General features: G+C 63.6%; 119 protein-coding genes and 4 pseudogenes (2 of these 123 only partly in view). 58 read left to right on the top strand and 65 right to left on the bottom strand.

Annotated features, from left to right (window positions below; all coding sequences use genetic code 11):
• Nucleotides 1–785: the 3' portion of an SGNH/GDSL hydrolase family protein gene (locus AC1DY7_RS05520; protein WP_477492641.1), read on the top strand. It extends 7 nt beyond the left edge of the window; 785 of the gene's 792 nt are visible here — the last part of the coding sequence; the start codon falls outside the window, past its left edge; its stop codon occupies nt 783–785.
• Between the two features lie 8 nt (nt 786–793).
• On the opposite strand, the gene AC1DY7_RS05515 is transcribed toward AC1DY7_RS05520, so the two are convergent.
• Nucleotides 794–1369 (bottom strand): hypothetical protein, encoded by a 576-nt coding sequence (locus AC1DY7_RS05515; RefSeq protein ID WP_477492640.1) that lies wholly within the window; start codon nt 1367–1369, stop codon nt 794–796.
• 55 nt (nt 1370–1424) lie between these two features.
• Nucleotides 1425–2285 (bottom strand): ketosteroid isomerase family protein, encoded by an 861-nt coding sequence (locus tag AC1DY7_RS05510; protein WP_477492639.1) that lies wholly within the window; start codon nt 2283–2285, stop codon nt 1425–1427.
• Between the two features lie 39 nt (nt 2286–2324).
• On the opposite strand from AC1DY7_RS05510, the gene AC1DY7_RS05505 reads away from it, so the two are divergent.
• Nucleotides 2325–2681: a hypothetical protein gene (locus AC1DY7_RS05505; RefSeq protein ID WP_477492638.1), complete on the top strand. Its 357-nt coding sequence runs from the start codon at nt 2325–2327 to the stop codon at nt 2679–2681.
• 73 nt (nt 2682–2754) lie between these two features.
• Nucleotides 2755–3159, top strand: coding sequence for a hypothetical protein (locus AC1DY7_RS05500; protein ID WP_477492637.1), 405 nt, complete (start codon nt 2755–2757; stop codon nt 3157–3159).
• Nucleotides 3160–3162: 3 nt separating this feature from the next.
• On the opposite strand, the gene AC1DY7_RS05495 is transcribed toward AC1DY7_RS05500, so the two are convergent.
• From AC1DY7_RS05495 to AC1DY7_RS05470, 6 genes are all read right to left on the bottom strand, one after another.
• The gene (locus tag AC1DY7_RS05495) at nt 3163–3357 is read right to left on the bottom strand and encodes a hypothetical protein (protein ID WP_477492636.1); all 195 of its coding nucleotides are present in this window, start codon (nt 3355–3357) and stop codon (nt 3163–3165) included.
• A gap of 126 nt (nt 3358–3483) precedes the next feature.
• Nucleotides 3484–4065 carry an Asp23/Gls24 family envelope stress response protein gene (locus AC1DY7_RS05490; protein WP_477492635.1) on the bottom strand — a complete coding sequence of 194 codons (582 nt, stop codon included), beginning with the start codon at nt 4063–4065 and terminating at the stop codon, nt 3484–3486.
• A complete protein-coding gene (locus AC1DY7_RS05485) occupies nt 4062–4625 on the bottom strand; it encodes a DUF6286 domain-containing protein (RefSeq protein ID WP_477492634.1) in 564 nt (187 codons plus the stop codon). Before AC1DY7_RS05485 ends, AC1DY7_RS05490 begins: the two co-directional genes overlap by 4 nt.
• On the bottom strand, nt 4622–5020 hold the full coding sequence (locus AC1DY7_RS05480) for an Asp23/Gls24 family envelope stress response protein (protein WP_477492633.1): 399 nt from the start codon (nt 5018–5020) through the stop codon (nt 4622–4624). Before AC1DY7_RS05480 ends, AC1DY7_RS05485 begins: the two co-directional genes overlap by 4 nt.
• A gap of 139 nt (nt 5021–5159) precedes the next feature.
• On the bottom strand, nt 5160–5483 hold the full coding sequence (locus AC1DY7_RS05475) for an Asp23/Gls24 family envelope stress response protein (protein ID WP_477492632.1): 324 nt from the start codon (nt 5481–5483) through the stop codon (nt 5160–5162).
• A complete protein-coding gene (locus tag AC1DY7_RS05470) occupies nt 5458–5922 on the bottom strand; it encodes an Asp23/Gls24 family envelope stress response protein (RefSeq protein WP_477492631.1) in 465 nt (154 codons plus the stop codon). Before AC1DY7_RS05470 ends, AC1DY7_RS05475 begins: the two co-directional genes overlap by 26 nt.
• A gap of 199 nt (nt 5923–6121) precedes the next feature.
• On the opposite strand from AC1DY7_RS05470, the gene AC1DY7_RS05465 reads away from it, so the two are divergent.
• The 4 genes from AC1DY7_RS05465 (at nt 6122) to AC1DY7_RS05450 (ending at nt 7951) form a co-directional block, all read left to right on the top strand.
• A complete protein-coding gene (locus AC1DY7_RS05465) occupies nt 6122–6694 on the top strand; it encodes an RNA polymerase sigma factor (protein WP_477492630.1) in 573 nt (190 codons plus the stop codon).
• Entirely contained in the window at nt 6691–7149 is a 459-nt protein-coding gene (locus tag AC1DY7_RS05460; RefSeq protein ID WP_477492629.1) for a hypothetical protein, read from the top strand. Before AC1DY7_RS05465 ends, AC1DY7_RS05460 begins: the two co-directional genes overlap by 4 nt.
• 119 nt (nt 7150–7268) lie before the next feature.
• Nucleotides 7269–7619 carry an SgcJ/EcaC family oxidoreductase gene (locus AC1DY7_RS05455; RefSeq protein WP_477492628.1) on the top strand — a complete coding sequence of 117 codons (351 nt, stop codon included), beginning with the start codon at nt 7269–7271 and terminating at the stop codon, nt 7617–7619.
• Nucleotides 7620–7765: 146 nt separating this feature from the next.
• Nucleotides 7766–7951, top strand: a complete 186-nt coding sequence (locus AC1DY7_RS05450) for a hypothetical protein (RefSeq protein ID WP_477492627.1) — start codon at nt 7766–7768, stop codon at nt 7949–7951.
• 9 nt (nt 7952–7960) lie between these two features.
• Here the strand turns inward: AC1DY7_RS05450 and AC1DY7_RS05445 are convergent, their stop codons facing one another.
• Nucleotides 7961–9487: a PucR family transcriptional regulator gene (locus AC1DY7_RS05445; protein WP_477492717.1), complete on the bottom strand. Its 1527-nt coding sequence runs from the start codon at nt 9485–9487 to the stop codon at nt 7961–7963.
• A gap of 102 nt (nt 9488–9589) precedes the next feature.
• On the opposite strand from AC1DY7_RS05445, the gene AC1DY7_RS05440 reads away from it, so the two are divergent.
• Both AC1DY7_RS05440 and AC1DY7_RS05435 read left to right on the top strand, forming a co-directional pair.
• Nucleotides 9590–11026, top strand: a complete 1437-nt coding sequence (locus AC1DY7_RS05440; RefSeq protein WP_477492626.1) for an APC family permease — start codon at nt 9590–9592, stop codon at nt 11024–11026.
• Nucleotides 11023–11868: a universal stress protein gene (locus AC1DY7_RS05435; RefSeq protein ID WP_477492625.1), complete on the top strand. Its 846-nt coding sequence runs from the start codon at nt 11023–11025 to the stop codon at nt 11866–11868. Before AC1DY7_RS05440 ends, AC1DY7_RS05435 begins: the two co-directional genes overlap by 4 nt.
• Here AC1DY7_RS05435 and AC1DY7_RS05430 read toward each other — a convergent pair.
• A complete protein-coding gene (locus AC1DY7_RS05430; RefSeq protein WP_477492624.1) occupies nt 11865–12014 on the bottom strand; it encodes a hypothetical protein in 150 nt (49 codons plus the stop codon). The two genes, AC1DY7_RS05435 and AC1DY7_RS05430, sit on opposite strands and share 4 nt — an antisense overlap.
• An 81-nt stretch (nt 12015–12095) precedes the next feature.
• Here AC1DY7_RS05430 and AC1DY7_RS05425 point away from each other — a divergent pair, with 81 nt between their 5' ends.
• Complete coding sequence (locus tag AC1DY7_RS05425; RefSeq protein WP_477492623.1) at nt 12096–12503, top strand: GlcG/HbpS family heme-binding protein; 408 nt, start codon at nt 12096–12098, stop codon at nt 12501–12503.
• Here the strand turns inward: AC1DY7_RS05425 and AC1DY7_RS05420 are convergent, their stop codons facing one another.
• Both AC1DY7_RS05420 and AC1DY7_RS05415 read right to left on the bottom strand, forming a co-directional pair.
• The gene (locus tag AC1DY7_RS05420; protein WP_477492716.1) at nt 12504–13553 is read right to left on the bottom strand and encodes a dihydroxyacetone kinase subunit DhaK; all 1050 of its coding nucleotides are present in this window, start codon (nt 13551–13553) and stop codon (nt 12504–12506) included.
• 39 nt (nt 13554–13592) lie between these two features.
• Nucleotides 13593–14099, bottom strand: a pseudogene (locus tag AC1DY7_RS05415) (DAK2 domain-containing protein); the annotation flags it as partial.
• A 339-nt stretch (nt 14100–14438) separates the two neighbouring features.
• On the opposite strand from AC1DY7_RS05415, the gene AC1DY7_RS05410 reads away from it, so the two are divergent.
• Nucleotides 14439–15359, top strand: coding sequence for a GGDEF domain-containing protein (locus AC1DY7_RS05410; RefSeq protein ID WP_477492622.1), 921 nt, complete (start codon nt 14439–14441; stop codon nt 15357–15359).
• A 156-nt stretch (nt 15360–15515) separates the two neighbouring features.
• On the opposite strand, the gene AC1DY7_RS05405 is transcribed toward AC1DY7_RS05410, so the two are convergent.
• The gene (locus AC1DY7_RS05405) at nt 15516–15881 is read right to left on the bottom strand and encodes a winged helix-turn-helix transcriptional regulator (protein ID WP_477492621.1); all 366 of its coding nucleotides are present in this window, start codon (nt 15879–15881) and stop codon (nt 15516–15518) included.
• Between the two features lie 166 nt (nt 15882–16047).
• Between AC1DY7_RS05405 and AC1DY7_RS05400 the strand changes: the two genes are divergently transcribed.
• Together AC1DY7_RS05400 and AC1DY7_RS05395 are read left to right on the top strand one after the other, a co-directional pair.
• Nucleotides 16048–16449 (top strand): hypothetical protein, encoded by a 402-nt coding sequence (locus tag AC1DY7_RS05400; RefSeq protein ID WP_477492620.1) that lies wholly within the window; start codon nt 16048–16050, stop codon nt 16447–16449.
• Nucleotides 16450–16665: 216 nt separating this feature from the next.
• Complete coding sequence (locus AC1DY7_RS05395; RefSeq protein ID WP_477492619.1) at nt 16666–17094, top strand: nitroreductase/quinone reductase family protein; 429 nt, start codon at nt 16666–16668, stop codon at nt 17092–17094.
• 429 nt (nt 17095–17523) lie between these two features.
• Here AC1DY7_RS05395 and AC1DY7_RS05390 read toward each other — a convergent pair whose 3' ends face one another.
• Both AC1DY7_RS05390 and AC1DY7_RS05385 read right to left on the bottom strand, forming a co-directional pair.
• The gene (locus AC1DY7_RS05390; RefSeq protein ID WP_477492618.1) at nt 17524–18063 is read right to left on the bottom strand and encodes an N-acetyltransferase family protein; all 540 of its coding nucleotides are present in this window, start codon (nt 18061–18063) and stop codon (nt 17524–17526) included.
• 47 nt (nt 18064–18110) lie between these two features.
• Nucleotides 18111–18530, bottom strand: a complete 420-nt coding sequence (locus tag AC1DY7_RS05385) for a DUF5313 domain-containing protein (protein ID WP_477492617.1) — start codon at nt 18528–18530, stop codon at nt 18111–18113.
• A 73-nt stretch (nt 18531–18603) separates the two neighbouring features.
• On the opposite strand from AC1DY7_RS05385, the gene AC1DY7_RS05380 reads away from it, so the two are divergent.
• From AC1DY7_RS05380 to AC1DY7_RS05370, 3 genes and pseudogenes are all read left to right on the top strand, one after another.
• Complete coding sequence (locus tag AC1DY7_RS05380; protein WP_477492616.1) at nt 18604–18981, top strand: ArsR/SmtB family transcription factor; 378 nt, start codon at nt 18604–18606, stop codon at nt 18979–18981.
• A pseudogene (locus AC1DY7_RS05375) lies at nt 18978–20618 on the top strand (SulP family inorganic anion transporter); the annotation flags it as partial. The gene AC1DY7_RS05380 and the pseudogene AC1DY7_RS05375, both read left to right, overlap by 4 nt.
• 63 nt (nt 20619–20681) lie before the next feature.
• On the top strand, nt 20682–21125 hold the full coding sequence (locus AC1DY7_RS05370) for an FHA domain-containing protein (protein WP_477492715.1): 444 nt from the start codon (nt 20682–20684) through the stop codon (nt 21123–21125).
• Nucleotides 21126–21606: 481 nt separating this feature from the next.
• On the opposite strand, the gene AC1DY7_RS05365 is transcribed toward AC1DY7_RS05370, so the two are convergent.
• Both AC1DY7_RS05365 and AC1DY7_RS05360 read right to left on the bottom strand, forming a co-directional pair.
• Nucleotides 21607–23055: a DUF1254 domain-containing protein gene (locus AC1DY7_RS05365; RefSeq protein WP_477492714.1), complete on the bottom strand. Its 1449-nt coding sequence runs from the start codon at nt 23053–23055 to the stop codon at nt 21607–21609.
• 5 nt (nt 23056–23060) lie between these two features.
• Complete coding sequence (locus AC1DY7_RS05360) at nt 23061–24512, bottom strand: DUF1254 domain-containing protein (RefSeq protein ID WP_477492615.1); 1452 nt, start codon at nt 24510–24512, stop codon at nt 23061–23063.
• A gap of 95 nt (nt 24513–24607) precedes the next feature.
• Here AC1DY7_RS05360 and AC1DY7_RS05355 point away from each other — a divergent pair, with 95 nt between their 5' ends.
• Nucleotides 24608–25612: an AraC family transcriptional regulator gene (locus tag AC1DY7_RS05355; RefSeq protein WP_477492614.1), complete on the top strand. Its 1005-nt coding sequence runs from the start codon at nt 24608–24610 to the stop codon at nt 25610–25612.
• 330 nt (nt 25613–25942) lie between these two features.
• On the opposite strand, the gene AC1DY7_RS05350 is transcribed toward AC1DY7_RS05355, so the two are convergent.
• The 6 genes and pseudogenes from AC1DY7_RS05350 to AC1DY7_RS05325 all read right to left on the bottom strand — a co-directional run.
• Entirely contained in the window at nt 25943–26527 is a 585-nt protein-coding gene (locus AC1DY7_RS05350) for an HAD family hydrolase (protein WP_477492613.1), read from the bottom strand.
• A gap of 1096 nt (nt 26528–27623) precedes the next feature.
• Entirely contained in the window at nt 27624–28490 is an 867-nt protein-coding gene (locus AC1DY7_RS05345; protein ID WP_477492612.1) for a maleylpyruvate isomerase N-terminal domain-containing protein, read from the bottom strand.
• Nucleotides 28491–29182: 692 nt separating this feature from the next.
• On the bottom strand, nt 29183–29767 hold the full coding sequence (locus AC1DY7_RS05340) for a DinB family protein (RefSeq protein ID WP_477492611.1): 585 nt from the start codon (nt 29765–29767) through the stop codon (nt 29183–29185).
• Between the two features lie 207 nt (nt 29768–29974).
• Nucleotides 29975–30487 (bottom strand): DinB family protein, encoded by a 513-nt coding sequence (locus AC1DY7_RS05335; RefSeq protein ID WP_477492713.1) that lies wholly within the window; start codon nt 30485–30487, stop codon nt 29975–29977.
• A gap of 528 nt (nt 30488–31015) precedes the next feature.
• The gene (locus tag AC1DY7_RS05330) at nt 31016–31684 is read right to left on the bottom strand and encodes a nucleoside/nucleotide kinase family protein (protein WP_477492610.1); all 669 of its coding nucleotides are present in this window, start codon (nt 31682–31684) and stop codon (nt 31016–31018) included.
• A 104-nt stretch (nt 31685–31788) separates the two neighbouring features.
• Nucleotides 31789–32183: pseudogene (locus AC1DY7_RS05325) on the bottom strand (pantetheine-phosphate adenylyltransferase); the annotation flags it as partial.
• On the opposite strand from AC1DY7_RS05325, the gene AC1DY7_RS05320 reads away from it, so the two are divergent.
• From AC1DY7_RS05320 to AC1DY7_RS05310, 3 genes and pseudogenes are all read left to right on the top strand, one after another.
• On the top strand, nt 32094–32363 hold the full coding sequence (locus AC1DY7_RS05320) for a hypothetical protein (RefSeq protein WP_477492723.1): 270 nt from the start codon (nt 32094–32096) through the stop codon (nt 32361–32363). The pseudogene AC1DY7_RS05325 and the gene AC1DY7_RS05320 overlap by 90 nt on opposite strands.
• A 195-nt stretch (nt 32364–32558) precedes the next feature.
• Nucleotides 32559–33080 (top strand): annotated as a pseudogene (locus AC1DY7_RS05315) (sigma-70 family RNA polymerase sigma factor); the annotation flags it as partial.
• Between the two features lie 107 nt (nt 33081–33187).
• Complete coding sequence (locus AC1DY7_RS05310; protein ID WP_477492712.1) at nt 33188–33361, top strand: HAD family hydrolase; 174 nt, start codon at nt 33188–33190, stop codon at nt 33359–33361.
• A 105-nt stretch (nt 33362–33466) separates the two neighbouring features.
• On the opposite strand, the gene AC1DY7_RS05305 is transcribed toward AC1DY7_RS05310, so the two are convergent.
• Complete coding sequence (locus AC1DY7_RS05305; protein ID WP_477492609.1) at nt 33467–34120, bottom strand: class I SAM-dependent methyltransferase; 654 nt, start codon at nt 34118–34120, stop codon at nt 33467–33469.
• Between the two features lie 169 nt (nt 34121–34289).
• Here AC1DY7_RS05305 and AC1DY7_RS05300 point away from each other — a divergent pair, with 169 nt between their 5' ends.
• Nucleotides 34290–35102, top strand: coding sequence for a MerR family transcriptional regulator (locus AC1DY7_RS05300; RefSeq protein ID WP_477492711.1), 813 nt, complete (start codon nt 34290–34292; stop codon nt 35100–35102).
• 368 nt (nt 35103–35470) lie between these two features.
• Here AC1DY7_RS05300 and AC1DY7_RS05295 read toward each other — a convergent pair whose 3' ends face one another.
• Entirely contained in the window at nt 35471–36298 is an 828-nt protein-coding gene (locus AC1DY7_RS05295; protein WP_477492608.1) for a MerR family transcriptional regulator, read from the bottom strand.
• Between the two features lie 139 nt (nt 36299–36437).
• Here AC1DY7_RS05295 and AC1DY7_RS05290 point away from each other — a divergent pair, with 139 nt between their 5' ends.
• Together AC1DY7_RS05290 and AC1DY7_RS05285 are read left to right on the top strand one after the other, a co-directional pair.
• Nucleotides 36438–36791 (top strand): nuclear transport factor 2 family protein, encoded by a 354-nt coding sequence (locus AC1DY7_RS05290; RefSeq protein WP_477492607.1) that lies wholly within the window; start codon nt 36438–36440, stop codon nt 36789–36791.
• Complete coding sequence (locus tag AC1DY7_RS05285; RefSeq protein WP_477492606.1) at nt 36788–37627, top strand: SDR family NAD(P)-dependent oxidoreductase; 840 nt, start codon at nt 36788–36790, stop codon at nt 37625–37627. Before AC1DY7_RS05290 ends, AC1DY7_RS05285 begins: the two co-directional genes overlap by 4 nt.
• A 307-nt stretch (nt 37628–37934) precedes the next feature.
• Here AC1DY7_RS05285 and AC1DY7_RS05280 read toward each other — a convergent pair whose 3' ends face one another.
• From AC1DY7_RS05280 to AC1DY7_RS05270, 3 genes are read right to left on the bottom strand one after another with little or no spacing between them, the layout of a single operon-like run.
• Nucleotides 37935–38552, bottom strand: a complete 618-nt coding sequence (locus tag AC1DY7_RS05280; RefSeq protein WP_477492710.1) for a nitroreductase family protein — start codon at nt 38550–38552, stop codon at nt 37935–37937.
• Between the two features lie 44 nt (nt 38553–38596).
• Nucleotides 38597–39706: an NAD(P)H-dependent amine dehydrogenase family protein gene (locus AC1DY7_RS05275; RefSeq protein ID WP_477492605.1), complete on the bottom strand. Its 1110-nt coding sequence runs from the start codon at nt 39704–39706 to the stop codon at nt 38597–38599.
• Nucleotides 39696–40889, bottom strand: coding sequence for an amidohydrolase family protein (locus AC1DY7_RS05270; protein ID WP_477492604.1), 1194 nt, complete (start codon nt 40887–40889; stop codon nt 39696–39698). The genes AC1DY7_RS05275 and AC1DY7_RS05270 overlap by 11 nt, the downstream gene beginning before the upstream one ends.
• A gap of 81 nt (nt 40890–40970) precedes the next feature.
• Here AC1DY7_RS05270 and AC1DY7_RS05265 point away from each other — a divergent pair, with 81 nt between their 5' ends.
• Nucleotides 40971–41879 carry an enoyl-CoA hydratase gene (locus tag AC1DY7_RS05265; RefSeq protein WP_477492603.1) on the top strand — a complete coding sequence of 303 codons (909 nt, stop codon included), beginning with the start codon at nt 40971–40973 and terminating at the stop codon, nt 41877–41879.
• 5 nt (nt 41880–41884) lie between these two features.
• The gene (locus tag AC1DY7_RS05260; protein ID WP_477492602.1) at nt 41885–42298 is read left to right on the top strand and encodes a PaaI family thioesterase; all 414 of its coding nucleotides are present in this window, start codon (nt 41885–41887) and stop codon (nt 42296–42298) included.
• Here the strand turns inward: AC1DY7_RS05260 and AC1DY7_RS05255 are convergent.
• Nucleotides 42280–43299: an acyl-CoA dehydrogenase family protein gene (locus tag AC1DY7_RS05255; protein WP_477492601.1), complete on the bottom strand. Its 1020-nt coding sequence runs from the start codon at nt 43297–43299 to the stop codon at nt 42280–42282. The genes AC1DY7_RS05260 and AC1DY7_RS05255 overlap by 19 nt on opposite strands.
• A 93-nt stretch (nt 43300–43392) precedes the next feature.
• Between AC1DY7_RS05255 and AC1DY7_RS05250 the strand changes: the two genes are divergently transcribed.
• The gene (locus AC1DY7_RS05250; RefSeq protein ID WP_477492600.1) at nt 43393–44553 is read left to right on the top strand and encodes an acyl-CoA dehydrogenase family protein; all 1161 of its coding nucleotides are present in this window, start codon (nt 43393–43395) and stop codon (nt 44551–44553) included.
• Here AC1DY7_RS05250 and AC1DY7_RS05245 read toward each other — a convergent pair.
• Entirely contained in the window at nt 44542–45336 is a 795-nt protein-coding gene (locus tag AC1DY7_RS05245; RefSeq protein ID WP_477492599.1) for a TetR/AcrR family transcriptional regulator, read from the bottom strand. The two genes, AC1DY7_RS05250 and AC1DY7_RS05245, sit on opposite strands and share 12 nt — an antisense overlap.
• A gap of 178 nt (nt 45337–45514) precedes the next feature.
• Between AC1DY7_RS05245 and AC1DY7_RS05240 the strand changes: the two genes are divergently transcribed.
• A complete protein-coding gene (locus tag AC1DY7_RS05240) occupies nt 45515–46702 on the top strand; it encodes an amidohydrolase family protein (protein ID WP_477492598.1) in 1188 nt (395 codons plus the stop codon).
• Nucleotides 46703–46716: 14 nt separating this feature from the next.
• Complete coding sequence (locus tag AC1DY7_RS05235) at nt 46717–47283, top strand: TetR/AcrR family transcriptional regulator (protein WP_477492597.1); 567 nt, start codon at nt 46717–46719, stop codon at nt 47281–47283.
• On the opposite strand, the gene AC1DY7_RS05230 is transcribed toward AC1DY7_RS05235, so the two are convergent.
• The 4 genes from AC1DY7_RS05230 to AC1DY7_RS05215 are packed head-to-tail and all read right to left on the bottom strand — an operon-like array spanning nt 47280 to nt 51116.
• The gene (locus AC1DY7_RS05230; RefSeq protein WP_477492709.1) at nt 47280–48101 is read right to left on the bottom strand and encodes an enoyl-CoA hydratase/isomerase family protein; all 822 of its coding nucleotides are present in this window, start codon (nt 48099–48101) and stop codon (nt 47280–47282) included. The genes AC1DY7_RS05235 and AC1DY7_RS05230 overlap by 4 nt on opposite strands.
• Before the next feature lie 5 nt (nt 48102–48106).
• On the bottom strand, nt 48107–49183 hold the full coding sequence (locus AC1DY7_RS05225; protein ID WP_477492596.1) for an NAD(P)-dependent oxidoreductase: 1077 nt from the start codon (nt 49181–49183) through the stop codon (nt 48107–48109).
• Entirely contained in the window at nt 49180–50295 is a 1116-nt protein-coding gene (locus tag AC1DY7_RS05220; RefSeq protein WP_477492595.1) for a TauD/TfdA family dioxygenase, read from the bottom strand. The genes AC1DY7_RS05225 and AC1DY7_RS05220 overlap by 4 nt, the downstream gene beginning before the upstream one ends.
• A gap of 38 nt (nt 50296–50333) precedes the next feature.
• Nucleotides 50334–51116, bottom strand: coding sequence for an HpcH/HpaI aldolase family protein (locus tag AC1DY7_RS05215; RefSeq protein ID WP_477492594.1), 783 nt, complete (start codon nt 51114–51116; stop codon nt 50334–50336).
• 78 nt (nt 51117–51194) lie between these two features.
• On the opposite strand from AC1DY7_RS05215, the gene AC1DY7_RS05210 reads away from it, so the two are divergent.
• Genes AC1DY7_RS05210 through AC1DY7_RS05200 form a run of 3 tightly spaced genes read left to right on the top strand, consistent with a single transcriptional unit; the run spans nt 51195 to nt 54056 of the window.
• Nucleotides 51195–52340 (top strand): acetyl-CoA acetyltransferase, encoded by a 1146-nt coding sequence (locus tag AC1DY7_RS05210; protein ID WP_477492593.1) that lies wholly within the window; start codon nt 51195–51197, stop codon nt 52338–52340.
• Nucleotides 52340–52753, top strand: coding sequence for a Zn-ribbon domain-containing OB-fold protein (locus AC1DY7_RS05205; protein ID WP_477492592.1), 414 nt, complete (start codon nt 52340–52342; stop codon nt 52751–52753). Before AC1DY7_RS05210 ends, AC1DY7_RS05205 begins: the two co-directional genes overlap by 1 nt.
• A gap of 1 nt (nt 52754) precedes the next feature.
• A complete protein-coding gene (locus AC1DY7_RS05200; RefSeq protein ID WP_477492591.1) occupies nt 52755–54056 on the top strand; it encodes an amidohydrolase family protein in 1302 nt (433 codons plus the stop codon).
• A 12-nt stretch (nt 54057–54068) separates the two neighbouring features.
• On the opposite strand, the gene AC1DY7_RS05195 is transcribed toward AC1DY7_RS05200, so the two are convergent.
• The gene (locus tag AC1DY7_RS05195; RefSeq protein ID WP_477492590.1) at nt 54069–55643 is read right to left on the bottom strand and encodes a class I adenylate-forming enzyme family protein; all 1575 of its coding nucleotides are present in this window, start codon (nt 55641–55643) and stop codon (nt 54069–54071) included.
• Between the two features lie 55 nt (nt 55644–55698).
• Here AC1DY7_RS05195 and AC1DY7_RS05190 point away from each other — a divergent pair, with 55 nt between their 5' ends.
• Nucleotides 55699–56562, top strand: a complete 864-nt coding sequence (locus AC1DY7_RS05190; RefSeq protein ID WP_477492589.1) for an SDR family oxidoreductase — start codon at nt 55699–55701, stop codon at nt 56560–56562.
• 3 nt (nt 56563–56565) lie between these two features.
• Here the strand turns inward: AC1DY7_RS05190 and AC1DY7_RS05185 are convergent, their stop codons facing one another.
• The gene (locus AC1DY7_RS05185; protein ID WP_477492588.1) at nt 56566–57387 is read right to left on the bottom strand and encodes an enoyl-CoA hydratase/isomerase family protein; all 822 of its coding nucleotides are present in this window, start codon (nt 57385–57387) and stop codon (nt 56566–56568) included.
• A gap of 97 nt (nt 57388–57484) precedes the next feature.
• Here AC1DY7_RS05185 and AC1DY7_RS05180 point away from each other — a divergent pair, with 97 nt between their 5' ends.
• The 6 genes from AC1DY7_RS05180 to AC1DY7_RS05155 are packed head-to-tail and all read left to right on the top strand — an operon-like array spanning nt 57485 to nt 63879.
• A complete protein-coding gene (locus AC1DY7_RS05180; RefSeq protein ID WP_477492587.1) occupies nt 57485–58735 on the top strand; it encodes a hotdog family protein in 1251 nt (416 codons plus the stop codon).
• 7 nt (nt 58736–58742) lie between these two features.
• A complete protein-coding gene (locus AC1DY7_RS05175; RefSeq protein ID WP_477492586.1) occupies nt 58743–59549 on the top strand; it encodes an enoyl-CoA hydratase/isomerase family protein in 807 nt (268 codons plus the stop codon).
• Nucleotides 59546–60790, top strand: a complete 1245-nt coding sequence (locus AC1DY7_RS05170; RefSeq protein WP_477492585.1) for an acyl-CoA dehydrogenase family protein — start codon at nt 59546–59548, stop codon at nt 60788–60790. Before AC1DY7_RS05175 ends, AC1DY7_RS05170 begins: the two co-directional genes overlap by 4 nt.
• Nucleotides 60787–61599: an enoyl-CoA hydratase/isomerase family protein gene (locus AC1DY7_RS05165; protein ID WP_477492584.1), complete on the top strand. Its 813-nt coding sequence runs from the start codon at nt 60787–60789 to the stop codon at nt 61597–61599. Before AC1DY7_RS05170 ends, AC1DY7_RS05165 begins: the two co-directional genes overlap by 4 nt.
• Nucleotides 61596–62396: an enoyl-CoA hydratase/isomerase family protein gene (locus AC1DY7_RS05160; RefSeq protein ID WP_477492583.1), complete on the top strand. Its 801-nt coding sequence runs from the start codon at nt 61596–61598 to the stop codon at nt 62394–62396. The genes AC1DY7_RS05165 and AC1DY7_RS05160 overlap by 4 nt, the downstream gene beginning before the upstream one ends.
• Before the next feature lie 22 nt (nt 62397–62418).
• Nucleotides 62419–63879: a class I adenylate-forming enzyme family protein gene (locus AC1DY7_RS05155; RefSeq protein ID WP_477492582.1), complete on the top strand. Its 1461-nt coding sequence runs from the start codon at nt 62419–62421 to the stop codon at nt 63877–63879.
• Here AC1DY7_RS05155 and AC1DY7_RS05150 read toward each other — a convergent pair.
• From AC1DY7_RS05150 to AC1DY7_RS05125, 6 genes are read right to left on the bottom strand one after another with little or no spacing between them, the layout of a single operon-like run.
• Entirely contained in the window at nt 63830–64693 is an 864-nt protein-coding gene (locus AC1DY7_RS05150) for a hotdog family protein (protein ID WP_477492581.1), read from the bottom strand. The two genes, AC1DY7_RS05155 and AC1DY7_RS05150, sit on opposite strands and share 50 nt — an antisense overlap.
• A gap of 52 nt (nt 64694–64745) precedes the next feature.
• Nucleotides 64746–65624 carry a mycofactocin-coupled SDR family oxidoreductase gene (locus AC1DY7_RS05145; protein WP_477492580.1) on the bottom strand — a complete coding sequence of 293 codons (879 nt, stop codon included), beginning with the start codon at nt 65622–65624 and terminating at the stop codon, nt 64746–64748.
• A gap of 14 nt (nt 65625–65638) precedes the next feature.
• Nucleotides 65639–67180: a class I adenylate-forming enzyme family protein gene (locus AC1DY7_RS05140; protein WP_477492579.1), complete on the bottom strand. Its 1542-nt coding sequence runs from the start codon at nt 67178–67180 to the stop codon at nt 65639–65641.
• A complete protein-coding gene (locus tag AC1DY7_RS05135; RefSeq protein ID WP_477492578.1) occupies nt 67177–68376 on the bottom strand; it encodes an acyl-CoA dehydrogenase family protein in 1200 nt (399 codons plus the stop codon). The genes AC1DY7_RS05140 and AC1DY7_RS05135 overlap by 4 nt, the downstream gene beginning before the upstream one ends.
• Nucleotides 68373–69338 (bottom strand): acyl-CoA dehydrogenase family protein, encoded by a 966-nt coding sequence (locus AC1DY7_RS05130; RefSeq protein ID WP_477492577.1) that lies wholly within the window; start codon nt 69336–69338, stop codon nt 68373–68375. Before AC1DY7_RS05130 ends, AC1DY7_RS05135 begins: the two co-directional genes overlap by 4 nt.
• Nucleotides 69339–69344: 6 nt before the next feature.
• The gene (locus AC1DY7_RS05125) at nt 69345–70541 is read right to left on the bottom strand and encodes an amidohydrolase family protein (RefSeq protein WP_477492576.1); all 1197 of its coding nucleotides are present in this window, start codon (nt 70539–70541) and stop codon (nt 69345–69347) included.
• A gap of 180 nt (nt 70542–70721) precedes the next feature.
• Here AC1DY7_RS05125 and AC1DY7_RS05120 point away from each other — a divergent pair, with 180 nt between their 5' ends.
• Both AC1DY7_RS05120 and AC1DY7_RS05115 read left to right on the top strand, forming a co-directional pair.
• A complete protein-coding gene (locus AC1DY7_RS05120; RefSeq protein WP_477492575.1) occupies nt 70722–71807 on the top strand; it encodes an acyl-CoA dehydrogenase family protein in 1086 nt (361 codons plus the stop codon).
• A 13-nt stretch (nt 71808–71820) separates the two neighbouring features.
• A complete protein-coding gene (locus tag AC1DY7_RS05115) occupies nt 71821–72720 on the top strand; it encodes a TIGR03619 family F420-dependent LLM class oxidoreductase (protein ID WP_477492574.1) in 900 nt (299 codons plus the stop codon).
• A 9-nt stretch (nt 72721–72729) separates the two neighbouring features.
• Here AC1DY7_RS05115 and AC1DY7_RS05110 read toward each other — a convergent pair whose 3' ends face one another.
• Complete coding sequence (locus AC1DY7_RS05110) at nt 72730–73170, bottom strand: nuclear transport factor 2 family protein (RefSeq protein WP_477492573.1); 441 nt, start codon at nt 73168–73170, stop codon at nt 72730–72732.
• A gap of 49 nt (nt 73171–73219) precedes the next feature.
• On the opposite strand from AC1DY7_RS05110, the gene AC1DY7_RS05105 reads away from it, so the two are divergent.
• The 3 genes from AC1DY7_RS05105 (at nt 73220) to AC1DY7_RS05095 (ending at nt 75608) form a co-directional block, all read left to right on the top strand.
• Nucleotides 73220–73846 carry a cysteine hydrolase family protein gene (locus AC1DY7_RS05105; protein WP_477492572.1) on the top strand — a complete coding sequence of 209 codons (627 nt, stop codon included), beginning with the start codon at nt 73220–73222 and terminating at the stop codon, nt 73844–73846.
• A gap of 98 nt (nt 73847–73944) precedes the next feature.
• The gene (locus tag AC1DY7_RS05100; protein ID WP_477492571.1) at nt 73945–75138 is read left to right on the top strand and encodes an amidohydrolase family protein; all 1194 of its coding nucleotides are present in this window, start codon (nt 73945–73947) and stop codon (nt 75136–75138) included.
• Nucleotides 75135–75608: a MaoC family dehydratase gene (locus tag AC1DY7_RS05095; RefSeq protein ID WP_477492570.1), complete on the top strand. Its 474-nt coding sequence runs from the start codon at nt 75135–75137 to the stop codon at nt 75606–75608. The genes AC1DY7_RS05100 and AC1DY7_RS05095 overlap by 4 nt, the downstream gene beginning before the upstream one ends.
• A gap of 8 nt (nt 75609–75616) precedes the next feature.
• On the opposite strand, the gene AC1DY7_RS05090 is transcribed toward AC1DY7_RS05095, so the two are convergent.
• The 9 genes from AC1DY7_RS05090 to AC1DY7_RS05050 form a co-directional block, all read right to left on the bottom strand.
• Nucleotides 75617–76081, bottom strand: a complete 465-nt coding sequence (locus tag AC1DY7_RS05090) for an Rv2253/PknI dimerization domain-containing protein (protein WP_477492569.1) — start codon at nt 76079–76081, stop codon at nt 75617–75619.
• Between the two features lie 47 nt (nt 76082–76128).
• Nucleotides 76129–77748: an MCE family protein gene (locus AC1DY7_RS05085; protein ID WP_477492568.1), complete on the bottom strand. Its 1620-nt coding sequence runs from the start codon at nt 77746–77748 to the stop codon at nt 76129–76131.
• Nucleotides 77748–78953: an MCE family protein gene (locus AC1DY7_RS05080; protein ID WP_477492567.1), complete on the bottom strand. Its 1206-nt coding sequence runs from the start codon at nt 78951–78953 to the stop codon at nt 77748–77750. The genes AC1DY7_RS05085 and AC1DY7_RS05080 overlap by 1 nt, the downstream gene beginning before the upstream one ends.
• Nucleotides 78950–80353 carry an MCE family protein gene (locus AC1DY7_RS05075; RefSeq protein ID WP_477492566.1) on the bottom strand — a complete coding sequence of 468 codons (1404 nt, stop codon included), beginning with the start codon at nt 80351–80353 and terminating at the stop codon, nt 78950–78952. Before AC1DY7_RS05075 ends, AC1DY7_RS05080 begins: the two co-directional genes overlap by 4 nt.
• Entirely contained in the window at nt 80353–81435 is a 1083-nt protein-coding gene (locus AC1DY7_RS05070) for an MCE family protein (RefSeq protein ID WP_477492565.1), read from the bottom strand. Before AC1DY7_RS05070 ends, AC1DY7_RS05075 begins: the two co-directional genes overlap by 1 nt.
• Nucleotides 81432–82460 (bottom strand): MCE family protein, encoded by a 1029-nt coding sequence (locus AC1DY7_RS05065; RefSeq protein WP_477492564.1) that lies wholly within the window; start codon nt 82458–82460, stop codon nt 81432–81434. The genes AC1DY7_RS05070 and AC1DY7_RS05065 overlap by 4 nt, the downstream gene beginning before the upstream one ends.
• Nucleotides 82457–83659 (bottom strand): MCE family protein, encoded by a 1203-nt coding sequence (locus tag AC1DY7_RS05060; RefSeq protein WP_477492563.1) that lies wholly within the window; start codon nt 83657–83659, stop codon nt 82457–82459. The genes AC1DY7_RS05065 and AC1DY7_RS05060 overlap by 4 nt, the downstream gene beginning before the upstream one ends.
• A gap of 126 nt (nt 83660–83785) precedes the next feature.
• Entirely contained in the window at nt 83786–86158 is a 2373-nt protein-coding gene (locus AC1DY7_RS05055) for a CaiB/BaiF CoA transferase family protein (RefSeq protein WP_477492562.1), read from the bottom strand.
• The gene (locus tag AC1DY7_RS05050) at nt 86155–87618 is read right to left on the bottom strand and encodes an aldehyde dehydrogenase family protein (protein WP_477492561.1); all 1464 of its coding nucleotides are present in this window, start codon (nt 87616–87618) and stop codon (nt 86155–86157) included. The genes AC1DY7_RS05055 and AC1DY7_RS05050 overlap by 4 nt, the downstream gene beginning before the upstream one ends.
• 247 nt (nt 87619–87865) lie before the next feature.
• Here AC1DY7_RS05050 and AC1DY7_RS05045 point away from each other — a divergent pair, with 247 nt between their 5' ends.
• The 9 genes from AC1DY7_RS05045 (at nt 87866) to AC1DY7_RS05005 (ending at nt 95227) form a co-directional block, all read left to right on the top strand.
• The gene (locus tag AC1DY7_RS05045; RefSeq protein WP_477492708.1) at nt 87866–89038 is read left to right on the top strand and encodes a cytochrome P450; all 1173 of its coding nucleotides are present in this window, start codon (nt 87866–87868) and stop codon (nt 89036–89038) included.
• Nucleotides 89038–90219, top strand: a complete 1182-nt coding sequence (locus AC1DY7_RS05040; RefSeq protein ID WP_477492560.1) for an acyl-CoA dehydrogenase family protein — start codon at nt 89038–89040, stop codon at nt 90217–90219. The genes AC1DY7_RS05045 and AC1DY7_RS05040 overlap by 1 nt, the downstream gene beginning before the upstream one ends.
• Nucleotides 90220–90234: 15 nt before the next feature.
• Nucleotides 90235–90783, top strand: a complete 549-nt coding sequence (locus tag AC1DY7_RS05035; RefSeq protein ID WP_477492559.1) for a MaoC family dehydratase — start codon at nt 90235–90237, stop codon at nt 90781–90783.
• Between the two features lies 1 nt (nt 90784).
• Complete coding sequence (locus AC1DY7_RS05030) at nt 90785–91198, top strand: Zn-ribbon domain-containing OB-fold protein (protein WP_477492558.1); 414 nt, start codon at nt 90785–90787, stop codon at nt 91196–91198.
• A gap of 17 nt (nt 91199–91215) precedes the next feature.
• The gene (locus tag AC1DY7_RS05025) at nt 91216–92325 is read left to right on the top strand and encodes an acyl-CoA dehydrogenase family protein (protein ID WP_477492557.1); all 1110 of its coding nucleotides are present in this window, start codon (nt 91216–91218) and stop codon (nt 92323–92325) included.
• Nucleotides 92325–92777, top strand: a complete 453-nt coding sequence (locus tag AC1DY7_RS05020) for a MaoC family dehydratase (protein WP_477492556.1) — start codon at nt 92325–92327, stop codon at nt 92775–92777. Before AC1DY7_RS05025 ends, AC1DY7_RS05020 begins: the two co-directional genes overlap by 1 nt.
• Nucleotides 92774–93940, top strand: coding sequence for a lipid-transfer protein (locus AC1DY7_RS05015; protein WP_477492555.1), 1167 nt, complete (start codon nt 92774–92776; stop codon nt 93938–93940). Before AC1DY7_RS05020 ends, AC1DY7_RS05015 begins: the two co-directional genes overlap by 4 nt.
• A gap of 11 nt (nt 93941–93951) precedes the next feature.
• Entirely contained in the window at nt 93952–94548 is a 597-nt protein-coding gene (locus tag AC1DY7_RS05010; protein WP_477492554.1) for a TetR/AcrR family transcriptional regulator, read from the top strand.
• 118 nt (nt 94549–94666) lie between these two features.
• Complete coding sequence (locus tag AC1DY7_RS05005; RefSeq protein WP_477492553.1) at nt 94667–95227, top strand: hypothetical protein; 561 nt, start codon at nt 94667–94669, stop codon at nt 95225–95227.
• A 6-nt stretch (nt 95228–95233) separates the two neighbouring features.
• Here AC1DY7_RS05005 and AC1DY7_RS05000 read toward each other — a convergent pair whose 3' ends face one another.
• The 3 genes from AC1DY7_RS05000 to AC1DY7_RS04990 form a co-directional block, all read right to left on the bottom strand.
• Entirely contained in the window at nt 95234–96457 is a 1224-nt protein-coding gene (locus tag AC1DY7_RS05000) for a cytochrome P450 (RefSeq protein ID WP_477492552.1), read from the bottom strand.
• Complete coding sequence (locus AC1DY7_RS04995) at nt 96454–97674, bottom strand: CaiB/BaiF CoA transferase family protein (RefSeq protein ID WP_477492707.1); 1221 nt, start codon at nt 97672–97674, stop codon at nt 96454–96456. Before AC1DY7_RS04995 ends, AC1DY7_RS05000 begins: the two co-directional genes overlap by 4 nt.
• 91 nt (nt 97675–97765) lie before the next feature.
• Nucleotides 97766–98332 carry a nuclear transport factor 2 family protein gene (locus AC1DY7_RS04990; RefSeq protein WP_477492551.1) on the bottom strand — a complete coding sequence of 189 codons (567 nt, stop codon included), beginning with the start codon at nt 98330–98332 and terminating at the stop codon, nt 97766–97768.
• Between the two features lie 69 nt (nt 98333–98401).
• Here AC1DY7_RS04990 and AC1DY7_RS04985 point away from each other — a divergent pair, with 69 nt between their 5' ends.
• Nucleotides 98402–100030, top strand: coding sequence for a class I adenylate-forming enzyme family protein (locus tag AC1DY7_RS04985; RefSeq protein ID WP_477492550.1), 1629 nt, complete (start codon nt 98402–98404; stop codon nt 100028–100030).
• A complete protein-coding gene (locus AC1DY7_RS04980; protein ID WP_477492549.1) occupies nt 100027–100287 on the top strand; it encodes a hypothetical protein in 261 nt (86 codons plus the stop codon). Before AC1DY7_RS04985 ends, AC1DY7_RS04980 begins: the two co-directional genes overlap by 4 nt.
• Before the next feature lie 151 nt (nt 100288–100438).
• On the opposite strand, the gene AC1DY7_RS04975 is transcribed toward AC1DY7_RS04980, so the two are convergent.
• The 6 genes from AC1DY7_RS04975 to AC1DY7_RS04950 all read right to left on the bottom strand — a co-directional run bounded on the left by AC1DY7_RS04975 (nt 100439) and on the right by AC1DY7_RS04950 (nt 105800).
• The gene (locus AC1DY7_RS04975; RefSeq protein WP_477492548.1) at nt 100439–100786 is read right to left on the bottom strand and encodes a hypothetical protein; all 348 of its coding nucleotides are present in this window, start codon (nt 100784–100786) and stop codon (nt 100439–100441) included.
• 102 nt (nt 100787–100888) lie between these two features.
• A complete protein-coding gene (locus AC1DY7_RS04970) occupies nt 100889–101590 on the bottom strand; it encodes a hypothetical protein (RefSeq protein WP_477492547.1) in 702 nt (233 codons plus the stop codon).
• A gap of 569 nt (nt 101591–102159) precedes the next feature.
• Nucleotides 102160–102852 carry an alpha/beta fold hydrolase gene (locus AC1DY7_RS04965; protein ID WP_477492546.1) on the bottom strand — a complete coding sequence of 231 codons (693 nt, stop codon included), beginning with the start codon at nt 102850–102852 and terminating at the stop codon, nt 102160–102162.
• Nucleotides 102849–103823, bottom strand: a complete 975-nt coding sequence (locus AC1DY7_RS04960; RefSeq protein WP_477492545.1) for an LLM class flavin-dependent oxidoreductase — start codon at nt 103821–103823, stop codon at nt 102849–102851. Before AC1DY7_RS04960 ends, AC1DY7_RS04965 begins: the two co-directional genes overlap by 4 nt.
• Before the next feature lie 250 nt (nt 103824–104073).
• On the bottom strand, nt 104074–105018 hold the full coding sequence (locus AC1DY7_RS04955; RefSeq protein WP_477492544.1) for an NAD-dependent epimerase/dehydratase family protein: 945 nt from the start codon (nt 105016–105018) through the stop codon (nt 104074–104076).
• The gene (locus AC1DY7_RS04950; protein ID WP_477492543.1) at nt 104967–105800 is read right to left on the bottom strand and encodes an SDR family NAD(P)-dependent oxidoreductase; all 834 of its coding nucleotides are present in this window, start codon (nt 105798–105800) and stop codon (nt 104967–104969) included. The genes AC1DY7_RS04955 and AC1DY7_RS04950 overlap by 52 nt, the downstream gene beginning before the upstream one ends.
• Before the next feature lie 110 nt (nt 105801–105910).
• Between AC1DY7_RS04950 and AC1DY7_RS04945 the strand changes: the two genes are divergently transcribed.
• Genes AC1DY7_RS04945 through AC1DY7_RS04930 form a run of 4 tightly spaced genes read left to right on the top strand, consistent with a single transcriptional unit; the run spans nt 105911 to nt 108320 of the window.
• A complete protein-coding gene (locus AC1DY7_RS04945) occupies nt 105911–106552 on the top strand; it encodes a fatty-acid--CoA ligase (protein WP_477492542.1) in 642 nt (213 codons plus the stop codon).
• On the top strand, nt 106552–106746 hold the full coding sequence (locus AC1DY7_RS04940) for a (2Fe-2S)-binding protein (RefSeq protein ID WP_477492541.1): 195 nt from the start codon (nt 106552–106554) through the stop codon (nt 106744–106746). The genes AC1DY7_RS04945 and AC1DY7_RS04940 overlap by 1 nt, the downstream gene beginning before the upstream one ends.
• Nucleotides 106743–107501 (top strand): SDR family oxidoreductase, encoded by a 759-nt coding sequence (locus AC1DY7_RS04935; protein ID WP_477492540.1) that lies wholly within the window; start codon nt 106743–106745, stop codon nt 107499–107501. Before AC1DY7_RS04940 ends, AC1DY7_RS04935 begins: the two co-directional genes overlap by 4 nt.
• Before the next feature lie 15 nt (nt 107502–107516).
• Nucleotides 107517–108320, top strand: a complete 804-nt coding sequence (locus tag AC1DY7_RS04930) for an SDR family NAD(P)-dependent oxidoreductase (RefSeq protein ID WP_477492539.1) — start codon at nt 107517–107519, stop codon at nt 108318–108320.
• A gap of 9 nt (nt 108321–108329) precedes the next feature.
• Here the strand turns inward: AC1DY7_RS04930 and AC1DY7_RS04925 are convergent, their stop codons facing one another.
• The 4 genes from AC1DY7_RS04925 to AC1DY7_RS04910 form a co-directional block, all read right to left on the bottom strand.
• Nucleotides 108330–109172, bottom strand: a complete 843-nt coding sequence (locus AC1DY7_RS04925) for an SDR family oxidoreductase (protein WP_477492538.1) — start codon at nt 109170–109172, stop codon at nt 108330–108332.
• 249 nt (nt 109173–109421) lie between these two features.
• The gene (locus tag AC1DY7_RS04920) at nt 109422–109736 is read right to left on the bottom strand and encodes a hypothetical protein (protein ID WP_477492537.1); all 315 of its coding nucleotides are present in this window, start codon (nt 109734–109736) and stop codon (nt 109422–109424) included.
• A gap of 22 nt (nt 109737–109758) precedes the next feature.
• Nucleotides 109759–110820: an NAD(P)H-dependent amine dehydrogenase family protein gene (locus AC1DY7_RS04915; RefSeq protein ID WP_477492536.1), complete on the bottom strand. Its 1062-nt coding sequence runs from the start codon at nt 110818–110820 to the stop codon at nt 109759–109761.
• A 10-nt stretch (nt 110821–110830) separates the two neighbouring features.
• A protein-coding gene (locus tag AC1DY7_RS04910; protein WP_477492706.1) for a cytochrome P450 crosses the window boundary here: on the bottom strand, nt 110831–111279 show its 3' portion. The gene runs 718 nt beyond the window's last position; 449 of the gene's 1167 nt are visible here — the last part of the coding sequence; its start codon lies beyond the right edge, outside the window — the gene reads right to left on this strand; the stop codon is at nt 110831–110833.

Here is a 111279-nt window from a genome sequence, read left to right as displayed (position 1 = left end):
ACATCCACTACTCCCGGTATGTCGCGTTGGGCGACAGCCAGAGCGAGGGCCTCTGGGATACCGATGACACCGGCACCCTCATCGGTTTCGCCGATCGGCTGGCCTGGCTGCTCGACTCGTACTCCCCGGGGATCGAGTACGCCAACCTCGCCGTCCGCGGAAAACGGATCCGCGACGTGCTGGAAGGGCAGCTGCCCGAAGCCGTGGCCATGCGGCCCGACGTGGTGACGATGTGCGTGGGCATGAACGACGTGACGCGGCCGGGCCGCAAGTTCGATCAGGCGCTGCTCGATCTCGACACCCTGCACAACCGGCTGGCGTTGACCGGCGCCACGGTGGTGACGACGACGTTCCCCAACCTGGCGCGGGTACTGCCCGCAGGCCGGATCCTGGTGGCTCGGGTGCTGCGTATCAACGACGTCATCCGCGCCGCGGCCGACCGGCACGGCTTTCGGCTCATCGATCTGTACAACGCCGACTCGATGATCGATCCGGAGAACTGGAGCACCGACCGGGTGCACGGCAGCACCAAGGGCCATCTGCTGTTCACTGCGGCGGCCGCGGAGGCCTTGGGACTGCCCGGCAGCAACCATGATTGGGCGTACGCGGAGGCGGCGGTCACCGAGCAGTCACTGGGCTCGCGGCTGTACTCGCAGGTGATGTGGACGCAGAACATGCTGATGCCGTGGATCTGGCGGCATCTGCGGGGCAGGTCCGCCAGTATCGGCGGCGGCCCCCGGCATCCGTACCTGGCGCCCGTCGTCGCGCGGTCGGACGCCCAGTAGATCCCGGCTCAGATACCGGTCCACGTCGAGTCGATCATCTCGGCGATGTTGATCACCTTGGCCTGCTGCGCCGCCGGGTTGTCGATCTCACCGCCCACATGGGCCGCGATGAACCGTTTGATCTCGGCATCGATACCGGCCATCACCCGCAGCACCTCGGCGCGCAGCGTCTTCGACGTGACGTGGATGGAAATGTCGCGGGGGTGCGGCTTCTGCACGTCCAGCATGAGCACCAGCGGTTCCGCCGCCCGTGCGACGGCCTGCAACGAGATCTCGCCGAAGACGCTGAACTGGGGCCGGTCGATCTTCAGGTCGATGACCATGTTGATCTCCAGCGGGATGCGGATGTCGAACGTGAAGTTCTCCCCGGCGTGCCGGGTGACCCGGGGGGTCTGGATCTTGACTTTGGCCGTGACCTTGGCGATGCCGCCGGGCCCCTGACCGATGGGCCCCATCTGGAATTCGTCGCCGGCGATGGAGCCGATGGCGTCGCCGACGCGCTGCTCGCTGACGGCGACCTCGAAGAACTTTCGCCCGAACTCTTCGTACGTCATGTACCCCATCGGGTACTCAAAGTCAGACATGGTGGATCTACCGTCTCACGCCGGGTGCACGACGGCGCACAACCCCACCCAGGTATCAGCCCTCGTCAGCGAAGACACGCAACCTGTGCAGGCTCATGGGTCGGGTCCCGAACTCCGCGATGAGCACCAGACTCCTACCCTCGCCGGTCACCCTGGCCGCGACACTGCGGCCGGCGGCCAGCAGCGTGCGGACCTCGGTGCCGGCCAGCAGGGCGACCAGTTCTGCCTGCGGCAGCGGGGTGTGGTCCCCGGCGGTGACCTCCAGCCCGGTACCGAGTCGGCGTTTCACCGCCACCTCGTCGCCGGCGGCGGCGTCGGCCAGAAAGTCCGACATCCGCCGCTTCCCGCGGGACCCGGCCCCGGGCACCCCCGCCATGAACCCGGCCGCGCCCCGCAGGCCCTGATTGCGCACCAACGTGCTGGTCAGCTGTAGGCCAGCCGGCACCGCGGCCACTCCGCTGCGCGCGAACTGCACGGCCATCGCGGGCACTTCCCAGTAGGCGCGCAGCGCCGAGATCCGCAATTCGCCGTCGGATGGCCGCACGTCGTACCGCAGGATCGCGGGGATGTGCATGGTGACCGCGTCACCCATCGCGACCTCCAGCACCAGATCGCGCAGGACGGTGGACCCCGGGTCGCTTCGCTCCTGCCCTCCGGTGCCATTTCCCGGGTCGCTTCGCTCCTGCCCTCCGGTGACGACGTCCACGTCCCTGTGGAAGGTGATGGTGCGCGGGCCGATGAACGTGTCGTAGAAACGCTCGAGCTGATCGGTGCCGACGTGGGGGCGCGACCCGACCGGATCCTCCACCCGGCCGTCGGCGGTGAACAGCCCTACCCAGCGTGCGCGATCGTGCGCGACGACGGCGGCCGGGGACCCTTCGACCGTCGCCAGAACCGCCACTCGTGTTGTCGACATATCCTTTCCTTTACCACCCCTGTGTGAAGGAGGACGGCAATGAGCCAGAACGGGCCGTTCGGAATCGACCCCGAAGACATCGACCGCTTGGCCCGCGAGGCCGGCGAGGGACTGCGTGACGCACTGGACAGATTCGGCAAACGCGCCGGGTGGTCCACACTGATCGACCAGTTCACCGCGCAGCCCCGCCCGGCCGGACCGGAGACCACCGGCGACACCGGTGACGGCGTGTGGGCCATCTACACCGTCGACGAGGCGGGCGGAGCCCACATCGAAGAGGTCTACCCCAGCGAACTCGAGGCGCTGCGGGCGAACAAGAACAACACCGACGCGGCGCGACGGGTGCGGTTCCTGCCGTACGGCATCGCCGTCAGCGTGCTCGACGCTCCCGAATAAGCCGTGGAGGTGCCCCGCTTCGGATTAAGCTTTGCCGCGGCGGGGTCGTGGCAGCAACTTCGAGGGTGGGTACATGATTCGTGAATTGACCGTGGCGGCGACGATTGCGTGCGCGGCGCTCGGCACCGCGACGCCGGCGTCAGCCGATGACGAACCGGGCCGCTACCCCACCGACGTGCCCGGGATGAACTACGAGGCGTCCGCCGGCGCACCGTGCGACAACTACCAACTGTTCACCTTCGGCCGCGGCCGCGGCGGTCAGGCCATGATGTGCCGCTGGGTGCCCAATCAGTGGCCGCCCATCTACACCGGGTTCTGGATGCCGTCCTATCCGCTGTACGGCGTCCAGCAGACCGGCGCCCCGTGCCCCGGCCCGCAGGCGGCCGCCCAGACCCCCGACGGCAAGCCGATGCTGTGCCTCGGGGCGCAGGGCTGGCAGCCCGGATTCTTCACCGGCGACGGCTTCTTCCCGGCCTGACGGTCAGGTCATGTTGGCGGCCACCTCGTCGCTGACATGCCTTGCCCACTCGTCGATGCTGCGGCGCATCCCCGGCGAGCACGCGCACACCGACACCTGTGGATCACTGGGGGCCACGATCGAGTAGTGCTTGGCCAGCACGGGTGCGAGTACGGCCCAGGCGAACAGTCGCTCACCGTGATCGTCGGGGCTGGGCATCTGACTCCTTGTCGGGGGGTGGGTTTTTCGGCCGTTCGACCAGCCGCGCGAGTCTGTGGATGACGAATCCCAGGACCACCGCACCGGCGGTCAGTGCGGCGATGACGGCGTCGCTCGTCAATCGCGTCATTCGAGGTTTCGGAGCTTCCGGGCCGTGCCGCCGGCCTTGGCGACCTGGAGCACGGTGCGCGCCGCCACCGCGGGATCGCCGGTGGCCAGGGCGACGTGGCCGCAGGTCGCGTCGACCGCGCTGATGACCGCCGCCAGACCGGCCGGGTGGGCCGCGGTGACGGTCAGTTCGACGGTCGCGACGCCCCGATCGGTGATGGCTTTTCCCTTGGCGGACTGGATGTTCGGGTCCTGTTCCAGAGCCGCGGCCGCTGCCGAGGCCACCCCGTTGAGGTTCACCGTGATGACACCCGGGTCGGTGCCGCCGGCCACCCGCAGCACCGGTGCTCTGCGGGTCGGGACGTGGGCTATCAACCAGACGAGCCCGATCAGCATCAGCACCGCCCCCGTTCCGGCCAACTCCCAGGGCCACCAGCTGGAGGTGGTCAGACGCGTGACCGGTCCCGCCGTGATGCGCTCCGGGGCACCCCGGACCAGGTGGGTCGGCCACAGCACCGCGGCGATACCGATCGCGGCGACCACGAGCCCCGCGATGAGTGTCGCCGCACGGTCCAGCGCATCGGTCGGGCGCACGCTCACGCCGACCCGCTCGTGCCGATCCGGACCGCGATCCGCGGTGGCGGCGAGAGGATTTCGGTGGCACTGCCGACCGCGGCGGCGATCGCACCCTTGGCCCCGGAATCGGACTCGGCACCGGTGAGTCCGACGTAGAGGATGACCTTGCGACGGGTCGCCTCCGAGCGCAGCACCTCCACCCCGGGCACCGCCGCGGCCGCAAACGACGCCAGCCGCGCCACATCGCGGGGGCGCATCCACACCGCACCCTGCGCGTCCACCGCGACGGCGGTCTTGCGCCGGGGACGCAACGCCGAGAACACCATCCATGCGCCCGCGGCGAGCACGACGGCGCCGGCGGGGACCATCCACCACTGGCTGTGCAGACCGTCGACCGCGGCGACGACGGTGCCGATCCACGAGGTGCCGGCCACCCAGCCCAGCACGACGCCGGCCTCGCGCAGGGCCAGCCCGCCGGCGATCAGGAAGGTGAGTGCCAAGGCCACCCCGATATATCGGGCCGGGGCGGTGGCGACGGGCACGCGGCCAGGTGCAGGCAGCGCCACGGGGTCGGCGGTCGTCATCGGGTCCTCTTCACGTCGGGGGTGGCGGTGCTGAGCTGCTCGACCGTGACGTCGACACGGTCGACGTGCAGTGCGGCCATGGTGGACAGGGTTTGCGCGACATTGCGCTGAACGGCACGGGCCACTTCGACCGCCGGAGCCGGCCACGCGACGGTGACCTTGAGGTGCGCGGTGACCCGCTGCCCGGCGATGGTCAATTGCGCTTGCGGCAACGACCGGCCCGCGATCTTGGTCAGGCCCACCGAGAACGGCAACACCCCGGGTGTGTCGAGCGCGGCGCGGACGGCGAGCCGCTGCGCGACCTTCTCCCGGACCGTGAGTGTCCCCCGGGCACCGGCTTCGTCATCGGAATCATGGTGCGGCGGTGATGGTTCGGCGTCCTGTATCTCAGTCACGGCCGCGGCCCCGGAGCAACGCGCCGAGGTCCAGCTCGCCATCGCGGTGGGCGCCGATCAGGTAGCCCGCCGCGCCGAGCAACAGGGCGATCAAGGGGGGGGGCCCCCCCCCCCCCCCCCCCCCCCCCCCCCCCACGCCCTATTGCAGTTCTCGCCCGGACGCCGTTGTCACGGGCACGAGATCCTCAACAGTGACGTCGACGGGCAGATCGGTGATCGCGGCGACCGCGCGCTGGATGGCGGTGGCGGTGGGCCGCACCGGCGCATCGAGTGCCAGGCTCACGTGGACGTCGACCCGGTCCGGGCCCACCCGGACCCCCAACACCCGGTGGCCGGGCAGATAGGTGGCCACTTCGCCGAACATGCCGGCATGCAGTCCGGCGACGCCGTGCACGGCGATCACCGCCGCCGCGATGCGCTCGGCGTCGTCCGGGAGGTCAATGGACACGGGCGGGTGACGCATCGGCATCGTCGGCGCTGTCGCCGTCGAGGTGCACGTCGTGCACGGTGATGTTGACCTCGGTCACCTCGAGCCCAGTCATCCGCTCGATCGCCGCGATCACGTTGCGCCGAATACCGGCGGCCAGGTCCGCGATCGCCACCCCGTAGTCGGCGACGATGTCGATGTCGATGGCGGCCTGCTTCTCCCCGATCTCGACCGATACGCCCTGGCTCTGATTGACGCTGGCGCCGGGGATGCGCTCACGCAGCGCTCCGACCACGCGGGATGCGCCACCGCCCAGGTCGTACACACCACTGACCTCACGTGCGGCGATCCCGGCGATCTTGGACACCACGACACCGGCGATCGTCGTCTTGCCCTGAGAGCTCACCAACGGTGAGCCCTGGTACGGGCTGACCTCTTTGCCGGCCTCTTCTGCGCCGAGCTGTGCACTGGTCATCGCGTTTCCCCTCTGATCCGATATGACGGCAACTCATGGTTAGTCGGGACAATCGCCCCGAACCGAACGTCGTCGCGGCGTGACGCATGACACATGCCCGACGCCCAGCTAAGAGTCGTGTCGCAGGCATAGCATTCTTGCCTGCATCACCGGAGTCCATATCCGGTCGGCGGCCAAGCGTAACTGGGAGCGAGGTGTGGTGAGAGCGCCAACCGACGGCGACCTTCGCGACGCCGATGACGAAGCGCTGCGGGTGTCGGCCGCCGTCGGTGACCGAGAGGCGTTCGACGCCATCGTGACTCGGTACGGCCCGATTCTGTATCGGTATGCGCGACGGATGCTGGCGTCGGAAGCCGACGTCGCCGACGTGGTCCAGGACACCTTCGTTGCTGCCTGGCGACAGATCGCCGGCTTCCGCGGTGCCTCCTCGTTACGGACATGGCTGTTCGCCATCTGCTACCGCAAAATCGTCGATACCCACCGACTCAAACGTGCCAACCCCGTTGAGGATTGGGTTCTGGAGCCTCTGGCGGGCCCGGACACCGCCGCCGACCCGTTCACCGCGGCGTCCAATGCCGCGTTCCTGGACGCACTCGAAATCGCGCTGGCCGAGTTGCCGGTGCGCCAGCGTGCGGTCTGGATGATGCGGGAGATCGAACTGATGACGTTCCCCGAGATCGGCGAGGTTCTGCAACTCAGTCCCGACGCCGTACGCGGGCACCACCTTCGGGCAACCAAGGCCTTGCGAGTTCTCTTAAGGAGGTGGCAGTGACAGCGTCAGATCCTTTCCTGCACCGCGCGGCCTCGTATCTGAGAACTGCGCCCGAGCCCGGGTGGGACACCATCAGCTCGAAGGTGCGCGCCGCCGTGCACGCCGCCTCCCGTGCCGGCTGGCCCATCCGGGCCTCGCGCGACATCGGCCACGGCGTGGTCTACATCAGCGATCACGCGCTGCGCAGCCTGTTGGCGCGGGAATTGCGGCGCAAATTCGTCTGCCAGCCCACTCGCATCGCCTTCACCTTGGAGGGCACGGTGCTGCGTGCCATCGACATCGACGTCGTCGGGAGTTACGGGACTCAACTGCTCGAACTCGGTGACGACATCCGGCGCACGGTGCTCGACACGGTCCGCCTGATCCTCGATGACCTCGATGACCATGGGCGCACCCCGTCCGGGCCCATCGACGTGACCATCAGCGACGTGGTCGACGGTGACCCGTTGGGCTGACGGCCGTTGAGTTGCTTTCCTTTGCAACGGTATTCACCTCGGAATTGCGTACCGATCCAGGCCGGTGGCCGACCGGCATTACGATTGCGCGAGTCGCTGTAAACGCAGACGGGGAGACCATGACCGCAGAGCACGTCGTGCGCGCCGAGATCGCCGCATGGAGCCGCAACGACGTTGACGAGGTCATGAGCCACTTCGCCGAGGACGCCACCTTCGACATCGGGCCCGACTGGCCGACGCTGGCCGGACGACAGGCCATCCACGAGATGATGACGGCCTTTTTCGCGCGCGGGAAATGCGTGGACCTCGAAATCCTGCACCTCGCCGTCGACGGTGACGTCGTGTTGATGGAACGGCGTGATCACTGGATCGTGGGCGGCGAACAGAAGACCTGGCCGGTCATGGGCGCATACCAGGTGCATAACGAAAAGATCACGGCTTGGCGCGAGTACTTCTACCCGCCGAAGTAGGCCTGACCTGGCACTTCGCCGGTAAGAACGAGTGAGTTGCACGGCATACGCCATCCCACGCGGACACGGCCGGGCCCGTAGACTTTCGGCATTGAATTCGCTTCATCGAAGACAGCGACAGCCGACAACGCCCGAAAAGGTTCGAGTTGAGCAACAGACTGTTTTCCGGCTTCGAAGATGCCGGATGGGACCACGCACCCTGGGACGACGAACCCTGGTTCTCCCCTGCCGAATTGGCGATCCTGCTCGATCCGGTTCTCTCGGTCGCCGAAGCCGCCGACCGCGTCGGCTGCGTCGAACGCGACGTGGTTGCGGTACGCCGAATCGCCTGACACTGAAGATCAGTTGGGCCCGCCACGCTCGCCGGCCAGCAGGGCGAGCAGCAGTTCGGCACGTACCCGGGCGACATCGAGATCGCAGCCCAGGAGTTTCTGCGCGGTCCTGATCCGGTTGCGCAAGGTGTGGCGGTGGACGCCGAGTGCCGCCGCGGCCGTCTCCCAGTGACCGTTGGCCTCCAGGTAGGCCCGCAGCGACACGACGAGACAGCCCTGCTGATCGCGGTCATAGTCGGCGAGCGGGGCCAGTGTCGTGTCGGCGACGGCGGACAAGATCGTGCGACTCGCCTCGTCGGAGAGCAGGGCCTGCCCGGCGGCAGCACCGAATTCGACTGGCACTCCGCCTCTTTGCGCCATCGTGCCGGCACGCCGGGCGTTCCGTACCGCGACGGTGAGGTCGTCGAGCACGTGCGGGCCACTCATTCCGACCCGCAGCGTCCGGCGCGCCTGGCCGGCCACCCCACCGATCAATCTGCTCGCGAAGTCGACACCGAGAACTCCCGGAATCACCGCCACCACGGCCTCGCCCGCCGCGTGGACGAAGCACTGATACCCGTCGCTTTCCAGTACCTCCACGCAAGCCCGGTGAACGGCGGCAAGCGCTTCCGCGGAATCGCCCTCTATCGCCACCACGCGTATCCGTCGGTGCTGATCGGCAACGCGGGTCAACAGCGACCACGCGGGCCGCAGGTCCGCGTCGGTGGCGAGCACCATGCTCAGCGCCGACGAATTCAACTGCCGCTGAGCCGCATTGAGGCGAGCAGGCTTGTCGAAGTCGAGGGCGAGCAGGGCGTTGGCGTGGCCGAGCAGCATCTGCTCCATGTGGCTGAGCGCGGCGCCACCGATGACCACCAGCTCGCCGTAGGACTTCGATCCCACCCGGATGCGTTGGTGGGCAACAGGAGTCGCCGTCCCACTCAAGGCGACGGTGGCCGTGCCCGCGTCAGCCCCCGACGACACCAGCGGGCGCAGCGCGTCGAGCAGCGAGGCAGCCGGGGGCCCGGGGTGGCACGCCACGACGTCGCCGGCGGTGCCCAGAATCAGGACCGTGGCGGCCAGCGAGCGGCCCAGTTCGCGCGCGACGGCCGGCGCTCCCCCGGTGATCGCCGCGCGGGTGAGGTGCGGCTGCGCCCGTGACACCCGCACGACGTCGTCGTATTGCAGCTCGGCGATCCGCGCGGTGACGGACTTGACCAGCGCGGCGAAGGGCGTCTCCAGCGGCACCTCGATCAGGGGCAGAGCGAGCTCGTCGGCCACCGCGACGAGGTCCTCGGGCACCGTGAGATGGGTCAAACCCGTCGCGAAGCCCAGGCCCGCCACCCCGCACTGGTCGAGCTCGCGCAGGTAGTCGGCACGCTCGGCGGCCGTGCCCGGAAGCCTGATCCCGGTCGTGAGCACCAACTCGTTGCCCGACAGCCAGCGCGCCGGATTCGCGAGTTCGGTGGTCAGCACCATGTCGATGGGACGGCCCACGCCGGCCGCACCGCCCCGGAGCCGGAGCGCCAGACCTGTCTGGGTCAGCACCCACGCCACGGAGACACGCACGAGGCGATTGTACGAAGTGGCGCGGAATCGTGGATGAAATGTACGAATCGGTGCGGATCCCAACGGTGTGGCACAGCGCACACTGCTTAGGTGCAGCAGACTTCCCCCCTAGCTCCCCTGGGAGGCGCGTCCGCCTCCCCGCGCCTGTCGCGGTCGCTCGGTCTGTGGGCGATCGTCGGCCTCGGCCTCGGTTACATGACCCCGATGACCGTCTTCGACACCTTCGGCATCGTGTCCGAAGAGACGAACGGGGTCGTTCCGCTCGCCTACATCGTCGCCTTGATCGCGATGGTCTTCACCGCACTCAGCTACGGGCGGATGACGCGCGTCTTCCCCTCCGCGGGTTCGGCGTACACCTATGCCTCCGAGGTGATCCACCCCAACGTCGGGTTCCTCGTCGGTTGGTCCTCGCTGCTGGACTATCTGCTCCTGCCGATGGTCAATGCGGTCATCGGCCGGATCTACTTCGAGTCGTTCTTCCCGGACACCCCGTCGTGGATCTTCGTCATCGTCTACGTCGCGATCGTCACCCTGCTCAACTGTTGGAGCATCAAGGGCACGTCGAGCATCAACGGTGTCCTCGTCGTCTTCCAGATCCTGCTCATCGGCATCTTCGTTGTGCTGACCTACATCTCGCTGACCAAGGGCCTGGGTCAGGGAACGGCGTTGACGCTCGAACCGCTCTACCACGCGGGTGTCGACATGGGCGCCGTCATCGCAGGGGCCACGGTGGTGTGCTTCTCGTTCATCGGGTTCGACGCGATCACGATGTACAGCGAGGAAGCCAAGACGCCGAACACCGTCCCCAAGGCGATCGTGCTCGCGCTGCTCATCGGCGGCGCCATCTTCCTGATCGGCGCGTGGTTCGCGCAGGCCGCCTTCCCCACCCTCGAGGGGTTCGAGGTCACCGACGACACCCTGCCCGAACTCGCACTCAAGGTGGGCGGCGAGTTCTTCAAGATCCTGTTCGTCTCGGCGGCGCTGGCGGCCATGTTCGCGTCCAGCCTGTCCTCACACGCCAGCGTGTCCCGGATGATCTACGTGATGGCCCGCAACGGGACGGGCCGGATCCCACGATTCCTGTCCTACATCCACCCGAGATTCCTCACGCCGCTGCACGCGGTGCTGATCGTCGGCGCGGTGTCACTGCTGGCCTTCCGGTTCACCCTCGAGTTCGTGTCGTCGATGATCAACTTCGGTGCCCTCATCGCCTTCACCATGGTGAACCTGACGGTGTTGCTCTACTTTGCCGTGCACCTGAACAAGCGGCACACGCCGATGGAGATCTTCACCAACATCGTGCTGCCGATCATCGGCATGTGCCTGACCGCCGTGCTGTGGCTCAACCTGCACTTCGACGCGCTGCTCGGCGGTGCGATCTGGTTCGCCATCGGCTTGGGCCTGCTGCTGTACATCACCCGTTTCCTGAGCAAACCGATGACGATGAAGATCGAGGAGGAGACCCTCGCCGACGAGGGCACCCCGATTCCCCACGTGGAGCACGGCAAGAAGGGTGAGTCCCAGTGAAGCTCGTCGTGGGCTACCTCGCCACCGCCGGCGGCGCCGACGCCATGGCGCTGGGTGTCCGGCTGGCCCGCACCCTCGGCGCCGACCTGGAAGTGCGCCTGGTCCTGGCTCCCGATGACGTCACCACTCCCCGCGTGACCTCCGACCGGTACCACGAGGTGCTGGCCGAGCAGGGCTCGGCGTGGCTCGCCGAGGCACTGCGCCTGGTACCCGACGACATCAAGGCCGACGGCCAGGTCCTCGTCGAGGAGTCGGTGGCCGAAGCGCTTGGCGCTGAAGCCGTTCGGCTCGACGCCGAAGCCGTCGTGGTGGGCGGATCGGGCGGCGGTCTGGCCGGCAGCCTGTCGCTGGGCGCCCTGGTCGACGAGCTGCTGCATTCCGCGCCGGTTCCGGTCGCGGTGGCACCGCGCGGCACGCGCCATTCCGAGGTGGACCGCGTCCGCTCCGTCACCTGCGCCATCGGCGACCGGCCCGGCGCCCGCCGCCTGCTCGACGCAGCGGTGCGGACCAGCACGGCGACGGGAGCGCCGCTACGCCTGGTGTCGCTCGTGGCGCTGGATCAGCACGGCGGGGCGGGCATCGAGGCGGCCCGCGAACATGCCCGTGCCACACTGAAATCCGCAGAAGCGGCGTTGCCGGCGGGCTTCGCGGTGACTGCCGTCGTCGCCGACGGCACCACCATCGAAGCGGCCGTGCAGGAACTCGACTGGAGCGACGGCGACCTGTTGATGCTGGGCTCAAGCCGCCTGGCGCCGCCCCGCCGGCTGTTCATCGGTTCCACGGCCGCCAAGATCCTGCGCGTCCTCGAGGTGCCGATCATGGTGACACCCGGCGAGGATTAGCCGGCGTTCTTGGCCGACTTACGCTCGGCGCGCTTGTACTTCACCAGGGCGACCAGAGCCTTCGGGTTGCGGGCGAAGGCGACCGCGGCCTGCCGCCCCAACGTGACCTTCTGCTTGAACGTCAGTTGCTGCTCTGGTTGCGTCACTGGCTCTCCTCTGTTCACGATTGAGTTCGAACAATAGCGTGCGCAATCCGCGACCCTTGAGACCGTCCATGGAGGACTCCTGTGACCCTTCCCGTCGCCCGGGCATTCGAGATGGTGGCCGCCGCCCATGAGGAGGCTCGGCGCCGGTCGGTCCGGGTGTCGGCCGCCGTCGTCGACGCGGGTGGCAATCTGGTGGCCTTCGGGCGCATGGACGGCGCGGAGATCGCCGGTCCCACACTGGCTGTCGACAAGGCGTACACGGCCGTGTCGAACAGCATCGCCACCAGTGAGCTGGCCGTGCTGGCCGCGCCCGGCGGCGAACTGTTCGGTCTGCACGCCAACGGCAACGGCCGGTTCGTCATCTTCGGCGGTGGCATTCCCGTCACCGCCGACGACACGATCGTGGGCGCGGTCGGCGTCAGCGGGGCGAGTGTCGCCGACGACGTGGCATGCGCGCAGGCCGGTGTCGCCGCATTCGACCGCGATTGATCAGCGACCCCACCGCAGCGCGGCGGTGTGCACCGGGGCATCCCACCATCGGGTCAGCTGGTCATCGAGCGTCATCAGCGTGAAGGATGCGCCTGCCATGTCCAGACTGGTCACGTAGTTGCCGACCAGGTTTCGGTCGATGCTGATCTGCCTGCGAGCCAGCTCATCGGCCAGGTCGTTGAACAGCAGATACAACTCCATCAGCGGGGTCGCGCCGAGTCCGTTGACCAGTGCCAGCACGCGGCTTCCCGCGCCGAGCCCCAGATGGGTCACCAAAATCTCGGTCGCCTCGGCGACCAGGTCCGCGGCCGGGCGCAGGCGATCCCTGCGCCGGCCCCGCTCGCCGTGGATACCGACACCCATCTCGATCTCGTCCGGGCCCAGCGCCAGGATCGGGCCGGCCCCCGGGGGCGAGCTCGACGTGAGTGCGATTCCGAAACTCGCACTGCGCTTTACGACGTCCACCGCGGCGGCGTGGACCTCGTCCAGCGACCCGCCGGCTTCGGCCACGGCACCGGCGATCTTGTGCACGAACAGCGTCGCTCCGGTGCCGCGCCTGCCGACCGTGTGATCGGATCCGTCGACCGACACGTCGTCGTCCACGAGCACGCTGGCGACCTCGATCCCTTCGGCGCGCGCGGCGTCGGCCGCGAGGCGGAAGTTCAGCACGTCGCCGGTGTAGTTCTTCACCACGTGCAGCACCCCGCCGCCGGTGCCGGCCGCACGCGTGGCGGCCAGGATCTGGTCGGTGCTCGGTGAGGCGAACACCGCGCCGGGCGCCGCTGCGGCCAGCATGCCCGCGCCGACGAATCCGGCGTGCAGCGGTTCGTGGCCCGAGCCGCCGCCCGACACCAGACCCACCTGACCCGAAGCCTGCGGCGTCGCGCGGCGGATGATCTGCTCGGCGGGATCCCAGCTGAGCAGATCGGGTATGGACCGGGCCAGGCCGGACAGGCTCTCCAGGGCCGCATGCGCGGGATCGTTGAGGAACTGCTTCGTCTTTCCGCTCGCCGCCGCGGGTACGTCACCGGCCGGCTCGAGGTCGCTCAGATCGGGGACCTCGACGCCGGCGGCGCGCGCCAGCGCCGCGGCGATCTCCGCGACCGCCACCGCGCCCGGATCCGGTTCTCCGACATTGCGTTCGGCCGAGTACACCGCGCGGCCGCGCCTGGCCACGTACTCCCGTGTCGCCCTGGCGCCGTCGGCGGCGGCCTTGGCCGCGTCGGCGTACGCCCCGGCGCTGTCGCCGCCACGGTGGCCGATCTGGGTCACGGCGGAGGCGGCCGGCAGCAGCGCGTCGAGCAGGGTCTTGTCACCCGCGCCGCTCTTGCCGTAGTCGGCGATCCCGGCCGCCGCGGCGGCGAGCATCGCACCCGCGGTCGCGACGCCGATGTCCTGCACGGTGCCCGCCGCGGCCCCGGCCCGGTCACAGGCGACCGACAGCAGCGGTCCGGAGCTACCGCCCATTTCGCGGTTCAGTACGGCGCCGACGGCGCGCAGGAATGCCTCCGGGGACGAACGATCGAGTTCCTCCCACTGCGCCCGGACGCCCTGAGCGCCCCGCGCCACGCTGCTGCCGAAGTCGCCGTCGCCCACGGCAGCGTCGAGCCGATCCCACTCGACCCGGCGGGCCAGCGCGGTGTCCACGCAGGTTCGGATCAAGGCTTCCAGTGCTTTCCAGCTCACCCCGGTCACGTTACGGAGGAGTGCCGCCCGGCGTGGCCCTGCGGCCCTAGACCTTTGGCTGGACTACTTGTCGGTGCCCGGGTGTTGGATGTGCGTAGTACGCGAGGGATGTTGTTCGGCGCTGCACATGTCGCCGATTTCCCATTTGACGGCCAACTCAGCGACGGGCAGGTTAGCCTCATGCACCGCCTCAATTGGCTAGCCGGGGCGCACGCTGCCAGAAGTGGACAGAAGCAGCGAGCAAGGCTGTTGCGTATCTATCTGGCCGCGACCACATTCCTCTATGTCTACGGGGTGGTGTTCACCCTGTTTCCCGTACGCACCGACATCACCTACGGCGATCCCACCGGCGGAATCATCGCCGTCATCCTTGGAATCGGTGCGCTCGCCTACCTGGCAATCAGGCCCGTGCGAGGCGTTATGGTGGCCACTGTCGCCGCGGTCGCGGCGACTCCTATCGTGATGGCATTCCACGTCTCGATGACCGCCGAATATGTCTGCCTCATCGCGCCCATGTTCTTGGCCATGTACCTACGCGCCTTCCACCCACCCCGCCAGGCCTGGACACTCATCGCCGCGCTGACCACCGCGTGCGTCGTCGCCGTCGCCGTTGCCCCCGCACCGCACGTCGGCGTCATCACCTTTCTCATCATCCTGGTGGCGATCTCCGCCGCCGCCGAGTCCTTTGGTCTTCTGATCCGCGCAATGTTCGCCGCAGCGTGTACCGATCCGCTGACGGGCCTACTCAATCGGGCGGGATGGGAGATTGCCACCGCAGACTTGCTCAGACGCTGCCGAACCCCCGTCCCGGTGACGGTCATCGCGCTCGATATCGACGGACTCAAGATTCTCAACGACACCTACGGCCACACCGCCGGCGACCGCCGCATCACCGAGTACGCCCATCTCTGGCAGAAGGCCTTGTCTCGGGGCACGGCATTGGCACGCCTGGGCGGAGACGAATTCGCCATCTGCATCGTCGGCGCCGGACCTGAAGCGGTCCACGAAATCCTTCGCACCATCGACGACACCACACCCGCAGTCAGTCACGGCGTGGCCACCCAGGACTCAACCGAAACCGACATCGCCGAGCTGTACGCACAAGCTGATGCCGCGCTCTACAAAAGTCGCGGACGCCCCCTGCAAGACGATTCCGGCGTCGAACGCTAGTCATCGGACTGCCTGCGGGGGTTGCCATCCCGCAGGTGTGGGTCGGGTCGGCCAGCCGTGCGCTTTTCGCCTGGTCGGTATCGACGGGGTCATGGTCGGGGCGCTGCGCCGACCACCCTCTGCCACGGATCTCCAGTCGGCATCACCCTGAGTGGACTATTTCGATTTCTGCTGGTCCGGAGGAAGGTCGATCCACTCGAGCGCCCATGCGTTGAGGTGCAAGAGGACCTCACCCAATGCGGTCCCCATGTCACTGAGCCGGTACTCGACTCGGACCGGTGTCGTTGGATGCACGATCCGGGTGACGAGGCCACCGGCCTCCAGCTCCTTGAGACGCTTGGACAGGGTGCTGTCAGTCAGTTCCGGAATGACCGCGGAGATATCGCTGAAGCGCTTGGGGCCTGTCACGAGTGTTCGAAGGACGGTGCCCGCCCAGCGCTGATCCAGTAGGCGCATACCGGCAGCGAAGTAGGGGCAATACGGCGCTACCGCGACTTCTTCGCCGCCGTCTGACTTCTGCACGTTGCACGACATCCCTTCGTACGAACACTTGAATCATCAAAGCCTATAAACTAGTTTATTACTAGTTGCTAGTGAAACACTAGTCCGATACGTTGGTGGTTCACCGTGGGTCTCCTCCATCGACGCGATGCTCGTGCGATCCCACAGCCTGAGAAAGAGAATTAGCTTGTCCGACAACAACTCTGCAACGTTCAAATCGTCCATTCCCCTGAAGCTGTTGATCACTGGCCGCCTTGTCGTCGCCGCAACTCACCTCTTCACCCCAAAGCTCGTGGCTCGGATCTTCGGTATGAGTACAGGCGGCACTCCGGCGGTCGCCTATGGACAGATGTTCGGTATCCGCAACGCCGCCCTCGCGCTTGGACTGATAAAGCTCGACAGGTTCTCGTCGCCAGCGGATTTCATCAGACTCAACATTCTGATGGACGCGGTCGACGCCGTCGCGTGGATGGCGGCCGGCCGGCGAAAGGAAGTCACCGGCGTGACGGCGGTGATGGCGCCAGGAGTGGCGTTGTCGGCCGTCGGCGCCGGTACGGCTGCGCTCTTACTCGGGCGGGCGGCCCGCTGAGACGCCCAGTTTCACACGCCGCCCACTGAACGTATGGGCGACTGGACGGTGGCTGTCGCACGATTCATGCAGCACCAGAGGAACGTCGACATCACGACCATGACCGCGCATCAAGAACCTTGTTGAGAATCGACAGGCGACAACAGTGCGTGAAAGAGCGCAATGGCACATTGCACTACCGAAGGACTCGACATTACGCCAGGAAAGGGCCTGATCATGCCGAATACCAATGACGACAAGACGCTTCGGAAGTTTCATAGAGAACGTCTGATCGGCCGCTACGTGCTCAACCCGGTAGTCAAAGGGTTGAGCAAGCTGGGGGTGCGCACTGCCATGGCTACCGAACTGGAGACCATCGGCCGCAAGACCGGCAAGGTGCGCCGGATTCCGGTGACGGCGCAGTTCGACAGCACTGGGGCGTGGCTGATCAGCCAACACGGCACCCGCTCCGGATGGGGCAGCAACATTGTCGACAACCCGAAGATCCGTTTGCGCCAAGGCAGGCAGTGGCGTACCGGGGTCGCGACGTTGAGACGCGATGACGACGTCGTCGCCAGGGGCCGCAGCCTGGGCCGGCTCGGGTACAAGGTGACGCAGGCGCTGGAAACCACGCCCATATCGGTACGGATCGAGTTCACCGACTAGCTGCACTACTCAACCTGGCTGCTTCACCGATTGGTGCTCGGTGACGACCGTGGCGTTCGCGGCAGGTTACCCACAACCCTTCTCCGCCGACACCACCCCGCCTCCCCCACCAAGGAGACACTTCGCCCGATAACTAGAAGCCTCGTTGAGGCTATCGGTTCTCGAGCTTGGTAAGTGCTTGTTGTACCGGGACGTTTCGCGCGAGTGTCGCGTCCATGATCGGACCGGCCACGCCTCGGAGCGCGGCGACCGGCCGCCAACGTCCAGGCACCGTGATGCTGGATCGCCGCCCCTCCAGCCCATCTGCGATCGCAGCCGCTGCAACCTGCCCAATTGCGCTCATTCAGCGCAATATCCAGACAGTGGAATAACGTCTGTTAGCCGACGGGGATAGGCAGGAGCCACACACCTGAACGAGCACAAGGAATCTCACGGCGATAATTGACTATCTTCGCGGACTTCGATAGTCAACTCATACTTGATCTCGCTGATGTACTTACCGCCAACGAAATCAGTTCGCTCTGATCCTTCAATGATCCAGCCGGCACGCGCATAGAAACGCCGGGCGCGGACGTTCGTCGATAGCACCCATAGATATGCTGAGCCGTACCCCGCTCGGTGCAACTGCCGGCAGGCAGCGGCCAACAGCGCGCCACCCACGCCAGATCCCCAGTGCGCGGGGTGTACATATAGCGACCAGATCTCACCGAACTGGTCGTGATCGTGTTCCCTTGATCGTCCGAGCGTGACGTACCCACATACGACGCAGTCATTAACGGCCACCAGGGTGTAGGGACCGTTCACTGGGTCCATCTGTTCGAAATGGTAGCCCCGGGCGCGATCCTCGGGCCGCAGCCGGTCAAGATACTTCTGTGCCATGAGCCCCGCGTAGCCCACCTGCCAGGAGCGGACATGCGCGTCCGCGACCGCCAGCGCATCGGCAGGCACCGCGTCCCTCACGTTCACCATGAACGCACGGTGCCACGGCCGGGCCGTGTCTTGATCCGGAACACGGTTTAGGCGTCGTAACTGACGGTGGAGCCGGTGCGGGGACCGTACCGTCGTTCGTAGGCCTCGTGAATGTGCGCATTCTTCTCGTGTGAGATCGCGTCGATGAGGCTGGGATCCAAGCCGTGTTTGGTGAGCATGTGGCGGCGCCAGATCTTGTTGAGGGCGTGTGAAAAATATACGAACGGCAGGAAGATCGGCAGTGTCATGCTCGCGTGCAGGTATAGCGACATAGGGATCAACCAGATCGGCGCGAGGATCAACACCGCCGGGATCGCGACCCGAATCATCATCCGCCTCGTAGCTCCCGGGCCGGCCAGATCATGGGCTACCCAACCACGCATGAAATCAGGCAAACGGCGGCCGTAGCAGTACCCGACGTACTGCACCGGCCTCGGTTTCATCGCTGCGGTCTTGCCCTTGGACATGGGGCTAGGCTAGCCCACGATATGATGGATTGCGAATTCACTCAATCCAGAAAGTACGCAAGGGGTGTTCATCGTGGCTGACAGCGTGTTGGAGGGTCCCGAGCGGCCGCTGTATGAAATCAAGGCCAACCTGTTCAAGGCCCTGGCCCATCCAGCCCGCATCCGGGTCCTGGAAATCCTGTCCACCACCACCGAGCCCACCCCGGTCAGCGCGATCTTGGCCAATAGCGATATCGAAGCGACCGTGCTCTCCCAGCACCTGGCCGTGCTCAAACGCCACCATGTCGTCAGCGGTCACCGGGTGGGCAACGCGGTGTACTACCGACTAGCGCACCCGAAGATCGCTGAACTGCTTGTCATTGCCCGAACGTTCCTGGCAGACACCCTGGCCACTCACCGCGATCAGCTCGACGCCGTCAGCTCACTACCCCCAATCGGCGCCCACCGATGATCAGATGGTGCGACACCATAATCTCTGGATTGCTCCCCCACCGCGACGACTACGCGGGCCTGACCCGCTCATGGCGCCGTGACGCACTGGCCGGGGTCACCGTCGGCGTCGTCGCGTTGCCGCTGGCACTGGCATTCGGGATCAGCTCCGGGGTCGGCGCGGCCGCCGGGCTGGTCACCGCCGTGGTGTCCGGGGTAGTGGCCGCAGTGTTCGGCGGCTCCCACGTTCAGGTCTCCGGCCCCACCGGGGCCATGGCCGTCGTTCTCGCTCCGATCGTCGGGCAGTACGGGGTAGGCAGCGTCGCACTGGTCACCGCCGCAGCCGGGTTAATCGTGGCGGTCGCAGGTATCACCGGTTTGGGACGGGCGGTGACGTTCATTCCCTGGCCAGTCGTGGAAGGGTTCACCCTCGGCATCGCCATCATCATCTTCCTGCAGCAGATCCCAGCCGCATTCGGAGCCGCTGTGCCGCAAGGGAAAACGCCGCTGTTTAGCGCCACCGCTGTCCTCATTGGTATCGATCCAGTCACAGCGGGCCCGGCGCTGATCGTAGCGGCGGCGGTGGTGGCGTTGATGCTGATACTGCCGCGACTACACGCGGCGATCCCCGCGTCGCTGCTGGCGATCACTGCTGTCACGGCCGTGGTCGTGGGGCTGGGGTTACCGGTCGCCCGGATCGGGGCGCTACCCTCGGCGCTGCCCGCCCCAGTGTGGCCGCACGCTGACCTGGCCACCATGCATAACACGGCCGGCGCAGCAGTGGCGATCGCCGCGTTGGCGGCGATCGAATCGCTGCTCTCAGCGCGCGTCGCCGCGACCATGTCCGCCACCGGGCCGTATGACCCCAACCGGGAACTGTTCGGTCAAGGGCTGGCCTCCATCGTGTCTGGGGCGTTCGGCGGGATGCCCGCCACTGGGGCGATCGCACGCACCGCCGTCAACGTGCGATCCGGAGCTCAGACCCGGGTCGCCGCGATCGTGCACTCGGCGCTGTTGCTGGCGGTGGTGTATCTGGTCAGTGGTCCCGTCGGGGCGATCCCGCTGGCGGCGCTGGCGGCGATCTTGATGGTCACCGCGTGGCGGATGATCGCCTGGCACACCATCACCCGAATCATGCATTCGACCCGCACCGATGCCCTCACTTTCGCACTGACCGCGCTGGTCACCGTGTGTTTCGATCTGATCCAAGCCGTCGAAATCGGAATTGCAGCAGCTGCCGTATTTGCGCTCTATCTCCTGGCCCGGCGCAGCAGCGTCACCCGAGAAGAGCTGCCCGGTCCGCCGCAGCCCGGTGACGAGCAGATCGCGCTGTTGCGCCTAGATGGCGCCATGTTTTTCCTTGCCGCAGAACGTGTCTCGTCAGTAATCATCGATGGGCGCCAACCTGACACCACGGTGGTGATCATCCGGCTGTCCCAGCTCGGGATGCTCGATGCCACCGGCGCGAACACCTTGTCCCGGATCATCGGCGAACTCGAATCCCGCGCCATCACCGTCATCATCAAAGGTGTTCAGCCCGAGCACCGAGATCTGCTCACAAACATCGGCATCCTGGATTCTCTGCGCCACGCAAACCACCTCGTTGACACCCTCGATGAAGCCGTCACGCACGCCCGCACCCACACCCGATTACAACCCGTCTCAGCACCGGTACCAAGCCTCGCCATAACCCCTGGCATCTCCCTGCAAAAGGAACCCGACATGCACCACAGCGAACACGCCCACGCGCTTGGCGACACCGCCCGCACCACCGCCGTATACCGGGAACCGCACGACAGCAGAGCCGAATCCGCCGCGTCGCCCACTCGGGACGCAACCGGGGACTGCATTCCGGGCTCGGGAGTGTTGACCATCACCGGCGGCCCCCACACCGGGGCCCGGTTCCTCCTGTCCGGCGACGTCACCGCCACCGGACGACACCCAGACAGCGAGATGCTTCTGGACCACATCACCGTCAGCCGCCAGCACGCCCAAATCCGGTGGCTCGACAACGACTACTGGATCATCGACTCCGGCAGCCTCAACGGCACCTACGTCAACCTGGTCAAGATCCAATCCATCTCTTTGACCCACGGCGATAGCATTCAAATCGGCACCTTCCGGCTCACCTTCACCTGCCAATCCCCTTCGGACGCCACCCCGTAGCCTCTACAGCGACCTGGCTAGGCGCGTCGATGTCGTCGCGAAATTGGCTGAACGCAGATGGGAACTCCATCGCGAGTCGGCCCTCTCGACGCGTGCCGCCCTGGGCCTTACCGAATTCCACCTAGGGCACCTTCGGAAGCAGCACGACTCGACCCGGTTAAGGACTGCGCTCGAAGTTGTTTAGGCAGCACTGTTGCGCCGGAGGTGGCAGCCAGCCACAAACCTCACCGCAATTCAACGGAGGCCGAACCGGGTCCGCCTCATGTCCGGATAGTCGGCCTCTCCGTATGTCTGCCGCTGCTTCTTGTTCCGGTCACGGAAGGCGACCCGACGAAGGGCGGCCGATACTGGCGGCTACGCATTCAAAACCGTTCTCCCGCATAGTTTCATTCGGAGTATGGACAAGCTGAGGTCCTGCGCATCCTTGCAGTCAACCAGACTGATTCTCAGCCGCGCCGCGCATCCGGCTGCTGCAGTGGTGTCACGGAATGCGCTGCGGCAACGGTGCCTTCCATGTGCCGTCGATCGCCGCCTTCTCGGGCCAGTACAGCCGTTCGACCAAGACGAATGGACCTTCCGGCGCCGGTAACCAGTTGGATTCCTTGTCCGCCCCTGGTGATTCCTTCTGGACGTAGAAGGTGTAGCCGCCATCGGCATCCTTCTTCAGCTTGGGCAGCATCGGCGAGTTGATCAGGTACCGACCGATCGGATTGGCCACCAGCAGGCTCTCGGGCAGTCGGTACATGGTGATCGACCAGAAACCCTTGACCGGCGGAAGCTGCCCTGGAGCGAATCGGTAGGTGTACTTGTTCGCGCCATCCAGCGCCGCACCCGCCGAATCCTGGCGGAAGATCGGATACATCGCCTCGGCGGCGTCGTTGCCGTAGATGCCGTTGATCGCGCCGGCCATCCGGTACAGGTAATTGGTTCCCATCACCTGGCGGGTACCGAACATCTGGGCCGAGGTGACTTCACCCTTGTCGACCTTCGCCTGCAGCTGGTTGTACTCGGTCCAGGCGTCATTGAGGCCGTCCTGGAAGGCCTGCTGTTGGTCGGCGGTCAGCGTGCTGATGTCGAGCTTCTTGTCGGTGCCGACTCCGATCGACGCGAATTTCGCCCGGAGCTCCTTCTCCGAGTCCAGCACCGGCACATACTTCAGGACGAAGTTGAGCGTCTCGAAGAACTTCGTCGACTTCTTCTGCTCGTCCGGACTCTGCGGAACCATGAAGTCGATCGCGGGCGGTGTCGCGGGCGCCGCAGTCCCGAGGAACTTCGACAGCGGTTCCACTTGGTAGCCGGCCTGGATCGCTTTCACGTTGTCGATATCGTTCGGGCTGAACAGCTGGGTCCGGTACAACGCGAGCACGAAGTCGGTCTCGGCGTGCAACACCTCGTCGATACCGGCAGGCTTCTCGCCCTTCCAGTTCGGACCCGCCAGCAGGTACTTCCCCGCCTTGTTTCCGGTGCTGCGGCTGCCCAGGTAGGCCATGTTGTACGTGTACCCGTCGATGATCTGCACCGAGTAGTAGCGGCCGGCCTCCACTTCGGGGACGGTCAGCACCAACGGTTCCGCGCGGAGGTCCGCGCCCAGCGTCGAATAGGGGGTGTCCGAGTTCGGGGTCTGCACCGCGGTGTCCGCGGGTGTGGCGACGTGAGCATCGGAGTGCAGGGTGTTCCACGGACTGCGGAACTGCGAGCCCTGCTTGTCCTGGAAGTAGGCGTACTGGATCCGGTAGCTGTCCACCATCGGATATCCGTAGATGTACGCCTGTTTGGCGATATCCCGGATCTGAGCGGTGGTCGCCACGGTCTGCTCCTTCGAATCCTTGCCCGAATCCTTGCCGCTACCGCAGCCGGTCAACGTGACCGCGAGTGTCGCCGCGGCGATGACCGCCGTCCCAAGCAGCCACGAAACATGTCTTCTCACAATCACATTCACCCGACCTTCTGCGGCACCGGCGCCTGCCACGTGCCGTTCAGTGCGGCTTCCTTGGGCCAGTACAACCGTTGCGTCAACCGGAACGGTCCCGTGGGCGCCGGTAGCCAGTTGGAAACCTTCTCCGGGCCGGGCGTATCCCGCTGCACGTAGATGGTGTGGCCGCCGTCGGGATCGGCCTTCAGCTCGAGCAGCATCGGCGAGTTGATCAGGTACCGGTTGATCGGATTGGCCACCAGCAGGCTTTCCGGCATCCGGTACATCGTCAGCGACCAGAACGCGTTCACCGGCGGCAGCTGTCCGGGCGGATAGCGATAGGTGTACTTGTTGGCGCCGTCGAGTGGGGCTCCGGTCGAATCCTTCGAATAGCTCGGGTACATCGCTTCGGCCTTGTCATTGCCGAAGATCCCGTTGATGGCGCCGGCCATCCGGTACAGGTAGTTGGTGCCGAGCGTCTGGCGATTGCCGAACAGGTCACCGGGCGGGATCTTTCCGCTCTCCACCTTGGCCTGGATCGGATCGTATTCTTTCCAGGCGTCGGTGATCGCCCCTTGGAACGCGTCCTGCTTGTCCTTGCTCAGCGATGCGATGTCCAGCTTTTTATCGGTGCCGATGCCGATCGAGGCGAACGTCGCGCGCAGGTCCTTCTCGGTATCCAGGACGGGCGCGAACTGCAGAACGAAGTCGAGGGCCTCGAAGAACTGCGGAGACTTGCGCTCTTCCTCCGCGGTCTGCGGAACGACGAAGTTGATCGCGGGTGCGGCGACCGGCGGCGGCTTGCCCTCGAACTTCGACAGCGGTTCGGCTTTGTACTCGGCCTGGATCACCTTGACGTTGTCCAGGTCGGCGGGCCCGAGCAGCTGGGTCCGGTACGCGACGAAGGCGAATTGGGTGTCCGACCGAATCACCTTGTCGATCCCGGCGGGCTTCTCACCCTTCCAATTCGGTCCAGCGAGTAGGTATTTGCCGGCGTTGTTTCCGGTCGTCCGACTACCCACGTAGTCGAAGTTGTACATGTACTGGTCCATGAACTGGAGCGAGTAGTAGCGCTTCGCGTCGATGGTCGGAACGCTCAAAACGTAAGGCTCCGTGCGTAAGTCGGCTCCAAAGAAGCTGTACGGCGTGTCTGAGTTGGGGGTCTGAATGGCGGTGTCCGCGGGGGTGAAAACCTGCGCGTTGGATTGCAGCGTGTTCCAGGGCGCCTTGTATTGCGGATTCTGCTTGTCCTGGAAATAGGCGTACTGGATCCGGTAGTTGTCCACCATCGGGAAGCCATAGATGTACGCCTGCTTGGCGATCGCGCGAATCTGCTCCGCACTCACGTCTCCGGTCGGCGCGCTCGAAGTCTTGTCTGAACCCTTGTCACCGCCGCAGGCGACCGCGGTCAGCGCCATCGCTGCGACGCCCACCACGCTCAACGACCGTCGCCGCCAAAGCCGCTTGTTGTCCATCGCTGTCCCCTTCTATCACCCGAGCCCCGACCATCCTTGCCGAGCTATCAGCGGTTGTCTTGACTTTCTTGGACATCTTCTTGATTGTGATGGACATGCAGTTGATCCACGGATCATCGCTGGTGGGGTTCAAGGGGCTCGCCGCCGCCCATGGGGGCGACCCGGCCGCGTTGCTGGAATTCGCCGGCATCGATCCCGCCGATGCCGGACAAAGTGACCGCTGCATTCCGTTGCGCAATGCGGTCGCCGCGGTCGAAAGCGCAGCCGCGGTACTCGGTGTAGACGACTTCGGGCGCCAGCTCGCGCAGCGGCAGAGCATCGACATCCTCGGTCCGGTCGGTGTCGCCGCCCGCACCGCCACCACCGTGGCCGAGGCGTTCACCATCATCGACACCTACATGAGCGCCTACAGTCCAGGCATCACCGCCCGCATCCACCCGCACACCGACGAGGCGCTGTGCCGGTTCGAATTCGACTTCCTGCTGCGCCCGATGCCACCACAGGCCCAGGCCATCGAACTCGCCCTCGGCGTCACCCTCCGGGTGCTGCACCTGTTCCTGGGCACCACCTACCGAGCCGTTTCCGTGCACCTGCCCCACCCCGCGCTGGGTACCAGAACCGACTACCGCCGCTACTTCGGATGCCCACCGCACTTCAACGAACCGTTCGCCGGATTCACCCTGCGCACCGACGACTTACAGCGCCCGCTCAACCACGATCCGCTGGCCCATCAGCTCGCCTTGCGCTACCTGTCCAACACCCGTGCCGAACACGCGACCGGCTTCACCGACACCGTGCGCGGCATCATCCGCCAACTCCTGCCCACTGGTGAGCTGACCGCCGCACTCATCGCCCGCCAATTCGGCATCCACCCCAAGACGCTGCAACGACGCCTCGTCGCCGAAGGAATCACCTTCGGCAAGTTGATCGATCAAACCCGCCGCGAACTCGCCCGGCGCTTGTTGCTCGACACCGACCTGCCGCTGGCGCAGTTGTGTCGCCAACTCGGCTACGCCGAGCAGAGCGTGCTGACCCGAGCATGCAAACGCTGGTTCGCCATGACACCCACCGACTATCGCAACACCCGCATCGCCCCCTAACCTCCCGCGGCAAGTCAACGACAACGGGCAGCGTCGTTCAACGATGCGCTCCCACCCAGCCCCAATGAACTCCACCCGGGCCACTTCAGTCCGCCACAACGGCTCCTATCGTGGTGGCACCCCGCAGGCAGCCGGGACGACACGACCGAGGACCGCTGAGGATTTCTGTTTCCGGAAGTTGCTGCGGTTCGGCATCCCGCCTTGGATGCTGTAAATCTCACGGCGCTGGTGTCCAGAAGGGTGCTGGAGAGAGCACTTCACCGTCCGGATTGCCCGCCAGTCCGGTCTCGCTCGCATCCTCCGACACCTTTGCTGCACAGTACAATCCGGCTAGCCGCAGTTGCACGGGACGCCCGCGGCGCGAAGCGCTGCGCGCAGCCCCGGCACGCCGGCGAACAGGTGAGTGGGCATCCCGAGCTTGCTGGCTCCGCTGAGTTTGGCCGGCGAGTCATCGGTGAAGAAGACCTCGCCAGCCGCACAGTTCAGCGCCTCCAGCACGTGCGTGAACGCCTTTTGATCGGGTTTGGCGTAACCGATGTCGGCGGAATTGAAGATCGCATCGAAATGCTCGGCGACTCCCGACTCTGCGAGCTCGGTGGCAATGGTATCGGTGCCGTTGGTCAGTACCGCCGCCGACACCGGCGCGGCGCGGAGTTCGTCAACGAGGCGGAGTACTTCATGATCAATCGATGGTCGCAGCCGTGACCACTCAGAGGCCGCCACCACGTTGCCTATTCGGTCGCCGATCATGTGTATCCACTGCGCACGGGTGATCAGACCGGTCGTGACATCATCGAGTAGCGGCTGACTGAACGCCACCTCCCCGAGGACGCCAGCCCTCAGTCCATGACGTTCCTCAACGCCAGCGGCATCGCGCGCGTCGAAGTGCCGGATGACACCATCGAGATCGAACAAGACAACCGCGATCACGATTCGACGCTATCGTGCGCGATCCGGGCAACAGCACCCGCCACTGCATGTAGCGCTCAGGCCAATTGCCGAGAGCTCATTCGAGCCCTCAGCTAACTCCCAGATATCGCCTACGGATTAGCCCGCGATCGCATGCCGCGTGGAAGTTGCGCCATGAAGATTGCCGACAGTCTTTGCAAACCAAAGTTCACCACGAGTCATACAAAATGGTCAGGACATCGCCAGATGCGAGGTCAGTTGGATTATCGGATCGCCAACGCACATGCCTCGGTGCTGAGAGAATCTGCGGCTTTCTTTCGATGACAACGAAAGGGGTGAGAAGCTGAACTCAAATACACGTTAACTATGACGTCTGAGTCGACCTACGACTGAGCCGCGCATATGTATTCCACGTCACACCAGTGAAACTCGGCGCGCCACACGACGCGTTGGCGGGTAGCCAATCCGCTGCGAACTGTGCAACAGTATGCCCGTATTGTCCTGTTGATGTGTGCGGCGCCGAGCGGGGCGCTTCGATTTCTGGGCGATATAGACCTTTCTCCTCATATCGGTTTACAAAGGGGTGCTCAATGTTCAACAAGTTGCGTAGCTGGTGGAACAAACCTGTCATCAGTCCTCTCCCAGCCATGCTGGAAGACCGGATGGCCCCACAAGAACTTGCGCGGGAGAGTCAGAAGCCCGCCCTGCGTTAATTTTGGCTCGTTCCCGCGAAGTCGGAGTATGGCAAACGTGGTGTGCAGCGGCGCAGCTGCGACTCCCGCGGCGCACGACAATCCCGAGCTGGCTCGGCCTGTTGACCGCGCTGAGGGAAAAAACCCAGATCCAGCCGCTAAGCGCCGCGCCGCGGACATGCACGTCACAGCGATGAAACTGTCAAAACGATTGGCGTGCAAAGCAGTTGAGCTTCCCCGATCCACCTGCGCCCGCACCCCTATCCCACAGACACCCGCCGCCAACCCTGACGCGGGACTGAGGGCCACGCTGCGCGGACAACGGTATTCTCGGGCCCACGCGAATCGCAACGCTCCGGCGCGCCGGTAGGTCCGGAACCCGTGCACCCGAGACATCAGGACAACGTGTATCACCGTGCCGGATGGGGACGCAGCATCGCGATGACGGCGGCGACAGCTCGGGGCTCGCCGACGGTCTCGGGCAGTCCAGGTTGTGGGTACCGTCCCCACAGCAATAATGTGCGCACTGCAGGATGGCACTGCACCACTGGATGGGTCGTGTCGTGTGCAGCCAGTTCGATAGTAGTGACGGGCCCTCCGGTCACCGCGATGTCGGCAGCGCCGGGTGAGCGCAGGATGATGGTTTCGTGTTCGCCTGCGCGAGGCGGGAATACGTTCGGCTGCATGGCAGCAACAGCCGTGGCAGCGTGCACAGCTAAACGGGAGTCGCTCAGCGCGTGGATGCTAGTTTCGTCGTTGCCCACGATGTCCCAACGATGAATGATCAGTTCGCTCTCACTGTGCAACACCAGCGTCGCAGCGTCCAGCAGCGCACCGGTGAACGCCACGCGGCTGGTTGGTCCAGCCTGTGACAGCCGCTCCACCGCGACAGTAGCTCGTAGCGCCTGCCGAAAGAACGCCCGGCGTAATTCTTTTGGCGGCAGCACACGATACGGTGCCTCACGTTCTTCGAAGTCACGCGTCGGCCGGATCGGCGCCCCGGCGAGTGAATCCTCGACGAGGTCGGCGATCTCGGCCGAGCCGGCGGCCACATGAGCAGTCAGCTCGTGCACCGTCCATCCGGCACACCGAGTCGGCGACTGAGGATCAGCGCAATGTAGCGCTTGCACGAAGGCAATAAAAGCCTCCGAAGCAGGCGGTTTGACCGGTCTCAGCAGCCCCACGGAACCGGGCAGCGCGGCAAGTACCCACGCGCATGTCGCCTGAATGCTCGGCCGCCCAAGGGCCGCGATCATCGATGTGTTCACGCGACCCACGCAATCACCTCAGCTCCGCCGCCCGCTGGCGGCTTTCCGACTTCACAGTGCGGATCTACTTGTCCGGAACAGATTCGGGCAGCTGACGGGCCTGACCAGAACACAGGTTCGCGCCGATGTGGCCGCCGCACGCTCAACACGGTGGGTTGCCCTACCGCACACCGTGTTCGCCTCAAGCATGGCCCAGCGCAGCCCCGCTATAGCTCGTTCGCAGCTTCCTCGTCCTGGAAGTGGACGTGCCGCGACGCCATATGACCATCACGCCACGGCTGCCGCGGACATAGGGGCAGTTGAGCCTCACCGACATCACTGTTGCCGGCTTCACCCTTCACGAACGCTCGACTGATCTAGGGATTCACATAGAGATCTATGCGGTTTTCAGTTGAAATGGCACTTACGCCACGTTGTGCGGGGCCCGTGGCCGGAAGCGATCTGCCTCGACGGGTGGCGCATCTGGCACGGAATACGTCGCGATACTGGGATCGCGAACGCAGCAGCGGCACGGCATAACTCGGCGTGGACCCCTACGTCTGTGGCGTCGCTCGCCATGACGATGAGTTCGCCCAGGAGCAGCGCCGCGACCAAAACATCGCTGCGACCTGCCGAGCATCGGTGGCCATGCTCACCTACGCCGACCCAAGCGGTAACGGCTTCCTCAACACCGCCAGCCACTCGGCAATCTGGTCAGCAACTCAACGCTCATCGCCCGGGCCGGCAGTAAGCCCTATCGAACCGCGCGGGCCATGCTCACGCGCGGATCCTCGCAAAACGTCCCCTGAGGACTCACCCTTGGAGGCAATTGCTTCGATCTGCTCGCGCAATATGTCTCCATGGCCGGCGTGTCGAGCAAATTCCTGAATCATGGCCACCAGCGTCCACCGCAGGCTGACGGTCCCTTCTCGGCCGTTGTGCTTGGTGTCGTCGAGGTCGAAGCCAGCCGCGATCTCCCGCGACTTTTGGCTGGCGCGTTCAAACTCGGCGATGACGTCGGCCAGCGACTCGTCGGCGGTCACGGAGAAAGTGCCTTCGTCACGGCGCGAGTACCCGCCGCACTCGGATTCCTCCAACCCTGCCCAGAACCGCTGAAACCAAATCCTCTCTGCGCCAGCGGCATGCTTAATCAATGAAATTGGCGTCGTCAGCGATGCAACAAGTCGGCTTCGGGCCTGGGCTTCGGAGAGACCGCGGACGGTCTCTATGAGCTCTTCGCGGTTGTGGTCAAGCAGATTCTCGATGATGATTCGCTCGGCGCCGTCACGTATCTGGTTGTTTAACACGGGATTTACGCCCTTCTTTCGTTCGGTCTGAAGAGGGATTTCAGTTACAGGGCGGGAGTAATTGCATACTCAAGCAGTGAGTGGTGTCGAGCCCCTGCTCGCCGCAGCAGGTCATGATCGCCCGCCAGTTAAGCGAGTCCGCCGTGGGTGGCACCGTCTCGCCATCATCGGTGCGTACGCCGACGGCAGCGGATGGGCCGATGATGTTCAGGGTGATCGTCTCACGTGACCATCGCTGATCTGCTCACACAGGATGTCTGCGTGTCCGGCGTGGCGGGCGGCTTCGGCGATCATCCCGAGGTAGATGAACCGCAGATTCACCGGCCCGACAAGGTGATGCTCGACGACATCATCGAGCCCGAACCCGGCCGCCAGTTCATCTGATCGCCGACACGCCCTACCGTACTCGGCAATCACATCGGCCATCGTCTCATCATCGCCGACATGAAAGCTGCCGTCACCTCCGGTGGCATGCCCGTCGCAGTCCCCCACTGCGATGCCGGCCAAGGTGCATTGAAACCAGATTCGTTCTGCTGCAGCAGCATGTTTGACAAGGGAGATCGGTGTCGTCAAAGACGGCACCAGCCTCGTCCGCACGGTAGATGCCGGTAACGCGGAGACGATTCGGACAAGTTCTGTCCGGTGTAGGCGCAACGTGTCCTCCAAAAGGGCACGTTCCCCACCGGTGAACGGACGGCCGGGGTCAAGAGCAGCAGTCATTGCCAGTTCCTCTCGCGGAGTTACGGTTCGGTACTTCTCGGATGGTGCGCAATGGGCAGATCGGCCAGCAGTGGGCGATGGGACGCTCCCCTGGCATCGCAGGACAATCAAGAGGTAAGGGTGGGAGGCAGATTTCCCACCGACTGGGGCCAAACAGGGGGCAACCGCCAGCACCTCGTCTATGCCATAGCGGCGCCACTCCCGGCATCATCAACGATATGACTGGTGACACCTCGACAACCGTCACTTTTGCTGCGCCACTATTTTTTGGCGGTGGTCGGTCTAGCGGGGTGGATGGTCCAGAATTGTTTGTAGCCATCGGATCTGATCGCGGATCGTCCACTGGGCTTCGGGCGTGTGGGTACGCAACGGGTAGGCGTGGGCGGCGCCTTGCTGTTCGATGTAGGTGACAGCGACACCGCAGCCGCGAAGTCCTTCGACAAGGCGGCGATTGTCGTAGAGGAACAGATCTCGGGTGCCGACGTTCAGATGTACCGCGGCAAGTCATCCACCATCGAAGGTCCCGTCTTACGCGGAGGCGCGACGCAGGCGGGGGCTGAACGGGTCGTCGTTGTCGATGATGTAGTCGGCCGTGCGGGCGGGGGCGACCTCATCGACGTACATGCGCGATGCCGCGTGATAGCGGTGGGCATACCGTTGCTCTGCCGCGTCACGGCCGCCGAATTGATCTGCGTCACGGTCAAGTCCACGCCTCAAGGCCTCCGCGAAGCTGGTGTTCACGAAGATGACGACATCCCAACTCTCGCGATGGCGGCGTTGCATGAAGCTGCCATCGGCAATGAGGATGCTGTCGGGTGGGGCCATCTCAGTAGGCTCGTCAATGGCAGTGTCTGCCGCGAGATCGACGATGCGGCGTTTGAATGCCAGGTCTCCGTTTGGTCCGAGCGGCCTCAGCACGTACTGGTTGAGTGCGTCGAAGTCGTAAGCATCTTCGTAGTAGCCCCGTGCAGAATCCTTACCCTGGCGATAGCGGTGCTCACGCCGGTGGTGAAAGTCATCCATCCGGATACGGATCACCGGATGTCCGCGCTCAGTGATCGCAGCGGTCAGCTCGTTTCCGAGAGTGGTCTTGCCTGCGGCGGTAATGCCGTCGATGGCGACGCGAAGCGGATGTCGTTCGCGCACTTCAATCAAGGCGTCGGCCAGCCCGCGGAGCACATCGTGTCGCCGGATCACGACTTCGAATACTAGAGGCTCTGAGTCGGCGTCTCGTTCGTAACGAATGCGGACGGCTCAGATGCTGCCGCCCCATGAATGGGTGCTCGGCGGCGCCGGGTGATTCACCCACCGCGCGCCGCGAACTTTCCGGCCACCCGTCGGTTGGCCGCGTCCTGCAGGAGCGCCGACACGTCCCCGCCCAGCCCGGGAACCTCCTTGGTCAACGCCGACCGGACGAACGCGTACTGCGGCGTGGTGGCCACGAAGAACGTGCCGATCCCGGCGACGTACCGGTTCATCTGAGCCATCTGCAGTTCGTATTCGACGTCGATTCCGGAGCGCAATCCCTTGACGATGGCCGTGAGGCCCGGGCCTTCACGAAGTCGACGACGAGGCCCGACCCCGACTCCACCCACACATTCGGCAGATGGACGGTCGACTCCTCGATCACTGCGATCCCTTCCTGCGCAGTGAACATGCCCTTCTCAGAGGGATCCACCAGCACGGCCACCACGACGAGAACTTCCTCATCATCCGCGACGACCCGACGCTGGCCGAGGCGTATACGGTGCACATCATGGCCGCCTACGCCCACTACCGCTTCCGCGCCGCCCAAGGTGGCAACAAAGGCCTCTCCCGCTCCGACGACTGGATGGACCCCAGGTTGGAGGCATCGCTTGACGAGCTGCGGGTGTGAGGCGTACGGACATAGATAGCGGCGAGGGCGGCAGGACCAGCACCGCACTGGCCGAATCAGACGGTTCTGCATCCGCAGGGTCGCGGATTCTGGTCGTACGTGAGGGCCGCATCCGGAGAGGGCATCTCAGCGCGGAGGCACCGTCTCGGGAACTGGAGCGATTGGCGAGGCTTAGGAGGTGGCACTTTGTCCGACGAGAGCGATGATGAACTCGGCGAGCCGACCGATGAAGACTATGCTTCAGGCGATTTCGTCTGGGAAGAAGAGGATTCCGAGGCGCTGCGGCAGGCTCTGATCGACGCTAACCTCACCGCGTCGGCTGACGGGGTGAAGGCGTTTCTCACGCAGGTGAACGATGCAGTGCCGCTGAGCGCAGAGGAAGAGATAGAGCTGGCCAAGCGGATCGAAGTGGGCCGGCAGGCCACTGCTGCTTTGAGGCGGATGGCTGAGAGCGATGAGACAGACGCAAAGCGCGATGATTTGGTGCGGATATGCCGCGACGCCGACCACGCGCAAGACGATCTTGTGGCAGCGAATTCACGCCTTGTTGTGGCGCTGGTCAAGCGTTACGCCGGCCGCGGCATGGCTTTCTTGGACCTCATCCAGGCCGGCAACGTTGGCCTCCAACTCGCGGTCGAAAAGTTCGACTACACAAAGGGATATACGTTTTCGATCTACGCCACATGGTGGATCAGGCAGGCGGTCATACACGCAATGACCACATGACGGCAGCCACCACTTGAGGTGTTGGCGGACCTGACTGCCGCGGAGGTGACTAAGGGTGCGATGCTGGAGCGACTGCGCGTGCAGTTGGGGGTCGATGCATCCGAGACGTCGGCTGTCGGTGGGGTGTCAACGACATCGAGATGCTCAGCTGGGCGGCTCACGGTGTGGCTATGGGCAACTCTCCAGATTCGGTGCAGGCGATAGCCGACGAGATCTGTCCCTCGGCCGCCGACGACGGTCTGGCCACCGCACTGTCGAGATGGTTCCGCTGATTCCGGTGCGCATACCCCGGAGCGCCTGAGTTCGGTGGCCAAAGCCCATAGGGCATTCACCTGCCTCGCGGGGCGGAGTTTGGACGTCCATCTGATCTTTGCTGGTCAATTCCGTTGCAACAGTAGGTAGCTACGGCGGCTGGGGTACTCGACGTCAGGACTGGGCAGGCGCTCCATCTTGGCAATCAGTGCGAAGCCGGCGGCTGCCACCTGACCGGCTACTTGTTCGGGATCCAGGAAGTAACCGTCGAGTTGAACGTGTTGTCCGAACCATTCGTCGATGTGGTTTACCTGCCCGGTTGCGAACTGGGGACTGTCGATGTGAAACGCGATGAGCAGGTGTCCGCCCGGTTGTAGCACTCTGGCGAATTCCGCATAGGCGGTGGGCCGTTGGTACGGTTCCAAGTGAATGATCGAATACCACGCCACGACGCCCGCCCATGCTTCGTCGGCAGCGGCCAGCGCCAGCATGGATTCAACGGTGAAGGTCAATTGCGGTGCACGTTCACGGGCGATGGCGATCATTGCAGGCGACAGGTCCACACCCACGACGTCATGGTGCAGTTCAGCCAGATAGCGGGTCACGTGTCCCGGTCCGCAGCCCACGTCGGCGATGGTGCCGGTCCCCACCAGGTCCGCGAACGCCGTCAACCAGGCGCGGTCCAGAGGCTTGTGCTTCAACTCGTGGCTGATCTGCCGGTCGTACTCGCGCGCGACCGCGTCATTCGCCTTTTGCACCGATGACGCCGCATCCGCCATGAACAGAAGGATAGTCAGCTCCGCCCGAAAGCAGTTCTAGAAAAGTGATCCGATTCTGTCGCACAACGCGACTGATCAGCGCTTTAGCCGATTACTCTCGATCGATCGAAGCAGTATCACCGCGGAGGGGCTTGCACATGACACGGTGTCATGCGCGATCGTGGACTTCATGTATGCGATTGGTGCGTTCGCAAGGTTGGGCGGGGTCAGCGTTCGCATGCTGCGCCACTATGACCACATCGGCCTGCTGGTACCCGCCGAGGTCAATCCGCGCACTGGACGGCGCTCCTATGACGTCAATCAGCTCTCACGGCTCAACCGACTCGTCGCGCTCAAGCACCTCGGTTTCCCGCTAGAGCAGGTCAGGAAGCTTCTCGCCGACGGCATCGACGCAGTCGAGCTCAGAGGAATGCTGCGCATGCGTGCGGCCGATCTGGAGACGCAGTTACTTCGAGATGGGCAGACCCTCGACCGGGTGCGTGCACGGTTGCGGCTAATCGAAAGCGAGAAAATGATGACCATCACCGATGTCGAGCTGAAGAACGTTGCTCCGCAACGCATTCTCGCATTGCACCAGTTTGTTGAGGCGCAGTCTGACGCCGACCAACTCGACGTCGAAGCAGTCTTCGAACGCGTCATCACGCTGATGGACGCAGCCTCCGCGGACCGGTCGTCACCCATCTCTTGGCGCGATGATGACGAGCACACCCTGCGCCTGCACGCTGGTTTCCTCGCACCGACTGCGAACGTGCCAGGCCTCGATATCGTCGAGCTTGCGGGAATCCCAGTTGCGTCGGTCGTGCGACGCGGGGCCGTTGTGGACATGAATGAGGCTCACCAAGCCATAGCGCGCTGGGCCGAAGTCCACGACCACGTACCGAGCGTCCAAAGGGGCCGGTGGCGCGAGCTCTACCTGGAGACCAGCGACACCGACTACTCAGACTGGCTCATCGAAGTGCAACTCGAACTCGCGGCCGCCTGAATGCGATTCGCACTGACGATCTGTCTCGGATCCAGAGATGTGAGACCAATCAGTTCCTGTCTCGTTTGTTGACGGCCTGGCCGCTGAGGTCCACCTGTCCGCATACCCGTCACCGGGAGTCGTTTCGAGTGCGTCTCAGTAAGCACCGAGACTAATGCCCAACAGCAGGCGGGGTCCGTGTCGGTCGACGATCCGGTGGTGGTGATGGGCGACGCTGCGGGGGTCGTCTTGCCTCATGTGGATGATCGCGTTCTTGGTCGCGGATAACCCGACTGTTCGAGTTGAGAAGCGTAGGCGATACGGGGCATCATCACCCAGTGCGGGATTGAGCCATGCTCCAAATGTGTCGCACCGCTCGTGTGTGTCGTTCATCGGGTCGGCACGGTGGTGCTGAAGATCGGCCAGCAGATCTCAGTTGCGGTGAACCGGCCCGGATCTGTGGGAGTGCCGCCGAGGTAGTGCTCACGGATAGGTCCCTGGCTGCTGATCAGACTCTCGTTGACGTAGATGCCCAGGGCGGCGTAACTACGGTCGATGCCGTCGTGACCGCCCGGGTGGGTGAGCACCGCGAATTCGGCCCTTGGTAAGACCTCGGCGCGGATCCCGTCGGGCGGTTCTGCCGATGGTGGTGCTTCGACGAACATGGTTGCGCTGCCGCGCTGTTCGAGAAACAGCGCGCGATCGTAGAGGCCGCCCGGGACCACCGCGGTCGGCTTCCCTACTGCCACGGCGACGGCCCGGTGCAGTGTCCGCAGTGACGCCGTGAACCAGTCGTCGATCCCGGAGGTGTCGATGGTGGCGCTGACGGACCAGACGGCGAGCGCCGGTTCGTGGCGCGATGTGACGTCGGTGGGACTACGCACGGGAGAAAGCAGTTCGCGCAGCGCACCCACGGTGTCACGGGTCTGCTGCAACTGGGCCTCCATCTGTTCGAGATGAGTGGTGATGATGTCGGTGCGGGCCCCGGCGTCTTCGGTGCTCAGTAGCGCCTTGATGTCGGGAATGGACATACCCAGCGATCGGAACCGGCGGATGATGTGGGCGTGATCGACCTGGCTGGTGTCGTAGAAGCGGTAGCCGGTATGGGGATCGATGTGGGCCGGTTCGAGAATGCCGATGTCGTGGTAGTGGCGTAGCGCCTTCCTACTCAGGCTGGTCATCACTGAGAAGTCTCCGATGGAGACCTGTGCGCCCACGGCGTCCTCCTCTGCGTTTGCATTGCCCACGTGATGGGACACGGCCATCCTCAAGCCTCCCCCTGGGGCAAGGTCAACATCACCGCGCGAGCGGACCGGGGGTTGACCTTCCCGTTACGGCAACTCTCATCGTGGGGTCATGACCAACACAGACTGGGATGCACTCCCGAAGACCGTCAGATCGTTCATGACTGCGCTCGATGCCCGCGAGGCGGATCGAGCGCTGGCCACACTCAGACCCGATGCCATGGTCACCGACGAAGGCCACGACTACAAGGGACATGACGAGATCGCGGCCTGGGTGGCCACCGCCGCCGCCGAGTTCACCTACACCACCGCATTCACCGGTGCGACAGTGCTCGAACGGCAGACCGGTACGACTGTCGACGTCGGACAGCACCTCGAGGGCAACTTCCCGGGCGGGGTCGCCGACCTGCACTACCGCTTCACCCTCGACGGCGCGCTGATCAGCCGGGTGGTGATTGAGCCGTGACGCGGCGTTGGTTCATCACCGGAGGTACCCCTGGCAACTTCGGAATGGCGTTCGCCGAGGCGGCACTCAAGGCCGGCGACCGTGTGGTCCTCACGTCCCGGCGTCTGCACGAGCTGGCGACGTGGGCCGAGCAGTACGGCGACCGCGTTCTCGTCGCGCCACTGGAACTCACCGACGCGGACCAGGTGCAGCGTGCGGTGCATGCCGCCGAGGAGCATTTCGGTGGTATCGACGTGCTGGTCAACAACGCCGGCCGCGGCTGGTACGGATCGATCGAGGGCATGGACGAGTCCGCGTTGCGGGCGATGTTCGAGCTGAACTTCTTCGCTGTGCTGTCCGTGACGCGTGCAGTGCTGCCGGGGATGCGCGCCCGCGGAAACGGGTGGATCGTCAACGTGTCCTCGGTGGCGGGGCTGGTGTCAGCGCCCGGATTCGGCTACTACAGTGCGACGAAGTTCGCCATCGAAGCTATCACCGACGCGCTGCACGACGAGGTCGCTCCACACGGCATCTCCGTGTTGACCGTCGAACCGGGAGCGTTCCGGACCAACGCCTACACCGGATTCGCCGACGAACCCGTCGACGAGCCGATCCCGGACTACCGCGACCTGCTCGAAGAGGTCCGTGCCACCTACGTCGGGATGGACGGTGTGCAACCCGGCGATCCGCGTCGTGGCGCCCGTGCGGTGATCGCGGCGATGGCTCAGGACCCACCGGCCCGTCGACTGGTCTTGGGCAATAGCGGATACGACGCCGTGATCGATATGCTGGAGATGAATCTGGCCGACATCCGGAGAAACGAAACACTTTCTCGCAGCGTCGATTTCCCCACCTGAGAGGCCGACCGAGCGGATGAGCCCAGGGATGCGCTGTGGCCGACACCTGCACCTCGAAGCGCCTCGACGGGGCGGGTCACGGCATAGCGGGAGTCTGTCTCGTTTCTAGACATGTGAGACCCTCCGTCGGGAATCAGTCTCTTCATCCATGGTCCGAGGGCGGGGTGCCTCAGGAGCGTCTCGTTTCTCGTCTCACAGCGATTGTCCCGAATCGTCGACGACGGCTGGGCGATGAGACTGCACGCAGAGGCACAGCGCCGCGGTTGTAAGAAGGATGACGCCTACTTTGCAGACCTACAGCGATCCGCTAGCCACCAGATTTTCGATTCCCCCACCGCAGATCCCAATGATTGGTCACCGCGACTTCCGACAGCGGTTTGCGTCGCACCATGTGGTGCCGGCCTGCTGGCCACCCGACAGTCAGCAGCGTGGCGACCTTCCAGTCATCGGGGATGCCGACGAGCCCGCGCAACTCGCCGTCACATGCGTCCTGCCACAGAGTGATTGCCGCTCCTAGCCCCTGAGCTCGCGCCGCCAGCAGGAAGTTTTGCACCGCCGGAAATATGGATCCGGCCTGCTGCAACTCGGTCGTTCCGCGTTGGGGCTGAACACAGAACAGCACCAGGGCCGGGGCGGTACCGCCCACCCTCATGTGCTCGGCCATGGTCCGCAGCGTTCGCGACTTGGGATCGTCTGCTCCGTCATCTATCGCCGGTATCCGATAGAAGTCCTTCATCACCTCCCACGTCCGCTGGGCAGCCGACGTGATCAACTCGCGAAGTTCGGGTGACTTCAGCACCACAAATCGCCACGGCTGACCATTGCCGCCCGACGGCGCCCATGACGCCGCCAGCAGACATTTTTCCAAGACCTCATCATCGACAGGCTCGTCACGGTACCTACGGACCGCGCTGGCCGATTGCATCACCGTCCACAGGTCATCCGAAACCTTCTGCAGTACTTGCTCGGTCACGTCATAGCCCTCTCTGGCAGCACACCCTGCCAGCGCCCGCCCCGCACCGGTCCGGTAACCAACGGCAGGTCGAGAGTGGACAACAATCCCGGGGGCGCGGCGATCACCGCCGGGATCGCATTGAGTTCCCGCATCACCGTCGCGTAGGTGAGTCCACGCATGTTGTTTCCGCGACCGTGCATCTCGATATCGACGGTGTACGTGGGCAAGCCATCGACGATGATGCGGTAGCCGCCATGCGGGGATGGATGCTGCGGCCAGTCAGGGGCCGACCCCTCCCCCATCCGGGTGATGTGCTCCAGCACCACTCGTTCCTCGCCATCCACCATCCCGGCGAGTTTGAACCGCATCCCACCCATGGTGCCGGATTCGATCCAGCCCGAGGCCACTTCGTAGCGCGCGGTGGCGATCCACTTCTCGATTGTGGTCACGACATTGTCAAGAGGAAGACCGACACCGTCGGCGACCAGATGCACAGTCGGAGCCCACAGCGCAGCCAGCCGTGCGGTGTCGAACAACGGTGCGTGATGGTCCGGCGGATGACCGAAACCCATGAAGTCGAACATGATTTCCGGCTGGGCAATCGGGCCGTAGTCGAGGATCTCGAGCATGGTGATGGTGTCCACCCTGCTGCTGAATCCGGTCATCGTCAGGGCAATCACGTCATTGGCCCAACCGGGGTCGACCCCACTGTTGAACATGCTGGTGCCGCCCTCGCGGCAAGCAGTCTCCAACAACTCCACGATTTCTCGGTCAGCTGCCGGTGGATAGCACAGCGGCACCAACGAAGTGCACACGACATTTTTTCCAGACCTTAGGCATCGCGCCACGTCCTCGGCGGCGTCGCGGTAGCGGTAGTCGCCGGAGGCGAAGAAGGCCACTACGTCGGCATCGATGGCGAGCGCCGCGTCGATATCACGGGTGGCGAGCACGCCGGTATCGGGCATACCGCACAAATCACCGGCGTCGCGTCCGTCCTTGCTCTCCGAATGGACAACGACACCCACGAGATCCAGACCGGGGTGCGATATCAGCGCTCGCAGTGCACCGATCCCGACTTGTCCAGGCCCCCAGAGAATTACTCGTGGATTCCTGTCAGCGGCCACCCGGCACCGCCGTCAGGAGCTCACGCAGGTTGGCCCCCATGATGCGATCGATCACCGGGTCACCCAGCGCGGCGATCTCCGGCCTGAGAGTGCCGGGATCGGCCAGCCCTTCGGGATGTGGGTAGTCCGAACCGAAGAGTACGCGGTCCGCACCGATCAGGTCGATGAGCCCGGTCATATCCTCCTCGTGGAAGGGGTTGACCCAGATGTGCCGCTTGAACTGCTCGACCGGATGTTCGGCGAACTCACCCGGCATCTTCTTGTACACGGCATCGAAAAGGTTCAACAGCCGCGGCACCCAGTTGCCACCGTTCTCCACCACACCCACCCGCACACCGGGGTGCCGGTTGAAGACGCCGTGAGCGACGAGCGCTGCACATGTGTCGAGGATCGAGCGTGCGTCCTCGTACACGATCGTCTTGAAGGCATCTGGCTTGAACGGTTGGTACTCCGCGCCGGCTCCCTCCCAGTCTCGGCTGTACCGGTCGTAGCCGGAGTCGCAAGCGTGCATGAACACCGGAACTCCGTGGTGCTCGACGCGCGCCCAGAAGGGGTCGAAGTACGGTTGGCCCATCGACGTGGTGTGCCCGGAGACCGTCGCGACGGGTCGCGGGTTCACCAGCACCGATCGGGCGCCGCGTTCGACGCACCAGTCCAGTTCGGCCACTGCCTTATCGATGTCGGGGAGGGTGATGACCGGTGTCGCGAAGATGCGTCCGCGGTAGTCGAAACTCCATTCCTCGAGCAGCCATTCGTTGTAGGCGTGCACGACGGCGTGCGCCAGTTCGATGTCGTCGGTCATCCGCTCCTCCAGCATTCCGCCGGTGGTCGGGAACATCACACAGGCCTGCACCGACTGCTCGTCCAGAAGTGTCAGCCGCTCATCGGCCCGCCGGAAGGAATTCGGGCACGCGATGGGGTTGGCGAGTTCTCGCAGAGTCTTGCCGTCGGGATTGACACCGCGAAAGTAGTCCGCCCAGGCACCCGGGGACGCGACGATGTCGTAGGTCGGGTTGGGGATGGTGTCAGTGAGTCGCCCCTTGATCATCAACTTGGTCTGGCCGTTGACCTGAATCCATTGAATCGAGTTGGCGTATTGCTTCGGCAGGTACCTGGTATAGGCGTCGGTGGGTTCGTAGAGATGGTTGTCGACATCCCAAATTTCGCGGGCTTGCTGGGTCACGTGGGCTCTCCTGACACGTTGTGAGAATATTGCTTCTCATAACTCGATAACATCATTACCACACACGTCAGAGGGAGAACAGTGAGCGACTACCGGTTCTTGAAGTGGCAGAACTACGATGACGGCAGAATCGTGCGGATCTCGCTCAACAGGCCCGATCAGCGCAATGCCCAGAACCGCGGAATGCTGGTGGAGCTCGACGAAGCCTTCGGCGCCGCCGAGGCCGACGACAACGTCCGGGTGGTAATCCTTGCCGGCGAGGGCAAGATGTTCTCTTCCGGACATGACATCGGCTCTGAACAAGCTCTTAGTGAATATCTACCCGGCCCCGAGCAACATCGGACCACGACGGTCAACGGCGGAACACGCGAGAGCGCCGAGAAATGCATGCTCCAGGAGTGGCACTACTTCTTCCAGAACACCTTGCGCTGGCGCAATCTCCGTAAGATCACCATCGCCCAGGTGCACGGTGATGTGTTCTCCGCAGGACTGATGCTGATGTGGGCATGCGATCTGATCGTCGGCAGCGATGACGTCCGCTTCGCAGATGTGGTGGGCACCCGACTGGGCATGTGTGGCATGGAGTACTTCGGTCATCCGTGGGAGTTCGGACCTCGAAAAGCCAAGGAACTCATGCTCACCGGTGATGCCATCGATATCCACGAGGCGCACCGGCTCGGAATGGTCAGCAAGGTGTTCGAACGCGGCGATCTGGCCGACAAGACGTTGGCGATGGCCCGGCGCATCGCCCAGATCCCCACCATGGCCGCCCTGTTGATCAAGGAATCGGTGAACCAGACCCAGGACAACATGGGCTTCTACAACTCGCTCCAAGCCTGTTTCACCTTGCACCAGCTCAACCATTCGCACTGGGCGGGCATCCGTGAGGACAAGCTGGCCACCGCGGGCCCCGAGCAAGGAGTCCCGCACTGGCGTAAGGCGCCACCGATCGTTCTGGCCATCAAAGACCAGGTGAGAGCGCAGGAATGAATCCCATGGAGGTGACGATCCCCGGCCACCTGTTCGGGGAGATGCCCTTCTTCGACATCGTCGATGATGCGGAGACGGTCATCGTCGATCTACACAACAGACCCGACCTCGCCAATGTCCGGGGAGCCCTCCAGGGCGGACTGCTCGCCACGTTGATCGACGTGGCGAGCGGTCGTCTCGCCATGACAGCCGCCGGTCCGGGCAACGGGGTGAGTACCGCCGATCTGACGATCCACTACCTCGCCCCCGTCATGGAGGGGCCCGCGCGGGCGGTGGCGACCCTGGTGAGGGCCGGCCGGCGCACAATCGTGGTCGCCGTGGATGTTTTCGACGTGGCCCGGGACAGGCTGGCCGCGCGGTCGACGCTCAGTTTTGCGGTGTTGGCACCGCGGGCCTTCGATCAGCCGACGGCGCCGTAGCGGGCATCGGCCACCCGATCCAGCGCGGCGGCCGGCTCGCCGTACACCATCGTCCAGCCCCGAGCGCGGCGGTAATACAGCTGGATGTCGGATTCCATGCCGAATCCGTAACCACCGTGGACGTGCAAACTCGTGCGGGTGGCGTCACGGGCCGACTCTGCAGCAAAGGCAAATGCCATGGCAGACAATTCGGTTGCCCGTTGGGGTTCGTCGGCAAACGCACAGGCGGCCTTGAGCGCCAGGAGGCGGGCACCGTCGACCGCGGTGGCAGCGTCGGCCAACGGATGCGATACCGCCTGGAAAGTCCCGATGGCGACCCCGAATGCACGACGCTCCTTCGCGTACTGGACGCCGACCTCGACCGCGCGGGCGCCCACACCTGTGAGCGCGCACGCGGTGAGCGTCAGCCAGAAATCGAGTGCCCGCGAATGAGCCGCGTGCGCCTGGTCCCCCTCCGCCAGCACCACCGCGCTGGCGCTCACCACTACATCGGCCAGCGGCAATGTTCCCAGATTATCAACCAAGGTACGTTCACCGATCGGTGATGCAATCAACCGGTCACCCACGAGTGCCACCACCACGTCGGCGACTGCGCCCGCCGGTACCAGTCGGAATTCATGCGCCTCCGCCGCCGCCCACCGGGGTGCGAACGTGATTGTGCGCTCACCGGACAATGCTGTACTCAGAAGATCGGTGCCGATGGCTCCGGACTCGGCCAACAAGCACGCCGCCACCTGCGCTTCGATCAGCGGGGCGGAACCCGTTGCTCTACCGTGCTGTTCGGCGACCAGTGCAAGTTCCAGAATCGAGGCGCCCCACCCTCCGAACTCCTCTGGGACGGCCATTTCGATGACACCGGTCTCACGCAGCGCAGCCCACAGATCGTCATCGAAGCCCAGCGGCTCCGCGGCGCGCACGCGCTCCGAGGTGGATTCGTGGGCATACAGCGCCGCGAATGAATTGACGAGCTGGCGCTGCTCGCCGGACAGAGTCAGGTCCACTTCTGTACCTCCGTTTCATCCGGATATGATTATTCTCAATTATGAGATTATCAGTACTCCGCTGGAGCTACGACGAGAGAATGGTTTACGCACATGCACTTTGGGCTTGACGCGGACACCGAGGCGTTCAGCGAAGGCGTCCGCGAGCACCTGGCACAGGTCCTGACGCCAGAGTTCGAAGAGCGGACGTACCGCAGCGGCGTCGCCCACGACGACTCGTTCGCCAAGGGTCTGGTGGGCAAGGGCTACTTCGCGCCGCGTTGGCCGACCGAATATGGCGGTCAGGATGGCGACGCCTGGTGCGAGCAGGTCTTGAAAGAACAGATGATGCGTTTCGATGCGCCGGTCTATCTCTCCGAGACAACCCGGATGGTGGCATCGATCATCCGGGCGGTAGGCACGCCGCAGACGAAGGACCGGATCCTTCCCAGAGCGATGAGCGGTGACATCACCATCGCACTAGGGTTTACCGAGCCCGAATGCGGCTCGGATGTCGCAGCAGCGGCCACGCGGGCGGTACGCGACGGCGAGGAATGGGTGATCAACGGATCCAAGATGTTCACCACCAACGGCCACATAGCCGACTACGTATTCTTGCTCGCCAGAACCAGCACCGATAAGCCGAAGCACAAGGGACTCACCATGTTTCTTGTCCCGACCGCCACAGAGGGTTTCGCCGCTCAAGCGGTGTGGACACTGTCCGGGGAACGCACCAACATCACGTTCTACAGCGATGTACGTATCGGTGATCAGTGGCGAATCGGCGAGGTGGACGCCGGGTGGAAGGTCCTGGGATTGTCGCTGCAGGACGAACACGCCTCGGGATGGGGTCCACACATCGCCCGACTGCTCCACCATGCCGAACAATGGGCGACCACGGTGCCGTCCGACCGTACGGCGGCACCCATCGAAGACCGCGATGTCCGACGCCGGATCTCCAGGGTCGCGGTAGAGAGCGAGGTTTCGCTGTTGTTGCAGCGGCGATGCGTCTGGATGGCTGAACACGGCCAACACCCGATCGCCGAAGGACCGATGTCAAAAGTGTTCAGCACCGAGGCTCTGGAGCGCGCGAGCCAAGACATTGTCGAACTTGTCGGCCCTGACGCAATGCGCAGCTTCCTCGAACCCACCGCGCCCGAGCAGGGTCGGTTCGAACAATTGATGAGATTCGCGCTGGGGACCACAATCTACGCAGGCACGAGCGAAGTGCAGCGCTCGATCATCGCCCAGCGTGGACTCGGCCTACCCCGTTAGCTTGGCGGACTTGCGCGCCGGGGCTGACCGCGTCGTGGACCTGGCACGAGCAGGCTTGGGTTTCTCCTGCTCCGCCGGCGGCGATACCGCCTGCTTGCACCACGCCCACAACTGGGCTTCGGTGAGTTCGGCGCCCTTCACCCCGAGGTGGAAGACCCCGATCTGGGCGAGTGCGGTAAGCGTCGAATTCAACAGCGTGGTCAACTGCGCGGGGGTGAGGTCCTTGCGCACCAGACCCGAACGCGAGCATGCCGTCAGTATTTTGGTGAGCAGCCTCTGGTGCGGCTCCCAGATCTTGGCGAAGTCGGCAGGACGCTCGATCTCCAGGCTCAGGTTGTAGATCGTCATCACCCGGCCACCGACTTTCTCCGAGTATTCGGCTCGAGACAGAAACCCGCGACAGAACGCCTCAAGCTGCTGCATCGGACCTTCCGCCGCCGCGACCTCTTGGCGGATACTCTCGGTGAACTGGCTGGTGACGTTCTCGTAAAGCGCCAGCAGCAGTTCTTCCTTGCCGGCGAAATGCTGATAGAAGGCACGCAGACTCAGATTCGATCTGTCGATCAACGTCTGAATGGTGAAGTCGGCACGGCCCGATTCCTCGATCAGCTCCAACGCGGTCGCCAGAAACCTGGAACTGCGCGCCAGCGCACGGGCGCGCGCACCACTCAGCCTTCGGTCAATGCTTCGCTGCTGCCATGCAGTAGCGGCGGGCTCGAGTTCCGCATCGACGACCTGCAAGCCGCCGTCCGCACTTTTGGAGGTGCCTCTTTTTGCGTTCATGATGCATAGAGAATACGCGATGAACGACGAGAATACGCGATCTACCTACATGGGTATGTTGATTATCGCGAAGTACCTGCCCCCACCTCGTGGGCAGCCGGCGCGCACATGCGGTATCGTCGGAAACAGTCATTCTCTAATCAGGAAATGAACCGTCCCGCCCCGAAGGAGTGCAGCGTTGAGTGCAGACATCCCCATCGTTTCGCCGGACGACCACCTGGTGGAGCCTGCCGACCTGTGGACCAGCCGGCTGCCCGAGCGCTTCCGCGAAGTCGGACCGAGGATTATCCGCCACCGCGGTCGGATGGATCCGACGGTTACCTCGGATGTCGCATTCGTCGACGACGAGGACGGGCGCGACGCCGACATCTGGCATTACGAGGACGCGATCATCCCCATCCCGCTGATCAGCGCGGCGGCCGGGTATGAAATTGACGAGCTCACCACCGACCCGATCACGTATGACGAGATGCGTCCCGGTTGCTATCGTCCCGCTGACCGCCTCGCGGACATGGATATCGCCGGCATCGAGGCATCAGCGTGCTTCCCCAATACTCTTGTCCGCTTCTGCGGCCAGCGATTCCTGCACGGCAAGGACAAGGAGCTCGCCCTGCTTTGCGTACAGGCTTACAACGATTTCCAGATCGACGAGTGGGGCGGCGGCTCCAATGGTCGGCTGATCCCCCTCGGCATCATCCCGCTCTGGGACGCCAACCTCGCCGCCAAGGAAGTTGAGCGGGTCGCGGCCAAAGGCATGCGCGCCGTGTGCTTCTCCGAGCTGCCCGCACGACTGGACCTACCGTCGATCCACAGCGGCTACTGGGACCCGTTCTTCGCAGCGTGTGAGCGCAATCAGGTGGGCATCATGCTGCACATCGGGTCCAGCTCGTCACTCACCAAATCATCGCCCGATGCCCCCCACGTGGTGACCAGCGCTCTGATGGCAGTGAACTGCACCATCGCCCTGGTCGACTGGCTGTTCTCGGCTAAGCTCAAGCAGTTCCCCAGCCTCAAGATCGCATTCGCCGAGGCACAAGCCGGCTGGATCCCTTACTACCTGCAGCGTGTCGACGAGGTGTGGGAGGACCGCCGCGCCTGGGGCGGGATCCACCCGTTGCTCACCGAACCACCCAGCACGCAGGTGCCCGGCCGCATCTGGTTCTCAACCTTCGGCGATCCGGTGGCGTTCCGCATCTTAGACCTTGTCGGGCCGGATCAGCTGATGTTCGAGACCGACTACCCACACAATGACACCAACTGGCCGCACAGCACCGCGGTCGCCAATAAGGCGACTGAGGGCCTTGATGAGGAAACGAAGCGAAAAGTGCTGTCCACCAACGCAAAAAACTTCTTCGGAATGACCTAGCCCCGAATACGAGGTTGACGACCAGGCATCACCGCCGGGCTCGAATCGTCGAAGCTGCAGGAGCCATAGCCTCGGCCGGCGGCTACGACGCGGTGACCATGCGCGCCGTCGCGGCACGTGCCGATCTGTCCACCGCAACGCTCTACCGGTACTTCCCGTCCAAGCATCATCTGTTGGTCGCGACCTTGGCGTGTTGGCTGGAACGGTTCGAAAGCCGTCTTGCGCGTGACGATCGCCAATACGCCGACCCGTTCGACAGCCTGTGGTCGGTCGTCGACGTGCTCTTCGCCTCCCTCCATCGCAGTCCGTTGCTGGCCGAGGCCATGGCCCGGGCATACGCAGTCGCCGATGCCTCTGCCGCCGAACAGGTCGAGAACATTCGCCTCCAGCTCACCGACATCTTTGCGAGTGCACTCGGCGACGACGACGCCGAAGGGACCAACACCGTCATCGGGGCACTGCTGTCAGATGTTTGGGCGGCCAATGTATTAGCGCTGTCCCACAACAGAATCAGCGCCTCTACGCTGCGCCGGCGATTGGCGGTCACCGTGCGCCTGCTCGCAGAACGTGCTGCGGGCTAGATGGCGCGCCAGTCCGGACGGCGCTTCTCCAGGAAGGCCCGTGGACCCTCGATGGCGTCCTTGGTCAACGCAACCTTCATCCGGTAGTTCTCGGCAAGCAATTCAGCCTCATAGATCGGCAGGGTAAGACCCTTGCGCACCGCCATACGAGAACCACGTACCGCCAACGGTGCATTGGAATTCACCGTCTCGGCGATCTCCCAGGCACGTGCCATCAGCGCATCGGGCGGCACGACCTCGGTGAAGATTCCCAGCTCGTATCCGCGCCGGGCATCCAGGCGCTCGTGCTTGCCCATCAATACCAGTCGCATGGCCACCGGCAGCGGCAGGATCCGGGCAAGGCGGACCGCTTCACGCCCCGACGTCACACCGATGCTCACATGCGGGTCCATCAGCGTCGCCGTTTCCGAGGCGATGGTGATATCCGCGGTGGTCACCAGGTCTATCCCAGCACCGCAGGCGATCCCGTTGACCGCGCAGATGATCGGTTTCGTCATCTGCAGCCATGGCGGTGTCGCTTCCTGAGGTGCATCCCACTGCCGCATTGAGCTCAGAATCGGCTCGCCCTGGGTGTCGATACCTGCGGCATTTTGTGTGTCGTGGTCTGCAGCCTTGTTGACATCGGCTCCCACGCACAACGCCCGGCCGGCGCCGGTGACGATCACTGTCCAGATGTCCGGCGATTCTTCGATCTCCGCGTACACGCCGGCGAGATCGGCGATCATCTCGTCGTTTATCGCATTGAGCACTTCAGGCCGGTTGAGTGTCACGCATGCGGTGTGGCCCCGAACCTCGAGACGGACCGTCTGACATTGCATGCTGCTCATCCTCGATTCGGTGGGGTGTTTGGGCGGAAGCCGAAGATGTCGTGGAAGCGTTCGCAGTACCGTGGCCACACATCGGGATTGAGCAGGCGTGGCGGTCGCTGACCTCCGAAGATGCGCAGCCACTGGTTGGCGGTGGCCACCGCGATATCGCGGGCCGCCTCGACGGTGATGCCCGCTGTATGGGGGGTGGCCACAACATTGGCCAGCTGAAGCAGCGGGTCATCTGACCGCGGAGGCTCGTTGTGGAAGACGTCCAGGCCGGCGCCGGCGATATCGGCACTGACGAGCGCATCGAGCAGGGCCGCCTCATCATGGATATGCCCACGCGCCGTGGTGATGAAATAGGCCGAGGGCTTCATCGCAGCGAACTCCGCACGCCCGATGAGACCTTCAGTCTCGGCGGTCAACGGGCAGGTGATCTGCACGAAATCGGACCGGCGCAGTAGGTCTGCCAATGGCACCGCGGTAACTCCGAGAGCATCGGCCCTTGTCTTGTCGAGGTAAGGGTCGAAGACGACAATGTCCATGCCGAAAGGCGCGCACAGTTCGACGAGACGGCTCCCGATGGCCCCGAGTCCCACGATGCCGACCGTTTTACCCAGCAGCTGGCTGCCCTGCAGAATAAGGCGGTTCGCGACGGGACCCGCCCGGAGCGCACGGTCGGAGATGGTGATCTTCTTGGCCAGATCGAGCATGAAACCGAGTGCATGCTCGGCCACGGCCTCAGCACCGGGACCTGAGTTGTTACATACTGCGACGCCGGCCCGGGTGCACGCCTCGATATCGATGACGTCGTAACCTGCCCCTGCCGAACACACTGCCAACAGATTCCCGCAGCGAGTGACCAGTTCCGGACCCGCCAACCACTGCGACCCACCGGTGACCGTCGCGGTGTCAGTGCGGGTAGCCACCTGGTATCCGTGCGCGGATTCCAGTGCTGCCCAACCCTTTTCAGCGGAAGCAGATAGATCCAGCCTGATCACGTCGAGATCGGCCAGTTCGAGCACATCCCCGGCGACCGGGTCGGTCCAACGTTCGTAAACCAGCCTCGGCTGCGGAGCTGCCCCGCTCACCGGTCGAACTTGGGCTTTGCCTGAGCCGCCTTGAACATATCGGCCAAGGCAGTGTCCACGTTTTTATAGTCGTTCTGCGCGACGGTACCGTCGCGGCCATCCACCACGTCGTATCCGAGTCGCAGATCCTTGTTCTCCATGTGGAAGTACTCCCGCCCTAATGGCAGCCGACGATCCACACGAGGAACCTCCATCCAGGCGCGCAGGAAGCACCGGGCCTTCTTCGGATCATTGCTGCTCACGAAGTCAGAACGGGAGTGGCACATGGCGAAGTTGTTCGCGACCGCGGCCTCACCCGATTCCAGCCGGAACTCGACCTGCTGCTCGATGAGCACTTTGCGCAGGAACTCGATCGCCTCCTCCTGCTCCGGAGTGAAGTCTCGGCCGATGGTCTTCATCGCGGGCAGGATGCTGCTGTAGGTGAAATTGATGCAGATCCGGCCGTCGATCTGGGAGAACACTGGCACGTCATAAGGTGTCACGTCGGGCTGATCGTCAGGCTGCTCACTGCGACGGTGATGTGGGAAGCCTTGGTAGAGGACGTCCAAGAGTTCAGGACGCTCGTCGAGAATGCGGTTGTGGGCTGCGGGTCCGCTGGCGAATTGGCTCGCACCGCCACTGAAGGCCGGGTACACGCACAGCAGCGAGAGGATATCGGCAGCATCATTGTGCATAGCCAGCTCGGCGCTAGATTTGGTGCCGCGGGCAGGCTGGGTACCGTTGGGCAAGATCTCTTCCTGCACGCGCACCAGGCGATGCCCGAATGAGTTGTTGGACACTGGGTAACCGAGGTGCCAGCAGAATGCCCAGTAGATGCGTTCCAAGTCCTCGATCGAGTGCTTCTCGACCGGGAATCCCCGCACGCAGGCCAGTCCCTTGCCGAACATCAGATCCTGGTACAGCCGTCCTAGATCGTCGTCGAGGTCTGGGTGCCGCACGTCGCCCAATGTGATGTCGTCGCGGTTCTTCTTGGCCGTCTTCAGTAGGATCGACTCCAACGCAGCCACATTGCGTGGCGTCAGATCAAAGCAGAAATCCTCTTTGCTGGTGAAGTCGGCACCGGTCCAGCTCATCGAATCGGTGACGGGTTCGGTGTAGATCGCGGTGGGCATCCGTGCTCCTGTCGTCATGGTGTGGCCTGGGCGCTCCTTCAACGGCCATTCGATAGTGCACGAAGCGTCTGCGCCCGGGTGGTGGCCGCCTCGGTCATCATGCCGACGTCCGTGCCGGCCGAAATGAACCGAAGGCCGAGGCCAAGGAAACGTTCCAGCAGGTCCAGCGACTTGATACCGGCCACACCCAGCGCCACGCCATGCTCACGACAGGCCGCCGAAACAGATCTTACCGCATAATGGAAACGTTCATTCTCGTAGTCGCCGTGAATTCCCATCTCGGCCGTCAGGTCGCTGGGCCCGAGCAGAATCATGTCGACACCGGGAACCTCGGCGATGGTGTCGCAGCGTTCCACAGCTTCTGGGGTTTCGACCATCACCGCAACCACTGTCCGCGACTCCAGCACGGCGGTGAGCTCCTGCGGCGAGTGAGGGCCAAAACCACTGACCACGTTGGGTCCGGAGATTGATCTGCTCCCCACCGGGGGGAACCGTGCCGCCGCAACGACCGACGCGGCTTCTTCCGCCGAATTCACATGGGGAACAATGACTCCGGTGGCACCGCTGTCGAGTACCCGAGCAACGATGCTGGCGTCCGCCGTGGGGACCCGCACCAACCCTGCAATACCCGCTCCCGCCGCGCCTGCACACATCATCGCGGCAGTGTCCAACGACGTCGAAGTGTGTTCGAGATCGACATAGATCGCGTCGTAACCGCATGCGGCCGCGATCGCGGGAACTTCAGGCGTCCGTGAGTTCAGCAGGGCTAGGCATAGCACCAATCGATCGCCACGTAGCTGCACCCTCAGATCCTTTTGCACCGGACTCAGGGTAGTCCAGACGAGAATGATGATTACGCTAATTCGGAAACGACGTTATCGTTGTGGTTACCATGAGCTATGCCAACCAGACGTGTCGCGATCGTGGGAGCCGCACTCTCTGACTGCGGCCGGGTTCCCGACATGACCGCCATGGGGCTGATGGCCCAGTCCGCACGCCGGGCGGTCACCGACGCCGGCCTGAGCAAGAACGATATTGGGGGCTTCGGCGGCCACGGGACGTTACTGCCGCCGATCGAGGTCAGCGAGTACCTCGGCCTGCGGCCGACATGGGTCGACGCCACGAATGTCGGTGGATCCTCTTGGGAAGTGATGGCCCGCCATGCAACGGCGGCAATTGCCGCGGGCGAAGTCGATGTGGTCCTGCTCACCTACGGCTCGACCGCACGCTCCGACGTCAAACGCCGGGTACGCGCATCGGCGGCGGCGATGAGCACCGGCGGCGCAATGCAGTACGAGGCGCCATACGACGCGTCGCTCATCGCGAAGTACGCGATGGCGGCTCGACGACACATGATCGAGCACGGAACCACAGTGGAACAGCTGGCCGAGGTGGCGGTCTCGGCACATGAGTGGGCAGCCAAGAACGACAACGCTTTCGAGCGCGGTCGCATCACCGTCGACGATGTCGCAGCGGCACCCATGCTGGCTGATCCATTCACCGTCAAACATGTGTGCCTGCGTACCGATGGCGGTGGCGCGGTGGTACTGGCGAATGAGACCGTCGCACGCCAATGCGCCAGGGAACCGGTCTGGATTCTCGGCTCCGCTGACGCGACCTCCCATGTGAGCATGAGCGAATGGGCCGACTTCACCACGTCGGCGGCTGCAATTTCCGGACCCGCCGCCTTCGCGCAGGCCGGGGTGCAACCGTCCGATATCGACGTGTGCCAGCTTTACGACTCCTTCACCGCCACCGTGCTGCTGACGGTGGAAGACCTGGGCTTCTGCGGCAAGGGTGAAGGCGGAAAGTTCATTGAATCCGGCGCGCTGCGGCCCGGCGGGGTGCTTCCCACGAATACCGACGGAGGGGGCCTCGCCTCCTGCCACCCCGGAATGCGGGGCATGTTCCTGATGGTGGAGGCCGTGCGTCAGCTGCGCGGTGAATGCGGGGAACGTCAGGTCGACAGTGCCGAGCTCGCCTGCGTGCACGCGATGGGCGGCTTCTTCAGCCACAGCGCAACGATGATCCTGGGGAGGAGCTGATGCCCGCATCAGATCGGCCAACGATCGATACCGACAGCGAGGCGTGGTGGACCGCAATCCAAGAGGGCACGCTGCTAGTGAACGTATGCGGCGTGTGCAGCCGAAAATCGTTGTATATGAGGCCCTTCTGTCCGTACTGCTGGAGCGAGGCGGTGTCTGCCGTCCCGGCCAGCGGGCACGCAACGCTCTACACCTGGACCGTGATCCCGCCGAACGCCACACGCACATCCATTGTGGTCGCCATGGTCGATCTGGCGGAGGGACCCCGCTTGATGACCAATATCGAGAACTGCGCACCCGAGGCACTGGAGGCCGGACTGGAACTGATCCTCGATTTCCGTCAGAACGACGACGGCTTCGCCGTGCCTGTATTCACGGTCAAGCCCGACACTCCCGCACCCGAGAGGAACTGAAATGAACAAAGACGACATGATTTTGGTCAGCGTCGATGACCACATCGTCGAGCCGCCCGACATGTTCAAGAACCACCTGCCCAAGAAGTATCTCGACGAGGCGCCGCGTTTGGTCCATAACGCCGACGGCAGTGACACATGGGAGTTCCGCGATGTCGTCATCCCCAACGTGGCACTCAACGCGGTGGCAGGCCGACCCAAGGAAGAGTATGGTCTGGAACCCCAAGGGCTCGACGAGATCCGGCCAGGCTGTTACAAGGTCGACGAACGCGTCATGGACATGAATGCCGGAGGCATTCTGGGCTCGATGTGCTTCCCGTCGTTCCCGGGTTTCGCCGGACGGCTGTTCGCCACCGAGGACCATGAGTTCTCCCTCGCACTCGTGCAGGCCTACAACGACTGGCACGTGGAAGAGTGGTGTGGCGCCTATCCGGCCCGGTTCATCCCCATGACGCTGCCCGTGATCTGGGACGCCGAGGCGTGCGCCAAGGAGATTCGGCGCAACGCGGCTCGCGGAGTGCACTCACTGACGTTTACCGAGAACCCAGCGGCGATGGGCTATCCGAGCTTCCACGACCTGGAGTACTGGAAGCCGATGTGGGACGCATTGGTTGACACCGACACCGTCCTCAACGTACACATCGGGTCCTCCGGCCGGCTGGCGATCACCGCGCCAGACGCACCGATGGACGTGATGATCACATTGCAACCGATGAACATCGTTCAGGCTGCCGCGGATCTGTTGTGGTCCAAGCCGGTGAAGGTTTACCCGGACCTGAAGATCGCGTTGTCCGAGGGCGGCACGGGCTGGATCCCATATTTCCTGGACCGCGCCGACCGGACCTACGAGATGCACTCGACGTGGACCGGTCAGGACTTCGGCAACCAGAAACCCTCTGAGTTCTTCCGTGATCACTTCCTGACCTGCTTCATATCAGACCCCGTTGGCGTGGAACTGCGACACCAGATCGGGATCGACAACATCTGTTGGGAAGCGGACTACCCCCACTCGGATTCCATGTGGCCCGATGCGCCCGAAGCGCTCGACGAGGTGCTCAAGAAATTTGACGTTCCCGACGCCGACATCAACAAGATGACCTTCGAGAATGCGATGCGCTGGTACCACTGGGATCCGTTCAGCCACATCAGCAAGGAGCAGGCGACCGTCGGAAGCCTGCGTAAGTCCGCCGAAGGCCACGACGTCACCATCCAGGCGCTGTCGAAGCGGGAGCATGGCACTCAGTCGTCTGATTGGCAGGCACAGATGAAGCAGGCCACCGCCAACGTCAGCGGCTCAGACTGACTGCGTCGTAATCTACTGCGCCAGGAGTAAACGGTCGGCCACCACGCGTGGCCGACCGTTTGCGTTCTCGTGCAGTTTCTTTCGCTCCACCTTGCCGTTGGCGTTGACCGGAAGCGGTTGGTCCCAGAAAACCAGTTCCTCGGGCAGCTTATACTTCGGCAACCCAGCCGAGGTCAGCGCTTCGGCCACACCGGTCAGCGAGAGCTCCGCGGCGTCGTCGAGCACCACGGCGACCGCCAACCTCTCGCCGGTGGCGGCATCGGGCACCGAGTAGGCGGCGCACTCGCGCACACCGGCAATGGTGGCCACCGCCTCTTCCACCTCCGCAGCCGGAATCTTGAGCCCGTTGCGGATCACGATGTCCTTGATCCGGCCGACGATCCGCACCCGTCCGGCGCTCAATTCGGCGATATCCCCGGTGCGGAACCAGTCTTGGTCGAATGCCGCCGCATCATCGGCGGCATCGGTGTAGCCGAGAAAGGTATGCGGGCCGCGGATGCAACATTCCACGGGATCCCCAACCGAACCCACCCGCACGTCCACATCGGCCAGCGGCACGCCGTCGTCCGCGTGGCGCACGGGCGCCGGGTCGGAGCGCAGCCCGGACGTGCTGACGGGTACCTCTGATGAGCCGTACGCGCGCATCACGATGATGCCGAAGTCATCCTCGATGCGTTCGACAATCCGCCGGTCGAGCATGGTGCCTCCCAGATAGACCGCCCGCAGAGGCACGATCTTGTCCCGTGCCACCACTTCGTCGAGCAGTCGGTCCAGTAACCGGTCGGGTCCGCCATACCAGGTGGCCTCGGTCGACAGCATCAGTTCACAGGTCTTGGCAGGGTCCCATCGATCTTCCAGCACGACCGGCACCGCCAGCATCGGACCGATGAACAGCGCTTGCAACACTCCGGTGACCGAAGCTAGCGGGCTGATCAGGAAGATCCTGTCCCCCGCTCCCAACCCGGCGGCACCGATGTAATTGGTCGATGCCTTATGCAGGGTGCTGAGTGAGTGCACCACTCCCTTGGGTTTCGACGTTGTTCCCGACGTGTAGAGCACGAACGAGGGTTGGTCGGCCGCGCGCTGTGGCCGGATCGGCTTTGGGGCGGCCGGCGAGGAGTTAGCAACGTCCGGGATCCAGGAGCATTGCATCGCCAAATCAGATTCATTCGCAGTCGGCCAGTTCGGCGCCAGCCCGATCGGCGCTCCGGTGCGCTCGATGATGTCGACGACCTGTGCGGCGCCCGCACTGCGCGGCACCAGTAGCACCACCGCGTCGGCGCGCAGGACCGCATGGACTGCGATGACGGAGTCGACGTCATTGCCGACCACCACGACCACCGGAGTCCCCGGAACCACCCCGGCCTCGGCCAGGGCGGCACATCTGCGGTCGACTCGTTCGTCGAGTTCGGCGTAGCTCATTTCGACGCCCCGCCCGACGAGTGCCGACCGAGTCGGATACCTTGCCGCGGTGAAGCGGACGACGTCCAGCGGGCGCTGAGACCATGAGCCCGCCGAGCGGTATTGGTCCCGCAGCGATTCCGCACGTAGCGTCGCATTCGCCAGTAGCTCACCCGGTCGGGTCATGCGATCCTCCGATGCAAATAGAAATTCTCATTGATGCAAATGTAACCTCTCATCCATGTCAATCACATTCGACGACCAGGTAGCAATCGTCACCGGAGCCGGCGGAGGGCTCGGCCGCTGTCACGCCCTCGAATTGGCGCGCCGAGGAGCCCGGGTAGTGGTCAACGACCTCGGCAGCACAGTCGACGGTAGCGGTGCGTCCACATCGGCCGCGCAGAGTGTCGTGGACGAGATCACCGCCGCGGGCGGCACCGCCATCGCCAACGCCGATTCGGTCGCCACCGAGTCGGGTGGACAGGCCATCGTCGCGACCGCCGTCGATGCCTACGGGCGCGTCGACGTTCTGGTGAACAATGCAGGCATCTTGCGCGATGCGGCCTTCAAGAACATGACCGGGGCTCAAGTGGACGCGGTGATCGCCGTACACCTCACCGGCGCGTTCAACGTGACACGCGCTGTATGGCCGGTCATGCGCGAGCAGAATTACGGTCGAATCATCCAGACAACCTCGGGCACCGGCCTTTTCGGGAACTTTGGGCAAACCAACTACGGGGCCGCAAAGATGGGGCTCGTCGGTATGATGCACGTGCTGGCCATCGAGGGCGCCCGAAACGGCATCACCGTCAACGCCATCGCACCCATCGCACGTACGCGTATGACCGAGGACATCATGGGCGAAGCGGGCAAAGCCATGGACCCCGAACTCGTCACACCGGTGGTCGCCTACCTGGCGCACCGCAGCTGCACCCGGACGGCGCACATCTACTCGGTGGGTGCCGGCAAGGTGTCGCGCGTTTTCATCGGCGTCACCGAGGGAATCGAAGATGTGGGACTGACACCGGAGTCGGTGGCCGACGCGATCGATCAGATCGATGACAGCACGTCATTCACGATTCGCGGGGGCCCGGCGGCGGGTTGAGCCTCACCGACCCGTGAAGTCCGGTGGCCGACGTTCAGCGAAGGCGCGCAGCCCCTCCTGCAGGTCCTCGGTTCGGGAGATCACCTCGGCCGCCCAGGCTTCCTGCTCGAACGCTCGCTCACGTCCGGATTCCGAGGACACCGACAACAGCCGTTTAGTCAGCGCTAGCATCACCGACGGACCCGCCGCGAGCTGGATTGCGAGGGCATCCGCCGTCTGTTCCACCTGCTCGGCCGGCACCACACGATTCACCAGACCCAACCGCCCACAGGTGGCCGCATCGACCGGCTCGCCGAGCATCAGGATCTCGGTTGCTTTGCGAAGGCCCACGATGCGGGTAAGGAGGTGAACCGCGCCGGAATCCGGCAGGATCCCTCGATGGACGAAAGCCTCTAAGAGAGTGGATTGTTCGGACATCACCACGATGTCACAGGCAAGCACAAGGCTGGCACCGGCGCCCACTGCGGTTCCACTGACTGCCGCCACGACCGGCTTGTCACAATCGAGCACCGCACCCACCAGTCGCTGCCAGCCCTGCTGCAGCATCCTGGCGATATCGCCGGGCCTGCGATCGCCGGCCAGTTTCGCGCCACTGGCGCCCGGCCGAGAAGCCAAGCCTGCGCCCGCGCAGAAGTGTCGCGCGCCCGCCGAACTCAACAGTACCGAGCGCACCTCGGGATCGCCGTGGGCACTGAGAATGGAATCTGCCAATGCATCTCTTGCCAACGGCGACAACGAATTACCAACGCTTTCGCGGTCGATGACGATACGTTTCACACCGTCGGGACCGATACTGACGACGATCCCGGACTCTTCCTCGGACATCTCACCCACCCTGCGTTAACGGCGTTTCCGCTTTTCGGGTATCTTAATTCTCACCTTGGCGGCGACCAAGGCATAGCGTCGATGAGGAGGCTGCGCGATGACCGGCACCGGCCAGATCACCGAGGACGGCCTGGCACGACTACGGGCCACCATTGGCATTGCCGTCCCGCACACCCAGCCTCCTCATTACCAACGTCCAAACGAAGACGCCTTCCGCCACGTTGCAGAGAGCTACGGGGATGACAACCCGCTGTGGCGGGATCCGGAATACGCAGCCAAGTCGGTCTGGGGAGAATCGATCGCACCTCCCGCCCTCATCGGCGGTGACACGCTGATCGGTGAGGACGAGGTCAGCGAGCTCTCCGAGGCCGACCGCGCACTGACCAAGGGTGATCCGCTGAGAGGGGTGCACGCCTTCTACGCCTCCTCATCGCGGGAATGGTGGGCGCCGCTACGGGCAGGCCACCGGGTCTTCCGCCGTAACGCACTGGTGGCGGCTCTGGACAAGAGCAGCGATTTCGCCGGGCGTGCCATCCACGAGTGGTCGGCCCAGGTTTTCCGGGACGACGAGGGCATCATTCTCGGCGGCCAGTACCGGAACATGATCCGCACCGAGCGGAGCAAAGCACGTGGACGCAAGAAGTACGACACCGTCGAACTCAAGACCTGGACGCCGGATGAGATCGCGGAGATCGACGCCCGGTATCCAAAGGAGGCGCCACGCGGGGCGGAGCCACGGTGGTGGGAGGACGTCACCGAAGGTGACGCGGTCGGACCACTGACCAAGGGGCCACTGACAGTGACCGACATGGTCTGCTGGCACGTGGGCATGGGTACCGGGATGTATGGCGTTCGTCCGCTTCGCCTGGCGTGGAGCAATCGGCAGCGGATCCCCCGCTTCTACACACCGAACGAGCACGGCGTGCCCGATGTTCAGCAGAGGGTGCACTGGGAGCCGGACGCAGCCCGTAACGCGGGCAATCCCACGACATTCGACTACGGCCGGATGCGCGAGACCTGGCTCATCCACCTGTGCACCGACTGGATGGGTGATGACGCCTGGCTGTGGAAACTGGACTGCGAATTCCGGCTGTTCAATTACGTCGGTGACCTCCACACCATCGGCGGCACGGTGGTGCGCAAGTTCCTCGCCGATGGTGACCGTCCCGCCGTCGAAATCGAACTCGCGGCCACCAGCCAGCGAAACGAGATCACCGCGCCGGGCCGGGCCACGATCCTGTTGCCGAGCCGCGAACGCGGGCCGGTCCGGCTGCCCGACCCACCTGGCGGGGCGTCCGACCTCGCGGAACTGCTGACCGCAGTCTCGGCGCAGTTCGCCGAGCGCTGAGCCTCAGATGACGTACTCCAGCGTCGCCGGCCTGACGGTCGAACATCGCGATCGCGAACTCCGCCTCACACTCGACCGCGCCGAGCGACGCAACGCCGTCAACGATGTCGTTCTCGACGCGATGATCGAGCATATCGCCGCGGCCGGTACCGACGAAGAAGTCCGCGTCATCCGCATCGACGCCGCCGGCAGGGATTTCTGCGCCGGATCGGACCTGATCGCGAATAACCAACGGTCCGAACGGAAACCGCGGGTGGGAACTACCCAGCGCCGAATGCCGAACAAGGCCAACCGACTGATTCCGCTGATGCTGGAGACGCAGGTTCCCATAGTCTCGGTGGTCCGCGGCTGGGCCGCTGGGCTCGGGTTTCATATCGCGATGGCCTCCGACTTCTGCGTGGCCTCGGCAGATGCTCGGTTCTGGGAGCCGTTCATGGCGCGCGGCTTCAGCCCCGACAGCGGTGCGGCCTGGCTACTTCCCCGGGTGATCGGGATGGTTCGCACCCGGCGACTGTTGATGCTCGGCGAGGAGATTTCGGGCGCCGACGCCGCCGACTGGTACATCATCCACGGCGCCCACCCTGCGGAGCTCCTCGATTCTGCGGCAGATGAGCTGGTGGACAGGCTGGCGTCTGCTCCAACGGTGGCGCTGGGCCTCACCAAGTGGCTGTTGCAGAGCGGCCACGGACTGGATCTGGATCGGCATCTGCACAACGAGGCCATGGCTCTCGAATTATCCAGCCGAAGTGAGGATTTCAAAGAGGGACTGAAATCTTTCCGAGACAAGCGGAATGCGGAGTTTCAGGGCCGATGACATTACCGATCAGTGAATCGAGCAGCGTCGACGATGCCGTCGCCACGGTTGAGCAGTGGGCGCGGACCGAGGTGCCCGCGCATTGGCGAGCCGCGGCACTCGACGGCCCACAGGCGCTGCGTGCGGTCCGTTCTCCTGCCGATTACCGAGCCTGGTATCCCACCTTCGCCGCGACCGGCCTCGTCGCCCCGACCTGGCTACCCGAGCACGGCGGTCTCGGGATCTCCAATGAGATTGCGCGCGCCATCGACTCGGTCCTGGCGCCGCTACGGCTGACCCGGCTGAACCCGTTGGGAATCAACAATGCAGCGGCCGCACTGTTCAGTCATGGCACCGAGAATCAACGCCTGCGGTTCCTGCCTCCGATCGTGCGCAACGAAGAGACGTGGTGCCAGCTCTTCAGCGAGCCCGGCGCCGGCTCGGATCTGGCATCGCTGGCAACCCGCGCCGTGCTCGACGGAGACGAATGGGTGATTACCGGACAGAAGGTGTGGACCACCTGGGCCGATGAGGCAGACTTCGGAATCCTGCTCGCGCGCACGGACCCCGAGCAACCGAAACACAGGGGCATCACCTATTTCCTCATCGATATGCACCAACCGGGTGTCGTAGTGCGTCCACTGCGGCAGATCACCGGTGAACGGGAGTTCAACGAGGTGTTTCTGGACGGCGCCCGGGTTCCCGACGAGCATCGAGTGGGCGATCTCAACGACGGCTGGCGGGTCAGCGCGTCGACGCTGTCCAGTGAACGTCAGATGGTGTCAGGATCCGGTTCGGGCGGCATGGGTCGCCTCGGAGGTTCCAGTGCACAGCGCTTGATCACGCTCGCCCAGGAATGCGGACGCTGGGCCGACCCCGTCATCCGGAACAAGGTCATGCGGTTGTGGGCGCAGGAACAGATCCGCGGCTGGACCAACAGCCGCGTCCGGAAGGCGTTGAAGGCGGGCCAATCACCAGGTGCTGCATCCTCCATCGGCAAGGTCCATCAGGCCACCCTGAACCAGCAGATCCAGGATCTGATGGTGGACCTGAGCGGCCCCGAAGCACTCGCGTGGCCCACCACCGACGACCCTGACGCGCTCCCCCGCGACGTTCAGGGCTGGATGCGCAGCCTGGCGAACGGCACCGAGGGCGGCACCACCGACATCAACAAGAACATTCTCGGTGAGCGCGTTCTTGGGCTGCCCAAGGAACCCGATCCGTGGAAGGGCAAACCGTGGAAGGACATTCCCCGATCGTGAGTGCCTACGAGAGGATCGTGGTCGAAAAGTCAGCCGGGGTCGGGTGGCTGATCCTGAACCGTCCCGACGCCGGTAACGCGTTCGACGCCTTGATGCTCGACGAGCTCGAGTCCGCGTGGTCGGATCTTGACGCCGACCCTGATGTTCGCGTCATCGTCAATACCGCGAACGGCCGGTCGTTCTGTACCGGTATGGACGTCGTGCAGGTCGCTCGTGACAAGAACGCCATGCGCAAGCACTCGCGGCGCACACGGGATGCTGAGTTGAAGATCTCGTCCTGGCACTGTGATGTCTGGAAACCGGTCATTGCCGCGGTGAACGGGGTCTGCGCGGGCGGCGGCCTGCATCTGGTCGCCGACGCCGACATCGTGATTGCCGCCGAACGCGCGGCTTTCGTCGACCCGCACGTATCGGTCGGGCAGGCTGTTGCATACGAGGCGATCACGCTGTTGCGCAAGTCTCCGATGGAAGCCATCGCCCGAATGACGCTGAGCGGGAGGGGTGAAAGGATCTCGGCCCAGCGCGCCTATGAACTCGGCATCGTCTCCCAGGTGGTCGCCGACGACGCGTTGCGAACCGCGGCGGGCAGTCTGGCCGCAGCGATCGCCACCAATTCTCCGGCCGCGATGCGGGTGACCAAACAGGCACTGTGGCGTTCGTTGGAAGTAGGCCTTAGCCAGTCCCGTGAAGAGGCCGCACACGTTATTGACCGATACGCCGGACACCCCGACCAGGAAGAAGGAGCTCGCGCATGGCTGGAACAGCGTGAGCCCCGATGGCAGCCCTTGGCGACGGCGGAGGCGCAATGACTTACGAGCGGCTCCTCATCGAGCGGCGAGGACCGGTCGGATGGCTCATCAACGACCGTCCCGACAAGCTCAATGCCTACGACGTGGTGATGCGCGACGAGTTTCGCCGTGCCTGGGCCGAACTCGACGCCGACCCCGACGTCCGGGTGATCGTGCACACCGGCAACGGCCGCGCGTTTCAGGTGGGCGCCGACGTCGAGGAACTCGATGGCGATGCGGTGCAGCAGTTCCAGGAAACGATGACGACCCTGGACCTCGGACTCACCGGATGGCACTGCAACGTCGGCAAACCCATCATCACCGCGGTAAACGGTGTGTGCGCCGGCGGTGGCCTGCACTGGGTGGCCGACGCCGATATCGTCATCGCCTCCTCGAACGCAACCTTCGTCGATCCGCACGTGTCGATCGGCCAGGTGAGTGCACTGGAGACCATCGCGCTGATGCGCAAGATGCCAGCCGAGGCGGTACTGCGCATGGCGCTGGTCGGCAGCCACGAGCGACTCACCGCCCAACGTGCCTATGAACTCGGCATGATCAGCCAGGTTGTGGATCCCCCGGAGCTCCTGCGCGAGGCCGCTCAGGAGCTGGCGGAGAAGATCGCCATGAACTCTCCCGCCGCGATGCGCGCCACCAAACGCGCGCTGTGGGGTGCCTTGGAGCACGGGCTGACCGACGCATGCCGGGAAGGTGCGAAGCATTTGACCTCGATGTGGGGTCACGCCGACCAAGACGAAGGGCCGCGGGCCTTCGCAGACAAACGCAGCCCGCAGTGGCTTCCCCTGGAGTCGGATTCATGAGCAAAGCTAGCGAGGCGACCGCATGAATCTGGCCGAACTTCTCAACAGCCTGCCCGAAGTCGCCGTCCACACCCTCCGCGGCGACGTCACATGCGCGGACCTGATCACTGCGGCTGAGCGTCTCAGCCGGCTACTCGCCGCGGCCGAGCTACAGACCGGTCAAGTGGTCGCAGCGATGCTTCCCAACGATTCCGTCACCGTCGCAGCCCTATTCGGAACCTGGCAGGCCGGTGGGGTGTACACCCCACTCAACCCCCGGGCCGCCGACGCGGAGTTGGTATCGCAGCTGGCCACCCTGCGACCCGTCGCCGTCATCACGACACCCTCACTGGCGCATCGCTTCTCATCGTCGGGGTTACCGGTGATCACCGGCGCCGAAATGTCCTGGCAACTGACCGCCGGGGACGGACCCGACGATCCCCGGCAGTACGACGGTGACGTTGCACTATTGCAGTTCACCTCGGGCACCACCGGGGCGCCGAAGCCAGTGCCCCTACGACACGCCACGGTTCTGGATCTCATCGATCGCCTGTTGGCGAAGCTTCGCGGAAAGTCGGACCCCGACAGGCCCAAGCGAGCGCCGATGCCCAACTTGGTGCCGCTGTCACTCTCGTTGTGGGCTGGCATCTACCAGGTGCTTTTCGCGTTTCGTGCGGGTTCCGGCGTGGTGTTGATGGATCGCTTCACCCCGGCAGATTTCGCCGCCCTGGTCAAGCGACACCAGTTGCGCTCCACGGTCCTACCGCCGGCCGCGCTGACGATGTTGCTGCACGATGACAGGGTGAGCGACCTGTCGCCGCTGAAGATCGTGCGCTCCATCACCGCCCCGCTTTCTCCGGTGCAGGCTGCTCGGTTCCGCGACAGGTTCGGCGTGCTCGTGTTGAACTCTTACGGCCAGACCGAACTCGGCGGCGAGGTGGTCGGCTGGTCTGCGCCCGACGCCCGGGCGTGGGGTGAAACAAAACTCGGTTCGGTAGGGCGCCCGCTGGCCGGTATCGATGTGACGATCGATGACAACGAGGTGATGGTGCGCACCCCCACCACGGCAGCACGCAAGATCGACCCGGCCTTCCTGGACCGGCTCACCGAGGACGGCTGGTTCCACACCGGCGATCTCGGCTGGTTCGACGAGGACGGTTTTCTCTGGCTCGACGGACGTGTCTCGGACATGATCAACCGCGGCGGGCTGAAGGTGTTCCCCGGTACCGTAGAGGACGTCCTGCTGGCCGCTGACGGGGTGCGTGAGGTCGCCGTGGTCGGCGTGCCCGACGAGCGTTTAGGAGAGGTGCCTTGGGCGTTTGTCGCCCGCCTCGACGACACTGTGACGGAGCAGGCGCTACACGCGTGGTGCCGGGATCGGTTGACTCCCTACCGGGTGCCCGCGCGCATTGTGTTCGTCGAAGAGCTCCCCCGCAACGACGTTGGCAAGGTGGTCAAGCGCGAGCTTCTCCCCCTCGCCGAAACACATGCGTCGCAACGGTGACCAACTTGCCGTTCGCACCGTCGTCGTAGACGAGCGTGCGCGCCGCGACGGTGTCATTCGCCCCGGCCAGCGGCTCGGCCTCGAATCGGAACGGACCAGCCTTCGCCCGGGCCAGAAACATCGTGTGCGACGAGACGCCCGCGATCGTGTCCGTGGGCACCATGTCGGCCACACTGCTGCGGGCCGCAGTCTCGGTCATCACGAATTGTGGACCGACGTGTAGCGCCGCATCGGGTGAAGCGACCTCGGCCGACAGCTCGGGAAGCACCCATGTGGCCGCATCGAGTTGGCGACCGCCGAATACCTGCCACAACGGTGGCAGATCGGGCGAATCAATCACCTCGATCGGATCTACAGCCATTTTCTGCAGACCGCCAGGCGGAACACCGATCGTCACACCCTGACCTTCGGTAACCGCCAGCACCCGCGACGGATCATCGGCGTCGACGAGCAGAGATCTGCTGTAGGCCATGTTGCGACCCCGCTTCAGATCCTCGGTCCGCACCTCGAACCGTGTCACGCCGACGCCGGCATCGAGAACCTGGCAGGAGTGCACGACCGGGTTCGGGACGGCCTCCAAATCGGACACCAGGCCGCCCTCGGGCGAAGCAATACCGAAGACACACAACAGAATCCCGCCAGCATCGTCGAGCATGTCGGAGCGGACCGCGACGGTGTCATCCGTTGGCCCGACGTTCATCGAGGTGTGGGTCCGTCCGATATAGCGGTAGCTGAGCAGGCCACCCCATCGGCGTTGCAGTTCCGAGGCGTATGCAGCCGGATCTGCCGTCAGCTCTCTGATATCCCGAATCATGCAGCCTCCGTGCTTATCCGCCGATAGTTCGCAGATTGGGCTGCCTCAAGAGTCAGCTTCCAGGACCGTTCGGGAATTTCAGGAAGGATCCGGCATCCACCCGGATCTGCTGGCCGGTGACATACCGACTCTCGTCACTGGCCAGGAATACAGCCAGGTTGGCGATGTCCTCCGGTTCGACGTACGGAATGGGCATCGCTTGGAAGTAGGTGAATGCGATGTCAGCATCTTCGCGCGTAGGCTTTTTGCCCTCTGCCACCAGGTCGGGGCGGAAGACACCGTAGATGCCGTCGTTGTGCAGCAGGTGGGTGTTCACGTTGGTCGGATGAATCACGTTGACACGAATGAATTTGGGCGCCAAATGAATCGCCATCTGCTCTGCGTAGTCCATCAGGATCCGCTTGCTCCACGCGTAACCTGCTCCGCCTGGCCCCATCTCCGGGCTGTCGGCGTTGCCGGGCATCATGCCGGCCGTCGAACCCGTGATGACGATGGAAGACCCGTCCGAAAGGTGGGGCAGCGCTACCGCGACGGTGTTCAGCACACCCACCAGATCCACATCGGTCGCGTCGACGAAATGCATGGGATGAGGCGAGCCCATCGCCATGGGCAGGATGCCGGCATTGGCGACGACGATATCGAGCCTGCCGAAGTCGGCCAATGCCGATTCCAGCGCCTCCCGCATTGCAGGGCGGTCCCGAACGTCGGCGACCCGCGTGTAAACCCGAGCACCGGTCCCGTTTACCGCACGCTCAGTTTCCGCAAGGTCGTCGGCCGTGGCCAACGGATACGGATTGGACGCAATGTCGGCGCAGATGTCGACGGCGATGATATCGGCGCCTTCCTTCGCCATCGCCAGCGCGTGCGCCCGCCCTTGCCCACGGGCAGCGCCCGTGATGAAGGCGACTTTGCCGTCCAGTCTTCCTGCCATGCTCTCTCCGTTTCCTATCGACCGAATTGTGAACGCAATTCGGCCTTCAGTAGTTTGCCGGTCAGATTTCTCGGCAGCGCCTCGACGACTTCGATACGTTCTGGCGCCTTGTGTTTGCTCAGCCCGTGGGCCTGGCAGTGCTCGAAGATCGAGCGTTGACTGAGTTCCGTCCCTGGACGCGCCACCAGCACCGCGCACACCCGCTCACCGGTGCGTTCATCGGGCACCCCGATGACGGCTACATCGGCGATGCCCGGATGGGATGTCAGGACGTTCTCGATTTCCAATGCGGAGATATTCTCGGCGTTTCGGATGATCGCGTCCTTGATGCGCCCGCTCACCACGATGTTGCCGTCTGCATCGACGCTGCCGCGGTCACCGCTGCGGAACCAGCCGTCGGCATCGAAGGCATCGGCATCCAGTGCAGCGTCGACGTAACCGAGGAAGCACTGCGGGCCCTTGAGCCGCAACTCCCCCTCCCCACCCTGTGGTAGCTCACGCTCGTTGTCATCGACCACCCGGACCGACACCCCAGGCACAGGGCGGCCTACGGTGCGATCCAACTGGTCTGCAGGGGCGTCAGGTCTCTGCGATGCGGCGACCGGAAATTCGGTCAGCCCCCAGGCATTCGCGATCCCGGGTACCCGCAGCGTCTGACGGACCTGCTGCCCCAGCTCCGCGGTGATCGGTGCGCCGCCACCCACACATCCCCGTAACCTCGGGAATAGCGGACTGTCGCCGTGTTCACGTTGGGCAGCCATGAAAGCCACGAAGAACGGTGTGGCAGAGCCGAGTAGCGTCGGCTGGTGAGCAGCGATTGCGCCCGGAGTCGTCACGGGGTCGAACGTGTCGAACAGTACGAGACGCATACCGGTGATCAATGCCGCCGCGAGCATGGCCGCGCCACCGATGTGTGAGATCGGGAACGCGATCGGATTGACGTCGGCACTGCTCGCGCCAACGATCCCGATTACGCCCGCGGACCCTGCGATGATGGATCGGTCGCCATGCCGGACTCCCTTCGGTGCTGCCGTCGTACCGGACGAGTAGTAAATCCATCGCGCCACGTCGGCCGATTCAGGCGGTGGGGGGAGCACGGCCACATCACCTTTCGGCAACCGTAAACCGCTGCCGGCGATCGGGGTCTCGTGGTCGATGACGACAGTCGACATCTTGCGCCGTTCAGCAAGCTGCCGAGCCAGTGCGGCATGGTCGTAGCCACGCCACATGCCCGGCACCAACAACACCTCGGTTCTCAGTTGGGTTGTGGCGAAGCGTACTTCGCTCTCCCGCCAGATCGGTAGCAGCGGGTTCTGGACGGCACCCAGCCTGGCCAGTGCCACCATTACAACCATGGTCTCCAATGTTGTCGGCAGCTGCCACGACACCACGGTTTCCTCACGGACACCGGTTTCGACAAACGCGGCCGCGGTAGTCAACGCCGTGTCCCTAAGACCCAGACCGGTCAATTCGCGGCCGTAGTCATCGACCAACACGACTCGGTCGGGATGCGTTGCCGCCGCCATCTCGACGAGGTTCCAGAAGGTTCCCTTCATCTGCTTGGCAGCATCAACCGGCGTTTGGCGAGAATGTTGCGCATCATTTCCGAGCTACCGCCGGATACGGTGTAGGCCCTCGACCATAGCCAGCATTCCCGGAGTCGCTGCTTTGCCTGCCTGACATGTGCATCACTATCCACTGTGCACACTGTGGCACCTAGTTCGCTGCCGTAAGCCGAAACCCGGTGATAGGTCTCTGCAAAGCTGAGCTTGGCGATCGAACCATCACCCTGCCCGGCCGCACCGACAATGAGCCGTTCGACGTGATCGTCGATGAATGCCTTCGCCACCTCGACTTCGACCGCCATCTCAGCCACCGTCTGGCGGATATCGGCATGCGCCAGCGCGGGTATGCCGTCGAGGGCGGCGTGACGTGCCACGGTCACGAGATCATCGATCAGCAGTTCAAGAAGGACGACGTTGCCACCGATCCCGAAGCGTTCGAAATCCAGGCCGGCCATGATGATCGACCACCCTTGACCCGGTTCACCGATCATGCCGGCAGCGGAAATCACGACACCGTCGAGAAAGACCTCGTTCACCTCGATGGCCTCGTTGATCGTCCGGATCGGACGCACCTCGACCCCCGGCGCCGACAGCGGCACGGCAAAAGCGCTAAGACCGTGGTGGCGGGTCGAGGACGGGTCGGTGCGGATCAAGGCGAGTCCCATGTCGGCCCAGTGTCCGTCGGTGATCCACGTCTTCTGCCCGTCCAGCACCCACGACCCGTCCTCTTGGCGTACTCCCCTGCTTCGCACAGCGGCGATGTCACTGCCGGCGTCCGGTTCGCTGAGCAGCTGACACCACACGTGCTCGCTGCGCCTGATCGCTGGCAGCAAGGCGGCCTTTTGTTCATCAGATCCGAAATGGAGTAGTACGTGCGCCGCGAGGTTGACCTGGTCGACAGGGCGAGGCGCCCGGGCCCGGAGAAGTTCCTCGCTGACGATGCGATCGTGCAGCGGATGATGATCTTCCCGCCCGCCGTGCTCGACGGGCCAGTCCGCACCGACGAATCCCGCGCGGAACAATCCTGCGAACCAGGTGCGCAGATGCGCTTCCTGCACAGCATCCTCCGGCGCACGGCGGCCCTCGCGCGCCTCGAAAGGTGGTGCGTGCCGGGAGACATGCGACCGGACTCGATCCCTGAACTCAGCCAACTGCTCATCGCTGGGACGGACACTTGCGGCGTTCACCAGCCGGCCCTCTCAGCGAGCACCGCTCGACTGGAGCGGCTCGTCCCGAGCAGATACCCGTTCGTGAACACGCGTCGCAATTCGTGGTGCAACGGATACTCCCAGGTGAATCCGATTCCGCCGGAAAGCTGCATGCACTCGTCGACGGCGGCCGATGCCTTCGCTGTCACGAACGCGTGTGCCACGGCGGCCAGAGTGACCGCATCGTCGGCGGAGTTCTCTGATGCCAGCGCCCGTGCCGCCTTCATGATGACCGCCCGCGCCTTCACTTCCACGACCAAGAGGTCCACCAAACGGTGTTGCACCGCTTGGAAACTGGCGACGGGCACCCCGAAAGCCACCCTCTCTTTCAGGTAGGCGACCAGCCGCTCGAAGGTACTCGAGACTGCACCCACCGAATCCGCGCTGAGCAGCACCTTGGCGGCCGCCAGCAACTTCTCCGCCCGTTCGGGGGAACCGATCACAGCGCCCTGAGCACGGGTGAGCTCCACCCGCCACACCGCTCGGCTGACATCCAACAACTCTTCATCGCGGCTCTTGGATAGCGTCTCGGGGACCTCGAACAGCTGAACCCCTTCGGCACCAAGGGTGACCAAGACATCGATCGCGTCGCCCTTGGCCACCCGGACGGTACCGCCGGACAGTGCGAGCCCTGCTGCCATCGAACCATCGATCAGGGCAGGCAACCATCGATCGCGGACACTCACTGGTGCTGATCCCAGCGCTGATGCCGCCATTACGGTGCCGAACCATGCCGATCGGTCCCTGGCGCGGCCCAGTTCTTCGGCGACCACGGTCGCCTCCACGGGCAGCCAGCCTGAACCGCCCAGCGATTCGTCCACAAGCAGGCCGGTCCAGTCCATGGCGGCAAGGTCCAGTAGGGAATCCTTCTCACCGCGTTCGGCCAGGAACTCGCGCGCCGACCCGCGCAGGAAGTCGAGGTCGACTTCATCTGCCACCACGGTGAATTAGCTCCTTGTGAGCAGCGCGTCGGCGTTGTCCCGCATGATGCGCTTCTTGGCGGCATCATCCAGCGGATCGAGCAGCTTGACAAAATCAGCAGGCTCGGCAAGTCCCTCAGCGTGTGGGTAATCCGACCCCATCAGCAGGCACTCGTCGTACCCGAGGCGGTCGACGATCGTGGGAATGTCATCCTCCGGGTAGGGAACGACACCTACGTGGCGCCGGAAGATCTCCGAGGGCTTCTCGGTGAGCTTGCCCCCGATCCACGGTCCGTTGCGGCCCATCCCGCGGCTCTTGTCCATGTGAATCACGAACTGCGGCACCCATTCCGCACCGTGCTCGGCCACCAGCACCTTCAGTCCTGGGAATCGTCCGAAAAGATTGTCGAAGATGAGCGCGGATATCGTGTCCTCGATCGGGCGCTGGCCGTAGATGTTCATCCACTGCCACGCGGACATGTGCCAAGCGGCGGGATCGGGGCTGTGCCCCCACGCCGGTGAGATCGCGTTGAAATACCAGAACGGTTGGATATGGAAAACCAGCGTGCATCCGGCTTCCTGAAGCCGTGCGTAGATCGGGTCGAAATACGGGTCTCCAGGCGACCGACCGTGCGCCGGCCCGGTTGGCAGTAGCACCAATTTGGCACCTTGCGCGATGATCGCATCCGTCTCGGCGATCGACGAGTCCAGGTCACGCAGCGACAGCAATGCCGTCGCGTAGATCTTGTCCTGGTGGTTGAAGCCCCAGGTCTCATCGAACCATCGGTTGAACGACCGCAGATTGGCGTACAGCGCCGGGGTGTCGTCCACATAGTGTTCGGCGGCAAGTGCCATGCCGGCGGGAAAGATGACAGCCCGCTCAACGTTCTGTTGTGCCATCACCGTCAGTCGCGCGTCGCGCTCCAGCCATTCCGGCTGCATCGGTTGCGGCTCGTAGGTTTCGTCCGGGTTGCCGGACCCCATCTGCTTGAGCATCTCCTTGAGCGACCCCGGGCGGTAGGCAAGGTCGAAGCCCAGCCCCGCCTCGCTGTTGAAGGTCGCGATCCGATGCCCGGCAAGAATCGATTCCTTGCCGTCAGCCCCACGGACCGGCGCGATGGCTCTGTCGTGAAACTCCTTGGGCAGATAGCGGGTGAACGCATCACGCGTCTCGTAGCAGTGGGTATCGCAGTCGAAAATCCCGTATTCGAGTGTGGGTGTCACCGCTCAGCTCCTTCCATTGAGAATCATTATTCTCTCTTTTCGAAAAAGATACTATCCTCAATCGCAAACGCCTATATCGGGGTTCGGTTGGCATCTCACCATCGAAGAGACGAACAGTTAGGACGACGCAACATCAGGACGATCTCAGCACCAACCGCAGACCCCGGACCCGCAGACGAGTTGAGGGAAGCGGTCCGGGATTTCTTGTCCATCGCATCCCCCAGCGATGCCGTCCGGCGGCACATGGACACCGAAACGGGCTTCGACCGCACCCAGTGGCGCCGGATGGCAGCTGAACTCGGCCTGCACGGCATCGCGGTACCCGAAGAGTTCGGCGGCGCCGGAGCGCGCGTCGCCGAGTTGGCCGTCGTGTTCGAGGAGATGGGCGCTGCCCTGCTGTGTGCGCCATTCTTCTCGACCGTCGCACTGGCCATCCCGGCGATCCTCAACTGCGGCGACGACACGGACATTCGTGATCTCGTCCCCGGCCTCGTCGACGGCTCCCGCACCGCCACGCTGGTCCTCAACGACCGTCTGGCCGCTTGGGATCCCGCAACGGTGACCTTGGTGGCCCACCACGACGGAAGCACATACCGCATCCGCGGCAACGCGCCGATGGTGCTCGACGGTCATACTGCCGACACCGTCCTGGTGGCGGCACGAACCGACAGCGGCATATCGCTGCTGGCGGTGGCCGGCGATGCGGACAGTCTGCAGCGCACCGCGCTCGCCGGCCTCGACCGCACCCGCAAGGTGGCACGACTGCGTTTCGAGGACACACCCGCGCGAATCCTCGGCGCTGCCGGCGCTGCCGGGCCCGGACTGCGGCAGGCGGCGGACATTGCCACTGCCCTGTTGGCAGCCGAGCAGGTCGGTGCGGCGGCCCGTTGCCTCGACACGGCCGTCGAGTACGCCAAGGGAAGAATCCAGTTCGGCCGGCCGATCGGAAGCTTTCAGGCGGTCAAGCACCGCTGCGCCGACATGCTCGTGCTCGTGGAGGGTGCGCGCTCGGCCGTCGACCATGCTGTGTGTTCGGAGGATCCCCGCGAATTCACCATCGCTGCGTCGGTGTCGAAACTGGCCGCCTCCGAAGCCTTCATGCACATCGCGCTCGATAACATGCGCATACACGGAGGAATCGGATTCACCTGGGAGCATGACGCGCACCTGTACGTGCGTCGGGCCAAATCCTCCTCCCTGATGCTCGGCGACCCCGATCACCACGCCCGGCGCCTGGCCGATCTCGTCACCTCGTCAGATTCCTAACGGAAGGACCCCCGTGCCCATCTCGTTCTCCCTGGAGTTGCCCACCCAACGAGTCGACCGCCAGGACGACTTCGTCTCCGCCGAGGCCATCACCGATATCGCTCGCGCCGCCGAGAGCGCAGGCTACGGCGCCGTTCACGTCACCGATCACCCGGCCCCGGATGCAAAATGGCTCGATCACGGCGGCCACCACGCGTTGGACCCGTTCGTTGCGCTGAGCTTTGCCGCTGCGGCGACGAGTGCGGTGAAGCTGCTCACCAACGTCTACATCGCTGCGTATCGCAATCCCTTCCTTGGCGCGAAGTCGATCCAGAGCCTGCAGGTGCTCTCCGGCGAACGCCTCATCATCGGCACGGCGGCCGGATATCTGAGGCCCGAGTTCCGCGCACTCGGGGTGGACTTCGACCGTCGCGGAGCACTCCTCGACGAAGCGCTCGACGTCCTCGACAAGGTGCTCGCCGGCGACGAAGTCACCTACGTCGGGTCGTCTTTTGCAGCGCGCGGTGTCCGCCTGCGTCCGGTCACCGCACCGCCGCCGATCTGGATCGGCGGCAACAGCAAACCGGCAGTCCGTCGCGCGATCAGTCGCGGAGCGGGTTGGGCGCCTTTCAACACGTTCGGCTATGCCACCGCATCGCGCACCGCCGAGATCTCCACCGTCGACGACCTCGAATCAGCCATCACATGGGCTAGCGGCTACGCAGCTGACATCGGACGGACGGCTCCACTAGATATCTGCTTCTCCGCGGGCAGCATGCTCGACGACAGCCGATCCACCGACGAGCGACATTCGCTTATCCAGCGATTGACCTCAGCTGGCGTGACTTGGTTGCCCATCGCACCAGCCGGCGAAGACCGCGCCGAATACATCGAGTTGGCAGAGACATTCGCCAAGGAGTTCATCACCACCTGAAGGGGAAGATCAGCCCGCCATCAGGCTGTCCGTGGCGAAGGCGTCGACCACGATCTTGCGGTGGGAGAACACCCATCGGGCGTTCTCCGGCACGAGCACGTCCAAATAGCGACCCCAATGGTCGGGCCCGACGTCCGTGTATACCGCGAAATAGCTGCTCACTTCGACGCGATTCGTGGTCACCGAGCCGAATCTGATGCTGGAGACGTGGTGGCACACGAACTTCGGCGACATCCGCGCCTCGTCCCGGGACCGACGCATCGCGACGGCAAGGCCATCCTCGATGGCCGTGGGCCCTTTTAGGGCGTGGTCACCACCGGTGAACTCCAACACGCCGTCGGCCGCGAAACATGCCGCGAGTGAGTGTAGATCGAACCGGTCTGTCGCCCCGGTGTAATCGGACAACACCTGCCGCACTGATTCACGGACCGCCAACTCCCACATCTGCATAGTCTCTCCTCTGGAAATCACCCGGCACCAAACGATAACGTGTGTTCTCATGCCTCGTCCGATTCTCCGTGACCTCATCTCGCCGGCCAGTACCGCCCTAGTCACCCAAGAGTGCCAGGGCGGCGTCCTCGGAGCCGAGGCCGGACTGCCGATGCTGGCCGAAGAAGCAGCGCGCGAAGCTATTCCGAACATCGTCGAGCTCGTGGCAGTCGCACGCGCAGTCGGCGTTCCCGTCGTGCACTGTCTCATCCAGCGCCGCAGTGACGGCCGTGGATCCAATTCGAACGCCCGCCTCTTCGCTGCAGGTACGTCGTTCGACGCAGACCTGACTCCCGGCAGTCCGGGTGCGTCACTGTTGCCGAATCTCGGACCACACCCTTCTGATCTGGTGCTCACCCGAACGCACGGCGCGGGCCCGATGACCGGTACCGACCTCGACTCCGTGTTGAGGAACATGGGTATCAAAACCATTATCGGAGTGGGTGTTTCGGTGAACGTGGCGATCACGAATCTCGTCATGGACGCAGTCAATCGAAGCTATCAGTTCGTCCTGCCGCGCGATGCGGTAAGTGGCTATCCGCGGGAATATGCCGAATCTGTGATCGACAACACGCTGGCGCTGCTGGCCACCGTGACGACGACGGAAGCAGTCGTTGAAGCCTGGTCACGCGACTGATGCGCAGGCGGGTGTGGAGGTTCCCGAGCTAGGGTGATAACGTCATTCTCGATAAATGTAAATGCTGATATTCGCTGCTCCGAGGAGGAATCAGCCCCATGCCGTCCCGCCAACTCCCGTACCCGGTGTTCGATATCGACAACCACATGTACGAGACGCAGGAAGCTCTGCTCAAGTACCTGCCCAAAGAGCACCGGGGCAAGGTTGGCTACGTCGAGGTGAACGGGCGACCGAAGCTTGTGGTCAAGGACCACATCAGCCACATGATCCCCAATCCCACCTTCGCGCGGGTGGCGCGGCCCGGTAGCGCCGAGGACTACTTCCTCGGCAACAATCCCGACGGCCTGAACTTTCGCGAATTCATCGGGGAAGCGATGGATGTCATTCCCGCCTACCAGTCGCCGGCACCTCGTCTGCAGTTGATGGATGAGCTCGGTATCGACCAGTGCGTGATGTACCCGACGCTGGCGAGCCTTATTGAGGAGCGCACTACCGATGACGTAGTCCTGACGCACGCGGTGATCCATGCGCTCAACGAGTGGATGCATGAGCACTGGACGTTCAACTATCAGGACCGCATCTTCGCCACCCCCGTGATCTGCCTGCCGCTGGTCGACGAGGCGATAAAAGAGTTCCACTGGGCCCTCGAACGCGGAATGAAGACCTTCCTGGTGCGTCCGGCACCGGTGCCCAGTCGGTTCGGCGGATCCCGCTCGATGGGACTGCCGGAATTCGATCCCTTCTGGGCGGAGGTCGTCAAGGCCGATATCCCCGTCACATTCCACGCATCCGACAGCGGCTACCAAAAGCACCTGATGGAGTGGGAGGGCGGCGGCGAGTATCTGTCGTTCAAGACCAGCGCCCTGCGCGAGGTGGTGATGGGGTTCCGTGCCATGGAGGACACCTTGGCCGCACTGATTTGCCACGGCGTGCTGTCGCGGTTCCCCGATCTGCGAGTCCTGGTCGTGGAGAACGGCAGTGGGTGGGTGAAGAACCTGCTGCGTCAGCTGGAGAAGGCCTACCGGGTCATGCCCAAAGAGTTCGAAGAGCACCCGGTCGAGGTGTTCAAGCGCAACATCTACATCCACCCGTTCCTCGAAGACGACGTGAAATCGATCGTCGACATCATGGGCGAGGACCACGTGATGTTCGGCTCGGACTTCCCCCACCCCGAGGGAATCGGCGATCCACTGAGTTTCATCGATCGCCTCGAGGGCATCTCTGAAACAGCCAAGGCGAAGATCATGGGCGGCAACGCAATCGAGCAGTTGCGCCTCAAGGTGTCGGTATGACGCAGGCCCCTCCGGCGCCGGCGCTCTATCACGGTGTCGACGGCTTCGAAGCACACGTTGGCGAGCATCTCGGCTACAGCGGCTGGCACACGATCACCCAACAGCAGATCGACCTGTTCGCCGATGCCACCGGCGACCATCAGTGGATACACGTCGACGTCTCTCGGGCCGCGAGCGGCCCGTACGGAATGACGATCGCCCACGGCTACCTGACGTTGTCACTCGTTCCGATCTTGGTGCAGCAGATCTATCGGGTGACTGGGCTCTCGATGCAGGTCAACTACGGAGTGGACAAGCTTCGGTTTCCTGCCGCGGTTCCAGTGGATTCGCGCATCCGCGCCGGTGCCGAATTGATCAACGTGATACGGAACGACAAAGGCGGGCGGGCGACAGTGCGCGTCACCGTGGAAGTGGAAGGATCGCCGCGACCGGCCTGCGTGGTAGACACCATAGCCGCAATGGTCGACTGAGCTACTTGTCAGCCTGGCTCAACCGGGATGAGCTTCAGGGGCATCTCGATGTTGAGCACCTTGTTGACGCCACAGGCACCGCTAGGTCCAAGTGTGTTGTCCCAGCCGCGAAGAACTGGTTTGTTGAGTTCATCTGGGAAGAACTTGAAGGTTTGCCGTCCCGAAACGTCCGTCCCATCCGGGCATTTCATCCAGTCCGGCAGCGTACGGCTCACGTACCACATGGGTTCGACGTAGCTGACGTCTGCCGACCAGCCTTGATCACTGGTCACACGTCCACCGCAATCTGCGGTGGTGCGGCAACTCGTGACGATGGTCCACGTGCTGACCACGGTTACCTCATCATGGAACCGGTCATTCGTCTTCGCCCACTGACCGTCAGATACCACCGTGAAAGTTCCGTTCAGAGCATTTTCGTTGATGTCGGCAAGCGCCGCTGGGATCGGAGTTGCACCGAACCAAGCCGCTGTCAAAAGAGAGCTGCTCGCCAGGCGGGCGGCAGCACAGAGAACGCATCGAGTCAAGGTGTGACCTCAGAGCCGAGAACGAGTTGCTGCCAATTCTTCGGCGCTGTCTGCGCAATCAGATCCGGTTGTGTATGTGCCACACCGTCGGCGCCCAGGTAGCGCCCAGTTCGGGGATCGTAAGATTGCACGGCCACGGAAGGGCCGCCAGATCGATCCAGGTGCGCCGAGCTGGGCACCACAGCGGGAGTAGGGACGTCGTCGGGCGGTGCCGGTTCGACGGGCGGTTCCATTGCCGGCGCAGGCGCATCCGGGGGTGGTGGCACGGGCTGCCGGCCCGGCGGCGTTCCGCTGGGCTGTGCCCCTGGGGGCAGCGGTGTGCCCTCGATCGGCGCGGTCAGAGGAGCTTGTCCTGGCACTCGATCGTCGGGCGGAATGCCCTGAGACAGCAGGTTTGGATCGAGTGGGTAGGGTCCAAGCGCATGTTGCCTCAGCGCCAGTGGGACGAACGGCTTGTCGCTGTCGCACATGTCTACTGTGGGCGCTCGCTTGCCCGGGTGCGCGATACATGGAAGGTTGCGTATGCCCCGGACGAGAATGGGGGAATCCTGGGGCAGCTTGCAATACAACCCATCGGGGGTGTCGATTGTCGTCGTGTCGGCAGGTGAACGCCACTGGGACGGTGGCAGGAAGCCGACCGTGCAGGCCTGAGGATCGCTGAGTCCAACCCTGAAATCCCCCAAGGGCAAGCCGGTCGCATTGGCAATATGCGACAGCGCGCCCAACCCTGCGAAAAATGACGGGACGAGCACCAGAAGCTGTTCGAGCGAGGGATTGTAGGTCACGGCAACCTTGCCCAAACTGGTCAGATTGGCCAGCAGCACGGGGAGTGTCGGCTTCACCTGAGTCAAAAGGCGCGTTACCTCATCGAAGGCGCCGGGCCCATCCTGCAGGAGTGTACGAACCTGCGGCTCGTTGGTTACCAGTTGGTCGGTCACCTCCGCCAGGCTGCGCGTCCAGATCCGCGTCGCACCGGCGGATTGCGCAGCACCGTCCAGCAGAGGCACACTGTCGTCGATCACAGTGCCGATCTCCCCCGACGTGCCACGGGCGCGGTGAGCCACCGTGGCTGCCGAATCCAGTAGCGAGCCGAGGTCGTAGCCCGCGTCATCGAGCCCCTTCGCAGATTCGTCGAACATTGTCGCCAGTTGACCCTTCGGGAGGCTGGCCATCAGGGCACTGGCATTGTCCATGAGCGGGCCGATAGGCTGAGGAACTCTGGTGTCGCGCAGTGCGATCACAGATCCGTTCTGCAGGTAGGGCGGCTCCGATGTCCGTGGCATCAGATCGATGTACTGTTCGCCGACGGCGGAGATACTGTGCACTTCGGCAACGAGATCGGCGGGTACCTTCGGTGAAGTGTCCAGCGACAAGGTCGCCTTCGCCCCGGCCGGTGTCAGCGCGACGTCAGTGACCCTGCCGATCTGCACACCGCGATAGGTGACGTTCGAGAATGTGTAGAGTCCCCCGCCGGCGGGCAGCTCGACGGTGACGATCGTTCTCCCCAGGCCGAACAGCAGCGGTATCTGAAGGTAACCGACGACCATGGCCGTCACCCCGACTATTGATGCGATCACGAAGATGATCAGTTGCACGCGGATGAGCCTGCTGAACACTAGCCCTCACCTTCTGTCGGCGATCCGGCTGGCGGTGCAGGTGGCGGGGGCGGCGCGACGATCTTCAAAGAGTCTGCATAGTTCGCAGGCGGGGGCGAAATCGGTGCACCGAGGGGGTTTCTGGAGTAGTACGCGTCGTAGCCTGTATCACCGGGTGCTGGTACGAGCTGTGCGTTCTGGTCCTCGAATCGGGTGCCAGCCAGAAGAGTTCGCTTCAGGCGAGCCGTCGTCAGATCGACGGTGATGAACAGGTTCATATAGTCACCACGGATCCCGCGGTCGATGACGTTCTGGCCGAACGGCGCCGTCGGCAGGTATGCGAGCACACTCGCGAGATCCGGCCCGACATCGGCAAGGGCCTTCACAGTCGGTGCCAGGTTCTGGAGGTTCGCCACCAGGTCCGTGCCGGAATCTTTGACCAGAGCCGAGGCTACGTCGCTGAACGAACCCAGTTTGGTGAGCGCGCTCGTAAGCGCCGGCCGCTCCCGGATTAGCACGTCCAACGCGGCAGGAATGTCATGTAGGGCGGTGGTTAACACGCCGCGCTGGGCAACGAGTTTGTCCGACAACCGATTCAGCGCCGCGATGGACTCGATCACATCAGCTCGCTGATCGTCGAATAGTCCGACGAAATCGTCGAGTCGGGTGATCAGATCACGCGCCTGTGGTTCGCGCCCGGACAGAGCCGTGTTGAGACTACGCACGATATCGCTTATCTGACCCAGCCCGCCCGCGTTGACCAGTGTCGACAGAGCAGTCAAGGTCTGTTCGGTTGACGGATATGTGGAAGTACCGGAAAGCGGAAGTGTGGATCCCGGTGGCAGCCGGCCCGCGGGTGCCACGCCGATCGGTGGATCGAGTGCGACGTGCATCGAACCCAGAAGGCTGGTCTGCCCAACCGTGGCCACTGCATTGGCTGGGACGACGATATCGGGACGGATCGACACCTCAACGTCAGCACGCCAATTGTCAAACGCCATCGCACGGACATTTCCTACGACGACGTTCGCGATCATCACAGGCGAATTTGATTCCAAAGTACCAATATTGGCGAATTCGAGGTGGTACACCGCGGCCCCCGACCCCGCCCCGACGGTGCCTGGCAACGGGAGGGAGGTCACTCCCTTGAAGCCGCACCCGACTGTGGTCAGCACGACACAGCAACAGATGCCGGCCAGACTCTTGACGATCCGGGCAGTCGTCATGGGCGTGGCGTCCCTTCCGGCAGCGGCGCTCCGGCTGGTAAGGGCGGCCCCTGCGGCGATCCGTCTTGTACCCCGCTGACCGGCGGCGGGAGCATGAGACCCGGCAGGTCCTTGGGCTGGTAAGGCGTGGGCAGGGGCGGGCCGTAGCCCGGCGGTGGGGCTTGGTCGTGATCCATCCCGGTGTATGCCGACACCGCCGGTGGTGTCTCCGGAGGCCCGGGCGTCGGGCCTGCTCCCCCTGGCGCTAGCCGTGGATCGGTGTAGAGGTAGTCCTGCGGTGGCGGCACCGCGGCGAGGAATGGATTCAGGCCCAGCGGAAGATAGTTGAGATTCATGGTGCGTAGGGCCGGCCCCAGGTACTGGGCACAAATCTTGCCGCTCTCGGTGGCTGTGACGTTCTCGATGGCCCCGATCGATCCACAGATCAGTTGCATGGGGTTGGCGAGGTTTGCGAAGGCGAATGTTCCGACGATCCCGCCATCGCGGGGATCGAAGAAATTATTGGTGTTCGCAATCGCTGTCGGGCCCACATGCAGAAGTTGTTCGAGGTCCCGCTGGTGTGCAACGAGCTCCTGTGTGACGTTCGACAGCCGCTGGATCTGTTCGGCGGCTTGATCACGGTTGCTACTGACGAAGCGTTGCACGTCGTCGACGACATCCGCCACGTTGGTCAGCGCCGCGTCCATGTCGGACCTGCTGCCGTCCAGGACACTCGTCAGCGTCGCGAACCGATCCTGGAACTGCACGATCTGGGCGTTGCTGTCGCGAAGGGTGCTGATGAAAGTGGACAGATTCTTGATGATGTCGACGATATCGCCGCTACCGGCCGCAAGAATTCTCCCGACTCCGGATAGTTGCGTCAATGTCTGCCGCAACTTTTCTCCATTGCCTCCCATGGCATTTGCGGTGCTGTCGATGAATCGGGAGACCGACGTGGCCGACTTGTCCCCGGTGGGACCAAGTTCTGTCACCAGCCGGTTCAATTGGTCCTTCACTTCGTCCCACTCGACGGGAATCGCAGTCCGCTTGAGCGGTATCACTGCCCCATCTGGCATCGCCGGACCGCTGGACTCATAGGCGGGTGCTAGTTGTACGTAGCGCGCCGAAATAAGGTTCTGCGCGACGATCACAGCTGTCGCCTCCGCGGGGATCGGGACGTCGGGGTCGACGGTCATCGTGACCTTCGCCTGCGTCCCCTCTGCAACGATGGACTCGATGAGGCCGACCTTCACCCCCGCGACGCGAACCTCGTCACCCGGGTAAACGGCCGTCGCCTTGACGAAATACGCCGTGATCGATTTTGGCGCGAAGTAGGTGCCATGAACGACTACACCGATCGCACCCAGCAGCAGCGCTGTCAAGGCGACGGCCGCAAGGCGGGCGAGCAGCGATCTGGTCATCAATGCGGCCCCTGGGGAATACCGTTGTACGGCAGCGGAATTTCAGCACGGGGACCCGCGTTGTCGGGCGGCTTACCGTTGTTGCTTCCTCGCCGAAATCCGGCGATGTAGTCGAGGAATGGCTGGGTGAACTGTCCGGGTATGAGATTCGGTACGTAGGCGGTGTAGTACGGTCCGTTCGAGACGATCTCGCTCAGTGTGGACAGGTACTTGGTGAGGCCAGGCAGCCCTTTGGCGATGTTGTCGCGATTCTTCTCCAGCACCGCAGTCACCGAATTGAGTTTCTCCAGCATCGGAGCCAGAACCGACTGGTTGTCTTTGATCAAGATTGAGATCTGTTGGGCTAAGGCCGATGTCGAATTGAGCAAGGCCACGATTGCCTGCCTGCGTTGCACAAGAACCCCGAGAAGGTCGTTGGAGTTCAAGATCAGCTGATCTATCTGCTGGCTGCTATCGGCGAGGATGCCTGTGACATTCTTGGCACTTTCCAGGAGTTCTTCGATCGTGTCGTTACGGTCGTTGACCGACCTCGACAGCCTGGCCAGGCCGTCGAATGTCGGCCCGAGTTGGGGCGCTATCTGGTCAATGGTCGCGGAGAGTGTGTCGAGTGACTGATTGAGTGAGCCGAGGTCGGTACCTGCGGTATTTGATGTCAAGTCGCCCACCGCCTCGGTAAGCGAGTAGGGCGAGGCTGTCCGCGACACAGGTATGACATCCATGGGTGACATGGTCGAATCACCGGCGGACTCCAGGGTCAGAATCCGCTCGCCGAGGAGGTTTCCGGTCCGGATGTGCGCAGTGGTGTTCGACCCGAGTGACACCTTGCTGTTCACCGTGAAATCAACAAGAGCTTTGCCGGCGTGCAGCGATACTCCGGTGACAGAGCCGATTGTCACTCCCGATGCCTTCACCTCGTTACCGACGGTAAGACCGCCTGCCTCCACGAACAAGGCCTGGTAGCGAATCGCTGTCGCCCAGTTGATGATCCGATCTGGCTGTAGTCCCACTGCGATGACCAGAACGACCAGCATCACGCCGATGAAGCCCTTGCGGATAAGGTGCGCCCCCCGGTACTTGATCATGGTTGGTCGGCGCACCTTCCGGTTTCCTGCTTCACCCAAGGAAACACCGAGGTGCGTCCCTGGAGGTCGCTCACCCGTACCTGAATTCCACACAGGTAGTAGTTGAGGAAGCTGCCGTAGGCACCGATTCGAGCCAGCTTGCGATAGTTCTCCGGTGCCTTACCGAGCGCGGCGTCGATTTTGTCGTTTCCGGCGGCCAGGTTAGGCGCAAGGCGACCTAGCTCTCCGATCGTACGGGTGAGCGGCGGGCCGGCATCGATGAGTAGCTGAGCCAGGGACGTGGTGCCGGCGCTCAACGAGTCGATGGCGGTACCGATGGGTTCTCGCTCATCGGCGAGCTCTTTCATGAGCCGGTGCAGGCGGTCGAGAGTTCCGGTGAAGTCATCTCCATCCTTGGACAAGGTGACCATCGCCTTGTTGAGATTGTCGATCATCTGCTCGACTAACTGTCGGTTGTCCGCCAACGCATTCGTGAACGAGGACGTGCGGGAGAACAGTGATTCGAGAGTGCCGCCCTGACCCTGCATGATCTTGATGAGCGAGGCCGTGAGTGCGTTGATGTCCTCGGGTTTGAGGCCTTGAATTACCGGCTTGAGGCCACCCAGTAGCACGTCTAGATCCAGTGCCGGAGCCGTACGGTCCGTCGGGATCTGGCTGCCTGCCGGCAGTAGCCGGGTGGAACCAGATTGGTCAAGAAGCTCGAGGTAGCGGTCACCGACGACATTCAGATAGCGTACGGCCGCCCTGCCGCCGGTCGTCAGAATGACCGAGCGGTCAGCGTCGAAATCGACAATAACCGTCTTATCTGGTTGCAGCGCAACATTTGTCACACTACCCACGCGCAGTCCAGATGCTCGCACCGTATCACCGACCCTCAGTCCCGACGCGTCGACGAAGACAGCCGAGTACTGGTTCGCGGGCCCGCCCCGGTACTGACTGAAAATCATCACGAGGACGACGGTCACCAACGACATCACGACCGCGAACGCCCCGAACTTGACCGCCGTGCCTCGCAGGCCGCTCATCCCGGCTGGCCGATCTGCGCCGCGTTGCGTGGCGGTCCGTCACTCGGACCGAACAGAAGCTGCTTGAGCCCATCGGCATTGAGGACTATTCCCGTGTTGCCATACCGGTAGGGATTGGCACCGGTATCGGCAACAAGGAATGGCGGCCGCTTTTCGAATGGCACTGGCAGGCCCGCACATTGCGGTCCTCCCTTGGCCGCCACCTTCGGAAGATCCTGGGGGTAGCGATATCGCTCGACACCCCAGGTGAATCCGGTGTTGACTTCGGCACCGGGAAGGCGCAACGGCGGAGCTTTTACGAGCGGAATCAGTCCGCTGAGTAGGCAGTTCAACGCAGGGTTGTATCTGTTCAGCAGCTCGGTGGTCGGGACCAAAAGTTGCAGGGTGTCGGTGAGCGCCTTGCGGTTGCCGCCGACCACGTCGTTGCCGGTGTCCGACACGCTGATGATACTGATCAAGAATCGATCGAGATTGCTCTGCTCATCTACTATCTCACGGCTTAGTCGACTTGAGTTTTGCAGAGTGCGCATCAGGTCCGGTGTCACGTCTGCGAAGGTATTGAGCACCAGAGGTGCGCTGGACAAGTCGTGGTGCAGGTTCTGCATGCTGGGATGGAGATCGTTGAGAAGCGAATCCGCGTCAGTGATGGTCTGGCCCAGCTTCTGACCGCGGCCGCCGAGCGCCGCCGCCAGTGCGGTGAGTACCGTGTTCACCTTCTCGGGCTGCACAGCGGAAATGAGTTGGGTCAGCTGCTGAAAGACTGTGTTGACCTCGACGGTCACTCGCCCGGCCGATATCACCTGGCCTTTGCTCAGGACGCCCTCAGGTGGTGCCGTCGGTGCAATCAGCTGCACATACTTGCTGCCGAAAACCGTTGTCGCGGCGATGTCCACGGCCACGTTTCCTGGGATCATCTCCAACGCGGATGGTTCCATGGCCAGGTGAAGGACGGCGGTTCCGTCGGCCTGCTCGTCGATCGACGCGACCCGCCCCACCTCGACGTCGCGCATCTTCACCTTGGCGTTGGGATTCATCACAAGGCCGGCCCGGTCTGCGACGACAGTGACCCCGACACTGTCGTCGAACACGACGCCGCGAAACAACTGGACGGCGAGGGTGATGATCAGACCGATGGTCACCACCGTCGCGATACCGGCCAACGGGCGAGCAGCTGCGCTGCCGATTCTGGCATATGCCATGACGCCCTCCCACCGTGAACATCTGATCTCGAATCTGAAATCAGCTATAGCGATAATCGTAAATGAGCATTCTCAGTGTGTGGTCGGAATGAACAACTCCGCGCAGTTCGAGCCGGTTGAACGCGGTCAGTTGCCGCGCAGACGGTTGCCGATCACTTCGCGGGCGCGCAGGTCATCGATCTCCGCACTGGACAGACCCAGTTGTGTCAATACTTCGGTATTGTGCTGGCCAAGCGTCGGCGACGGCATACGGTGGTGCCGCTCGGGCCCGGGAGATATGCGAAATGGCCAGCCCGGAAACCGATGTCGACCAGTAATCGGATGCTCCAGGTCCTCGTAGTAGCCCCGCACATCCAGTTGCTGGATGTCGTACATGCGATCGGCCGTGAGCACGCGTTCGGCCGGCACAGCGCGCCGGTCGAGCTCCTCGACCACCTGCTGCGCTGTGTGTCTGACTGTCCAGGAGGTCAGTAGCTCGTCGAGCGCGTCGTGATTGTCCAGCCGCGCCTGCGGGGACACGAACCGGGCATCATTGGCGCTTTCGAAGCCGAGGATGTCGGCAACTGCAGCCCAGTCGGCGTTATCGCGAATCGACAACGCGATCCAACCGTCAGGGTCGTCGGTCGGGTATACGCCCTGCGCGTATTCACGATGCCGATTTCCCTCGCGCTCTCGCACTTTGCCTGTCAGAGAGCGATCAATGACGGGATCAGCGGTGACCGCCGCGCCAACCTCGATCTGGGCCACCTCGATCAGCTGGCCCTGTCCGCTTCGGCGTCGGTGTTCGAGCGCTGCTAGCAATGCCACCGTCGCGTGTACGCCGGCGATCGGGTCGGCTGGACCCTGCAGATTGCACGGTGGACCGTCGGAATATCCTGTGGCGGAGGACATTCCGGAGAGTTGCTCGATGTTCAGCGCCCACCCGACGTAGTCGCGCCACGGTCCTGCGAGCCCGAAGCCTGGCATTCGAACCATGATGACGTCAGGATTGATGGCCGTCAGCGAGTCGTAGTCGAGCCCGAACTGCTCGACCACCCTTGGCGAGAAGTTCTCCACCACGACGTCGGCTTCGGCGGCCAGTTGAAGTGCCAGGCTACGCCCCTCCTCGGTGGTCAGATCAAGAGTGATATCACGCTTGTTCAGGTTGGTGCCCTGCCACAGTGGTCCACGCTCATACCAGTCGTCACCCTCCCGCAACAGTGCTCCGGAAAACCTGTGTCCGTCGGGACGTTGTATCGACTCCACCTTGATCACCTCCGCGCCGAAGGCACCGAGGTAGCAGGTCAGGTAGGCGCCGGCCCAGAAGGTACTCAGGTCGAAGATTTTGAGTCCGGTGAACGGCAGGGCCGGGTCTTGAGCCACGACGGCTGTGCCGCCCGGGGACCTAGTGCCCCAGTCGATCACACGGTTCTGGCCGAGCCGAGGAGCCGGCGCGGGCTCCTGCACCGGCGTCTCAGACATTCGGAAGGGTGCACCCGGTCTGAAGAAACGCGCGGCGTCGGGTCCAGCCTCGACGAAGAATCCTCGTTCGGAGTACTGGGGACAACTGAGAATCGTGTCGCCATCGGTGACCGGAGCCGCTGGGATGCGCATTGCCTGACTGAGGTCGACGAGTTCGGCCACCGCTATGGAATCCAGCCACGGCTGCGCTTCGGCGAGAAACTCTTCGCGTTCGGGTCCGCCCAGCATGATCGCCAGTTGATGCTCACCGAAATCCGGAAGGCCGACCATCGCACAGACGTCCAACCAATGCTGACCGGTCAGACAGTTGATGCCGACCCACCCGTCCAAGGCGCGAACGATCCCCAACATCGGTGCGGCCTTCGCGTTCATGGGCAGTCCCATGTTCTTCAGCCGCTCTGCCATCAACATCGGATACGGCAACGTCGACAGCAATGCCTCGAACATCGACACATCGACCTCGACGGTGTGTCCCACTCCCCCTGCGATGCGCAACGCTGTCAACGCACCCATGGCCGCGTATGCGCCGCCGATGAACTCTGGAATCCGAGCCCCGGCCTGTACCGGCGGCCGATCCAATTCCCGTGGGCTGACCCACCCCGATGCCGCCTGCAGGGTGAGTGGTGTGGTCTGGCGATCCCACAGTGGTCCGCGCTGCCCGAAGTCGGAGATCCGCACGACGACCAGCCTCGGATTGAGTTTCCGCAACGCGTCAGCATCGAGCCCATAGACCTGAAGCGCACCGGGTGGCTGGTTCTCGACCAGAAGATCGGCGTTGGCGATCAGTTCGCATACCCGGGCTGCATCCCCTTGACTTCCTAGATCGGCGGTGATCCCCGATTTTCCGGCATTGACGTACTCATAGAGTCCGCTATGGTCGTCGGCGATGGCAGGCCCCCAGCGCCGCAATGGATCCCCTGCTGGCGGCTCGACCTTACACACATCGGCGCCGAGGTCGACCAGGAGCTTTGTGCAGTAGGGGCCGGCGATCTCGCTGCCCAGCTCCACCACCCGCAGTCCCTCTAATGCTCGGCTCATGAGGCTGGCACCGCAATCACCTTGGGCTCCATGAGTGCCCGTAACCCCATGACACCGCCCTCCCGGCCGATACCGCTCTGTCCGAATCCGCCGAACGGTGCGGCGCCAGCGATAGTCCCGTTGATCGATATCTGCCCGGTGCGGATGCGCCGCGCCACTGCGACCGCAGCCTCGACATCAGTTCCCCATATCGCGCCCCCCAGCCCGTACGCGGAATCATTGGCAATCGCCACCGCATCATCGATGTCTCGATAACGCAGGACCGTGAGGACAGGGCCGAACACCTCCTCCTGCGCGATGTATGAATCACGGCTCGCGCCCGTCAGGATGGTTGGTTCGAAGAAGAATCCGCGTTGCAGGTCTTTCGGCCGGCGGCCACCGACAACGACTGTCGCCCCGTCGCTTTCGGCTCTGTTGACGAAACCTTCGACGCGTTCGAGATGCGCACGGTTGATCAACGGCCCCATGGTGACAGCAGCATCGGTCGGATCACCGACCACCACATTTCGGGCCATTTCGGAGAGTCGGGCCACGACGTCATCGTGCAGCGATTCGGGCAACACCAGTCTGCTCGTGAGGATGCATGCCTGACCTGCGTGCATCGTCAAGCTCTCGAAGAGGATCCGCTCCAAGAGTTCGTCGGTGACATCGACGTCATCGAGGAGTATGCAGGCCGACTTGCCACCGCATTCCAGCAAAATCCGCTTCATCGTCGTGGCTGCTCCCGCCATGACTTCACGGCCCACCGCCGAGCTGCCCGTAAAGCTGACCATATCGATACGCGGGTCTAGCGTGAGCGCTCTGCTGGCCTCCAGCCCGCTCGGCGTCACGACGTTGACGACACCCGGGGGGATGTCGGTTTCGTCATCGATGAGTCGCGCCAGCGCCAACCCGGCAAGCGGTGTCAACGGTGAGGGTTTGAGCACCACGGTATTGCCTGCGGCCAGTGCTGCGCCGAGCTTCATCACGTTCAGGGTGTGCGGAAAGTTCCATGGCGTCTGCATCGACACCACGCCGAGCGGTTCGTATCGCAGGAGGGTCGATCCGCCCGCTCCCCAGGGTGCAATGGGTGCTTCGACGGGTTCCATCGCGAGTTCCGCGGCATGCCCAGCCATGATCGCCGGACCTTCGACATGAATGATTCGTTCATTTGCTGTACATCCCCACTCGGCCTGCGCGAGCGCGTAAGTGTCGTCGGCGTGCGCCAGCAGTGCATCGCTGAGTTGCTGGAGGCAACGAGCACGGTCGGCCGACGAGAGCTCGCTCCACCGCCCGGAATCGAAGGCCGATCGTGCAGCACCGATAGCCGCCTCGGCCTGCCTGACACTCGCATCCGGAGCAGTAGCTATCACCTCCTCGGTCGCGGGGTTGATGACGTCGTATCGACCCGCATCCGGTTCGACCCACCCACCGTCGATGAAGTGCCCGTAGGTGTCGATGAATGGACCTGCCTCAGCCATCAGCGCTGTCGTACCTTCCGCCGTCGGGCAGCTACCATCGTTGCTTCAAGTAGCCGTACATATTGGAATATTGTGTACACCCAAGTCGATGCACGAGTCAACGAAATGAGGTTTTACATGTGTTTATTGCCATTGACACGTCAAGTCGCGTGCGGTAGACACTGATACTGCCGGACAGTTTTAGCTTATTTGTCCGATTACTCCACTGCTGATCGGAAGGCCTCAGGTGCCGACAACATCCGTACCCCTGCACTCGCCCGATTTCTATGCCGGCGACCCCTATCCGGCCTATCTCGAACTCCGCAACTCCACCCCCGTGGTGTGGAACGACGTCACCGACTTCTGGGCATTACTGAAGTACGAGGACATCCGGTACGTGTCCGGCCATCCGATGCAGTTCACGTCCACCAAGGGCATCACCATCCCCGATCCCAGCCAGCCCGAACCGGTCCAGGAGGGCAACCTCATCTTCACGGATCCGCCCCGGCACCGGCAGTTGCGCAAGCTGATCAACTCCGGCTTCACCCGCCGTCAGGTGACGTTGCTGGAACCGAAGGTGCGCGACCTGGTCAAGGGGATCGTCGACGAGATCGACCCGTCACAGACACAGCAGTTCGCCGAGGATCTCGCCGCTCCCCTGCCCACCCGGTTGATCGCCGAGATGCTGGGCGCCCCGACCGAGGACTGGGAGAAGTTCCGCACGTGGTCGGACGCGGCAGTCGGCACGGCCGACCCTGACATCGAAATGGATCACCTGGTCGCACTAGGCGAGTTGTACGAATACTTCACCAAACTCATCGCGATGCGGCGGTCCGGCGAGGCGTCCGGGCAGGATGATCTGCTCTCGATCCTCGCCGCTGCGGAAGTGGACGGCGAGCGGCTCACCGATCAGGATCTGCTCAACTTCTCGTTCCTGTTGCTGGTGGCGGGCAACGAGACGACGCGCAACCTGATCGCGCTCGGAACGTTGGCACTGATCGAGAACCCGGACCAGTTCGCCCTACTCCGCTCAAATCCCGAACTGATGCCCAGCGCTGTCGAGGAGATGCTGCGTTACACCAGCCCTGTGACGCACATGGCTCGACGGGCCACCGAGGACGTCGAGATCCGGGGACAGCGGATTAAGTCGGGCGATACGATCGTCATGCTCTACGGTTCGGCCAACCGCGATGAGGAAATATTCGGACCCACCGCCGAGCAATTCGATATCACGCGGAACCCCAACCCGCACATCGCTTTCGGCGCCGGCGAGCATGCGTGTCTAGGTGCACAGCTCGCCCGACTCGAGGCGAGGGTGTTCTTCGAGGTCCTGCTGGGAACCTATCCGACCATCGAACTGACCGGGAATGTGACGCGCCTGCGCGCCACGATGACACCCGGCGTCAAGAGTATGCCGGTACGACTCGGAGTGAGCGTCTGATGGATTTCGACTACACGCCAGCGCAGGAGCAGCTCCGCAAGGACTACCGAGAGCGCCTCGCGTCTGTCATGACACCCGAGCGACGAGCGGCCGTCGCGGGGCTTATGGAGGGCGGCGACGCGATGACCGAGGTCCGCCGTGCACTGGGCGCGGCAGGCCTGCTCGGCGTCGCGTGGCCCATCGAGTACGGCGGTCACGGGCTGACTGCGTTGGAACAGTACATCTTCGGAGAAGAGGCGCGGCGGGTAAACGCGCCCCTTCCGATGATCACCCTGAACACTGTGGGGCCCACTCTCATTCAGTTCGGTACCGACCAGCAGAAGACCCGGTTCCTCCCGGCGATCCTCAAGGGCGAGGTCGATTTTGCCATCGGCTACTCCGAGCCCGGTGCCGGCAGCGACTTGGCCTCGTTGCGCACCACCGCCGTACGGGACGGTGACGAGTTCGTGATCAACGGCTCCAAGATGTTCACCAGTGGCGCGGAATTCGCCGATTACATCTGGCTTGCCGCGCGGACTGATCCGACGGTCAAAAAGCACAAGGGCATCACCGTCTTCATGGTGCCCACCGACTCGGTGGGGTACTCCTGGAAGCCATTGAACACGATGCCGGGAGTCAGGACGTACTACACCTTCTACGACGACGTACGGGTCCCCGCCAGTGCGATCGTGCTTGGCGAGAACGAGGGCTGGAAACTCGTCACCAACCAGCTCAACCTGGAGCGTGCGGCTCTCGGCAATCTCGGCGCCCTCGAACCGTTGTTCCAGAAAACCCTGAAATGGGCCCAGAAGACCCCGCTTGACGACGGTGTCGTGATCGACCAGCCGTGGGTTCAACAGGCACTGGCGCGTGTAGAAGCTCAGGTCGGCGCCTACAGGCTGCTGAATCTGCGGGTGAACGCCAACATGGGGGCAGGAGCGTTGGGCATGGCCGAAGCTTCTGCCTCAAAGGTTTTCGGCACAGAGCTCACTCAGGTGGTAGCTCGCGAACTGCTGGACGTCGTCGGCCACGCCGGTGTCCGCAAAGACGACGCCGCCCCGCTGCAGGGCGAACTGGAGGGCGCGTTCCGCCTCGCCGTCATCAACACGTTCGGCGGCGGCGCCAACGAACTCCAGCGCGACATCATCGCGATGGCCGGTCTCGGGATGCCGCGGGCACCACGGGACATGCGGGCCTCCTAACCGAAGGAACAGGACATGACTGAAGAAGCGAAAAGCGAACTACGCCAACGCCTGGATGCCCTCATAGGACAGCCGATAAGCGCGGGGCAGCCCGTTTCATCACCCGATCCGGTGAACGCGGCAATGATCCGGCACTGGGCATATGCGCTGAGCGATTTCAATCCGGCGTATCTCGACGAGGAGTTTGCGACGCACTCTCGCTACGGCGGCATCGTCTCGCCCCCGGTGATGCTGCAGTCCTGGACGATGGCACCGCCCAAGCTCGAAGGCATCCACGACCGCGGAGGGGTTCCCGTCGAGCTCGGCGAGAATCCTCTGCAGTTCCTCGCCGATGCCGGCTACACCGGCATCGTCGCAACGAACTCCGAATTCGAGATCGAGCGGTACCCGCGGGTGGGCGACGACATCACCGCCGAAACAGTATTCGAGACCATCTCCGATGAGAAGAAAACCGGGATGGGTGTCGGATTCTTCGTCACCTGGGTGACGACCTACCGCGACCAGGACGGTGAGGTTCTCGGCCTCCAACGGTTCCGCACCCTGCGCTTCAAAAAGGGTGGATGACATGGCGAGCAGGCTCGCACCATCGATCAGCCCAGACACCGAGTTCTTTTGGACCGGCCTCAAGCACGGTGAGCTTCGCATTCAGCGGTGTTCCAATTGCCAGACGTTACGCGTGCCCCCGCGGCCGATGTGCGGAAAATGCCAGTCGCTGGATTGGGACCATCTCGTATCGACCGGTCGCGGAAGGGTGTACAGCTTCGTCATGCCGCAGTATCCGCCGCTGCCATTTCTGCAGTACCCGTATGTTGTCGCACTGGTCGAACTCGACGAGGGCGTGCGCATCGTCTCGAACCTCTGCGACATCGAACCTGGCGACATCGAGGTCGGGATGCCGGTCGAGGTGTTCTACGAGACATTCGAAGCACTTCCGAGCGGCGACGAACTGGTGCTGCATCAGTTCCACCCGGCTCGTTGACCGAAGGCGGAAAGCACATGGACTTCACTTTCACCGAAGAGCAGGAAACCGTTGGCAAGGTCGCGCGGCAGCTATTCGAGGCTCGCGCGACGCCCGAGCACCTGACCGAACTCGAATCGGGTGAGACGCGGTACGACGCTGCGCTGTGGGGCGAACTGGCGTCGTCGGATCTGCTCGGCATCGCGCTCCCCGAGTCGGTCGGCGGCAGCGGTGGCGGCTTCATAGAACTGGGGGTGCTGCTGGCTGAAGTGGGCTGGAGTGTGGCCCCGGTTCCGGTCTACCCGACCTTGCTCCTTGGTGCTGACACCATTGCCAGACACGGTGATTCCGAAACCCAGCAGCGTTACCTGCCGGGGGTGGTGGACGGCACCCTCATCCTCACCGCCGCACTCGCCGAGGTCGGCAACTCGAATCCGGCGGCGCCGCGCAGCACGACCGCACGGCGCGACGGCGACGACTGGTTGATCGACGGCGCCAAGAAACTGGTCCCCGCCGCGCAACTGGCCAATGCGATTGTCGTTTCCGCGGCCGCCGACGACGGCGCAGGCCTGTTCATCGTGGACACCGACGCTCCCGGTGTCGAGATCTCGCCCGTCGACACCACCAACGGGGAGCCGCACGCCGACGTGGCATTCGCGAACGCGAGTGCCCACCGCCTCGGTGGCGTCGATGACGGTGATGTCGTCGGGGCCCTGTACACCAGGGCACTGGTCGGTCTCTGCGCCATTCAGATCGGTGTCGCCGAACGGGCTCTACGAATCGCGGCCTCCTACACCGGGGAACGTGAACAGTTCGGGCGCCCCATCGGTTCGTTTCAGGCAGTGCAACAGCGAATGGCAGATGCCTTCATTGACATCCAGGCCATCCGCTGGACCGCATGGCACGCCGCATGGTTGGTCGCCGAGAGCAGACCTGCTGACAGAGAGGCGGCGATCGCCAAGTTCTGGGCCGCCGAAGCCGGCGCCCGCGTGGTAGCCACCGCCCAGCAGGTACACGGCGGCATGGGCATCGATATCACCTACCCCGTATCCCGTTACTACCTGTGGGCCAAGAACATCGAGCTCGCACTCGGCTCGGCCTCGCAACAGCTCGCTCGCCTCGGCGCCAAATACTCGGAAGGAAAATAATGTCCTCCACCGCAACACGAGAGGCGACTCTCGCCTACAACGCGGTCAACGTCGGCGATGAGATCACCCCGCTGGACGTGCCTGTCACGACCACCCTGATCGTGGCCGGCGCCATCGCGTCACGCGACTACATGCCGGTGCATCACGACCGCGACTTCGCCACCGGTCAGGGTTCCCCCGACATCTTTTTGAACATCCTGACGACGAACGGGCTGTGCGTTAAATTTCTGCACGATTGGGCTGGACCCGAGGCGATGGTGAAGAAGCTGTCGATCCGGCTCGGAGTGCCGGCATTCCCGAATGATCCGCTGCGTTTCACCGGTGGCGTCACCGGCAAATCGTCCGTCGATGGAGAAGGTCTGGTCGAGGTGTCGCTCAAGGGCACCAACAGTCTTGGTGACCACGTCAGCGGCACCGCGGTGTTGAGCCTGCTCGACGGAGTCGATGCGTGAGCAAGCTCGGCGGCAAGGCGGCAGTGGTGGGGATCGGGCAGACCGAGTTCTCGAAAGAGTCTGGCCGAACGGAGATGCAGCTGGCGTGCGAGGCGGTGAAGGCCGCCATCGACGACGCCGGTCTGCGCCCGTCCGATATCGACGGCATGGTTACCTTCACCGTCGATGAGAACGAGGAGATCGAGGTTGCACGCAATGTCGGCATCGAGAACCTGTCGTTCTTCACCAGGGTCCCGCACGGCGGTGGGGCGGCGGCCGGCACGGTGATGCAGGCGGCGATGGCGATCGCGACCGGAGCCGCGCAAGCCGTGGTGTGTTATCGCGCATTCAACGAACGGTCCGGGTTCCGGTTCGGTGGCGCCGGTCGCCAGCCCGGTGTCACGCCGCTGTGGATGGCCCCGTATGCACCGTTCGGATTCATGACTCCGGCCGCCTGGGTGTCGCTGCACGCGCAGCGCTACATGTCGACCTACGGGGTGACCAATGCCGACTACGGCAAGATCTCGGTGATCGACCGCAAGCACGCGGCGACCAATCCCGACGCGTGGTTCTACGGCAAGCCGATCACCCTCGAACAGCATCAACAGTCACGCTGGATCATTGAGCCGGTGGTGCGTCTGCTCGACTGCTGCCAGGAAAGCGACGGCGGGGTCGCGATGGTGGTGACGAGCGTCGAGCGGGCTCGAGATCTGCCGCAGCAGCCCGCGGTCATCACCGCAGCGGCCCAAGGAGCCGCCTACGACGGTGAGGTGATGACCAGCTATTACCGCGACGACATCACCGGACTGCCGGAGATGGGCGTCGTCGGTCACAAGCTGTGGCGCGATTCGGGACTCAAGCCTCAGGACATCTCCACGGCCTTCCTCTACGACCACTTCACCCCGTTCGTTTTCACCCAGCTTGAAGAGCTCGGCTTCTGTGGCCGGGGCGAGGCCAAGGACTTCGTCGACGTCGACGACCTGTCGATCGGCGGAAGAATGCCGATCAACACCAACGGCGGGCTGCTCGGCGAGGCATACATCCACGGCATGAACGGAATCACCGAAGGGGTCCGGCAGGTGCGGGGTACGTCGTACAACCAGGTCCCCGATGTCGAACACGTGCTGGTCACATCCGGCACCGGTGTCCCGACCAGCGGACTGATCCTGGCACCCGTCGATTAGTCTGGCGCTCGATGACACAAGCGACTGCCGCCGACACCCGAGAGAGCATCATCTCGGCGGCTTTCCGCTGCTTCCGTACGCGCGGTCTCGCCAAGACCACCATCGTGGATATCGCGCGGGCGGCCGATGTCTCCCGGAGCACATTCTATGAGTACTTCAAGGACAAGGAGACCATCGTCGAAGCGTGCGCAGAGGCCGCGTCTCAGCGCTTTTACCGCAACATGGCCAAAGCCATCGAACGGGATGCCGGCAGCACACTGGAGGCCAAACTCGTACGGGCGGCGGTATTCGTCTGCCAGGCTCGACGAATCGTCGAGCCTGAAGTGTACTTCGACCAAGAAGAAGTCAACATCATGCTGACGAAGAACGCCGCCACGCTGTTGCAGGAGTGCGCCGAGTTCATCGCCCCGTATCTGTCGGCAGCCCGGCACACCGGCGAAGTCCGATACGAACTCGACGTCGCGTCGGCATCGGAGTGGTTCGCCCGTATGTTGTTCTCGCTCTTCACCACTCCTTCTGAGCTCATTGATGATGACGAGTCAGTGAGTGAGTTCGTCCGGCCATACGTTGTACGGGGCTTTGCAGGAGAGCGGCCAGCCAAGCGCTGAGTCTGCCCCAGACCGAGGGCAGACTCAGCGTCTATGAGAATATATATTCTCAATTGTGCAATGATGCATTACTGGCGAATACACAGACAGACAGACAGACAGACAGACAGGGGTGACTATGAGCATGGCAACGGCCAGGCCCGACAGAAATACCACTCACCCAGAACCTGACTACGCCACCAGACACCGAATGGCAATCTTTGCAGGCAATGCCGCCGACATCGTCGGATTCGCCGGTGGGCTCATCTTCGATCGTGTCGGTGCGGGGTGGGACGTCAAGATCCAACTCGCCTCCGTCACTCCCGAGGACGAACGCTCGTTACGCATCCTCGGCATTCAGAGCCGCATGCATTCCGTTGGCTTCGATACGTCGCCTTGGCCGGATGTGCTGCTCATGAGCGCGGATGTCTACAGCGGCCAAATTCAGGCACGGCGCATGTTCAACACCGCCGCGCGGAAGCAGCACGCCGAGGTGGTGATGTGGGGTGGCGGCTGGCCAGACGAACTCGATCCCGGTATCGGTACCGTGGAGCACAGGCTCAGCACCGCCGCCCGAGCCTTCAAGGCGTATGCAATGGTCGCCGCGGGACTGGATGCGACGGTGCAGCCCGCCGAGCAGTTTCTCAGCGGCAAGCGCCGCTACCGCACCGCCGCGCCGCTGCTGCTTCCGCCGGCCTGACGGAGATCAGTCGAGCCGGCGTACCGGGACGTTGGACCAGCCGCTCACATTCGACATCGCGACGCGACGCAGACCGCTGCGGTCGACCTCATATTCGGGCAATAAGTCGAGCAGCGCGTTCAAGGCGACTCTGCTCTCCATTCTCGCCAGAGCCGCACCCAGGCAGCTATGAATGCCGTAGCCGAACGCGAGATTGAACCCCATCTTCCGCTCACGGTCGATATCGACCCGATCGGGATCAGGAAACATCCGCTCGTCGCGAGTAGCCGCTGCGGTAACCAGGAGGACCACGCTTCCCTGCGGAATGGTCTTGCCGTGCAGCCTCACATCGCGGGTGGCGGTCCTGACCTGATACTGAGACGGCGCCTGGTAGCGCAGTAGCTCTTCGACGGCCGCGGGTATCTTGCTCCGGTCGGCGCGCAATCGCTGCCACTGATCGGGAAAATCAGCGAACGCGACGACCGCGTTGCCGATCAGCTTCGTCACCGTCTCGGCTCCCGCACCGCCCAGCAGTGTGGCAAACCCCGCGATGTCGACATCGGTCAACTTCTCCACGACGCCGTCGCGTTCGATCTCGGTCTCGATGAGTCGACTGATCATGTCGTCACAAGGCCGTCTCCGACGTTGCTGGATCAAGTTGTAGTAGTACACCCCGGTGTTGATCGAGGCCTCGAAACCCTCAGCGGGGACGGCGATTTCGCCAGGACGGCGCTCCAGCAGGAGGTCCAGCCAGTGCCGAATCTGTTCGCGGTCCTCTTTGGGGACACCCAGCATGGTGGTGATGACCTCGTTCGGGAACAGCGCTGAGAAGTCTGCGACCACGTCGAAGGATCTGCTGTCGAGACGCTCGATGCGCTCGTACACTTTCTCGCGGACCGTATCCTCCAAGGCCGCAATGGCCCGGGGAGTGAAGACATTGCTGACGAGCTTGCGCATCTTCTGATGCTCGGGCGGGTCCATCGAGATGATGACTTTCGGCACCGGGATGGCGTCATCGTGGGCCTTCACCATGTCGAGTGTCGCGCCCTTGGCCGACGAGTACGTCTCATGATCCTTGGTGGCCGGTGCGACGTCGTCGTAGCGACTCAGTGCCCAGAAGTCCCACTTCCGGCTGTAGTAGACCGGTGCCTCGTTGCGCAATCGCCGGAAGGTGTCATAGGCGCCGTCGAAGAACTCTTGCGAGAAAGGGTCGAACTCCACCGGCTCACGAGACGTCAATTGCGCACTCATAGAATGGCTCCCGATTCTTTATACTTCTCTATGGCTTCCCACTCCAGACCCGCCGCCAGCAGTATCTCTTCGGTGTGCTGTCCGTGTTCCGGGGCGCCCGGCGGAACGACGGCTTGTTCATCGAACTGCACCGGATTGGTCGGCAGGACAAAGGGCGCGCCGTTCATCGTGGTGGTGTGCGCAACATAGCCGTTCGCGGTCACCGCAGGATCCTCGCAGAGTTCGCCGGGTGTCTGCACGATGCCCCACGCCCCGGTCAAGCCTGCCAGGGCCGCACGCCACTCGGTCAGGGTGCGTGTCGAGAAGACCTGATCCAGCAGTTCAATCAACGCCGAGCGATTCTCGTATCTCGAGGCCGGGTCGGCGAACCGCGGATCCTCGATCAGATCCGACAGTCCGATGGTGCTCATGGCCTCCGCGTAGAATCTGTCCAGTTGCAGCATCATCAGCTGGACATATCGACCATCCTTGGTCCGGTACGTCCCGACAAGCGGGTTGGGCGCGTCGGCATGGCCGTACTTCGGAATGGAAGTCCCACCGTGTATCTGACTGACAGCCACATCGGGACTGAGATTCCATGCGGCCAAGGCCAACAGCGAAACATCCACCACCGAACCGCTACCCGTGGTGGCCTTCTTGTACAGCGCGGCGGCAATCCCCCCGGCGATGGCCATACCTCCGAGTAGATCGCCGAAGGCCGGGCGTGAACGTACCAGTTCATCGCCGTCCTCGGTGAGCATGGTCGCTATGCCGCCGCGCGCCCAATAGGAGACGCCGTCATACCCTGGTTTATCCGAATCCGGCCCCTTGGGACCATGACCGGACCCCCTGACGTAAACGATTCCGGGATTCACCGAGCGTATGTCGTCGACGTCGATGCCGAGCTTCCTGCGGCGATCAGGTAGATAGCTGGTGAGGAAGACATCGCAGGACTTGGCAAGCTCACGGACGACCTCTTGCCCACCCTCGGTGCTCAAGTCGACACCGATGGACTTCTTACCGCGGTTCGGGATCTCGATCATGTAATTGACCGATCCCCCGCCCTCATCGACGATACCCATCGTCACGAGTCCGCGTTGCGGATCACCGCCGGTGCGCGGTTCGACCTTGATGACTTCGGCGCCCCATTCCGCCAGAACGGCCCCGGCCGAAGGTACGAACGTCCATGCCGCGACCTCCAGTACCCGGACTCCTTCGAGTACTCGTTGAGTGGAAATGGTGTCCTCCCTTTGTCTTTACCGGCACCCACCGTCTTGATAACAATCGTTTTCATCTGCGAGAATGGCAGCTGCAGGATGGTTTGTAAACTTACGGGAGTGATGACAGCCGGGCGGGCGCTGCCGGGTCGCCCCGTTCCCAGAATTCCCGCCAGGACGCCATCCTCTGCGGCATCGAGGAACGCAACAGCACATCATCCGGCCAACGGATGAAGTCTGGTCCGGGCCGTTCCGTCACGTCCACCGAGTACCACGGATGTTCACGGCGCTGGACGAAAAACCATTCACCGCAGCGCCGTTCGTAGACATCCTCGTAACGCATGGTGATCACATACCAGCCGTCACCTTGCTCGTGCTCTGCGCGGCAGTAGACCGAGCCGGTCGCGTGATCGTCATCGGAGAAGTCGAATTGGTGACCGCAGATCAGGTGCACACTGCGATAGAAACGCCGAAGCACCTGGTCGTACCACCGCTTCAGCGCCGGCCTACCGGCCCCCTCGGGGCCCGCATGCACATCGTCTACGAACAACGCCACGAGGGTGTCGATGTCGCGGGCGTCCAATGCCATCGCATACCGACTGGGCAACTGTGCCAGTGCGAGACCGGACTCGATGCTGTCGACGCGTCTCGCCAGATCCGATGTTGCATCGCCGCCCATCCTTGCAGTGTAAGCAATGATCTGCGTCAATGAGAACATTGATTCTCACATTCGGTATGCTCTATGCTCATGCCGTTCCCGTCGATAACCCCGACCATCCCCGCGCTGGTGCGATCAGCAGGCGCGCGATTCCGGGACAAGCCGTTCCTCATTGCCGAGGATCAGGTTCTGAACTATGCCGACCTCGATCTGCGGTCCGCTCGGTTGGCTTCCCATCTGCTGTCGATGGGTCTGGGCAAGGGCGATCATGTTGGGGTGTTGATGCCCAACAGCATCGAATGGGCAATCACCTGGTTCGCGGTCACCCGCATCGGCGCCGTGGCGGTTCCGCTGAACACGTTCCATAAGGCCGCGGAACTGGGTTGGACAGTACGACATGCGGATCTGCGCGCCATCCTGGCGTGGTCAACCTTCCGGAACCAAAACTTCGCCGACCTGCTCGAAGAAGCCTTGCCCGGGTTGTCCGCGCAGTGCCGTCCGGGTCGGATCACCGTGCGGTCGGCCCCATTCCTCCGCACGATCGCTGTGTGGGACGGTGCCGAGCGACCCTGGGCAGCGACGCTCTCCGATAAGCAGCCGGCCGCTGACATCGATGCCGACTTCCTGGTGGACGCGGAAGCATGCGTGACTCCCGCCGACGACGCGATGATCATCTACACCTCGGGCAGCACGGGCGACCCTAAGGCGCCTGTGCATACCCACGGCGTGCTGGTGCGCCATTCCTACAACCTGACCTTCTTGTACGGGGTGAACGGCGACACCGTGATGTTCACCTCGATGCCGTTCTTCTGGGTGGGCGGGCTCATCGCGGGACTGCACGCGGTGATTCACCACGGCGCAACCCTGGTCACCCAACCGGCATTCGACGCAGGCGCTGCGCTCGCGCTTATCGAACGTCACCGCGCCACGAATACGCTGGGCTGGCCACAGCAAGGGAAATCATTGGCCGAACACCCCGACTTCGGGAACCGGGACCTCAATTCGGTCGAGCGCACCAGCATGCCGGCCATGGTGGCGCCGGATCGACGACCGCAAGGGCCCAACGCCCTCGGCATGACCGAACTGTGCGGAAGTCACATCGGCGTGGACCCGTACATGCCGCAACCGCCCGATCGCGCTCAGACCGGGGGCTGGACGATGGAGGGCCTGGAACACCTGATCGTCGACACCGAGACAGGCACAGCGCTCCCCGGTGGATTCAGTGGCGAAATCTGGGTCCGCGGGCACTCACTCATGCAACGCTTGTACAAGCGGGAGCGTGAGGATGTCTTCACACCGGATGGCTACTACCGGACCGGCGATTGCGGCGTGCGATCCGACGACGGCTGGATCACCTTCACCGGGCGGCTGGGTGACCTAATCAAGACCAGCAGCGGAACCAACGTCACACCGTCGGAAGTCGAGCTTGCGCTCTGCGATTGTGACGGGGTGCTGGAAGCCTACGTTGTCGGCACCGAGGACGCCGACCATGGAGTCATCGTCGCCGCAGCGGTGGTGCCGCACGGCGGGACGGCCCTCGACGCCGAGCTGCTGCGTACAAGTCTGCGCACCAAACTCTCCGCCTACAAGGTGCCCAAGTACATCTGGGTCACCGATAAAGAACAGTTACCCTTCACCGCCACCGGCAAGGTGAAGAAGTCCGATCTGGCGGCTCTGTTGAGAGACCGCGTGAACGTCACGGAAGGCTCGGCTCCATGACGCGGGTCGCCGTCATCTCCACCGGGTGGATCAGCAGCGCGACAATACGTGCGATCCCCCGCCGCATACACCTCGACTTGGCCGGTGTATGGGCGCACAGCGCCGACAAGACCGGGCGCGATACCGACGATATCGTCGGGCCAGGAACGATCGGTGTCGCGACGACACACCACCTCGTCAACATCGTCGCACCGCACCCCGACTGGCACCCAAGTGGTGACCGCACCGAACTACACCTACCCGTCTCATCGAGGTGAACCACATATCGAGTGCGACCTGCGGCTGGATGTAGAGGTGTGTCGTCGATGCCGCACCCGACATCGACATCACTGGATCTCCCGATCACCCTGCCGCGCAACACGATAAAATCCGGCTAGGCCGTCAGCATGGGGTTGCCGCTCGAACGAGTTACGGCTGCCCGGGCTGGGCGGACTCCCGTGCCTCATGGATGCGCACGAGTTCCCGAAATCCCAGGCTCGGATACTTCGGAACCGGTTGGATACCCCAGTCGTCCTGGGCAGTCCGCTGGGCGCGGGCTTCTGGCGGACCGCCGAACGGCGGACCGCCGATCGGGTACGGCTGTTGGCACTCAAGGGTGTCATCGGAGTACCGGATTTTCAGAAGCTCACCGCAGATCTCGGTGAGCGACAACGTCGGCCACCCGTACCAGAGCGCCAGCGCCGGAACCGTCAGCGCACCTTCGATGACCAGGCCGAAGAGACAGACGAACAGTCCACGCTTGAGCCATGTGTGCATACGTGAGAATGGCGCCGTGGTACCGAGCGGGAGCTCCCTTACCTCGCCGCGGTCGCCTGCAACTTTCTCGCTCACTGTGTCCGCTTTCTCAGTATCAATGGGTCAGTCGGTGAAGACCTCGCGATTGACCGTGTGGAGGTACGGGATCGCAAGGAACGGAGTGATGTAGAAAATGTTGTAGAGCCACCATCCGATGACCGGGAATGCCGTTCCGGCATAACGAACATCGGCGTACATCGTCATGTTCAAGATGTAGCCGAACCAGGCGATGACACCGAACCAGCAGGTGACGATCATCCATTGGTGTCCCCAGCGCTTCATCTGCAGGAACGCGATGGCTGCCGCGATCCGCATCGGGAACACCACCACGATGCACACAATGATCCACGCCTTCTCACCTGGTGCGCCGGCACCACCGATCCAGAGCTCGTTGTAATGCCAGAAGTAGCCTCCGTCCATGAGATTGCCCCATGCGGTGAAGATGGTGCGGGTGACCAGCGCGTGATTGGCGAACACGTCCAAACCCCAGCCGATGCTGTTGATCGCCGCGTCGATAATGATGACGTAACCGATCAGGGTGACCATCATCGGCCGAACCGACAGGCCCGCTCGATCGGCCCGGCGGAACAGCACGACACCGCGGCAGAATATGGGTAACCCGATGGGACCGAGCACCAGCGTACCCATCAGGACGCTGCCGAGGATGAGCCATTTGTCAGCTTGCCGCTGGGCCAGCCGGCTGGCGTCCTGATGCTCATCCAACGTTACAAAAGAGCTGCTTCCGTTGGGTTTTGGGACGTTCATAGTTCCCTACCAGTCTTTGACGAAAAGCATCTGCAGCTGAATGAGGAACATCACGAGCAGCGCCAGGTAGATGACGATCTGGAAGACGATGAGCGCTCGCTTCCGGCGGCGGTCCTGTTCGTTCATCGCGTTTCAGAACGTTCCAATGTTGCCGAGCAACCAGTACCAGAAACCGACAACGCCGATCATCGCCCCCCAGGCAATGGCGAGCCGCACCAACTCGTGGAACATCAGGCCCCTCATTCATCCGCAGCACTGCGAGAACCCGTGCTACACGTTTCGAGAATGCTTATTCTCACAATATTGTTGACTGTATCCAATATGTCAATTGTGTTGTGCGGCGCCCACGGTGCGACGGAGTCAGAGTCGATTTCCATACGACCGTCGTTCTCCAGGATCGCCGGCGCCTCACGTTACCGGCACGCGGCTGACCCTCAATATCGGCGGCGGTATCCTCATGGTTGACGTGGTCACCCTCCGTCAGCCCTCCCGCGTTGATCGCGTTGCACAGGTAGGCGTCGATCTGTCAGCCACTGTTCTGGCGTCGCAATCGGCCGTCGGTTCGAACCTCACCCATCGGCCAGCACCTGCGCCAGCTCGACCGGCCGTGAGAAGAAGGGCGAGTGACCGCCGTCGAGTTCGATGAGCCTGGCACCGATTCGATCAACGGCATTCTGACGTGCCCAGGAATGGTCCACGGCGCGATCGTCGCGCAGGAGGATATATGTCGACGGCGTATCCGGCCAACTCGGAACCGGACACGGCTCCACGAAAACCGTGAACGACTGGTTGCGCATCTCATGGAAAGCGCGTTGCGCGAGATCTTTTGGGCAGTCATGGTAAAAGCCGTCGCGCACCGCCTCCCAGGTCAATCCGAACGGGCCGGTACCGCGCGTCTGCGGTTCAGGGAAGGTGATGGCGTCGGGATTGCCCGCGAGGTGGTCGGCGAAGGCGGTGTTCGGAACGGGCAGCAGGCCGCCGACAAACACCAGTCGGTGTACCGGACGGATGGTTGCGAGTACCGGCAGTACCAAACCAGAGATCGAATGCCCTACCGCGATCACGTTGTGATCGGCCGGGCCAACGGCATCGTCGATCGCGTCGGCCGCCACCCGCGCCCACTCCACGGCGCCGGCCGCGTCCACGTCCACCGGCAGATCCGGGGCCACCGTGCGGTGCCCGAGTCGGTGCAGTTCATCGCGCACCATGTCCCAGCACGACCCTCGATGCATCCCTCCGTGCAGCAGCGCGAAGAGAGTCATCGGTTGGCCGCCGTGGCCTCGGCCGCGACCGCGCACTGCAGATATGGCCAGGCCAGGGCGGGCGGCAGCCCGCCGCAGAGCGGATGCAGCGCCAGTGGGCGGCCCGTCCGCAACTGCGCCACTGCTTCGTCATGGGTGAAGATGGCATAGGCACCTGGCGAATCTCGCAGTTCTTCAATCGATTTCGCTCTGGTAATACTCGCCACCGAATCGTCACCTTGGCGGTAGGACGCCGCCATCCGGGCGTCATGCAATAGGAACGGCCCGAGCTCCGCCCAGGCGGCGTCGACGTCGTCGGAGACGAATGCGGTGGTCGGTGCGACTGCGTCCGGAAAGACTGTGGGCCCTGGCTCATGACCGTGCGCCCGGGACTCGGTTTCGAACAGTTCGAGTAGACCCGGCGGATTGGCCTGGGCCACGAAGCCGAGGCCGTGCCGGGCGGCCCGTTTGACCGCGGCAGGACTGGCACCGGCGATCGTCACCTGTGGTGATTCGACAACCTGCGGCGTAACGTGAATCCGCCTGCCGGCATGTGTGACCGGCTCGCCCTGGAGCAACTTCAGCACGAGTTCAACATGGGTATCTGCCAGCTGACCGCGGACGCGCGGGTTGATGCCCATGTGCTCGTATTCCTCGTCGCGATGCCCAATACCGAATACGTAGGAGACCCTGCCGCCACTGATATTGTCGAGCACAGCAATGTCCTCGGCGAGGCGCACCGGGTCGTACAGCGGCAACACCAATGCGGCCACCATGATCGAAATTCGTTCGGTCCGCGCCGCGACGGCCGAAGCGAGCACCAGCGGTGAGGGTAGATGACCATCGGTGGCAGCGTGATGCTCTGACAAGATCACCGCCACTCCGCCGCGGTCCTCCGACCACGCACACATATCGATAGCCGCCGAATACAGATCCCGAAACGGCGCACCGTCGTCCCCGGATGAGCGCATGTCGAACCGAAGCGTGAACATCAACAAACTCCCTGCACCGGAAGAACGGTCACCGTCTGCATGCTTCCTTGGAGGCGGTCCAACAGTGCGTGCACCTTCACATTCGCGTACGGGAGGTGCTGTACACGGCCATGATGAGAAGGACATGCGTATGACCGGCTCGCAGTACCGGCCCGGCGGCTTCGGTGGAGTTGAAGATGCCCGCCCGCATCCTGGTCAACTGAATTATCCCGTTGATCGGGAGCCCAGGGGATGCTCACCGCAGTCTCCTCTATGTCGAGCGGTAGGTGTGCACCGCCTCGCCGATGACCCGGCGCACGTCTGATCGGCGGTAGCCGAGCAGGGCGGTCTCTTCCGGCGAGGGCTCATAGGAGATGACCGATCCGCGACCGCCATAGATCGTCGAATCTGGGAGCAGCGGGTGCTCCCTGTCGATGATCGGGGGCGCTTCCTTGCCCAGCTGTTCGAAAAAGGCACCGAAATACTGTTGGTAGGTCCAATTTTCGTCGCCGACGAGGTAGGCGTGCCCGCCTTTGCCGCGCAGAATGGCCCCTTCGATGGCTTGGGTCAGAGAGGTGGTGGTGATGTAGTTCGTACCACCGGGAGGCGCGAAAACCTCTGCACCGAGCAGGCCCCGGGCGTAGTGAACACAGGCACGCAAAGCCGGCGACTGCACACCGGGTAATGGCCCGACCACCACAGGCGCATTCACGCTGATCGCACGGAATCTGTCGTCGCTCAGAGCCCGAACTCCCTCGTCAGCCAACTGGCGCGACTTGATGTAGGGGTCGGTATCCACCATGTGGGGTGCTGCCTGCGGGTAGTAGCTGCCGACATTGATGAAAGCCGGCACGCCGGCGCGCTTGGCAGACGCGGCAAACCGCGGCACACCTTCACTGTTCGCACCGGTCCAGTACTCGTCTCCGCTACCTTGCGGTTTGTGTCGCACATCGTTTCCGGCCGCGAAAACTACGACATCGAATCGGCCGAGCAGATGCTGCGGAACGTCATCGGCGACGTAGTCGACACGCTCAAATGCAAACGGCACCATCGGGCCCCGTTGCGGGACGCGGCGCCCGGCGATCGTGACATCGTGACCGGCCGCCGCGAAATGCAATGCGGCGTCTCCCCCGATAACACCGGCGCCACCGACTACGAGCAGCTTCATTCGGCGGGCCGAGCGCTGTTGCCGACGATGACCGGCATATTCGTCCAACCACCCCGATCATCGCGATACCAACCCGCCGCGGCCAGCGCTCCGCCGTCAGCGTGGACCACGGTTCCCGAGACCCACGACGCCAGCGGACTGGCTAGGAACAGCACGCAACCGGCGATGTCATCGGGCGCCCCGAAGCGACCGAGGGGAATCCAACTGGGTATGCGATGACGTTGTGATTCGTGGACGATGCGCTGGATCGGCACCTGCGCCGTGTCCGTGGTCTCCGGCGCCACGGCATTCACCCTGATTCCTTCGGGGCCCAACTCCAGCGCAAGGCTCATGGTGAAGCCGGTGATCGCGGCCTTGAAGGCCCCGTACACCGCCAGGTTCGGTACACCGCGGAATGCCTCGATCGACGAGACCGTGATGATGCTCGCGCCGCCGCCGGCAGAACGTAGGAGTGGAATCGCTGCTCGCGTCACACCGAAGATGTGCCCAAGATTGTTCCGATATACATCGGCGATCTGTTCGTCACTGAGCTTCTCGAATGGCGTGGGGCGTGTGATGAAATGACCGACATTGTTCACGAGAACGTCCAACCGACCGTATCGTTCGGCGACTTGGTCTGCGAGAAGCTTCACGGCGCCAGAGTCGGTGGCGTCACCGGTGACGACGAGGGCACCGGGCCCCAATTGTGCTCGCAACACTTCGGCACGCCTGGGGTCGATCTCCAGAACCACCACTGTCCCACCATGCTCCGCGAAGCCGAGTGCCGTAGCCCGGCCGATACCCTCACCACCCCCGGTTACCAGTACGACCTTGTCAGCGAAATCGATCATCCTGGCATGCTCCATTCGTCAGCCGTAGGGTACCCCGTCAGGCGGTATACGAGAATATAAATTCTCATATGCGAGAATAGTCCGTACATCTACGACCAGGAGGCAGGGCAATGGCTCGCGTTGCGGTTCGCGCATACGTCTTCGCCGTCGAATTCCGGGTGTCCGACGCAGAGCACATCCGGCCCATACTGGAACGCCACCGGGAGAGTCTGATCGATCTGGGCGCGCGGTATGCATTCGTGTATGAATCCATCGTCGAGCCGGGTCGGGTGCTCGTCGTCATCGGTATCAGAACAGAACAGCCGCTGCTGAACCTGCTCCGGTCCAGACACTTCTTCAATTGGTTCGACGCGGTCGGAGTGACCGACATCCCCGCAGTATTCGCCGGCTCGACCATAGAACGATTCGACCTCGGCGAAGCGCCCCCACCGGGAAAGGAATTGGTGGTGGCGGCCGTCACCCCGGTTGAGAACGTCGAAGATTTCCTAGTCCTCGTACGTGACTCGTTGGCCGGCTTCGCACAGGCCGGTATTCACAGGACCCTCGTCTACTCAGCTTTCGACAGTCCCGGTGAGGTGATGTTCCTGCAGCAACTGGCCGACGAGAAGCAGGCCCTGGGCTGGACGGAGAGGTCCGACATCGCATCCACCTGGCTGGCCGCAGCCGGCATCGGCGCATATCCCCCGGTCTTTGTCGGACGTTTCGTGATTGCTATGCGGATGGCCGACTCCGGCATGCCGGGAATGCGCTGATGTACGTGTGCCTATGCGTCGGCGTCACGAATGATGCTGTCGCACAGGCTGTTGCCACCGGTGCGAGGACCTGTGGCGCAGTGGCCGATCTGTGTGGCGCCGGAGCTGAGTGCGGACGGTGCCGTCGCACCATTCGGTCGATCATCGATTCAGAACACGCATCAACCACGTGCCAGTTCAGGAGAAAAATATGAGTGACCGGCATTCCAGTGTTTCGGGTGTGCGCATGTTGATCATTGGAGCATCTTCTGGCATCGGCCGGGCACTCGCGCGTGCGGCCGGCGCCAGGGGCGCGACTGTCGCACTCGCTGCCCGACGAGTGGAATTGCTTGAGCCGCTCGCGCGGGAGTTGGGCGGAACCGCGCATGAGCTCGATGTGTCTGACTCGCAGGCCATCAGGGCCGTAATCAACGAAGTCGCAGCGGGCTTCGGCAAAATCGATGCCATCGTGTTCACCAGTGCATCGGTGCCGTTCGCCTTGATCGAACACACCGACGCCACGACCTGGGTGCATGCCTACGCCGTCAACGCGGTCGGTGCATCGCATGTCCTACGATCAGCCCTGCCACACTTTGCCGACGATGCGGTCACCTTGATCACTTCGAGCCATGACGTCGGGCGGCCTCGCGCCGGCGTGGCTGCCTATCACGCCAGCAAAGCGGCCCTGAATGAGATTCTGCGGTCGTGGCGCGCCGAACACCCCGAGCTGCCGGTGATTCGAGTGAGTGTGGGGCCCACCGAGGGAACCGAGATCCTGCGCGGCGCCGATAGAGATCTGCTCGCCGATCTCTACCGAGCCTGGGCCCAGGAGGGCCAGATTCCCGCGCGAATGTCGATGGTCGAGGATGTCGCGAACACCATGCTGTCACTCATAGCCGCGGCAAGGGCGAACCCGTCGGTGATCAGCGAGATCGTTCACCTCGCTCCGCGCGCACCGAGAACTCGATAGAAAAGGACAGCTCGCATGGATCTGGGTTTCAGGGGTGCCACCGCTGTGGTTACAGGTGGCAGTAAGGGTATGGGCCTCGCGATCGCGGAATGCCTCGGCGCTGAAGGAGCGGCAGTCGCGATCATGGCACGCGGGCGCGACAGCCTGGACTCGGCGGCCGAGCGTATCCGAGCGGCCGGAGCTTCCGATGTTCTGGCGATCAGCGCCGACATGTCCGACGCCGAGTCCATCGCAGCGGGATACACCATCGTTCAACAAGCATGGAACTCGCTGAATGTACTGGTACACACTGTGGGACCTGATGCAGGTACCTTCGAAGAGCTCGACGACGATGCCTGGCACGCTGCATTCGATCTTGGCACGATGGCGGCAGTGCGATCGGTACGCGCGGCATTGCCTATGCTCCGTTCCGCCGACTGGGCACGCATTGTGACCTTGTCCGCTCACTCCATTCAGCGGCAGAGCCCCGGCTTGGTCGCCTACACGGCCACAAAAGCGGCGTTGTCCAGCTTCACCAAGAACTTGTCGAAAACCCTTGGAAAAGAAGGCATCCTCGTCAACTGCATATGCCCCGGCACGATCGTGTCCGCAAGCTTCACCGAGACCTTGCGGGACGTGCTGGCCGCCGAGGGCCTCGACTCAGCCGATCCACATGACGTGATGACGTGGGTGGAGCAGACCTACGGCCATCCCTGCGACCTTGGACGCGCCGGCACACCGGAGGAGATCGCTTCGGTAACCGCATATCTCGCGTCGCGTCGCAACAGTTATGTCACAGGAGCCACCGTCAACGTCGACGGCGGCTCCGACTTCGTCTGACTGACACGGTTAGCCCTTCTTCGCCATCTGGTCAGCGGCGGTGTCAGCCCACTGCGCGTTGTGACGTCCCATCGTCATTGCGCCGCTCCAACCGCCGTCTGTCCACAGCACTGTTCCGCCTACGTAACTCAGCCTTGGGCTGCCCAGACAAACCAGCGGCCACGCCTGCTCCTCAGCCGTCGAGTAGCGTCCGACAGGGCCGACCGCGTCGTCGACGGTTTCTTTGCCCATGAGATCCTGGAAAGCGGGCATCATGGCCGTCTCGGTCGGACCTGGATTGATGCAATTGATCCGGATGCCGTTGCGGCCGAGTTCTGGGTACCACCAACCCACCCAGGCGTCGATGATGTACTTGGAGTACGCGTACCCGCTCCAAGACCACTTCTTCTCGTTTGCCGCCAACCACTCCACCGCGGCGTCGTAACCATCAGTCTCGAGCAGGCCAGTGATCACCTTGATGTGGTCCTGCCAACCGATGGCCGCCGACGAGGAGATCACACTGATGGCCGATCCGATCGCCATTTTCGGCACCAGGCACTCAGCGAGATGCCTTGCTCCCACGAAATTGACCAGAATGGTGTCCCATTCACTGAACGGCGGGCCAGGCAGGCCTGCACAGCTGAACAGACCGTCGATCGGCCCATCGATCGAAGCGGCGACCTCCTCGATGTTGGGGCGGCTGCGCAGGTCGATGGTCAACGACCGGTCGACCTCGACGGTCGTCGGCTTGATGTCAAGCGCGGTCACCTGTGCACCCAACTCAGCAAGGATGCGGGCGGTCGCTTCCCCCATGCCCGATGCGGCACCGGTCACGACAACGGACTTACCGGCGTAGCCCAACAGATCTTCCATAGCGACATTCCTTCGGGCTCGTCGAGAATTGGAGAGTGAAGATTTCGAGAATTGACGTTATCACTTGGATTGGGCTGTCGCCATTAGCCTTCCCGCCGCTGGGCGAGATCCAGAGCGCACCCGGATCGGTGGGTTACGGAAATGGTCGCAACTTGCTTGGGCGTTCACCCGTATACCGATATCGGCGGCGAATACGTGCCGATGCAACTGACAGCGAACTCGCGTCGAAGAACGCTCGAGGTACTCCCATCACCCGCCCTCAGACGCGTCGAAGGCCATCGCGTCGAATATCGATCCGGGTACTAGAAGTCCTGCCGTGTCGGTGATCTCGTTCAGATTCGCCGCGACGTCCTCGGCGCTGAGGCTCCCTGACCGACTGGTCCAGCCACGTGTCACGCCGATCTGCAATGCAGAAACCCGACCCTTGAACGCGCTGAGGACCGTATGCGTCTGTGTGCACGTCTCGTTCGCCAGATACGCCACTACCGGCGCCACCTGGTCGGCGCGCAGAGTGTTCAGAAACGCCCGCCCGTCGACGGTTTCCGCGGCCTTCGGTACCGACAAGGATGACGCGCAGCGGCATGGTCTAGGTCTCCTCGAGGACACGGTTGGCCCAGTGCGGTACGAACGGCATGATGGTCGACAGGTCGTAGAGCCCAGGTGTGGCCGAGAGCACCGCCGGGATGGCGTTGATTGCGTGCATCGCCGTGGCCAGGCAGCCCTGTTCAGCGTGATCTGCGTCTTGCGACCCGATCACAAGGTGCAATCGCATATCGGGCTCTCCGGTAAAGGTCATCTCGTAGCCGATCTCCGTCGGCCAGTCGGGCGCGATATCGTCGGCCATGCGGGTGAGATGCTCGACTTCCAAGGTGGTTTCGCCGCAGTCGACGACGACGCCGAAGCGCATGGCAGCAACCGTGCCTGCTGGAATCTCGCCGGCCGCAACGGTCAGCGACCTCGGCGTCGTCGCAACTTCGCGAAACCCCTCAACCCCGCGAATCTGAAGGCCGAGCGCCTGCGCGAGCACGGTCGCGCTGCCGATCCATGCACTGGCGGCGTACTCGGTGTTGGTGAGTAAGGGCGTGGTGTCCTCGGGTGGAAAACCGAAGCCCATGGCATTGAAGATCAGGTCGTGACTGGCGTACGTGGAGTAGTTCAGCACCTCGCGCACGCTGATGCGCTCCGTGCGCTCGGTGAGCCGCGCCAGGATCGGCCCGAGTGACTCGGCGATGAAACCTGGATAGAGTCCCAGTCCGAGAAACGTGGAGTGACCTGCTCGGCAGGAGTCTTCGATACCGCTCGCGAGTGACTCGTGCAACGACCTCGGGTGGATGAACCGGCTCCCGGTCGCCACCACATTCTTCCCCGAAGCCAGCAGGTCGCACACGTCGGTGAAACAGCCTTCGGTATCGGTTTCGACCTTGCCCATGTAGAGCACGAGGTCGGCGTCTGTGGCGATCACCGCCTCCCGATCATCGGTGGTCAGGAGACCGACCGTGGACGATCCACACAACTCGCCGGCATCGATTCCCGCCTTTGCCGGGTCGTACACCCGAACCCCGACGAGCTCCAGATCTGGTCGCCTGACCACATGTCGAAGCGCCATCATGCCGGTAACCCCGGTGGCCCACTGAATTACGCGTGTCATCCCGTTTGCCCTAGTCCCAGATCACGTCGAGGCGCGGCGGTGACCGGAACATTGTGCCGGAAACATAGGGCGGCGGAGCGGCGGGGTCGAGCCGCAGATTCGGCAGTTCATCAAACATGGCGTTGAAGATCTTCATGCTCTCCAGGCGTGCCAGGTGCATACCGAGGCAGACATGCGCGCCATGCGCAAAGCCGATGTGCGGCTTGCGCTCCCGAAAGATATCGAAGCGATCCGGTTCTTCCCAGCGCGATTCGTCGCGATTCGCGCTACCCAGACTGAGCATCATCGTCGCACCCCTGGGGATGACCACCCCGCCGAGCTCGGTATCGCAGGTCACCTCACGCATGAAGTTCAGCAGGGGGGTCTCCCAGCGGATGCCCTCTTCGATGGCCTGAGGCAGCAGGCGGCGATCGTCGCGGATAGCATCGAGCTGATCGGGATGCGTCAGCAGGGCCATCG

The organism is Mycobacterium sp. P2_H7 (assembly GCF_056403275.1).
This window is presented reverse-complemented; position numbering and strand designations above follow the sequence as displayed.

Bases quoted from the DNA above. Each gene is read 5' to 3' on its own strand.
- AC1DY7_RS05515 (WP_477492640.1), bottom strand. From the start codon at position 1,369: ATGTCTGACTTTGAGTACCCGATGGGGTACATGACGTACGAAGAGTTC.
- AC1DY7_RS05510 (WP_477492639.1), bottom strand. From the start codon at position 2,285: ATGTCGACAACACGAGTGGCGGTTCTGGCGACGGTCGAAGGGTCCCCG.
- AC1DY7_RS05505 (WP_477492638.1), top strand. From the start codon at position 2,325: ATGAGCCAGAACGGGCCGTTCGGAATCGACCCCGAAGACATCGACCGC.
- AC1DY7_RS05500 (WP_477492637.1), top strand. From the start codon at position 2,755: ATGATTCGTGAATTGACCGTGGCGGCGACGATTGCGTGCGCGGCGCTC.
- AC1DY7_RS05495 (WP_477492636.1), bottom strand. From the start codon at position 3,357: ATGCCCAGCCCCGACGATCACGGTGAGCGACTGTTCGCCTGGGCCGTA.
- AC1DY7_RS05485 (WP_477492634.1), bottom strand. From the start codon at position 4,625: ATGACGACCGCCGACCCCGTGGCGCTGCCTGCACCTGGCCGCGTGCCC.
- AC1DY7_RS05475 (WP_477492632.1), bottom strand. From the start codon at position 5,483: ATGCGTCACCCGCCCGTGTCCATTGACCTCCCGGACGACGCCGAGCGC.
- AC1DY7_RS05470 (WP_477492631.1), bottom strand. From the start codon at position 5,922: ATGACCAGTGCACAGCTCGGCGCAGAAGAGGCCGGCAAAGAGGTCAGC.
- AC1DY7_RS05455 (WP_477492628.1), top strand. From the start codon at position 7,269: ATGACCGCAGAGCACGTCGTGCGCGCCGAGATCGCCGCATGGAGCCGC.
- AC1DY7_RS05395 (WP_477492619.1), top strand. From the start codon at position 16,666: ATGCCGAATACCAATGACGACAAGACGCTTCGGAAGTTTCATAGAGAA.
- AC1DY7_RS05390 (WP_477492618.1), bottom strand. From the start codon at position 18,063: ATGGTGAACGTGAGGGACGCGGTGCCTGCCGATGCGCTGGCGGTCGCG.
- AC1DY7_RS05385 (WP_477492617.1), bottom strand. From the start codon at position 18,530: ATGTCCAAGGGCAAGACCGCAGCGATGAAACCGAGGCCGGTGCAGTAC.
- AC1DY7_RS05370 (WP_477492715.1), top strand. From the start codon at position 20,682: ATGCACCACAGCGAACACGCCCACGCGCTTGGCGACACCGCCCGCACC.
- AC1DY7_RS05360 (WP_477492615.1), bottom strand. From the start codon at position 24,512: ATGGACAACAAGCGGCTTTGGCGGCGACGGTCGTTGAGCGTGGTGGGC.
- AC1DY7_RS05355 (WP_477492614.1), top strand. From the start codon at position 24,608: ATGCAGTTGATCCACGGATCATCGCTGGTGGGGTTCAAGGGGCTCGCC.
- AC1DY7_RS05335 (WP_477492713.1), bottom strand. From the start codon at position 30,487: ATGACTGCTGCTCTTGACCCCGGCCGTCCGTTCACCGGTGGGGAACGT.
- AC1DY7_RS05320 (WP_477492723.1), top strand. From the start codon at position 32,094: ATGGACGGTCGACTCCTCGATCACTGCGATCCCTTCCTGCGCAGTGAA.
- AC1DY7_RS05305 (WP_477492609.1), bottom strand. From the start codon at position 34,120: ATGGCGGATGCGGCGTCATCGGTGCAAAAGGCGAATGACGCGGTCGCG.
- AC1DY7_RS05300 (WP_477492711.1), top strand. From the start codon at position 34,290: ATGTATGCGATTGGTGCGTTCGCAAGGTTGGGCGGGGTCAGCGTTCGC.
- AC1DY7_RS05290 (WP_477492607.1), top strand. From the start codon at position 36,438: ATGACCAACACAGACTGGGATGCACTCCCGAAGACCGTCAGATCGTTC.
- AC1DY7_RS05280 (WP_477492710.1), bottom strand. From the start codon at position 38,552: ATGCAATCGGCCAGCGCGGTCCGTAGGTACCGTGACGAGCCTGTCGAT.
- AC1DY7_RS05260 (WP_477492602.1), top strand. From the start codon at position 41,885: ATGGAGGTGACGATCCCCGGCCACCTGTTCGGGGAGATGCCCTTCTTC.
- AC1DY7_RS05250 (WP_477492600.1), top strand. From the start codon at position 43,393: ATGCACTTTGGGCTTGACGCGGACACCGAGGCGTTCAGCGAAGGCGTC.
- AC1DY7_RS05245 (WP_477492599.1), bottom strand. From the start codon at position 45,336: ATGAACGCAAAAAGAGGCACCTCCAAAAGTGCGGACGGCGGCTTGCAG.
- AC1DY7_RS05230 (WP_477492709.1), bottom strand. From the start codon at position 48,101: ATGCAATGTCAGACGGTCCGTCTCGAGGTTCGGGGCCACACCGCATGC.
- AC1DY7_RS05220 (WP_477492595.1), bottom strand. From the start codon at position 50,295: ATGCCCACCGCGATCTACACCGAACCCGTCACCGATTCGATGAGCTGG.
- AC1DY7_RS05210 (WP_477492593.1), top strand. From the start codon at position 51,195: ATGCCAACCAGACGTGTCGCGATCGTGGGAGCCGCACTCTCTGACTGC.
- AC1DY7_RS05205 (WP_477492592.1), top strand. From the start codon at position 52,340: ATGCCCGCATCAGATCGGCCAACGATCGATACCGACAGCGAGGCGTGG.
- AC1DY7_RS05200 (WP_477492591.1), top strand. From the start codon at position 52,755: ATGAACAAAGACGACATGATTTTGGTCAGCGTCGATGACCACATCGTC.
- AC1DY7_RS05195 (WP_477492590.1), bottom strand. From the start codon at position 55,643: ATGACCCGACCGGGTGAGCTACTGGCGAATGCGACGCTACGTGCGGAA.
- AC1DY7_RS05190 (WP_477492589.1), top strand. From the start codon at position 55,699: ATGTCAATCACATTCGACGACCAGGTAGCAATCGTCACCGGAGCCGGC.
- AC1DY7_RS05185 (WP_477492588.1), bottom strand. From the start codon at position 57,387: ATGTCCGAGGAAGAGTCCGGGATCGTCGTCAGTATCGGTCCCGACGGT.
- AC1DY7_RS05180 (WP_477492587.1), top strand. From the start codon at position 57,485: ATGACCGGCACCGGCCAGATCACCGAGGACGGCCTGGCACGACTACGG.
- AC1DY7_RS05175 (WP_477492586.1), top strand. From the start codon at position 58,743: ATGACGTACTCCAGCGTCGCCGGCCTGACGGTCGAACATCGCGATCGC.
- AC1DY7_RS05170 (WP_477492585.1), top strand. From the start codon at position 59,546: ATGACATTACCGATCAGTGAATCGAGCAGCGTCGACGATGCCGTCGCC.
- AC1DY7_RS05160 (WP_477492583.1), top strand. From the start codon at position 61,596: ATGACTTACGAGCGGCTCCTCATCGAGCGGCGAGGACCGGTCGGATGG.
- AC1DY7_RS05155 (WP_477492582.1), top strand. From the start codon at position 62,419: ATGAATCTGGCCGAACTTCTCAACAGCCTGCCCGAAGTCGCCGTCCAC.
- AC1DY7_RS05150 (WP_477492581.1), bottom strand. From the start codon at position 64,693: ATGATTCGGGATATCAGAGAGCTGACGGCAGATCCGGCTGCATACGCC.
- AC1DY7_RS05145 (WP_477492580.1), bottom strand. From the start codon at position 65,624: ATGGCAGGAAGACTGGACGGCAAAGTCGCCTTCATCACGGGCGCTGCC.
- AC1DY7_RS05140 (WP_477492579.1), bottom strand. From the start codon at position 67,180: ATGAAGGGAACCTTCTGGAACCTCGTCGAGATGGCGGCGGCAACGCAT.
- AC1DY7_RS05110 (WP_477492573.1), bottom strand. From the start codon at position 73,170: ATGCAGATGTGGGAGTTGGCGGTCCGTGAATCAGTGCGGCAGGTGTTG.
- AC1DY7_RS05105 (WP_477492572.1), top strand. From the start codon at position 73,220: ATGCCTCGTCCGATTCTCCGTGACCTCATCTCGCCGGCCAGTACCGCC.
- AC1DY7_RS05100 (WP_477492571.1), top strand. From the start codon at position 73,945: ATGCCGTCCCGCCAACTCCCGTACCCGGTGTTCGATATCGACAACCAC.
- AC1DY7_RS05095 (WP_477492570.1), top strand. From the start codon at position 75,135: ATGACGCAGGCCCCTCCGGCGCCGGCGCTCTATCACGGTGTCGACGGC.
- AC1DY7_RS05080 (WP_477492567.1), bottom strand. From the start codon at position 78,953: ATGACGACTGCCCGGATCGTCAAGAGTCTGGCCGGCATCTGTTGCTGT.
- AC1DY7_RS05075 (WP_477492566.1), bottom strand. From the start codon at position 80,353: ATGACCAGATCGCTGCTCGCCCGCCTTGCGGCCGTCGCCTTGACAGCG.
- AC1DY7_RS05070 (WP_477492565.1), bottom strand. From the start codon at position 81,435: ATGATCAAGTACCGGGGGGCGCACCTTATCCGCAAGGGCTTCATCGGC.
- AC1DY7_RS05065 (WP_477492564.1), bottom strand. From the start codon at position 82,460: ATGAGCGGCCTGCGAGGCACGGCGGTCAAGTTCGGGGCGTTCGCGGTC.
- AC1DY7_RS05060 (WP_477492563.1), bottom strand. From the start codon at position 83,659: ATGGCATATGCCAGAATCGGCAGCGCAGCTGCTCGCCCGTTGGCCGGT.
- AC1DY7_RS05055 (WP_477492562.1), bottom strand. From the start codon at position 86,158: ATGAGCCGAGCATTAGAGGGACTGCGGGTGGTGGAGCTGGGCAGCGAG.
- AC1DY7_RS05050 (WP_477492561.1), bottom strand. From the start codon at position 87,618: ATGGCTGAGGCAGGTCCATTCATCGACACCTACGGGCACTTCATCGAC.
- AC1DY7_RS05040 (WP_477492560.1), top strand. From the start codon at position 89,038: ATGGATTTCGACTACACGCCAGCGCAGGAGCAGCTCCGCAAGGACTAC.
- AC1DY7_RS05035 (WP_477492559.1), top strand. From the start codon at position 90,235: ATGACTGAAGAAGCGAAAAGCGAACTACGCCAACGCCTGGATGCCCTC.
- AC1DY7_RS05030 (WP_477492558.1), top strand. From the start codon at position 90,785: ATGGCGAGCAGGCTCGCACCATCGATCAGCCCAGACACCGAGTTCTTT.
- AC1DY7_RS05025 (WP_477492557.1), top strand. From the start codon at position 91,216: ATGGACTTCACTTTCACCGAAGAGCAGGAAACCGTTGGCAAGGTCGCG.
- AC1DY7_RS05020 (WP_477492556.1), top strand. From the start codon at position 92,325: ATGTCCTCCACCGCAACACGAGAGGCGACTCTCGCCTACAACGCGGTC.
- AC1DY7_RS05010 (WP_477492554.1), top strand. From the start codon at position 93,952: ATGACACAAGCGACTGCCGCCGACACCCGAGAGAGCATCATCTCGGCG.
- AC1DY7_RS05005 (WP_477492553.1), top strand. From the start codon at position 94,667: ATGAGCATGGCAACGGCCAGGCCCGACAGAAATACCACTCACCCAGAA.
- AC1DY7_RS05000 (WP_477492552.1), bottom strand. From the start codon at position 96,457: ATGAGTGCGCAATTGACGTCTCGTGAGCCGGTGGAGTTCGACCCTTTC.
- AC1DY7_RS04990 (WP_477492551.1), bottom strand. From the start codon at position 98,332: ATGGGCGGCGATGCAACATCGGATCTGGCGAGACGCGTCGACAGCATC.
- AC1DY7_RS04985 (WP_477492550.1), top strand. From the start codon at position 98,402: ATGCCGTTCCCGTCGATAACCCCGACCATCCCCGCGCTGGTGCGATCA.
- AC1DY7_RS04980 (WP_477492549.1), top strand. From the start codon at position 100,027: ATGACGCGGGTCGCCGTCATCTCCACCGGGTGGATCAGCAGCGCGACA.
- AC1DY7_RS04975 (WP_477492548.1), bottom strand. From the start codon at position 100,786: ATGCACACATGGCTCAAGCGTGGACTGTTCGTCTGTCTCTTCGGCCTG.
- AC1DY7_RS04970 (WP_477492547.1), bottom strand. From the start codon at position 101,590: ATGAACGTCCCAAAACCCAACGGAAGCAGCTCTTTTGTAACGTTGGAT.
- AC1DY7_RS04965 (WP_477492546.1), bottom strand. From the start codon at position 102,852: ATGACTCTCTTCGCGCTGCTGCACGGAGGGATGCATCGAGGGTCGTGC.
- AC1DY7_RS04960 (WP_477492545.1), bottom strand. From the start codon at position 103,823: ATGTTCACGCTTCGGTTCGACATGCGCTCATCCGGGGACGACGGTGCG.
- AC1DY7_RS04950 (WP_477492543.1), bottom strand. From the start codon at position 105,800: ATGATCGATTTCGCTGACAAGGTCGTACTGGTAACCGGGGGTGGTGAG.
- AC1DY7_RS04945 (WP_477492542.1), top strand. From the start codon at position 105,911: ATGGCTCGCGTTGCGGTTCGCGCATACGTCTTCGCCGTCGAATTCCGG.
- AC1DY7_RS04940 (WP_477492541.1), top strand. From the start codon at position 106,552: ATGTACGTGTGCCTATGCGTCGGCGTCACGAATGATGCTGTCGCACAG.
- AC1DY7_RS04935 (WP_477492540.1), top strand. From the start codon at position 106,743: ATGAGTGACCGGCATTCCAGTGTTTCGGGTGTGCGCATGTTGATCATT.
- AC1DY7_RS04930 (WP_477492539.1), top strand. From the start codon at position 107,517: ATGGATCTGGGTTTCAGGGGTGCCACCGCTGTGGTTACAGGTGGCAGT.
- AC1DY7_RS04925 (WP_477492538.1), bottom strand. From the start codon at position 109,172: ATGGAAGATCTGTTGGGCTACGCCGGTAAGTCCGTTGTCGTGACCGGT.
- AC1DY7_RS04915 (WP_477492536.1), bottom strand. From the start codon at position 110,820: ATGACACGCGTAATTCAGTGGGCCACCGGGGTTACCGGCATGATGGCG.